Here is a 115343-nt window from a genome sequence, read left to right as displayed (position 1 = left end):
TGAGAGCGAGGCTCTCCAGTACGTGGACCAGCTCTACTCCGCCGCCATGCGGATGACGCGCAATCCGCAGGATGCTGAGGACCTTGTGCAGGAGGCCTATACCAAGGCCTACTCCGCATTCCACCAGTACAAGCCCGGCACCAATCTCAAGGCCTGGCTCTACCGGATCCTGACCAACACCTATATCAACATCTACCGCAAGAAGCAGCGTCAGCCGCTTCAGGCCAACACGGACACCGTGGAGGACTGGCAGATGGCCCAGGCCGCGGAGCACACCTCCTCGGGTCTGCGCTCGGCCGAGGCGGAGGCGCTGGACCATCTGCCGGATTCCGACGTCAAGGACGCGCTGCAGCAGATCCCCGAGGAGTTCCGCCTGGCGGTCTACTTCTCCGACGTCGAGGCTTCGCCTATAAAGAGGTCGCCGAGATCATGAACATCCCGATCGGTACGGTGATGTCGCGGCTGCATCGCGGCCGGAAGCTGCTGCGCGAACTACTCAGTGACTATGCCCGCGAACGTGGCTTCAAGAAGCAGGAGGCCAAATGATGAACGACGAAGATCGTAACCAGGCCACCGAGGTCAGCCCCGGCAGATGGCTGGATGAGAACTGCAAAGACGGTGACTGCAGCGAGAAGCAGATCCGCATGGAGCGCATCTATGAGTACGCCGACGGTGCGCTGAGCCGAGAGGACATCGGTGAGGTCGAGGCCCACCTGCATGCCTGCCCGGAATGCGCCAACGACTACGACCTGGAGTGCATCATCCGCACCGTGGTCCGCCGTTCCTGCGCCGAGCGCGCACCAGAGACCCTGAAGGTCACGATCCTGGAGCGGATCAGCCAGATCCGCCTCCAGGCCGGGCACCAGCAGGACGACGAACGGCCCTGACTCTGAAACGGCCCTGACTCTGAACGGCCCTGACTCTGAAACGGCCCTGACTCAGAACCAGCGGCAGACCTGGGCCCGGCATCCGGCCCTGAGCACGACAGAACCCCTGCAGAGAAGCTCTGCAGGGGTTCTGTGTGTTCTGCGCCGCCGCTGTTATCGCGTCAGCCGCAGCAAGAGCCTCGGACCACTGAGATCAGGAGTTGGGGCGCTTGCCGTGGTTGGCGTTCTTCTTGCGACGAGCGCTGCGCTTGCGTCCACGCTTGCTCATGATGAACTCCTTTCGTCGGCTGGAGGTAATTCTAGGCCACGGGCTCCTGGAGCCCTAACCACGGATACCACCCGCGGTGCAGCACCAGCCAGGCGATCAGGCCGTATCCGGCCTGGCCGGGCAGACCGCCGTTGCCGGCGAGGTCGCTGCGCCACTGTTCGTGGCCGACCAGGGGAGTGTAGGCGTCCACGTAGACATGTGACCGACGTGAGGCCACATCCCGGTAGGCGGCGTTGAGCTCGGAGATCCTCTGGTTGCGCTCGGCATCCAGGGTCGGGACCGGCCCAAGCACCAGGCATCGGATGCCTTCCTGGGAGGCCCGGTCCAAGATGTTGGCCAGATTCAGCCGGGACCGAGCCGAGGAGGTCGCGCTGTAGAGATCCGTGTCGTTGAGCGCAATCACCAGATGGCGCTCCGGGGTGCCGCCGTCGAGCGTGGCACCGGAGAACCGGGCGACGGTCTCGTCCTGCCACCGTTCGGAGAGCGCTTCGGTGCCCTCACCGGGCATGGCCAGGGCGTAGTGCTCCAGGGTGAGTCCGTCGATCGGGGTCTTCGAGATGACCCGACCGAACCACCCCAGCGCGCGGGGGTCGCCGACGCCGCTGAGCAGCTCGTCGCCCAGGGCGACGATGCGCACATGGCGCCGGTGACCGGAGGCTGCGGCTCTGAGATCCTGAGTGGAATGTTCCATCCGGTTCACAGGTCCAGGTGCGGGAAGGCCTTGCTGAGCAGGCCCTCCAGCTCCTTGGCGTGACGCTTCGCCTGCCCCACCGAGGTGGCGGCAGACTCAGCGCGCGAGACCAGCTTGAGGTCCTGCTTCAACAGCGGACGCAGGTTCATGCCGAGGAACGGCCATGGACCCTGGTTGACCGGCTCGTCCTGGGCGTAGACGACCTCCTCGGCCGAGGAGTAGCGGTCCAACTCGGCCTGCAGCTCTTCCACGGGCATGGGGTAGAGCTGTTCGAGCCGGACGATCGCGGTGGCCTCGTCCTTGTGCTTGTTCCGGGTGGCGACCAGATCGTAGTAGAGCCGGCCCGAGACGATCAGGACGCGCTTGACCTTCGAGGCGTCCACGTCCCGGTCCGGGATCACCTCCTGGAAGGTGCCCGTGGTGAAGTCCTCCACCGAGTTCGCCGCGGCCTTGAGCCGGAGCAGCTGCTTAGGGGAGAAGACGATCAGGGGGCGACGTGGACGCGCCACAGCCTGCCGCCGGAGCAGGTGGAAGTAGTTCGCCCCCGATGAGGGCAGCACCACCGTCATGTTGTCCTCCGCGCAGAGCTGCAGGAAGCGCTCGGGCCGACCTGATGAATGGTCCGGTCCCTGGCCCTCATAGCCGTGCGGCAGCAGCATGACCACCGAGGAGTTCTGACCCCACTTCTGCTGGGCCGTGGCGATGAACTCATCGATGATGATCTGGGCGCCGTTGACGAAGTCGCCGAACTGAGCCTCCCAGAGCACCAGCGCATTCGGGTTCTCCACGGAGTAGCCGTATTCGAAGCCCAGCGCGCCGTATTCGGAGAGCAGCGAGTCATAGATGAAGAACCGGGCCTGATCCTCGGTGAGGTTCTTCAGCGGATACCACTCGTCGCCGTTGACCCGGTCGTGGAAGACCGCGTGGCGCTGCACGAAGGTGCCGCGGCGCGAGTCCTGACCGGCCAGGCGCACCTCGGTGCCCTCCATGAGCAGCGAGCCGAAGGCCGCGACCTCTGCGAAGCCCCAGTCGATGCCGCCTTCGCGGGCCATCTTGGCCCGCTTCTCCAGCAGCGACTTCAGCTTCGGGTGCGGGGTGAAGCTCTCCGGGATGTTGGTGTGGACCTCACCGATGTGAGCGAGGGCGTCCTCGCTGATCTTGGTGTCGTCACCTGCACGGTCGGGGGTGCTGGTCTCGTCCTCCGAGGCGGTCGGTGCCATGCCCCGGGTGCCGGAGGCATCGGGGTCGGCCGTGGAGATCGGCTGGGTCTGGGCGGCGTGGGTCTCGGTGAAGACCCGCTCCAGCCGCTGGCGGAAGTCGCGCAGCGCCTGGTCGGCCTCTTCCTGGGTGATGTCGCCACGTCCGACCAGCGCCTCGGTGTAGAGCCGGCGCGTGGTGCGCTTGGCCTCCACCAGGTTGTACATCTTGGGCTGGGTCATCGAGGGATCGTCACCCTCGTTGTGCCCGCGTCGGCGGTAGCAGACCAGGTCGATCACGACGTCCTTGTTGAACCGCTGGCGGTACCGGAAGGACAGCTGGGCCACGCGGGCCACGGACTCCGGGTCATCGGCGTTGACGTGGAAGATCGGCGCCTGGATGGCCTTGGCCATGTCCGTGGAGTAGGTCATGGATCGGGCGGCCGAGGGTGCGGTGGTGAAGCCGACCTGGTTGTTCACCACCACGTGCACGGTGCCTCCGGTGCGGTAGCCGCGCAGCTGGGACATGTTCAGCGTCTCCGCGACCACGCCCTGACCTGCGAACGCCGCGTCGCCGTGGACCAGCAGCGGCATCACGGAGAAGGAGTCCAGCGCATCTGCGCCCTGGTTGATCCGGTCCTGCTTGGCGCGCACCACACCTTCGAGGACCGGGTTGACGGCCTCCAGGTGTGAGGGGTTCGCTGCCAGGTAGACGCTGGTGGAGTTGCCGCGGTCCGAGGTGAAGGAGCCGCGGGTGCCCAGGTGGTATTTCACATCGCCGGAGCCGGTGCCGGCCTCGCGGCCCTCGAACTCGCGGAAGACCTGGGCGTGGGTCTTGCCGGCGATGTTGGTGAGCACATTGATGCGTCCGCGGTGGGCCATGCCGATTGCGACCTCGTCGAGGCCCTCATCGGCGGCCTCGGAGAGGATCGTGTCCAGCAGCGGGATCAGCGATTCGCCGCCTTCGAGCGAGAAGCGCTTCTGGCCGACGAACTTGGTCTGCAGGAAGGTCTCGAACGCCTCGGCGGCGTTGAGCCGGCCCAGGATTCGGAACTGCTCGTCCCGGGTGGGCTTCTCGTAGGGGTGCTCGATCTCGTCCTGGAACCACTGGCGCTCCTCCGGGGACTGGATGTGCATGTACTCCACACCGGTGCTGCGGCAGTAGGTGTCGCGCAGCACGCCCAGGATGTTGCGCAGCGGAAGCATCGAATTGCCGCCGAAGCCGCCGGTGGGCCATTCCCGGTCCAGGTCCCAGAGGGTCAGGCCGTGGGTCTCGATGTCGAGGTCCGGGTGGCTGCGCATCTGGTACTCCAGCGGGTCCACCGAGGCCATCAGGTGACCGCGCACCCGGTAGGAGTGGATCAGCTGCTGGATCCTGGCGACCTTGTTGATCTGGTCCTCAGGGTTGACCTGGATGTCGGCGGACCAGTGGATCGGCTCATAGGGGATCCGGAGCGCTTCGAAGATCTCCTCGTAGAACCCGTGCTTGCCCAGCAGGTACTCGTGGATGGTCTTGAGGAACTCCCCGGACCCGGCGCCCTGGATGACGCGGTGGTCATAGGTGGAGGTCAGCGTGATGACCTTGGAGACCGCGAGGTTGTTCAGCGTCTTCTCCGAGGCGCCCTGGAACTCGGCGGGGTACTCCAGCGCACCCACGCCCACGATCACGGCCTGGCCTTTGGAGAGCCGAGGCACCGAGTGCACGGTACCGATCCCGCCGGGGTTGGTCAGTGAGACGGTGGTCCCGGCGTAGTCCCCGGGGGTGAGCTTATTGTCCCGAGCGCGCTTGACCACGTCGTCGTAGGCGGCCCAGAACTCGGTGAAGCTCATCTCCTCCGCGGCCTTCATGTTCGGCACCACCAGCGCGCGGGTGCCGTCGGGACGGGGCATGTCGATGGCCAGGCCGAAGTTCACATGGGCCGGGTGCACGGCCACCGGCTTGTTGTCCTGCACGTCGTAGGTGACATTCATCGACGGGTGCTGGCGCAGTGCCTTCAGCAGCGCGTAGCCGATCACGTGAGTGAAGGAGACCTTGCCGCCGCGGGTCCGCTTGAGGTGATTGTTGATCACGGTGCGGTTGTCGATGAGCAGCTTGGCCGGGATCGCGCGCACCGTGGTGGCGGTGGGCACGGTCAGCGAGGCATCCATGTTCGCCGCGATCGCCTTGGAGATGCCCTTCAGCGGCATCACCTGGTCCTGCTTCTCCTCCCTGGCCGACTCGGCCTTCGCCGCGGAGGGCTCGGAGGGAATCGGAGTGCTGGAGGATCCCTGCGACTTCTTCGTCGTCGGAGTCCGCGGCGCCACTGGCTTGCTGCCGGAGGCGCCCTTCTCGCTGGCAGGCTTCTGTGAGGCCTCCGGCTCGGCGGGCTTCGCGGTGGCCGGGGTGGTCTGCGCGGTGGAATCACGCTGATTCGAGGCGTCAGGCTTCGAATCCGCTGCCGGCTTCGCGGCCGACTTGCCGGTGGACTTCTCGGCGGACTTCTCGGAGGAGGCGCCGGTGGACTTCGCCGCACCGTTGCTGGCGGACCCGTCGGCCGCGCCGGAGTCTGAACCGGCCTTCGGCTCGGCGGGGGTGGCCGCCGTCGGCGCTGGGGCGGAGGAGGTGCCGGACGCACGGGAATCACCGTCGCCCTCGAGCTCGCGGAAGATCTCAGCCCACTTCCGATCCACCGAATCCGGATCGTCCTTGAACTTGTCGTATATGTCGGCGACCAGCCATTCGTTTCCCGGGAATTCCTCGGCAAGACGGCTGGACGTTAGCTCTGGCACTGTGGATACGCCTCTTCCATTGTGTTGTGTAGTTATCCGGCACAGCTCCGTGCACGTGGATCTTCACCTCGTCCAAGCATAGTGACTTTGTGCACCGTGTCGCCACCGGCCACGGTATCGTGTCAGGGGCCGCTGGCTCAGCGCCCCGCCGCGGCGCGGCAGCTCCGCCGGACCGACCGTGAGCATCCTCACCAGCACTACGAAGGGCGCGGATCCCCGTGAGATTCCTGAACGAACCGATCACCGATCTGACCTACTCCGACGTCTTCCTGGTCCCTTCGCGCTCCCACACCCAGTCCCGGATGAGCGTGGACCTCTCCGCCGAGGATCCCACCGGCTCCACCATCCCGGTGGTGGCCGCGAACATGACCGCCGTCACCGGGCGCCGCATGGTGGAGACCATGGCGCGCCGCGGCGGACTCGGCGTGCTGCCCCAAGACGTCCCACTCGAGGTCATCCGACAGGTCGCCGACTGGGTCAAGTCCTGTCACCCGGTGCTGGAGACCGCCCTGAAGGTCCAGCCCAACGACACGATGCTCGACGTGCTGCACCTCTTGGACAAGCGCAACCACGACGCGGTCTGCGTGGTCGACGACGATCTGCGCCTGGCCGGAGTGGTCACCGCCCAGGACGGACTCGGGGTGGACCGGTTCGCCTCCGTGGCCTCGGTGATGCGGATGCCCCCGCTGCGCGTGGCCGCCGAGGAGGTGCTCACCGACGCCGGTCTGGAGCAGGCCTTCACCGCGATGGACGCGGCCGGGGCCGGCTACGCCCCGGTGACCACCTCCGACGGCACGCTGGTCGGGGTGCTGACCCCGCGGGGAGCGCTGCGCTCCACGCTCTACCGGCCCAACCTCGACGCGGACTCCCGGCTGAAGGTCGCCGCAGCGGTGGGCATCAACGGCGACGTCGCAGGCAAGGCCGAGGCGCTGCTCGGCGCCGGGGTCGACGTGTTGGTGGTCGACACCGCCCACGGGCACCAGCAGAAGATGTTCGAGGCGCTGGGCACGGTGCGCGCTGCTGTGGATGCCTCCGGCCTGCGCGTCCCGATAGTGGCAGGCAACGTGGTCACCGCAGACGGGGTGCGTGAGCTCATCGAAGGCGGCGCCGACATCGCGAAGGTCGGCGTCGGGCCTGGAGCGATGTGCACCACCCGGATGATGACCGCGGTGGGACGCCCGCAGTTCTCCGCGGTGCTCGAATGCGCCGCGGCCGCCCGCGAGCTGGGCAAGCATGTCTGGGCCGACGGAGGAGTGCGCTACCCGCGCGACATCGCCCTGGCACTGGCTGCCGGGGCCTCCCAGGTGATGGTCGGATCCTGGTTCGCCGGGACCTACGAGTCCCCCGGGGACATGCTCACCGGAGTCGACGGACGCCGCTACAAGGAGAGCTTCGGGATGGCCTCCTCGCGCGCCGTGCAGAACCGCTCCGCCGCCGAGAGCGCCTTCGCGCGCGCCCGGAAGTCGATCTTCGAGGAGGGCATCTCCACCTCCCAGATGTACCTGGACCCGGCGAAGCCCGGCGTCGAGGACCTGTTGGACTCGATCACCGCCGGGGTGCGCTCCGCGATGACCTACGCGGGAGCCGACTCGCTGCATGAGTTCCGCCAGCGCGCCGTCGCCGGGGTGCAGTCGGCGGCCGGATACGAGGAGGGCAAGCCGCTTTCCGGTTCCTGGTGACCCAGACTGTAAGCTCTGACATCTCATGGAGCATCGACAACCTGGCCGCGGCCCGCACCCGACCCACGCCCGTCACCTGATCCGCCTGCGGCCCCTGCCCTCGCTGCCGCCCCTCGGCCGGAGGTGGCTGCGCTAAGTGGACCTGTTGCTTCTGGGCCTCGGATTCCTGCTGATCCTGGGCACCGGGTTCTTCGTCGCCGTCGAATTCTCGCTGGTCGCCCTGGACCAGCCCACCGTGGCGCATGCGATCGATCGCGGTGACAAGTCCGCCCCGGCGGTGATGCGCTGCCTGAAGTCGCTTTCCACGCAGCTGTCTTCCTGTCAGCTGGGGATCACCCTGACCACGCTGCTCACCGGCTACGTGGCCGAACCGGCGCTGGGTGCGCTGCTGGCAGGCCCGCTCGACGCGCTCGGTGTGCCCGAGCAGGCGCTCTCCGCGGTCTCGCTGACCCTGGCCCTGATCATCGCGACCATGGTGACCATGATCATCGGCGAGCTGGTCCCGAAGAACCTCGCGATCGCCGAGGCCTACCGCGTGGCCCGGGTGCTGGCCCGCCCGCAGCTGGCGTTCACCGCGGTCTTCCGGCCGCTGATCACCGTGCTCAACGGCTTCTCCAACAAGGTCCTGCATCGCTTCGGACTGGAGGTCAAGGAGGAGCTCTCCGGGGCTCGCACGCCTGAGGAGCTGTCCTCGATGGTGCGCCGCTCGGCCATGCTGGGCACCCTCGAGGAGGGCACCGCCACCTTCCTGGACCGCACCCTGCGCTTCTCCGACCAGACCGCCGCCGACGTGATGACCCCGCGCCCCCGCATGGCCAGCGTCGACGCCGACGCCTCCCTGGAGACGCTGATCGATCTGGCCCGGCAGACCGGGTTCTCCCGCTTCCCGGTCCTGGGCGAGAGCGTCGACGACGTCCGCGGAGTGACCCACGTGAAGAAGGCCGTGGCGGTGCCCCGGGAGAAGCGCCAGGGCCTGGTCGCGGCCACCGTGATGTCCGAGATCACCCGGGTCCCGGAGACCATCCACCTCGATGCGCTGCTCCCGGTGCTGCGCGAGGCCTCGCTGCAGGTGGCCATCGTGGAGGACGAATACGGCGGCACCTCCGGGGTGGTGACCCTGGAGGACCTGATCGAGGAGATCGTCGGCGAGGTCGCCGACGAACATGACCGGATCGCCCCCGGGGTGCTGCAGAGCGCCTCCGGCGACTGGTTCTTCCCCGGGCTGCTGCGCCCCGATGAGATCAACGCCCAGATCCTGGAGCTCTCGATCCCCGAACATCCGGCCTATGAGACCGTCGCCGGGTTCATGCTGCTGACCCTGGGTCGGGTGGCCGGGCCGGGAGACGCCGTGGAGGTCGACGGCGGCAGGCTGGTCGTGGTCGGGGTCGACGGCCGCCGGATCGACCGGCTCTGCTTCAGCCCGGACCCGCAGGCCCGCGACGCCGCGCTGCAGCAGGCGGCCGCCCGGGCCGAGAAGCTGGCCGAGGACCGTGCGGACCATGTCCGCCACGCCCGCGAAAGGGGTGAACGACGATGAACCCCGACCTGATGGGCATCCTCTGGCTGGTGGTCCTGCTCGGCGCCAATGCCTTCTTCGTCGGCGGCGAGTTCGCGGTGATGAGCGCCCGGCGCAGCCAGATCGAGCCCAAGGCCGAGGCTGGGTCCGCCCGGGCCAAGACCGCGCTCTACGCGATGGAACACGTCTCACAGATGCTCGCCATAGCGCAGCTGGGCATCACGGTGTGCTCGCTGCTGATCCTCATGGTCTCCGAGCCGGCGATCCACCACCTGCTCACCGACCCGCTGACCTCTTTGGGGCTGAGCTACACCGCCGCGAGCGTGATCGCCTTCGTCATCGCCCTGGCGCTGGTCTCCTTCCTGCACGTGACCATCGGCGAGATGGTGCCCAAGAACGCCGCGGTCTCTGTGGCGGACCGGGCGGTGCTGCTGCTGGCCCCGCCGCTGGTCTTCCTCTATCGGATCCTGATGCCGCTGATCTGGGTGTTGAACCTCACCGCGAACCTGGTCCTGCGCGCCTTCGGGATCACCCCGCGCGACGAGGTGGTCTCCACCTTCACCTTGGAGGAGATGGAATCGATCGTGGCCGAGTCCAAGCGCGGCGGCACGGTGCGCGACGATGCCGGGATCATCGCCGGCGCCATGCAGTTCAGCGACTACACCGCGGCCGAGGTGATGATCCCGGTGGATGAGGTGATCACGGTGCCAGCGGACGTCACGCCGCGAAAGGTGGAGAAGGCGGTGGGGCGCACCGGGTTCTCTCGCTTCGTCACCGCCGACGACCAGGACGTCTACACCGGCTACGTGCACCTCAAGGACGTGATGAGCCTGCCCGCGGCCGCCTCTGCGGAGCCGATCCCGGTGACCGTGGTGCGTTCCCTGGGCAATATGGGACTGACCGACGAGATCGAGGACTGCCTGGCCCAGATGCAGCGCACCGGGTCGCACCTGGCGCGCGTGATCGACGCCGAGGGCACCACCCGGGGCATCCTGTTCCTCGAAGACGTGCTGGAGGTGCTGGTGGGAGAGATCCATGACGCCACCCAGTCCTGGGACTCCCGCAGGCGGCATACCGTGACCGCCGAGGAGAGCTGAGCCTTCCGGACGGACGGCGCACCACCGGCCTAGTTGAGATTTGTTCTCAACAAAGTCTGGACGTACGCTGTTCTCATCTGCTGGTTCTGCAGCGTCTCCCATGAAGAAGGTACGACCCATGCCTGCCTCCCGTCTGCTTCCCTCCGCCGCCGTCTTGGGCGTCGCGACCCTGCTGCTCAGCGCCTGCGCCGGCTCTGCGGGATCGACCGAGGACGAGGACGCTCGGCAGATCCGAGTGGGACGCTGAGCGTGATCACCTCCACCGACGTCTACGCCGACCTTGTCCAGGAGATCCTCGGCGAGACCGCGGAGGTCACCGCGCTGGTGGACAACCCGGCAGCCGACCCGCACTCCTACGAGGCCACCCCGCAGGATCGACTCACCGTGGACGGCGCCGATGTCGTCGTCGCCAACGGTGGCGGATACGATCCCTTCCTCACCCGACTCGCCGCCACCTCCGGGAAGGAAGATGCGGTGTACCAGCTCATCGAGGGCGATAACGCCCACGTGGAGGCTGAGGATCCCCAGGAGGATTCCTCCGAGGAAGCCCCGGCGGAAGACGCCGAGGACGAACACGCCGAGGACGAACACGCCGAGGACGAACACGCCGAGGACGAACACGCCGAGGATGAGCACGCTGAGGACGAGCACGCCGAGGATGAGCACGCTGAGGAAGACGTCCACGAGGGCCATGACCACGCTGGTGAGGAAGAGTCCGGCGGATTCGTCAACGAGCACATCTGGTACGACCTCGCCGCGATGAGCGACTTCGCCCAGGACTTCAGCGCGCACATGGCAGAGGTCTCCCCGGAGAATGCCGAGCTCTATGCGGACAACGCCGCAGCCCTGGCCGAAGAGATCGACGCCCTGGACGAACGCAACCGCGCCATCGAGGCCGAGGGGATGAGCTTCCTCGCCACCGAGGCCGTCTCGCAGTTCCTGCTCACCGACGCCGGCTTCGAGGACGCCACCGATCAGCAGTTCCTCGCCGCTGTGGAACACGGCGACGACGTCTCGGCCCGGCTCTACCAGCAGGCGCTCAACGCCGCGGCGGACCAGGAGATCGACCTGCTCTCCTACAACCCGCAGACCGAGACCAACCAGTCCGCGCAGATCCGAGAGGCCGCCGAAGGCGCCGACGTCGCCGTCCTGGACTTCAACGAGACCATCCCGGACGAGCACGGCTCCTACCTGGAGTGGATGGAGGCCAACATCGACGCGGTTGAGACCGTGGTCGAGGAGTCGCGTGGCTGAGGCGCCCATGGCTGAGCTTTCCAACCCCGAGAGCCCCAAGACCGGGCCTTCCAGGACCGAGCCCTTCGCAACCGGGCCGCTGGTGCGGCTTCGCGACGCGAGTGTGGGATTCAGCGGTCGCACCCTCTGGGAAGGACTCGACCTCGACCTCGCGCCGGGGGAGTTCCTGGCCGTGCTGGGGCCCAACGGCGCCGGCAAATCCACGTTCCTGAAGGTGCTGCTGGGACTGAACCGACTCACCTCGGGAACGGCCGAGATCGCCGGTGCCCCGGTGCGCCGCGGCAGCAGCCGGGTCGGCTACATCCCGCAGCAGCAGACCATGCCCGAGGAGACCCCGCTGCGCGCCCGAGACATGGTCGCACTGGGTCTGGACGGGCACCGATTCGGCATCCGGCTGCATCCCCGCCGGCTGCGCCGCAGGGTCGATGAGCTTCTCGAGGCAGTGGGCGCCACCGCCTATGCGGACATGCCGGTGGGTCTGCTCTCCGGTGGCGAGCAGCAGCGCCTGCGGGCCGCTCAGGCGCTGGCCTCGAACCCCGCCGTGCTGCTCTGCGACGAGCCGCTGCACTCGCTGGACCTGAACCATCAGCAGGCGGTCACCGAGCTCATCCGCCGCCAGGCCGTGGAGCGCGGTTCCGCGGTGGTCTTCGTGACCCACGAGATCAACCCGGTGATCGAGCACGTGGACCGGGTGCTCTACTTCGCCCGCGGCCAGTACCGGATCGGGACCACCGCCGAGGTGATGCGCTCCGAGGTGCTCTCCGAGCTCTACGGCTCCTCCGTGGACGTCATCGAACACAAGGGCCGGCTGCTGGTCATGTCCACCCTCGACGAGAGCTGCCACTATCACCCCGAGGAGCTGGCGCTGCCATGATGGAGACGCTGACCAGCTCGTTCACCACCGAGGGCTACTGGGAGCTGTTCTCGCTGGTCCGGAACTCGGTGATCACCGCCGGTGTGCTGGGCCTGATGGGTGGCCTGATCGGGGTGTTCATCATGCTGCGCCGAACCGCCCTGGTGGTCCACGGCATCGCCGAGATCTCCTTCGCCGGAGCGGCGCTGGCACTGCTGATCGGGGTAGACGTGGTCGCCGGCTCCGCCATGGGCGCCGTGGCGGCCTCGCTGCTGATCGGGGTGCTCAGCCTCAAGGACCGCGACACCTCCGCGGTGACCGGAGTGCTGATGCCCTTCGGGCTCGGCCTTGGCATCCTCTTCCTCTCGCTCTACCAGGGGCGCAGCGCGAACAAGTTCGGGCTGCTCACCGGACAGATCGTCGGGGTGGACGATATCCAGACCCAGACCCTGGTGGCCGGCGCCGTCGTGATCAGCATCGCGCTGCTGCTGATCTGGCGCCCGCTGATGTTCGCCTCGGTGGACCCGCAGCTGGCCCGGGCCCGCGGGGTCCGGGTCAACCTGCTCTCCATGGTCTTCATGGTGCTGCTGGGCGTCGCGGTCGCGATGTCGGTCCAGGTCGTCGGCGCGCTGCTGGTACTCGCGCTGCTGGTGGTGCCGGCGGCGGCGGCGCTGAAGGTCACGGTGCGGCCCTATCTCGCCGTGCTGCTCTCGATGCTCTTCGCGCTGATCTCCTCGGTGGGCGGGATCATGCTCGCGATCACCGGCACCGTGCCGATCAGCCCCTACATCACCACGATCTCGTTTCTGATCTACGTGGTCTGTGTGCTCATCGGCCGCGGCGGACGCACCCGCCGCCGCGAAGCCGCTGCCGCGCTGACCGCCTGAGGCGGGTCTCCACCGGGCTCGCAGAATCCGCGACGCCTCGAGGTTGACCGGCACGCGAGAAGTTCAGCTGCGCTCAAGGGCTCAGCTGCACCCGAGAGAATCAGCTGCGCGCGATGGCGGCACAGCTGGCGCAGAGTCCGAAGATCTCCAGGGTGTGCCGGACCTCGGTGAAGGCATGCTCCTGCGCGAGTGCGGTCGCCCAGTCCTCGATGGCGGGGGCCTCGAACTCCACGGTCAGGCCGCAGGAGCGGCACACCAGGTGGTGGTGGTGCTCCTCGCGCTCACAGAGCCGGAAGATCGCCTCACCGTCATCGGGGCGCAGCACATCGACGAGTCCTTCTTCTTGATGCGTCTGCAGCACCCGGTACACCGTGGCCAGGGAGACCTTCTCGCCGCGCCCGTCGAGGATCCTATGCAGATCCTGGGCGCTGACGAAGTCATCCAGGGAGTGCAGCGCGGCCCAGACGGCGCGCTTCTGACGCGTGGATCGGCCGCGTGCCGGAGGGGTGGATGTGTTCTCGTTCATGCTCGCTCCAGACTAGCAGTCAGGCTTAGAGTGGATGCATGAGCACAGTCTTCAGCAAGATCATCGCCGGTGAGATCCCAGGTCGCTTCGTGTGGCAGGACGAGACCTGCGTCGGGTTCCTCTCCATCGCGCCGCTGGCCTACGGCCACACCCTGGTGGTGCCGCGGCAGGAGGTGGACAAGTGGACCGAGGCGGAGGGTCAGCTCATGGCGCATCTGTTCCAGGTCGCCCACCGCATCGGCAAGGCCCAGGTCCAGGCCTTCGGCTCCGAGCGGGCCGGACTGAGCATCGCCGGCTTCGAGGTCCCCCACCTGCACCTGCATGTCTGGCCCTCGAACTCCATGGCCGACCACAGCTTCGCCCAGGCTGAGGACGACCCGGACCAGTCTCGGATGGAGGAGTCTGCCGAGAAGCTGCGCGTGGCGCTGCGCCTGATGGGCGATGCCGAGCACGTGCCCGCCGAGCAGGACTGAGCCCCAGGACTCTGCGAGCTCAGCGACTCGAGGTCTTGATCGCCCGGCGGATCCGCTTGACCGAGACGGTCTGCGCGGTGCCCAGCTGCTGGGCGAAGAGGTTCACCCGGAACTCCTCGATCATCCATTTCACCGCAGCAAGCTCGGCGGGCACCGGCAGCTGCGCGGGCACCGCCTCCAGTGCGGCGTCGTACTCATCCTCGAGCTCCTGGACCGTGGCCATGTCCTGGGCGTCCCGGGTCAGGTTCTGTCCGGATTCCAGTCGATCGAGTCGGGTCCTGACTGCCTGCAGGTAGCGCGGCATGTGCTGCAGCTGCGCCTGCCCGGTGGCTGTGACGAAGCCGGGGTAGACCAGCTGCTGCAGCTGGGCGGTCAGATCGCTGCGCGCGGCCTTCAGCGCCGCGGAGCTGACCCGCTCCAGGCGTGAGCCGAGCTCCGTGGAGAGGCTCAGCACCTGGGCCAGCACGTCGGTGAGCCGCAGCACGGTCTCGATCAGCTCGGCCCGGCAGCTCCGGGCGATCACCTCGAACTCCGCCTCGCCGAAGGGCAGCTGCGCGGGCACCAGATGGGCCAGCGCCGCCGTGGTCGCATCGCTGACCAACGACTCCACGGTGCCGTGCGGGGACTGGCTGAATGCCAGCCGCTCCCGGTTGCTCAGATGATCCAGCACATAGCGCTGCGGGGAGGGCAGCACCTCGCGCAGCAGTGCGACGACGCCGGCGCGGTGCACCCGGGACTGCTCGGCGGCCGAGTCCTGGATCGTGTAGGAGACGCCGCTGCTGGCCGGTGCCAGCGCCGGATAACCGGTGATCTGGCGCCCGGAGACCACGGTGGTGATCTCCCGAGGAAGATCCCCGAAGGTCCAGGAGGTCTGCTGCTGCTTGCCTGCGGCGGCCGAGGAGGCGGAGGCCTGCTGCTGCTTGCCGCGGCTCGTCTGGGACCTCGCGTCGGCCCCTGCGGCGGACTGGGCCGCTGGGGGCTGGGAGCGCGCGGCACTCCCGGGGCGTCCCGGCTGCGGCGTCTGCCGTGGCGCATCGGTGTCGCCCTCGGCGGCGAGGCTGCGCCCGATCGCCTGACGGTTCTCCCCGGAGAACCGGACCTGCAGCTCGCGCAGATCGAAGCCGCTGTCCAGGACCCGACCGCGCTCACTGATCACCGCGAAGGTGAACCGCAGGTGCTCCGGCAGCGCGCTGGTGTCGAAGACCTCCGGGTCCAGGACATGTCCCTTCAGCTGCCGCAGCACCGCGGCCAGCGAGCCGGTCAGCGAGTCCACGCCCGGGGTGAAGTCCTGCTCCAGCGCGGTGCGGGCCTTCCCCGCGACGTCGGGGGCCGGGACGAAGTTCTTCCGGACCGGTTTGGGCATATTGCGGATCAGGGCGGTGATCAGCTCGGTGCGCAGCCCGGGGATCAGCCAGTCGAAGCGCTCGGGCTGCAGCTGGTTCAGAAACACCACCGGGACCCGGACCGTGACGCCGTCGGCCGCCGCGGTGGGAGACGTGCCGGACTCGGCGGTGTAGCGGGTGGGGTTGAACTCATACTGCAGCTCAAGGGCCAGCCCGTCATGGTCGAAGTGCTCCGGGTAGGCATCGATGTCGAGCTCTTCTGCGGCCTGGGCCATCAGCTCGACGTCGGTGAGGTCCAGCAGCTCCGGGGTGGCCAGGCGCTGGTTCTTCCACCAGGAGTCGAAGTGCCGCTGCGAGACGATGTTCTCCGGGATCCGGGCCGCGAAGAAGTTGAAGAGCTCCTCGTCGGAGGCGCGCAGGTCCTTGCGGCGGGTGCGGTTCTCGAGCTCGTCGAGCTCCGCGAAGCGCGCCCGGTTGCGCCGGTCGAAGTGGTGTCGGGTGGACCAGTCGCCGTCGACCAGCGCGCGCTGGATGAACAGCTCGCGGCTGTACTCCGGATCGACCTTGGAATAGAGCACCTGCCGGTCCGCGATCACCGGCACCCCGAAGAGGGTGACCTTCTCGGTGGCCACCACCGCGCCCTGGCGAGAGGACCAGCGCGGCTCCGAATGGCTGGTCTTCACCAGGTGCGGGGCGAGCTCCTCCACCCACGCCGGATCGATCTTCGCCACCGAGCGGGCCCAGAGCCGGGAGGTCTCCACGAGTTCGCTGGCCATCACCCAGTCGTGGTTCTTCTTGAACAGGTGCGAGCCGGGGAACACGGCGAAGCGGGTCCCGCGGGCGCCTGATAGTCCCGGGTGCGGGGGTTGTAGAGGCCCACATGGCTGAGCAGGCCGGAGAGCAGCGACTGGTGGATCGCATCGTGCTTGGCCGCAGGATCCACCGTGGGCAGCTTCTTGCCGCGGCGTCCGGAGGAGCCGCGGCGCCCCCCGGAGCCCTTGCCGCTGAACTGGATCTGGTCGGCGATCTCGGTGAGCTGGCCGACCAGCTCCTGCCACTCCCGCACGCGCAGGTAGTTCAGGTGCTCACGGTGGCAGAGCTTGCGGAACTGGTTGCCGGAGAGCTCGGTCTGCTTCTCCTGCAGGTAGCGCCAGAGATTCAGCAGCGCCGAGAAGTCCGAATTCTCATCCTTGAACCGGGAGTGCAGCTCATCGGCCTGAGCCCGCTTCTCCGCCGGACGTTCTCGGGGATCCTGGATGGAGAGGGCGGCGGTGAGCACCGTGACCTCGGGCAGGCAGTCGCGCCGAGCCGCCTCGACCATCATCCGGGCCATCCGCGGGTCCACCGGCAGCTGGGCGAGCATCCGGCCCACCGGGGTCACCGCGCTGGTGCCCGATCGCTTTCCGGTCTGCTGAGGTTTCCGGCCACCGGCTCGGGGCCCGGATTCTGGGTTCAGGCTCAGCGCACCGAGCTCGGTGAGCAGCCGGACGGCGTCGTTGACCGCCTTGGAGTCGGGCTTCTGCACGAAGGGGAAGTCCAGCAGATCCTCGGGGGAGCGGGTGATGCCCATGGAGGACATCTGCAGCAGCACCGAGGCCAGCGAGGTGCGCAGGATCTCGGGGTCGGTGAACGCCGGTCGGGAGTCGAAGTCCTCCTGGGAGTACAGCCGGATCGCGATCCCGTCGCTGGTACGTCCGGAGCGGCCAGAGCGCTGATTCGCGCTGGCCTGGGAGATCGCCTCGATGGGCAGCCGCTGCACCTTCGTGCGCGTGGAGTAGCGCGAGATCCGGGCGGTGCCGGTGTCGATCACGTACTTGATGCCGGGCACGGTCAGCGAGGTCTCGGCCACATTGGTGGCCAGCACGATCCGACGCCGGCCGCCGGGGGAGAAGACCCGCTTCTGCTCGGCCATGGAGAGCCGACCGAAGAGCGGCAGGATCTCTGAGCCGCGCAGCCGTCGGTCCGCTGCGACGGTCTCGGTGAGCGCCTCGGCGGCATCGCGGATCTCGCGCTCCCCGGGGAAGAAGATCAACACGTCGCCGTCGGGTTCCGCGGCGAGCTCCAGCACGGCGTCACTGACCGCGTCCAGCAGGTCCCGCTCCTCCTCGGCGGCCGCCGGAGCCTTGGAACCGACCCTCGTGCCGGTCGGGGCACCGGAGCTCGGGCTCCGCTGAGCGCCGCCCTGAGGGCTGCGCGAGCCGCCATCCTCGGTCTCCCCGAAATGCTCGGACTCATCGAAGTCCTCGAGCTCGGCCTCGGGGTTCACCGGGCGGTAACGGATCTCCACCGGATAGGTGCGTCCGGAGACCTCGATGATCGGCACCTCGGAGGTCTCCCGGGTCCAGTTCTCCGGGTCCGGGCTGAAGTGCCGGGCGAAGCGCTCCGGGTCGATCGTGGCGGAGGTGACGATGACCTTCAGGTCAGGCCGGGAGGGCAGGAGCCGACGCAGGTAGCCCAGGATCACGTCGATGTTGAGGCTTCGCTCGTGAGCCTCATCAATGATGATGGCCGAGTAGCGCTCCAGGTTCGGGTCGCGCTGGATCTCGGCGAGCAGGATGCCGTCGGTCATCAGCTTGACCGCGGTGGACCCGGAGACCTCGGCGTTGAACCGCACCTGATAGCCGATGTCGCGGCCCACCGAGGTGCCCAGCTCCTCGGCCAGGCGCTCGGCCACGGTGCGAGCCGCCAGACGCCGCGGCTGCGTATGCCCGATCATGCCCTGGTGGTGCAGCCCGAGCTCCAGCACCATCTTGGGCAGCTGGGTGGTCTTGCCGGAACCGGTCTCTCCCGCCACGACGATCACCTGATGGTCCGTGAGCGCCCTCAGGATCTGTTCGCGCTCACCGCTGACCGGCAGTGCGGGGGGATAGGCGAGGTCTTCGGCGGACCAGGTCTCACGGCGGGCTGTTCTGGGCTCAGACATAACCCTCCAATACTAGGGTTGATGCGCCGCGCTGGGCGCACCGCTGGAAGGGCACCTCCCGGTGAGACGCTCAGGGCGACTGAACGGCTTCGACGATTAGGCATACCGTCCGGGATATGGGTACTATTATTCTCGCTGCCGGGGAGCGATCGCCGGTTGCGAGACAGGCCCGAAAGGGCCTGAACAGCAGGTATGCGCGAGTGGCGGAATAGGTAGACGCGCTGGCTTCAGGTGCCAGTGCCTTCACGGGCGTGGGGGTTCAAGTCCCCCCTCGCGCACAGTAATTTGAGAAGCACAGCAGGCCCCGCTTCGGATGATCACGATCATCTGAAGCGGGGCCTTTCTGCGTCTCCGTACGGTGGTCCAGGGGGAGCGGTCCGCGTCCACGATCTGTCCACACCCGGGCCGGGGCCCCGGCGTCGAAGAGCTCCACCAGCAAGACCGTGATCGCGGTGGTCGCCGCGGCGGCCCTGTCGGGCGCGGCCGGCTTCGTGGTGGCGAACTCCACGGGCGGCGATGCGGACCAGGGCTCCGTCACCGACTCCGGCAGCACCGCGACCGAGGCCGACGAGTCCGGCGAGGGGGAGGCTGCCACCACGGTCGCCGCCGCAGACATCCCCGGAGAGACCCGCGGATTCGACGACGTCCACACCGAGCAGCCGCTGGCCACCACCGAGTGGCTGGCCGAGCGCCTCGAGGAGGGAGACCTCCACGAGCAGGGCATCGTCCTGCTCGACGTCTCGGAAAACCTGCCGAGCTCGGAGCTCACCCCCTACGCCGAGGCGCACATCCCGCAGGCCCAGTACCTGGAGTGGTCCGAGGAGTTCACCGCATCCAACACCCGTGAGTTCATCTCCGCGGAAGAGTTCACCGAGCTGGGCCAGTCGCTGGGCATCAACGAGGACTCCACGGTGGTCCTCTACGGGGACAACAACAACTGGTTCGCCGCCTACGCCTCCTGGGTGTTCAACCTCTACGGCGTCGAGGACGTGGTGCTGCTCGACGGTGGGCTGCATAAATGGGAGCTCCACGACGAGCGTGAGCTCGTCGAAGAGGTTCCCGCGGTTCCTCCCGGGAACTTCGCGGCCAAGCCGCAGAACCACGACATCCGGGCCTTCCAGCCCGAGGTGCTGGAGATCGCCGAGCGCAACGCCGAGGCCGGCGGTGACGCCGTGGCCGCGGTGAACCTGGTGGACATCCGATCTGCCCAGGAGCACGACGGCGAGGTCGGCGTCGATCCCGACATCTTCCAGGGCGAGGGTGCTGCGGTGTGGGGACACATCCTCGGCTCCGTGAATGTCACCTGGACCCAGATCGTGGACGAGCAGACCGGCGAGTTCCTCCCCGCCGAGGAGATCCGCAGCATCTATGAAGCGGCCGGGGTGGACTTCGAGAACCCGATCATCGCCTACTGCCGGATCGGGGAGCGCGCCTCCCACACCTGGTTCGCGCTGAGCCAGATCCTCGGCGAAGAGGTCAAGGTCTATGACGGCTCCTGGTCGGAATGGGGCAACAGCGTCGGAGTTCCGGTGGCGAACAACTCCGGAGAGCGCGCCGGGCTCTGGGGCCAGTCCGGAGACTGAGCATGCAGGAAGGCAACTTCATGACGATCGACCTCAGAACAGACCGCGAGCTGGGCTGGACCACGGCGGACACCGTCCGTACCACGATCTCCGTGGCCGTCGCGGCGGTGCTGCTGGGCCTGGCCTGGTACCTCGCCGCCACCGACGGGGAGGGGTTGGGCGGTTCCAACGCCGCCCTGATGCTGCTCATCGGAGCCGGACTGGGCATCCTGTTCGAACGCGGCCGGTACTGCTTCTTCTGCGTGTTCCGGGACCTCTTCGAGAAGCGGGACAGTCGGGGGATGTACGCGATCCTGGTCTCCATCGCGGTCGGGATGATCGGCTATGCGATGATCTTCTCCACCCGGATCCCCACACCCACCACCGAGAACGTGCCGAGCGACGCGCATATCGCCCCGGTCTCGCTCGCACTGGTGATCGCCGGGCTGGCCTTCGGGCTGGGCATGGTGATCTCCGGGGGATGTATCGCCGGGCACCTGTACCGCCTCCCGGAGGGGCATCTGCGGTCCATTCCGGCGCTGCTCGGCGTCCTGCTGGGCTTCGGCCTGGGCTTCCTGAGCTGGGACACGATGTACTCCCGGTTCATCCTCGGCGCCCCGGCCACCTGGCTGGCGGCAGGCAACGGATACGCGCTCGCGGTGCTGCTCCAGCTCGGGGTCCTCATCGGCCTGGGAGTCTGGCTGCTGCGCTTCAACCCGCCGGTCCAAGGGCGCGGCGACCGCACGGTGGACGCCACCGAGGTCCGACGCCTCGTGTTCTTCAAGCGCTGGCCGGCGCTGATCACCGGGGTCGGCGTGGGGCTCTTGGCGATTCTGGCCTATTACAAGGACCAGCCGCTGGGGGTCACTCAGCAGATCTCTTCGATGACCCGGACTTCGATGACCGAGGCCGGCTGGATCGGCAGCTTCATGCCCGGGCTCGATGAGCGCCTGGCCGGATGCGTGGCGGTGGTGGTGCACACCATCACCACCAACGGCTGGCTGATCCTCGGGATCGGACTGGCCTCGCTGGCCGTGGCACTGCCGGGGCGCCGCGTGCGGCTCGAGAAGACCACCGCGTTCAACTCGCTCACCGCCCTGGGCGGCGGGGTGCTGCTGGGCTGGGGCGCCATGATCGGACTCGGCTGCACCATCGGGGTCCTGCTCTCCGGGACGCAGGCGCTCGCGCTCTCCGGCTGGGTCTTCGGTGCGGCCGTCGTGGTCTCGGCCGGCCTGGGGTTTCGCTTCGGTCTGCACCGCAGGGCCGCCCCAGGAGTGTTCTGAACCTCCGCGCGGTCTCCGGTGGAGTGGCGGGTCCACCGGGTGGTGGGGGCGTCCCGGTGGGGGAGCCCGCCCTCAGTCGGCCGAGGAGTCCTCGATGCGGCGCCCGCTGTGGTGGCGCAGCGTCTTGCGCGCGGCCTTGGCCTCGGCCTTCTCCGCCTCCAGCTGGCGCTTCACGTCCGAGGCGTAGACGTCGACGTATTCCTGACCCGAGAGGCGCATGATCTGGTACATGATCGCGTCGGCCACCGCGCGCTGGGCGAAGCGATCCTCGCGTTGCCGTAGTAGGACTCGAAGGTCATCGGTTCGCCCACGATCATCCCCACCCGGCCCAGCCGGGGGATGTTCTTCCCGATCGGCTGGACCTTATCGGTGCCGATCAGAGCGATCGGGATCACCGGAGCCTGGGTGTTCAGCGCCAGCCGGGCGATCCCGAGCTTGCCCCGGTAGAGCCGCCCGTCCGGGCTGCGGGTGCCCTCGGGGTAGAGTCCCAGCACCTCGCCGTTGCGCAGCGCCTGCTCCCCGGCGTTGAGCGAATCCTGACTGGCCTTGCCGCCGGAGCGGTCCATCGGGATCTGACCCGAGAGATCGAAGAACTTCCGCATGCCCCACCCATAGGCGCCCTGCTTGCCCCAATAGTCGTCCTTCGCCATGAAATGCACCTGCCGGGGCACCTTCACCGGCATGAACACCGAATCGGAGAAAGACAGATGGTTCGACGCTAGGATCGCCGGACCTTCGCTGGGGATGTTGTGCAGGCCGCGGACCCAGGGACGGAACACCGTGTTGACCACCGGGGCCACGACAAAGTTCTTGGCGACGCTATAGAACGACACGGTGATGGGGGGTCCTTTCAGGCGGCTGAGCTTCGAGACCACTGTAAAGGCAATAGAGTGACGGAATGGACATGTCCGGCTTCGGAGTTTCCGTCTTCCACGGATTCACCTCCACCCCCGCCTCGATGCGCCCGCTCGCCGACGCCCTGCAGCAGGCCGGCTTCACCGTGGACCTTCCGCTGCTGCCCGGTCACGGCACGAGCTGGGAGGACCTGGCCAGCACCCCGCGCTCGCAGATCATGCGCGCCGCGCTGGCCAGCTATGACCGGCTCGCCGCCCGCTGCTCCCGGGTCGCCACCGTGGGCCTCTCCATGGGAGGCTCGCTCGCGCTGCACGTGGCCGCGCACCGTCAGGTCGAGGCGGTCTCGGTGATCAATCCCGGGCTCCGGCTGGCACCGCTGACCGGGCCCAAGGCCTGGGTGCTGGGCAGGATCCGACCCTCGGTGGCCAGCATCGCCGGAGACATCGCCAAGCCCGATGTCGTGGAGGAGGCCTACGCGCAGACCCCGCTGCGCGCCGTCGTCCAGCTGGACCGGCTCTTCGCCCAGGTCCGCCGCGAACTCCCGGAGCTCGCTCGGCGGCAGACCCCGGTGCTGCTCTTCCGCTCGGGCGTGGACAACGTCCTGCCCCCGTCCTCGGCCGCTACGCTGGGCAGGACGCTCTCGGCGGAGCAGCTCGAGGTCGTGGAGCTCACCCGCAGCCAGCATGTGGCCACGCTCGATCACGAGGCGGAGACCATCCACGAGCAGCTGATTGATTTTCTTCACCGGCGGCACCAGGTCGCCGGGCCCCCAGAGAGGATGGCGCCATGAGCTCCTATCGCGACGACGAACCCAGCAGAGTCTTCGGTCGAGGCGGCCGCTCCCGGCCGATGCCAGGCCAGGGCGGTCCCGGCCAGGGTGGCCCGGCTCAGGGCCACCGGGCTCCAGGACCGGGAGTGCCAGGCGGGGGTCCTCGCGACTACCGGGCGGATGACGCCGCCTGGGATGAGATCGACGACTTCGAGCCGCCGAACCCGAAGAACCCGCTCGCCGGGGCCAAGCCCGCCGTGGTACTCGGGGCGGTGCTGAGCATCGGTGCGATCCTGGCGCTGATCGTCGTGCCGTTCCTGCCGCTGAATGCTCCGAGCTGGACCGTGCCCGCCCTGATCGGCGTGGTGCTGGCCGGGCTGGTGATCCTCTTCCTGCAGATGCCGCGCAACCGTTCCGGATCCGGCGACGGCGCACAGGTCTGAGCAGGTTCTCTGCAGGGACACGAATCATTCAGCTACCGTTCAGTAACGGGCTGTGACATCATGATGTGAGATAGCACACACGATGGAGGAGCCCCCGTGAAGGAAATCGCAACACCGCCCGCAGTCGAGGTCCCCGCCGAGCTGAACATCACTGACCTGCTGGAACGTCAGTTCACCGCGGACCCGCAGAACATACTCTTCGGCCGACAGCTCAGCCCCGGCCAGTGGACCGACGTCAGCACCGCCGAGTTCCGGGACCAGGTGATCGCGCTGGCCAAGGGCATCATCGCCTCCGGCGTCGAGGTGGGTGACCGGGTCGCGATCATGGCCCCCACGCGGTACGAGTGGACCCTGCTCGACTTCGCGATCTTCTACGCCGGAGCCGTGACCGTGCCGGTCTACGAGACCTCCTCGCCCTCCCAGGTCGCCTGGATCATCGAGGACGCCGGCGTGAAGCTGCTCGTCGCCGAGACTCCGGCGCACCAGAAGATCGTCGAGCGCGCCGTCGCCCAAGAGAGCCTGACCGGGCTGGTCGGCGTCCACACCATCGAAGGCTCCGGGCTGGATGAGCTCCGCGCCAAGGGCGCCGAGGTGACCCAGGAGCAGGTCGAGTCACGGCGCAACGCCGCCGTCGGGGCCGACCTGGCCACGATCATCTACACCTCCGGGACCACCGGGCGGCCCAAGGGGTGCGAGCTGACCCACTCCAACTTCACCGAGCTCTCGCTCCAGGCGCTGGGCGGCTCGCTGGGTTCCGTGGTCCACAAGGACGCCTCCACGGTGATGTTCATCCCGCTGGCCCACGTCTTCGCCCGCTTCATCTCGGTGCTCGCCGTCGCCGCCGGCTCCCGGGTGGGGCATACCTCCGACATCAAGGAGCTGGTGGACGACCTCGGCACCTTCCGCCCGACCTTCCTGCTGGCCGTGCCGCGGGTATTCGAGAAGATCTACAACGCTGCGATGCTCAAGGCCGAGGGCGACGGCAAGGGAGCCATCTTCGAGAAGGCGGCCAACACCGCCATCGCATGGTCCCGCGCCAAGCAGGAGGGCAAGGTCCCCTTCACCTTGGGGCTCAAGCACACCGTCTTCGACAAGCTGGTCTACTCCAAGCTGCGCGCCAGGATGGGGGGACAGGTCGCCCACGCGGTCTCCGGCGGCTCCCCGCTGGGAGAGCGGCTGGGCCACTTCTTCTACGGCGTGGGCGTGCAGATCCTGGAGGGTTACGGCCTCACCGAGACCACGGCGCCGCTGACCGTGAACACCCCGGAGCTGAGCAAGATCGGCACCGTCGGCGCGCCGCTTCCCGGATGTGCGGTGAAGATCGCCGAGGACGGCGAGATCCTCGGCCGCGGCATCTGCGTCTTCCGCGGCTACCACAACCGGCCCGAGCTGAACCAGGAGATCTTCACCGAGACCGGCTGGTTCCGCACCGGCGACGTCGGCACCCTGGACTCCGACGGCTGCCTCACCATCACCGGTCGCAAGAAGGAGATCCTGGTCACCGCGGCCGGGAAGAACGTCTCGCCGGCCCAGCTGGAGGACCTGATGCGCTCAGACGCGATCGTCTCCCAGGCCGTGGTGGTCGGCGACAACCGGCCCTTCGTCGCGGCGCTGATCACCCTCGATGAGGAGACCCTGCCGCAGTGGCTCGAGCGCAAGGGACTTGACCCCAAGACCCCGATCGCCGAGCTCGCTCAGCACGAGACGATCATCACCCACGTGCAGGCAGTGGTGGACCGGGCCAACGAGTCGGTCTCTCGTGCCGAATCGATCCGGGAGTTCCGGCTGCTGAACACTGATTTCACCATCGAGTCCGGCCACCTCACCCCGTCGATGAAGATCAAGCGCCCGGTGGTGATGAAGGACTTCGCCCAGGAGGTCGAGGCGCTCTACACCGAGGCGGCCGCCAAGAAGGGCTGAGCCGCAGCTCGGGAGTGGATCTCGCCACGGCGCAGATCCGCAGACCTCGCACGAGGAAGAACGACCGGGGAGCCCGGGGGCGCACAGCGCCCCCGGGCTCCGTCCGTCCGCATAATGGACTGCCGCTTCGGCATTAGGCGCGCCCGGGCGCGGCGGACTACCCTGAGAGGGTGACCACGACGCCAGAGCCCAGATCCGACGCCCCGCTGACCGCCCCCGGAGAGATCCTCCATGTAGGGGCCGCAGACTATCCGGGCCTGGACGAGTGGCGTTCGCTGCCGCTGAGCCAGCAGCCGGACTGGCGGGGCCACGAAGACTTCGACTCCGCCTACGCGGAGCTCTCCGCGCACCCGCCGCTGGTCTTCGCCGGAGAGGTCGACAAGCTCAAGCGACGCCTGGCCAAGGTCGCCAACGGTGAGGCCTTCCTGCTCCAGGGCGGGGACTGCGCCGAGACCTTCGACGGCGTCACCGCCGATCGGATCAGCGCCAAGATCAAGACCATCCTCCAGATGGCGGTGGTGCTCACCTACGGCGCCTCGCTGCCGGTGGTGAAGATGGGACGCATGGCCGGGCAGTACGCCAAGCCGCGGTCCTCCGACGTGGAGACCCGCGACGGCGTCACGCTTCCGACCTTCCGCGGCGAGATCGTCAACGGTTTCGAGTTCACCGAGGAGTCCCGGGTTCCTGACCCGAAGCGGATGGTCGCGGCCTACCACAAGTCCGCCGCCACCCTGAACCTGGTCCGGGCCTTCACCGAGGGCGGCTTCGCCGACCTGCGCGCGGTCCAGCAGTGGAACAAGGGGTTCATGCAGAACCCCGCGCACGCTCGCTACGAGCAGCTCGCCGGAGAGATCGACCGCGCGGTCCGCTTCATGGAGGCCTGCGGCGCTGACTTCGAAGGGCTCAAGCGCACCGAGTTCTACGCCGCCCACGAGGCGCTGCTGCTGGACTACGAGCGCGCGCTGACCCGCATCGACTCCCGCACCGGCAAGCCCTACGTGACCAGTGGCCACTTCGTGTGGATCGGCGAGCGGACCCGTGAGCTCGAGGGCGCACACATGGACTACCTCTCACGGGTGCAGAACCCGGTGGGGGTCAAGCTGGGCCCCAGCACCACCCCGGAGACCGTGCTGCAGATCATCGAGAAGCTGGATCCCGAGCGGGAGCCAGGACGGCTGACCTTCATCGTGCGGATGGGCGCCTCCAACGTCCGGGAGAAGCTCCCGGCGCTGGTCACGGCGGTGCGCGATTCCGGCGCCAAGGTGGTCTGGGTGACCGACCCGATGCACGGCAACACGATCACCGCCGACAACGGCTACAAGACCCGGCGCTTCGACGATATCCTCGACGAGGTCCGCGGCTTCTTCGAGGTCCACCGTTCCTTGGGCACCTACCCCGGTGGGCTGCACGTGGAGATGACCGGCGACGACGTCGCTGAGTGTCTCGGCGGCTCCGACGTGGTCGACGAATCGGCCTTCGATCAGCGCTACGAGTCCCTGGTGGACCCGCGGCTGAACCATAAGCAGTCCCTGGAGCTGGCGTTCCTGGTCGCAGAATCCCTCACCCAGGTGAGATGACGCTGCGCGCCCGGTCCGGTGGCCTGAGGCTGGAACCGCTCAGCCGCACAGCATCCTGACCGGCGGCGGTGCTGGTCCTCAGCCCCCGAGGCTGGGGATCAGCGCACTGCTGACCCCGATCCACCCGGCCAGCAGCACCAGCAGCGCGCCACCGATCATGATCGCGGCGATCATCAGCCAGATCCGGGTGGCGCTGGCGCCGGCGAGCTCCACCGTGGGTCGCTGACGCTCGCGCTTCTCCGTGCGAACCCGCTCCACCGGTCGGCGGGAACCGACGGCGGGCTGGATCCCGGTCACCGGCTCCGCGACGCTGAGCCGGGGCGGTCGCAGCTGCAGACCGCTGGTGGGCACCTCGGTGACCAGCTGGCGATCCTCCTCGGCCAGGCTCGAGGGACGCCCGTGCGCGGCATGACGATGCTCGGCCTGAAGATGTGTGGTCCGCGCATTGCCCAGCGCCGCGTCGATGTCCTCGTCCCAGGGTTCGTGGTCCACGTCCTGGCCCTCGTGCTGCTCCGCTCCGGAACCGTGGGCCGATTCCGGCGCAGCCTCGGTCTCCAGGAAGGTCTCGCTGGAGTCACCGGGAAGCAGGGTGGTGGACCGCTGGCCCGGCGTCCCGGACTCGCGGGGCGACTCCCGCCCGGAGGCGCCCATGGCAGGGATCACCCGGGTCGCGGTGAGCGCGCCGTCGAAGTCGAGCTCGGCGTCGCCGAGCAGGCCGCGGGTCTCACGCAGCATCTTCAGCAGCTCGTCGGCGTTCTTGGGCCGCAGCGCCACCTCGGGACGGGTAGCGATGCTGACCAGGTCGTCGAGCTCGCGCGCGAGGCCGCTGACCTGCGCGGAAGGCACCGGCACGGTGGAGTTCACGTGCTGGTAGGCCACCCGTACGGGGGAGTCCCCGGTGAAGGGCTGCACGCCGGTGAGCATCTCGTAGAGCAGGATGCCGATGGCGTAGATGTCAGCGCGCTCGTCGGCGCCCTCCCCGGAGAGCAGCTCCGGAGAGATATAGGCCACGGTGCCCATCAGGGTGGAGGTTCCGGAGTGATGGGTCGCCGCTCGGGCCAGTCCCAGGTCAGCGAGCTTGATCCGCCCGTCATGGGAGACCAGCACGTTCTCCGGCTTGATGTCGCGGTGGACCAGGCCGGCGCGGTGCGCCGCAGCCAGGCCCTGCAGAATCGAATCCATGTAGGTCAGCGCCAGCCGAGGGGTCATCGCCCCATGCTTGAGCAGCGTGCGCAGCGTCGCGCCGGGGACGTACTCCATCACCAGATAGGCGGTCTCCCGGGCCTGGCCCTGATCCAGGACCTGGACCACATTGGGATGCGCGATCAGCGCAGAGTTCCGCGCCTCCTGCTCGAAGCGGTCCACGACCTTGCGATCCTCGGCCATATGCGGGAACAGCACCTTCAGCGCGACCTCGCGGCCGAGCCGCTGATCCTGCGCGCGGTAGACCGTGGACATGCCGCCACGCGCGATGCGCTCATCGATCACATAGCGGTCATCGATCCTGGAACCAATCCACGGGTCAGTCTGTTCAGAGCTCACAGCCCCAGGGTATCGAACCCGCCCAACTCCGGGTCGCTGCGGCGCGTGTCGGTCCGGGTCGAGCGGGGGTGGGACCTAGACCGTTCGCAGCACCAGGTTCCCGCGAAGCTGGTCGAACTCCTCGAGGACCTCCGCAGAGACGCCGAGCTCGACCAGGTCCTGGGTACGGGCGACGCTGTCACCGGTGAGCTCCTCGATGCTGCGCTCCACCTCCTCCACTGCTCCGGACTCCAGCAGGATGGCGCGCGCCCGGTCCACCTGTGCCTCACTGAGCGCCGGGTCTCCCAGCATCTGGTTCAGCTCCTGGGCCCCGGCCCCGCCGGAGCGGAACAGCCCGTAGGCGATGAGCTCGGTGCGCTTGCCCTCGCGCAGGTCATCGCCGACCGGCTTGCCGGTGGTCTCCGGATCCCCGAAGACCCCGAGCAGATCATCGCGCAGCTGGAAGGCCTCGCCGACCGGCAGCGCCGCCGCGGCGAAGGCGCGGCACAGCTGGTCCGAGCCGCCGGCCAGCGCCGCGCCGAGGACCACCGGGTACTCGGTGGAGTACTTGGCCGCCTTATAGCGCAGCACCCCGCGGGCGCGGGCGACCGCCTCGGCCTCGGTCTCAGCCGGAGTGCGCACCTCTTCGAGCACATCGAGGTACTGCCCGGTGATGACCTCGGTGTGCATCCGGTGGAAGCTCCGCGCGGCCAAGGTATTGCTCACCAGCCCGTCCTGGGCTGCGGTGCTCTGGGCGAGGAAGAACGCCTCCGAGGCCCAGGCCAGCGAGAGGTCCCCGGAGAGGATCGCGCCGGTAGTGCCGAAGTGGCCGCAGTCTCCGGCGAAGCCGGACTCCCGATGCAGCTGTTCGAACCCGATGTGCGCGCTGGGCCGTCCGCGCCGGGTGGCAGACCGGTCGATGACGTCGTCGTGGACCAGCGCGGCCGCCTGGAAGAGCTCCAGCGCCACACCCAGCTCGACGACGGCCTCGCCGCGCCCGCCGGCTGCCTGCCAGCCCAGCCGGGCCAGCGCGGGGCGCATCTTCTTGCCGCCCCGGGTCAGCGTCATCAGCGCGGTCACCAGGGGCACCGCGTGCTCGGAGACTGCGTGGACCTCTGCGTGACGGGCCTGGAGGAAGCCGGCGCACCTGGTGTTGACCTCGCTGATGAATTCTTCGCGCTTCATGGCGGATAGCCTATCGGTATGGCACCGTCTCGACCGGCTGATTCACGCGTCCTCGCGCATGTGGACATGGATGCCTATTACGTGGAGGTCGAGCTGCTCAGCAGGCCCGAGCTGCGCGGACGCAAGATCATCGTGGCGCAGGACTCGGGACGCTCCGTGGTGCTCTCGGCCTCCTATGAGGCTCGGGCAGACGGGGTGCGTTCCGCGATGCCGCTGGCCCGGGCGCGGCAGGCCAGCCCCGACGCCGTCGTGATCCCGCCCAGCATGGAGCTCTACCGCGAGTTCTCCCGGCGCATCATGGCCTACTTCGACACGATCACCGACTCGGTGGAGCAGCTCAGCGTGGACGAAGCCTTCCTGGATCTCACCGGGTCTCGCCGACGGCTCGGCGGACCCGAGCAGATCGGAGCGAAGATCCGCCGCGAGATCCGCGAGGAGTTCGCCCTGCCGGCCACGGTGGGGATCGCTGACCGCAAGTTCATCGCCAAGATCGCCTCCACCCGCGCGAAGCCGGACGGACTGCTGCTGGTCCCGCCACAACGCCGGCTGGAGTTCCTGCACGGTCTGCCGGTCACCGCGATGTGGGGTGTCGGGGCAAAGACCGCCGAGTCCCTGAAGGCCTTCGGGATCACCACGGTGCTGCAGCTCGCGCAGACCCCGGAGCCCGCGCTGCGCCGGCGATTCGGGGTCACCGGCACGGCGCTGCACCGACTGGCCTGGGGAGAGGACGCCCGCGAGGTCCAACCGCACCGGATCGAGAAGTCCATCGGCGCCGAGGAGACCTTCGCGGTGGACGTGGAGGATGAGGCGACGCTGCGAGCCGAGCTGCTGCGGCTCAGCCATCGGGTCGCCGCACGCCTGCGCGAGTCGGGAGTCTCCGCGGAGGGCATCAGCCTGAAGCTTCGCTACAGCGACTTCGAGACGCTGACCCGGTCCTCCACGCTCTCCCACCCGACGCATTCGGCGCTGGCCATCTACTCCCGGGTGCTCGGGCTGCTGGAGCGGCTGGGGCAGCGGGCCCAGTCGGTGCGGCTGGTGGGGATCCGGGCCGAGAGACTGGTGGATGAGGGCGGCTCGCTGCAGCTGAGCTTCGACCGCACCGAGACGAACTGGCTCGACGCCGAGACCGCGCTCGACGCCATCGCGAAGAAGTTTCCACAGGTCCAGACGGCTCCGGCCGCGCTGCTGCGACCCCGCCGCGAGGATCCAGGACTGGAGAGTTCCTGAGTGTCAGCCCTGAGATCACCGCAGTCCTGACATCGGGCTAGGTCTGGGGTGCCGAAACCGCTAGACTATACACCCAGGCGTATCCGCATCTTCCATCACGCCACACGACGACCGCGAGGAGCTTCACGATGCCACTGTCGGAGCGTGAACAGCGCATGCTCAAGCAGCTCGAAGAACAGCTGCAGTCGGAGGATCCGAGCTTCGCCAGCTCCATGCAGGACTCCCCGAGCGGAACGCTCAACGTGCGCAACATCGTGCTTGGCGCTCTGGTCGCGGTCCTCGGCATCGTCGTGCTTCTGCTGAGCATCTACAACCAGTGGATACCCGTGGGTGTGATCGGCTTCCTGATCATGGGCGCAGGCGTCTACTACGCCACCACCGGAGGCACCTCCGGGAACTCCCGCGGCAACGGTTCCGGCGGCAATGGCGGCAACGGTGGAGGGGGAGGCGGCGGCGGACCCCGCAGCTCCACTCCGAGCCCGTCCGGGAACTTCATGACCGGACTCGAGCAGCGCTGGGAAGAACGACGCCGGCAGGACTGACCCGCCAGGCACCACTAGAGCTTCGAAAGGCCCCTCTTCGGAGGGGCCTTTTTTCATGCCCGGCCACCGCCCCGGCTCCTACCACCGCAGGATCGCCACCACCCTCCAGCCCAGGCCCCCACTTCCCACCACCTGGGCGCCCCACACTCCTCCACGGGGAGCGCAGCCGGTCATGACGTCCGAAGGCCACCGCCGCTGCAGCCCCGGAATTCCGGGCTTCTCGGTCCCGACCGGAGCATCCTGCCCAGGTCTCGAGCTCCCGCTGGATCCACCCGGCAGCGGCCGGTTTCGTCGAGCCCCTCCACCGCCCTCCACCTGCAGCTCAGCATCATTTCTCCAGCTCAGAAGGTCAGTAACGGCTCCACGCAACAGTTTTCGGTCGCGGCGCGGCAAATTCTGGTTGCAAGTGGGGGGAAGTGGGGTAAAGTGGAGCTCGGTAGAGGGAGAAGGAATGATTCTCCTCAACAAGTGAGGTGGTGAGTGTCCTTTGTTCCTGGGCACATACACGCCTCGCATGGATGAGAAGGCTCGCCTGATCCTTCCCGCGAAGTACCGCGAGGAACTGGCCAACGGCCTGGTCCTCACTCGTGGGCAGGAACGCTGCATCTATGTGTTCAGCACGGAAGAGTTCAAGAACGTGCACCACCAGATGCGGCAGGCTCCTCTGACCTCACGCCAGGCACGCGACTACATCCGCGTATTCCTCTCCGGAGCCTCTGATGAGATTCCGGACAAGCAGGGCAGGATCACGGTCCCCGCCGCGCTTCGGGAGTACGCCGGGCTGGACCGCGATGTCACGGTCATCGGAGCGGGAGACCGCGCCGAGATCTGGGACACCACGGCCTGGAACGAATACCTGGAGGCGAAGGAGTCGGAGTTCTCATCCACCGATGGGGAAGCCATTCCCGGCCTCTTCTGAGCACCGAAGCCGTTCGACACGACACGCCGAACGAAAAAGTACGACAAGTGAAGACGGTTCGAACACTTCAAGGGGATCCTTGGGTGAGTTCTTCCGCCGCCCCGCCGCATTCCTGACTTATCTTCCCCGATGTCAGGCAGCAGGTCGGAGCGGAGGAGGAGCTGGTCCAAGGATCCTTTCCCATGACGGAGGCAGTATGGCGCAACGAGAGACGGCAGACCGGCACGTGCCGGTGATGCGAGATCGCTGCATCAGGCTGCTGTCCCTCGGAGTGGACAACATCCGAGCCGCGGGCCACCGGCCCGTGGTCATCGACGCCACCTTGGGCATGGGCGGCCACGCCGAAGCCATGCTTGCGGCCGACGCCGAGGTCCTCGTGCTGGGCCTTGACCGGGACCCCGAGGCGCATGCCCTGGCGGCTCAGCGTCTGCGCTCCTACGGCGACCGCTTTCGCGGCATCCACACGGTCTATGACCGGGTGGACGAGGTCGCCGCCGAGGAGCTGGCCGAGGATCAGCGAGTGGCCGGCGTCCTGCTGGACCTCGGTGTGTCCTCCCTGCAGCTGGACGAGGCCTCCCGCGGCTTCGCCTACTCCTACGATGCCCCGCTGGACATGCGCATGGACGCCTCGGAGGATTCCCCCGATGAATCGGTGGCGGAGCTGCTCGCCCGGATCGAGGTCGGCGAGCTGAAGCGGATCCTGCGCGAATACGGCGAAGAGCGCTTCGCCGGGCGCATCGCCAGCTCCATCGTCGCCCGCCGCGAGGACCGGCCCTTCACCACGACGGCGGACCTCGCCTCCGTGGTGGACAAAGCGGTCCCGGCAGCATCGAAGCGCACCGGGGGACACCCCGCCAAACGGACCTTCCAGGCCCTGCGCATCGCGGTCAACGCCGAGCTTGAGGTCCTGCAGCGCACGATCCCCAATGCCCTGGACGCCGTGGCGCCGGGCGGCCGGATCGTGGCGATGAGCTACCACTCGCTGGAGGACCGCATCGTCAAGCAGGCCTTCGCCCGACGCACCAAGTCCTCGGCGCCTGCGGGCCTGCCGGTTGAGCTCGAAGAGCATAAGCCGACCTTCAGATCCCTCACCCGGGGGGCCGAGCTGCCCGATGAGTCAGAGATCGCCGAGAACCCCCGTGCCGCGTCAGCGAAGCTGCGTGCAGTCGAGAAGCTGACCGACTCCAGGAGAACCGCCGTATGAGCGCAGAAGCCCAGCCCCTCGCCCCCGCACCTCGGGGACCCCTGGCCCGCAGTCGCTCCATCCCCGGAGGCGCCGAGGACGCCGCCTCGGCACGGACTTCTCCGATGCTGCGCGCCCTGCCCAAGCTCCGGCAGCGGCAGAAGGGTCTCATCGGCGGGATCATCGCCCTGCTGGCGCTGGCCCTGACGATCGTGCTCGCGGTGAACATCCATATGGCCAACTCGCAGTACACCGTCGTGGAGCTGCAGAACCAGCATCTCGCCCTGGTCCAGTCGAACCAGGCGCTGACCGAAGAGGTCCAGCACCTGCAGTCCCCGCAGGCGCTCTCCAACACCGCGGTCGGACTGGGCATGGTCATGCCCGCCGAGGCGGCCGCGCTCGAGCTCAGCGACGGGGAGGTCATCGGCACGGCCGAGGCGGCCGACAGCGGCGACCGCCCCTCCAGCTTCGTGGCCGCCCCCGCAGTGCCCGGAGCCGACGCCGCCGCGCCCCTGAACGTCTCCGAGTCGGTGACCGGCGCGCCCTCAGGCATTCTCGGCGCAGGCGCGTTGAACACGCTCATCGAGACCCCCAGTGGGCAGAATGGGCAGGAGACATCCGCAGGGACGCAAGACCAGTTCAGCCCCACTGAGCTCAACGGCGGGACCATACCGGCGCCCTCATTCGACTGATCGACCTGTTGGGAGAACGCTGACGCCATGGCAGCCGCTCAGAAGAAACGCGCAGAACGGGTCCTCTCGTTCCGGATGCGCATCGGACTCACCCTGATCCTGGTGATGCTGCTCCTGCTCGGAGGACGTCTGTTCCACGTGCAGGGCCTCGATCCGGCAGGAAACGCCGAGGCGGCCGTCTCCGAACGGCTGCGCAGCGTTCCGCTGCCCGCTCACCGTGGGGACATCCTCGACTCCGAAGGCCGGGTGCTCGCCACCTCGGTGAACCGCTATGACCTGGTCGTGGACCAGGCGGTGGTGGAGGACTTCGAGCGCAGCGACGAGGCCACCGGGCTGCGCGAGGAGGTCACGGTGCGCACCGGCATCGCCGAGCTCGGCGAGGTGCTGGATCGCAGCACCGAAGAGCTCACCGAGCGCATCGTGGGCGAGAGCCGCTACTCGGTGGTGGCTCGGTCCCTGACGCCCGAGCAGAGCGAGCAGGCCCTGGAGATCGGTCTCCCCGGCCTCTACGCCGAGCCGGTGTCCGAGCGCAGCTACCCCTCGGGAGCGGTGGCGGGCTCGATCATCGGCTTCATGGGCGCCGACGGGCCGCTGGAAGGGATCGAAGCCGCCCAGGATGAGGCGCTCAGCGGGATCGACGGGGAACGGATCTACGAGGTCGGCGGCGACGGCGTGCGGATCCCGGTGGCCACCTATGAGGAGCTGCCGGCCGAGGACGGACAGGACGTGCGCCTGACCGTCGATCAGGACCTGCAGTGGTTCGCCCAAGAATCGATCGCGAAGAAGGCCAACCAGTACAACGCCGCCTGGGGCAACGCCACTGTCCTGGACCTCACCACCGGGGAGATCCTGGCCATGGCCGATTCCGAGACGGTCGACCCGGCCGAGCCGGGGGAGACCGACGAGCTCTTCCGCCGGCCGCTCGCGCTGACCCAGGACTTCGAGCCCGGCTCCACCGGCAAGGCCATCACCTTCGCGATGGCGCTGGAGGAGGGCACGCTGAACCCCACCGACGGCTTCACCGTGGACAACCGCTACGAGGTCGACGGGCAGACCATCAGCGACGCCACTCGCCACCCCACCTTAGACATGACGGCCGCGGGCATCTTCGCCCGCTCCTACAACACCGGCACGGTGATGATCGGCGGCGAGATCCCGGAGGAGACCCGCTATGACTACATGCGCCGGGTCGGCCTCGGCGAACCCCTCGACATCGGGCTCGGCACTGAGGCGAACTCGGTCCTGCGTCCGCCCGAGGAGTGGGATGCCCGCCAGCACCTGACCACCCAGTTCGGCCAGGGCTACACCACCTCGGTGCTGCATAATCTGCAGGCCTTCCAGACCATGACCAACGGCGGAGTCGACGTCCCGCTGCGCCTGATCGACGCCTATGTCGATGCCGACGGCACCGAGCACCCGGTCCAGACCGAACCGGGCGAGCGGGTGTTCTCCGAGGAGACCTCCGAGGAGATGCTCCGGATGTTCGAAGGCGTGGTGGACTACGGCACCGGCACCGAGGCCGCCGTCTCGGGGTACCGCGTGGGCGGCAAGTCCGGCATCGCGGAGGCTGCCGGCGCAGGCGGAGGATTCGACGGTCACACCCAGTCCTTCATCGGCATGGCTCCCTTGGACGACCCGCAGTACCTGGTCTCCGTGACCGTGCACCGCCCGGAGGGCTACTGGCGAGACTGGGAGGTCACCGACACGTTCCGTGAGATCATGTCCTACGTGCTTAGCAGTTATGACCAGGCGCCCAGCGGGGCGAAGAGCGATGCCTATGACGGCTTCGAAGGCGAGAACCAGGATCAGCCCTGGTGAGCGCGGCAGCAACAGGACTCAGCGTTGCGGCCCAGGACCGAGTGTTCCGGCCGCACACGGTGCTCGGAACCAGTGTGGAGCAGCTTGTCGCCGAGCTCGCCAGCACCGGCTATGACCCGCTCGTGACTCCCGTGGGTCGGGCCGCGAGCGAGGTCCGGCTCACCGGTGCCGCCATGGACCCCAAGGCCGTGGGGCCCGGTGACCTCTTCGTCGCCGTCTCCGGCTCGCGCGCCCACGGGGCGGACTACGTGATGACCGCGCTCGAGTGCGGCGCGGCAGCGATCCTCACCGACGTCGCCGGGGCCGAGAAGGTCCGTGAGCGCGTGGGATATCGCATCCCGGTCATCGAGGTGCGCCGCGTGCGCGAAGCCGCGGGCCCCTCGGCGGCGCTGATCTACGGCAACACCGCTACCTCGGGACCGGCGCTGTTCGGGGTCACCGGCACCAACGGCAAGACCACCACCACCTACTTCCTGCGCTCGTTGCTGGATACTCTGCTGGCGCCGCACCAGCGCGCCACCGGCCTGATCGGGACCATCGAGATCGCCTCCGGCGAGGCGAGGATCCCCTCGAAGATGACCACCCCGGAGGCCGTGCAGCTGCACAGCCTGATGGCGCTCTTCCGCGAAGCCGACGTGGCCGCCGCGGCGATGGAGGTGTCCTCCCACGCGATCTCCTACGAGCGCGTCTCGGGACTCTTCTACGCCGTGGCCGGTTTCACCAACCTGACCCAGGACCACCTGGATCTGCATGGCTCGATGGAGGAGTACTTCGCCGCGAAGGCGGCGCTGTTCGCCCGCCGCCGCACGCGCAGCAGCGTGGTCATCGTGGATGACCCCTGGGGCTGGCGGATGGCCCAGACCGCCACCGGCCACGTCGTGACGCTGGCCACCGATGAGACCCCCGACCCGGCCGCGGACTGGAGCGTCACCGAGGTCACCCCGCACCTGCTCGGCAGCGCCTTCACGCTGCACAACCGGCACACCGGGGAGAGCATCCGCTCCCGCACCGGTCTGCCGGGCCGGTTCAACGTGGCCAACGCGGCCCTGGCCGCCGTGATGGTGCTCACCGCTGACGAGAGCACCGCGCTCGGCGTCAGCCGGGAGGAGATCATCGCAGCGCTGGAACAGGCCGATCCCTTCACGATCAGCGTCCCTGGCCGGATGCAGGTGATCGGCACCGCCCCCGCCGCCATCGTGGACTTCGCGCACAACCCCGACGCCATGATCCGCACCCTTCAGGCCGCCGCGAGCACCTCAGAGGGCAAGACCATCCTGGTGATCGGCGCCGCGGGGGAGCGCGACAGCGCCAAACGCCCCTTGATGGGCGCGATCGCCGTGCGCATGGCGGATCACGTGATCATCAGCGACGACGACCCCCACGGCGAGGACCCCGCCCAGATCCGCGCCGGGCTCCTGGAGGGCGCCCGCGAGGCCCTGGCCACAGAGGACCTGGACACCACGCTGGAGGAGATCTCGCCACGCCTCGACGCGATCGTCCGCGCCGTCGAGGTCGCAGAGCCCGAGGACACGATCATCCTGGCGGGCCGCGGACACGAGGTCCACCAGGACTTCGCCGGGACGAAACACCCGATCGATGACCGGGTGGAACTGGCCCGGGCGCTGCGCCGACGGGGATTCCCCACCGCAGAGGACGCTCCGCAGACGGACCCCGATCCGGACGCCAGGCAGACCCACAGAACTTCCACCGCAGAAGGAGGCGACCAGGCATGATCGAGCTTTCAGCCGCAGAGATCGCCGAGATCACCGCAGGGACCCTGTACGGGGTCCCGGACCCCTCGACCCGGCGCGTGCGACACGCAGACACCGACTCCCGCAGCATGGCCGCGGACTCGATGTTCATCGCCAAGCGGGGGAGACCACCGACGGTCACCACTTCATCGATGCGGCCCTCGCCGCCGGGGCCACGCTCGTGCTGGCCCAGCGCGCGACCCAGGCCCCGGATGGTGCGGCGCACCCCAGCGTGGTCGTGCCCGACGTGGTCAGCGCCATGGGCCAGATCGCCGCGGCGATCCTGGACCGGGTGCGCGCCCACTCGGAGACCACCGTCATCGGCATCACCGGATCCGCCGGCAAGACCACCACCAAGGACCTGCTGAAGTCGATCCTCGAGCCCGAGGGCCCCACCGTCGCGCCGCAGGGCTCCTATAACGGTGAGGTCGGCGTGCCGCTGACCATCTTCACCGCCGAGCTTCAGACCCGGTACCTCGTCGTGGAGATGGGCGCCGACGCGCCCGGCAACATCCGGGATCTCGCGCAGATGGTCCGCCCTGACATCGGGGCGGTGCTGATGGTCGGTTCCGCCCATGCCGGCAAGTTCGGCGGCGCGGACAAGATCGCCGCCGTCAAGGCTGAGCTGGTCGAGGAGATCGGCGCCGACGGCGCGTGGTGCTCAACCGCGACGACTCCCAGGTCGCCTCCATGGCACAGTCCGCCACGGCTCCGATCACCTGGTTCAGCGAAGCCACCGGTCAGTCCCCGGAGAACGAGACCGCCCCGGGAGTCGGCCTCGACCAGGCCGTCCCGGATCAGGTGCGCGCGGTGAACCTGAGCCTCGACGAGGCCGGTCACCCGCGGTTCCAGCTGCGATTCACCGAGTCTGGCGAGGAGTTCCCGGTGGTCTCTGGACTCACCGGGGCCCACCATGTCTCCAACCTGCTTGCCGCGGCGGCCTGCGCGCTGCGCGCCGGCGTCGCTCCGGCGGCCATCGCGCAGCGGCTGGATGGGCTCGGCCCGGCGAGCCGATGGCGAATGGAACGCACCGAGCGCGCCGACGGCGTCACCGTGATCAACGACGCCTACAACGCCAATCCCGAGTCCATGCGCGAGGCGCTGCGCACCCTGGCGATGCTCACCCGGCCCGGCCAGGGCAGCCCGTCACGCCGCTCGGTGGCTGTGCTCGGCGCGATGCTCGAGCTCGGCGACGTCTCCATCCCCAAGCACACCCAGCTGGGCGAGACCGTGGTGCGGCTGAACATCGACAAGACGCTGGTCGTCGCGATCTGGCCTACCCGCTCTACCGCGGGGCCATCGCCGAGGGCAGCTGGGGGTCTGAGGTGCACTGGGTCGCCACGGTCGAGGAGGCCGAGGCCTACCTGGATCAGGAGCTCGCTCCCGGGGACATCGTGCTGTTCAAATCCTCCAACAGCGCAGGGCTTAGACTCCTGGGTGACAAGATCGCCGCAAAGGAAGGGGCCCAGTGATTGCTGTAGTCATCGGTGCCGTCTTCGGCCTGGGACTCACCCTCGTCGGGACGCCGTTGTTCATCCGCTTCCTGGTGAAGCGCGGATACGGCCAGTTCATCCGAGACGACGGCCCCACCACCCACCATGTGAAGCGCGGCACCCCCACGATGGGCGGCGCGGTGATCATGATCGCCGTGGTCGCCGCCTATCTGCTGACCCATGGGCTGATGCTGATCACCGGCGACGGCGGCGGCCCCACGGCCTCCGGACTGCTCCTGCTGCTGCTGATGATCGGTATGGGACTGGTCGGCTTCGCCGACGACTTCGCGAAGATCAGCAAGAAGCAGTCGCTGGGCCTGACTCCCTGGCGCAAGATCGCCGGGCTGGTCACCGTCGGAGTGCTCTTCGCCGTGCTGGCGCTGAACTTCCCCGATGCCGACGGACTGACGCCTGCCTCCACGAACATCTCCTTCGTCCGCGAGACCGTGCTGGATCTGGCCTTCGCCGGACCGGTCATCGGCATGATCCTCTTCGTCATCTGGGCGAACCTGATCGTCACGGCGACCACCAACGGAGTGAACCTCACCGACGGCCTGGACGGGCTCGCCACCGCGGCCACCGCGATGGTCACTGCCGCCTACACGATCATCTCCATCTGGCAGGTCAACCAGGCCTGCGGCAGCGGCAGCGCCGTGGAGAGCGTCTGCTACCAGGTGCGTGACCCGATGGACATGGCCATGATCGCCGCGATCATCACCGGCGCGCTGATCGGCTTCCTCTGGTGGAACACCTCACCGGCGAAGATCTTCATGGGCGACACCGGATCCCTCGCGCTGGGCGGCGCTCTGGCCGGTTTCGCGATCCTGACCCACACCCAGCTGCTCTTCGTGATCCTCGGCGGCCTCTTCGTGCTGATCACCCTCTCCGTGATCATCCAGGTCGGCTACTTCAAGCTCTCCGGCGGCAAGCGGGTGTTCCTGATGGCCCCGCTGCAGCACCACTTCGAGCTCAAGGGCTGGGCGGAGGTCACCGTGGTGGTGAGATTCTGGATCATCGGCGCCCTCGCCGTAGGCATCGGTCTGGCGCTCTTCTACGGGGAATGGGTGATCACCCAGTGACCGCCCAGGATGCTGGACGGCCCCAAGACCCTGCCCGGCCCCAGGCCTCTCGGCAGCCGCAGACCCGTCCCGAGCTTCGCGGCTGGGACGGTCCCTGGACGGGACTGCGTGCGCTGGTCACCGGGCTGGGCGTCTCCGGATTCGCCGCCGCCGACACCTTGGCGGAGCTGGGCGCGCGCGTCGTCGTCGTCGACGGCACCGACACAGCCAAGACCCGGCGCGACGCCGAGACGTTGCGGCTGGTCGGTGTGCAGCAGGTCCTGCTCGGTCCCGAGCACCTCTCCGGGCTGCCGCTGGTCGACGGCGAGCTGCCCGAGATCCTAGTCACCTCCCCGGGGTGGCGGCCCGACTCCGCGCTGATCCGTGCTGCCCGCGCCGCCCAGATCCCGGTCCTCTCCGAGGTGGAGCTGGCCTGGCGGCTGGGCGCCCGCCCGGGCGCCCGGGCGCCGAAGTGGCTCGTGGTCACCGGCACCAACGGCAAGACCACCACTGTGACCCTGCTGGAATCCATGCTGATCGCCGATGGACAGCGTGCCATCGCCTGCGGCAACATCGGCGTGCCGGTGCTCGACGCGATCCGTGACCCGCAGGGCTATGACTCCCTGGCTGTGGAGCTCTCCAGCTTCCAGCTCGAATACACCGAGCTGCTCTCTCCGGTGGCTTCGGCAGTGCTCAACATCGCCGAGGACCACGTGGACTGGCACGGCAGCTTCGAGGCCTACCGTGCGGCCAAGGCGAAGATCTATGAGAACACCGAACTGGCCTGCGTCTACAACGCCGACCAGCAGACCACCGAGGACATGGTCGCCGAGGCCGACGTCCAGGAGGGCTGCCGCGCGATCGGCTTCACCACCGGCTCGCCCGGGCTCTCGATGCTCGGGGTGGTCGAGAACCTGCTGGTGGACCGCGCGTTCCTCGAAGACCGGGCGCACCAGGCGCTGGAGCTCGCGGGGCTCGAGGACTTCGGGCCGCTCGCCCCGCAGCACCTGATCGCCAATACGCTGGCCGCCGCCGCCCTGGCCCGCGCCGCCGGGGCCGCGCCGGAGGCGATCCGTGCCGCGGTGCAGGGCTATGAGGCCGGGGACCACCGGATCCAGCCGGTGGCCAAGGCCGACGACGTGCTCTGGATCAACGACTCCAAGGCCACCAACCCGCATGCCGCGGCCGCCTCGCTGCGCAGCTTCACCGATGTCATCTGGATCGCCGGGGGACTGCCCAAGGGGGTGCTCTACGACGAGCTCATCGCCGAGGTGGCGCCCCGGCTGCGTCGGGTGATCCTCATCGGCACAGACTCCTCCCAGCTGAGGTCCAGCCTCGAGCGACACGCGCCGGGAGTCCCGGTGATCGGTGGACGCCTGCGGGAGGATGAGAGCCGCAGCGCGGTGGACGCGTCGCTGGCGGACGAGGACGGGGCGCGCGCCATGCGGGCCGCCGTGGCCGAAGCCGCCAAGGCGCTCGCCCCGCACCACACGGTGCTGATGGCTCCCGCCGCCGCCTCGATGGATCAGTTCGCCTCCTACGCAGCCCGCGGGGAAGCATTCATCGAAGCAGTCACCGAGCTGATGACCGATTGATCGCAGAGGTGGAGCCCGGCAGGGAACCCACCAGGAGGAGGACTTGATGGACAAGCGGAGACCTCGAGTCCCAGCCTCCCCCGAACAGCGCAGGTCTCAGCTGCGTGCCGTGGAGGATCCGACCGACCCCGCACAGGAGCGGCCCGCCCAGCGGCGCGCCTCCCAGGATCGTGCCTCCCAGGATCGTCCGGCCCGGGAGCCGGAGGCCCGCGAGGCACAGCCCCGGGAGTCTGAGCCCCGGGAGGCCGAGGACTCCGACGGCGCCGCAGGTCGGCGCTGGAAGGCGGAGCGGACCAGCTCCCGGCAGAACCGGGTCCAGCGCTTCTGGAGCTTCCTGGAGATCGGGAACCCCTACACCACCTTCTGGCTGGTGCTCGGCTCCACGCTCGCGCTCTCGGTCATCGGGCTGACCTTCGTGCTGTCCTCGACCTCGGTGGACCCCACCGGGGGAGCCTTCACCACAGTCTCCCGGCAGGCCACCTGGGCCGCCATCGGGCTCGCCGGCATGTTCGTCATGATGATCCTGCCCACCCGATGGCTGCGCGCCGTCGGCTGGTTCCTGATGCTGCTTTCAGCGGTCCTGCTCGCCCTGGTGGCGTTCACCCCGCTGGGCTATACCGGCGGCGGTTCCACGAACTGGCTCCGGATCGGACCGGTCCAGGGACAGCCCTCTGAGGTCGCCAAGCTGGGCCTGGTGATGTGGGGCGCGGCCGTGCTGGCCAAGAAGGGCAGGCTGCTCTCTCAGTTCGTGCACTGGGTCACCCCGTTCGTGGCCCCCGGCGCGCTCTCCGTGCTCGTCCTGGTGCTGGCCGGCGGTGATCTGGGCACCAGCCTGATCATCATCCTGATCGTCGGCACGCTGCTCTTCGCCGCCGGGGTCGCCATGCGCTACTTCGTGATCGCCGCCAGCCTCGCCGCGGTGATGGTCGCACTGCTGATGCTGGTGACCCCCTACCGCATGATGCGCGTCTGGGCCTGGCTCGGGGTCAACTGCGACCACCCCACCGACCCCTGCCACCAGATGCAGCAGGGCTACTACGCCCTGGCCTCGGGCGGCTTCTGGGGCGTCGGCCTGGGGCAGTCGCGGCAGAAATGGGACTACATCCCCGAGGTCCACAACGACTTCATCTTCACCATCATCGGCGAGGAGCTGGGCCTGCTGGGCACCTTCACCGTGCTGGGCCTCTTCGCGGTGCTCGCCGTGGGCATGTTCCGCGTGGCCTACAACACCGAGGATCAGTTCACCCGGCTGGTCTGCCTCGGGGTCATCGCCTGGATCAACGGTCAGGCCTTCATCAACATCGGGATGGTCACCGGGCTGCTCCCGGTGGTGGGCGTGCCGCTGCCGTTCATCTCCTACGGCGGCTCGGCGCTGACCGTGACCCTGATCGCCGTCGGGGTGGTGCTGAACTTCGCCCGGCGCCAGCGCCAGCAGGGTCCCTCCCGCCGCGGGCGAACCGCGCCCTCGAAGGCCGCCGCGACCGCCCACCGCAAACCGATATCCGTCTGATGGCTGCCGAAGGAAAACCCATGAATGAGCTCTCCATTGTTCTCGCAGGCGGCGGCACCGCCGGCCACGTCAGCCCGATGCTGGCCGTCGCCCGCGCCCTCGACCGGCTCGCCCCCGAGGTCCGCCAGACCGTGATCGGCACCGCCGCAGGACTCGAGACCCGGCTGGTGCCCGAGGCCGGCTACCGGTTGGAGACCATCGAGAAGGTCCCCATGCCGCGCCGACCCTCCCGCAACATGCTGCGCTTTCCCTCCCGGTTCGGGCAGGCCGTGCGCGATGCCGCCGGGATCCTGCGCGCCGAGCAGGCCGACGTCGTGATGGGGGTCGGCGGATACGTGTGCACCCCGGTGTTCGTCGCGGCCCGGCGGCTGGGCATCCCCGTGGTCATCCATGAGGCAAACGCGCGGCCCGGCCTGGCGAACAAGCTGGGACACCGATTCGCCGCCTTCACCGGCGTCGCCTTCGAGAACACCCCGTTGAAGGGCTCGGAATGGGTGGGCATGCCGATGTCCCGCGAGATCTCTCAGCTCGACCGAGCGAAGCAGCGAGGACCGGCCCTCGAGACCTTGGGCCTGGACCCGGAGAAGGTCACCCTGGTCGTCACCGGCGGGTCCTCCGGGGCGCTCTCGCTGAACCTCTCGATCAAGGCGGCGCTGACCGAGCTGCTCGGCACCGGAGCCCAGGTGCTGCACCTGACCGGCCGGGACAAGGCGCTCACCGGTGAGCACGGCGGACTGCTGGAACACCCCGGCTACCACCAGCGGGAATACCTCGACGGCATGGAGCTCGCCTATGCCGCAGCGGACCTGATCATCGCCCGCGCCGGAGCGGCCACGGTCAGCGAGATCGCCGCCGTGGGACTGCCCGCCATCTTCGTCCCGCTGCCGGTGGGCAACGGCGAGCAGGAGCTCAACGCCCGGGAGCTGGTCGCCGCCGGTGGCGCGCTGCTGGTCAAGGATGAGCACTTCAACCGGTCCTGGATCCGGCGCAACATCGTGCCGCTGCTCGAGGACCCGGGGCTGCTGGCCACCATGGAGCAGCAGTCCGCCGCCCGCGGGATCACCGACGCCGACGACCGGATGGCCCGCGCCACCCTCGCCGCCGCCGGTCACCCGATCAGCACCTCCGAGACCGAGAAGTGAGCGTTCCCGCCATGAACCACGCCACCACCGGGACCCCTGATGTCACCGATGCTCCTGCCAGCGCTGCGCCGGCTTCCGACGCCGGGCTCGGGCATGTCCACTTCCTCGGGCTCGCCGGCGTCGGCGTCTCCGCCGTGGCGCGACTGATGGCCGCCGACGGCGTGCCGATCTCCGGGACCGACGCCAAGGAGCTTCCGGTGCTCGAAGAGTTCCGCCGCGGCGGAGCCGCCGTGCACGTGGGCTACCGGGCACAGAACCTGGCCGCCGCCGAGGCGCAGCTCGGTCACCCGATCACCGCGGTGATCGCCTCCTCCATCGCCGCCGAGGGAAACCCCGAGTATGACGAGGCCGTGCGCCGCGGACTGCCGGTGCTGCACCGCTCACAGGGCCTGGCCGCGCTGATGCGCACCCGCCGGGCGGTCGCGGTGGCGGGCACCCACGGCAAGACCACCACCTCGTCCATGGCGACGGTGCTGCTGGAACAGGCCGGGCTCTCGCCGACCTTCGCCGTGGGCGCCAATGTCGCCGGACTCGGCGTCAACGCCGCCACCGGCACCGGGGAGTGGTTCATCGCCGAAGCCGATGAGTCCGACGGCTCGCTGCTGAACTACGCTCCCGAGGTCGGGGTGGTCACCAACGTCGAAGCCGACCATCTGGATCATTACGGCACCGCCGAAGCGGTGGAACAGGTCTTCGTGGACTTCACCGAACGCATCACCGACGGCGGGGCGCTGATCATCTGCACCGACGACGCCGGAGCCCGTGCGCTGCTGGCGAAGGTCGCCGAGCCGCTGGCCTCCCGCGGGGTCAGCATCACCAGCTACGGCACCGGGGAGGACGCGGACCTGCAGCTGAGCAGCATCACCCGCGAGGGCGGGACGGTGCGTGAAGGCGCTGAGGAGGCCCGGCTGCGGCTCGCCGTGCCCGGGGTGCACAACCAGCTCAACGCGCTGGCCGCCATCGCTGTGGGCCGTCAGGCCGGTCTCTCGCTGGCCACCAGCGTCGAGGCGATCTCGCACTTCCAGGGCACCTCCCGCCGCTTCGAGCTGCGCGGCGAGGTCTCTGGGGTGCGCGTCTATGACGACTACGCCCACCACCCCACTGAGGTTGCGGCGGTGCTCCAGGCTGCCCGTGCCTCGCTGGGCGGCGATCAGGGTCGGGTCCACGTGATCTTCCAGCCGCATCTGTTCAGCCGCACCGCGGCCTTCGCCGCGGACTTCGGCACCGCACTGACCGCCGCCGACACGGTGGCGGTCCTGGAGATCTACCCGGCCCGAGAGGAGCCCATCGAGGGCGTCACCGCCGCCCTGCTGGGACACCCGGTGCGCGGCACCGCCGAGGCCGTGGCAGAGGTGGCCTCTGCCGCCCGTCCTGGGGACCTGATCATGACCCTCGGGGCCGGTGACGTCACCGCCCTGGGTGCAGACATCCTCGACGCGCTCACGGCCCGCCGATGAGGCTGCGGCATCCCCGCCGCGCCAGCGACCGCGCAACAAACGGCGACACAGGCGACGCCACAGACGGCGCCACGCTTTCGGAAGCGGAGTCCGACGGGTCTGCGGAGGAGTCGCTGCTGGACTTTCCGGAGCCGGCCGCGGTCACGGGCAGACGTCGCCGTCGTCGTCGGATCCTCACCGCGCTGATCGCGCTGGCGGTCCTGCTCGGCGTGGTGGCCACGCTCTATTTCTCCCCGCTGCTGGTGGTGCGCGCCATCGCGCTGCAGGACAACGATCTGCTCACCGATCAGCGCGCCCAGGAGCTGCTGGCTCCGCTGCACGGCACACCCCTGGCCCAGATCAGCCAGCGTGACGTGGAGGGGCTGCTCGAGGAGGAACGCGCGGTGGATGAGGTGATCGTCGCCGCCCGGCTGCCCGAGGGTCTGGACATCCTGGTGATCGAGCATCCCCCGGTGGCCGAGGTCCACGTGGAGGAGGAGATCCTCTTCTACAGCCAGGAGGGCGAGCTGATCAGGACCTTCGACGAGGACCAGCGCGAGGATGCGCAGGGCTACGCCACTCCGGTGATCTCTGCGGAGGCCGCACTGGAGAATGAATCGGTCTTCAAGACCATCGTCTCGGTCCTGGGCCAGCTGCCCGAGGCGCCCGCGAGTCCTTGGACTCAGCCACGGCGGAGTCCAGAGACTCGGTGCAGCTCGAGCTGCAGGACGGGCGCACCGTGGTCTGGGGCAATGATGAGCGCGGAGACGAGAAGGCCGCGGTCCTGGAGGCGATCCTGGGCTCCCCGGCGGAGGAGTTCGACGGCGTCGAGGTGCTCGACATCTCGACTCCGAGCGCGCCGGTGACGCGGTAAGCCTCTGTGGCGCGTAGGCTTATGACCGAAAAGAACATCAGATAGGGGACGCCTCTTGAGGATCCTCTCAGGTTCAAGTAAAGCTTGAACCTTGCTGTTGGTTCGCAGGCAACAGAAGAATGTCTCAGGTATGGAGGCTCCCGTCCGCTGAAGAGCCGCTGCGACGTCACGGGCTGCCGCCCATGATCGAACCGATGTACCCGCGAATGACATCGGCACGATCAGGTGGCCCGAGACGGGTGAAGACAGTGAGGAGTCGCGCTGCGGCTTCGGAAGCGACGGGGGTCTCCGTGCATTTGAGACCAGAGACGAGCAAGGGACACACAACGTGGCATCACCGAACAACTACCTGGCCGTGATCAAGGTCGTCGGCATCGGTGGCGGCGGCGTCAACGCCGTCAACCGCATGATCGACGTCGGTCTCCGTGGCGTGGAATTCATCGCCATCAACACCGACGCCCAGGCGCTGCTGATGAGCGACGCCGACGTCAAGCTCGACGTCGGCCGTGAGCTGACCCGTGGACTGGGCGCCGGCGCCAACCCCGAGGTCGGCCGCCAGGCCGCCGAGGACCACTCCGAGGAGATCGAAGAGGTCATCCGCGGCGCGGACATGGTGTTCGTGACCGCAGGCGAAGGCGGCGGCACCGGAACCGGCGGCGCCCCCGTGGTCGCCCGGATCGCTCGATCGCTCGGCGCGCTGACCATCGGCGTGGTCACCCGCCCGTTCACCTTCGAAGGCCGCCGGCGCGCCGGCTCGGCCGAAGAGGGCATCGAACAGCTCCGCGACGAGGTCGACACGCTCATCGTGATCCCCAACGACCGGCTGCTCTCGATCTCGGACAAGAACGTCTCGGTCCTGGACGCCTTCCGCTCCGCGGACCAGGTGCTGCTCTCCGGCGTGCAGGGCATCACCGACCTGATCACCACACCGGGCCTGATCAACCTCGACTTCGCCGACGTGAAGTCGGTCATGCAGGGTGCCGGTTCGGCCCTGATGGGCATCGGTTCGGCCAACGGCGAGGACCGGGCGGTCAAGGCCGCCGAGCTGGCCATCGCCTCGCCGCTGCTGGAAGCCTCCATCGACGGCGCGCACGGCGTGCTCCTGTCCATCCAGGGTGGCTCGGATCTCGGACTCTTCGAGATCAACGAGGCCGCTCGGCTGGTCCAGGAGGTCGCCCACCCGGAGGCCAACATCATCTTCGGCGCCGTCATCGACGACGCCCTCGGTGATGAGGCACGGGTCACCGTGATCGCCGCCGGCTTCGACCAGGTCGACGCCACCTCCCGGCCCGCGCAGCCGCTGCAGAACCAGGCGCCCGCGCGCAGCGTCGGATCCGCATCCCCGGCCGCACGCACCGCTCCGCCGGTGCCAGGGACCGTGCCCGGCACGATTCCGATGGGCGCAGGCGCGGCACGCAACGCCGGATCCCAGGACACGGCGCCGCAGCAGCGGTTCGCTCCGTCGCGGCGCCGTCACGAGAATGAGGAGCAGCAGGACATCCCGGACATCGTCGAGTCGGACTACACCGGAGGCCGCAACGACGACCTCGATGTGCCTGACTTCCTGAAGTGACCTCGGCCCCCACCAGCATGGGGGCCGGCACGGCCGGGTCCCCGTCACCGTTCTGGTGGCGGGGCCGGGCCGGGGACTGCGTAGAGCTGGGCTTCACCTCAGTGGACGCCGGCAATCTGGCGGGCCATGCGGGCCCCCAGTCTCAGGTGCTCCAGGATCGTGGACGTCTCGAGGCCGCCATGGGCGTGCCGGAGGGATCCCTGCGCTTCCTGAACCAGGTTCACTCGGCCGAGGTGCTCGACGCCGAGAATGCCGCCCAGCACGATCCTGGGCAGTCCGCCGAGCAGGCCGGACTCGACTCGAGGGCGGAGCCCACCGGGGACGCCTGGGTCTGCGCCGATGGGTCGGTGCCGCTGGCCATCATGGTCGCCGACTGCCTGCCGGTGCTCTTCTACGGGCAGCGCGCCGCCGGGGACCCCCAGCATCGGGTCCCGGTGACGGCGGCCGCCCACGCCGGGCGCCCAGGGCTGCTGGCGGGGATCCTGGAGAACACCGTGGCCGCGATGCAGGACCGCGGAGCCGCACGGATCACCGCCTGGATCGGTCCCGGCGCCTGTGGGTCCTGCTACGAGATTCCGGACCAGATGGTCGCCGAGATCTCGCCGGGCCGGCCCGCCATCGCCTCGACCACGAGCTGGGGCACCAGCGCGCTGAACCTGCGCGCCGAGGCCCAGGCCGTGCTCGCCCAGCGGGGAGTCACCGTCGAGGAGCTCGCTGGCTGCACCATCGAGGACGACTCATTGTTCTCCCACCGCCGAGACCCTGATCGAGGACGCTTCGCCGGGGTGATCTGGATGCCTCAGAGTGCCTCCGCAGCGGCGCCCCCGGCCGAGCTCCCGACCGAGCCTGCGGCTCGATAGGCTGTCCCTGTGCAGACCAGCCCAGAATCAGCCAGTCCAGAACCAGCCGGCCCAGAATCAGCCGGCCCAGAGCCAGCCGCCCGGGACTCGCGCAGCCAGGAGCTCGCCGCGAACCTCGCCGCGGTCCACGCCCGGATCGACCGGGCCATGGCCGCCGTCGGACGCCAGGACCGACCTGAGCTGATCGTGGTCACCAAATTCTTTCCCGCCGCCGACGTGCTCAGGCTGTATCGGCTCGGCGTGCGTGACGTGGGGGAGAACCGGGACCAGGAGCTGCCGCCAAGGCTGCGGAGGTCGAGCAGCTGCTTCGTGGCGAGGCCGGCACATCCACCGCCGGGAGCTCCACCGCCGGGAACTCTGTCGCAGGGGACACTGTGGCGGCCACAGGCCAGGCCTCGGCTCCTGCCCAGGACGGGCTGCACTGGCACTTCATCGGCCAGCTGCAGTCCAATAAGGCCCGCTCCGTCATCGACTACGCCGATCACCTGCACTCCGTGGACCGGGCGTCCCTGCTCAAGGCGCTGGCCAAGGCCGCGCCGGCCGGGGACGGGCTGCCGCTGACCTGTCTGATCCAGGTGGATCTGCGTGACCCGGTGCCCACCGACGGCAGGGGAGGGGCCGACCCCGCGCAGATCCCCGAGCTGGCGAAGCGCATCGCGGAGGCCCCCGGGCTCCAGCTCGGCGGCCTCATGGCTGTGGCTCCGCTCCAGGAGCCCCCCGCCCCGGCCTTCCGCCGACTCGCGGAACTCTCCGCGCAGCTGCGTCTCGCCCACCCCCAGGCCCGGATGATCTCCGCCGGAATGAGCGGTGACCTGGAGGAAGCCGTGGCCCACGGTGCGACACACCTGCGAGTCGGTCGAGATGTCCTGGGTGAGCGTCCGCTTGAGCGATAGTCTCGAGACAGCGCAGTGACAATTCAAACTTCCCCAGGAGAACCCTCATGGCCGGTGCCTTCAAGAAGACCATGATCTACCTCGGCCTCGCCGACGGAGACGACTACAGCGAGGACAGCTTCTCCAAGGAGCCCTCCGCCACGACCCGCAACACCCAGGGCTCGATCTCCGAGCCCAGCTCGGTGAGCCGCAGCTCCTCGATGACCGGTTCGGTCCGCGAGACTCCGGCGCCCACCAGCGCCACCTCCTCCGCTCGCAGCAGCGAGGTCGTCTCCCTCGGGATCGATCACGCCGAGGACTCCTCACACACAGGCCAGTACAACAGCTCCAACTTGGCAGTGGCCCCGGACTATCGTGCTCCGGTCACCCCGATCAAGCGAGCTCCCTCATCCCGGGATGAAAGTTCACCGATGCGAAAAATCACCACCGTGCACCCGCGCTCCTACAACGACGCTAAGGTCATCGGCGAGTCCTTCCGAGACAACATCCCGGTGATCATGAACGTTACCGACATGGGCGAGGCTGAGGCCAAGCGACTGGTGGACTTCTCCGCCGGGCTGGTCTTCGGCATGGGTGGTTCCATCGAGCGGGTCACCAACAAGGTGTTCCTGCTGACCCCGAAGAACATCGAGGTGCTGGCTGAAGAGCGCGCCGCGGCGGAGACCCCGTCCTCGGCCCAGTTCTTCAACCAGAGCTGAACCAAGTACGCTTTGCAGCTGTGGATCTCTTAACCGCACCCCTGTACCTGCTGCTGACCGTCTACCAGTTCGCCCTGGTGGTCCGCATCGTCTTCGACCTGACCCAGCAGTACGCCCGGAGCTGGCGTCCCAAGGGCCTGCCGCTCATGATCGCCGTCGGGGTCTACACCATCACCGACCCGCCGATCCGGTGGATCCAACGCAAGGTCCCGCCGCTGAACCTGGGCGGCGTGTCCCTGGACATGGGCTTCCTGCTGGTGTTCCTGGTCGTGGTGATCGCCAAGATGGTCCTGCGCGGATTCGCCTGACCCATGGTGCCCGAGGGCCCAGCACTGCGCCGCTGGGGGGACCCTCGTCTGCCCTCTGGCTGCGTAAAACCAGCACTTGAAGGTTGAAGTCGAGGGCAGCGAATCGCCACGGGTATCCTGGACGTTGATCCGAAGACCAGCTTCTGAGCTTTCCCAGCCACTCGATGAGGTGACACCGCATGGCCCTGACCCCCGATGATCTCCTGAACAAGGAATTCCCCGAGACCAAGTTCCGTCCCGGTTACGACAAGGACGAGGTCGATGACTTCCTTGACGAGGTGGTCGTCGAATGGCGGCGCCTGGCCCAGGAGAACGAGGACCTGACCGCCAAGGTCGCGGCCCTCGAGGAGCAGCTTGAGGAGAACCCCGCGAACCTGGAGCCCGATGAGCTCAAGGATGCGGGCCTCTCCGGCTACGCCGGGACCACCTCGACGATGACCGGCTCGCTGGCCCCGACCTCGGAGGACCACGAGTTCGGCTCCGACGCCTCGGTCACCGCTCATCCCGAGTACGCGTTGGGCACCCGTCCTGCCCAGGAGCGTCCCGCCGCCGAAGGCGCTGCTGCAAGCGACCAGGCCACCTCGGCCACCGGTGTGCTCGCGATGGCGCAGAAGCTGCATGACCAGTACGTCTCCGAGGGTGAGCAGACTCGCGCGGCCTACATCGCCGAGGGCGAGGCCAAGCGCACCGAGTACATCGCCGAGGGCGAGCAGACCCGGGACGCCTACATCTCTGAGGGTGAAGGCACCCGCAACGCCTACGTCCTGGAGGGGGAGACCCGCCGCGACGAGCTGGTCAGCACCGCAGAGGCCACCCACGCCCAGCTCCTGGCCGAGGCCGAGCGTCGCCGCAACGAGATCGTCACCGAGGCCGAGACCCGGTCCGAGAACATGATCGAAGAGGCGGAGCTGACCTCCACCCGCACGCTGAACGCGCTGGAGCACAAGAAGGCCGACCTGGAGTCCAAGGTCGGCGAGCTGACCAGCTTCGAGCGGGACTACCGGGCCCGGCTCCGGGACTACATCGAAGGTCAGCTCGGCGAGCTCAACAGCCGCGGCTCGATCGAGAAGGAAGCCACCGTCAGCTGATCCCGCTGGCCGACGCCGAGGCGTCGGGATGACACCTGGCCTGTAGAATCCAACGGTGTCGAAACAGCTCCCAGCAGACCCTCAGCGGTCCATGCGAACCCCGTCCCGCCGAACTGCGCTCATCGTGGCAGCGGCCCTGGCGGTGTTCGCCTGGGCCGCTGATCAGTTGACGAAGATCTGGGTCGAATCCACCATGACCCTGGGGGAGCAGACCGAGGTGCTTCCGCCGGTGCTCTACTGGCGATACCACCTGAACCCCGGCGCCGCGTTCTCGATGGGCACGGACTACACCTGGGTCTTCACCCTGATCATGATCGGGGTGCTCGGCTATGTGGCGTTCAAGAGCCGTGAGCTCGGGGGCTCCTGGCTCTGGACCCTGGGACTGGGCGGCCTCGCCGGCGGTGTCGCCGGGAACCTCACCGACAGGATCTTCCGTGCCCCGTCGCTGACCGAGGAGGGCTTCAACAGCTTCGGACAGGGCCACGTGGTGGACTTCATCGCCGTGCCGAACTTCGCGATCTTCAACATCGCGGACTCCTTCATCGTGTGCTCGATCATCGCCATCTGCACCATGATGATCTTCGGACTCAACCTCGACGGCACCCGGGAGCACGACGCCGAGCAGCCTGACGCCGAGCAGCCCGGCAACGAGAAGCCCGACGCCGAGCAGCCCGCCCCGAAGCGATCTGCCACCTCCACCACCGACGCTGCGGAGACCGAAGTATGAGCCCTCATCACATCGCGGTGCCCAGCGAGCTCGACGGCGGGCGGGCCGACGCCGTGCTGGCCACCCTCTTCGAGGTCTCCCGCGTGGAGAGCGTCCAGTGGCTCAAGGACGGGCTGGTCACCTGGGCGCAGGACCGCACCCAGGGCCGCTCCGCCGGACGGAAGGTGAAGAAGTCTGACCGGCTTGCCGCCGGGACCGAGCTCGCCGTCGTCGTGCCCGAGAAGCTGGACCCCCTTGAGGTGAGGATCGAAGCCGTGGAAGACCTGACCCTGCTGCACCAGGACACCGAGATCGTGGTGGTGGACAAGCCGGTGGGCGTCGCCGCGCATCCCTCTCCCGGCTGGACCGGACCCACCGTGATCGGGGGACTGCTTGCGGCCGGGGTGGAGATCTCCACCTCCGGGGCCCAGGAGCGCCGCGGGATCGTGCACCGCCTCGACGTGGGCACCTCCGGAGTGATGGTGGTGGCCAAGACAGAACATGCCTACTCGGTGCTCAAGGACGCGTTCCGTGAGCGCACCACGCATAAGAGCTATCACGCCCTGATCCAGGGGTTGCCCGATCCGGTGGACGGCACCATCGACGCCCCGATCGGCCGGCACCCCGGACATGACTGGCGCTTCGCGGTGCTCGACGGCGGCCGGGACTCGCGCACCCATTACCGGCTGAAGCAGGCCTATGGGCGGGCCAGTCTGATGGACGTCACGCTGGAGACCGGACGAACCCACCAGATCCGAGTCCACTTCTCCGCACTGGGTCACCCCTGCGCCGGAGATCTCACCTATGGCGCCGACCCGCAGCTGGCCGCCGACCTCGGCCTGACCCGACAGTGGCTGCACGCGGTGGAGCTGGGCTTCCACCATCCCGGCAGCGGCGACTGGGTGAGCTACCGCACCGACTACCCCGCGGATCTGGCCCAGGCCCTCGAGATCCTGGAGAACGGCTGAGCATGGCAACCACCGGTGATTTCGTCCACCTGCACAACCACACCGAGTACTCGATGCTCGACGGCGCCGCGAAGATCGGCGAGCTCTTCGAGCAGACCCAGAAGCTGGGCATGCCCGCCGTGGCCACCACCGACCACGGGTTCCTCTTCGGCGCCTACGAGTTTTGGAAGACCGCCCAGAACTACGACGTGAAGCCGATCATCGGGCTCGAGGCCTACCTCTCGCCCGGCACGCACCGCTCCGACCGCACCCGGGTGAAGTGGGGCGACGGGGTCATTGGCGAGAAGGACGTCTCCGGCGGCGGTGCCTACACGCATATGACCATGTGGGCGGAGAACACCACCGGGATGCACAACCTGTTCCGGATGGGCTCGCTGGCCTCCCTGGAGGGCTACTTCTACAAGCCGCGCATGGACCGGGAGCTGCTGCAGACCTACGGCAAGGGCATCATCGCCACCACCGGCTGCCCTTCCGGTGAGATCCAGACCCGGCTGCACCTGGGCCAGTACGAGGAGGCCAAGAAGGCGGCAGGGGAGTACCAGGACCTCTTCGGGAAGGAGAACTTCTACTGCGAGCTGATGGACCACGGCCTCGACATCGAGCGCAAGGTGAAGCAGGACCTGATCAAGCTCGCCCGCGAGCTGAACATGCCGATGGTCGCCACCAACGACCTGCACTACACCCACCAGCACGACCACAAGGCCCACGGGGCGCTGCTGTGCGTGCAGTCCAACTCCACCCTCGATGACCCCAACCGATTCAAGTTCGGCTCCGAGGAGTTCTACCTCAAGTCCGCCGCGGAGATGCGCGACCTGTTCCGCGACTTCCCCGACGCCTGCGACAACACCCTGGCCATCGCCGAACGCTGCCAGGTCGAGTTCAACGAATCCGCCTCCTATATGCCCCGGTTCCCGGTGCCCGAGGGCGAGTCCGAGGAGTCCTGGTTCATCCAGGAGGTCGAGAAGGGGCTGCACTACCGGTTCCCCAACGGCATCCCGGACGAGGTCCGCAAGCAGGCCGAGTACGAGATCGGCGTCATCACCCAGATGGGCTTCCCGGGGTACTTCCTGGTCGTGGCGGACTTCATCACCTGGGCCAAGGAACAGGGGATCCGAGTGGGCCCGGGCCGCGGCTCCGGCCCCGGCTCGATGGTCGCGTTCGCGATGCGCATCACCGACCTCAACCCGCTCCAGCACGGGCTGATCTTCGAGCGCTTCCTGAACCCCGACCGCGTCTCCATGCCCGACTTCGACGTCGACTTCGATGATCGGCGACGCTCCGAGGTCATCCAGTACGTGGTCAACAAGTACGGCGACGAGCGAGTGGCCATGATCGTCACCTACGGCACGATCAAGTCCAAGCAGGCGCTGAAGGACTCCGCCCGCGTCATGGGCGAGCCGTTCGCCACCGGTGACCAGCTGAGCAAGAAGATGCCCCCCGACGCCATGGGCAAGCCGATGCCGCTGGGTGACATCTATGACCCCAAATCGGCCCGGTACTCCGAGGCCGCCGAGATGCGCGAATATGTCGACGCGGACCCGCGGATGACCGAGATCTTCAACCTGGCCTCCGGCCTGGAGGGGCTCAAGCGGCAGTGGGGCGTGCACGCGGCGGGCGTGATCATGTCCAGCGACCCGCTGATCGACATCATCCCGATCATGAAGCGCGAGCAGGATGGCGCGATCATCACGCAGTTCGACTACCCGATCTGCGAGAACCTCGGCCTGATCAAGATGGACTTCCTGGGTCTGCGCAACCTCACGATCATCTCCGACTGCCTGGAGAACATCGCGCTGAACAAGGGCATCGAGATCGACCTGGAGAACCTCGAGCTCACCGACCGGGCGGCCTATGACCTGCTGGCCCGTGGAGACACCCTGGGCGTCTTCCAGCTCGACGGCGGCGGCATGCGCTCGCTGCTGCGGCTGATGCGCCCGGACAACTTCGAAGACATCTCCGCCGCCCTGGCGCTCTACCGGCCCGGTCCGATGGGCGCGAACTCGCACACCAACTATGCGCTGCGCAAGAACGGGCATCAGGAGGTCAGCCCGATCCACCCGGAGCTCGAGGAGCCGCTGCTCGAGATCCTGGGCACCACCCACGGGCTGATCGTCTACCAGGAGCAGGTCATGGCCATCGCGCAGAAGGTCGCCGGCTACTCCCTGGGCCAGGCCGACATCCTCCGCCGCGCCATGGGCAAGAAGAAGAAGTCCGAACTGGACAAGCAGTACGTGAACTTCTCCGGTGGCATGGAGGCTCACGGCTACTCCGCCGCGGCGATCAAGGCGCTGTGGGATGTCCTGCTGCCGTTCTCCGACTACGCCTTCAACAAGGCGCATACCGCCGCCTACGGGCTGATCGCGTATTGGACCGCCTACCTCAAGGCGAACTATCAGGCCGAATACCTGGCCGCCCTGCTCACCTCGGTGGGAGAGAACCGGGACAAGCTCGCGCTCTACCTCTCCGAGTGCCGCCGCATGGGGGTCACGGTGACCTCCCCGAGCATCAACGAGTCCGCGCTGACCTTCACCCCGGTCGGAGACGAGACCATCCGCTTCGGCATGGGCGCGGTGCGCAACGTGGGCTCCAACGTGGTCGCCGGCATGGTCTCGGCTCGAGAGGAGAAGGGCCGCTATGAGACCTTCGCGGACTTCCTCAAGAAGGTCCCGATGCAGGTCTGCAATAAGCGCACCATCGAATCGCTGATCAAGGCCGGCGGGTTCGACGAGCTCGGGCACACCCGGCGGGCGCTGGTGACGATCCATGAGCAGGCCATCGACCAGGCGATCTCGGAGAAGAAGGGCTCTCAGGCCTACGAGACCGACCTCTTCGGCAGCGCGGACATGGAGCTCGGGGACTCGCTCTCGGTCAGCGTCCCGGACCTGCCGGAGTGGGAGAAGATGGACAAGCTCTCCTTCGAGCGCGAGATGCTCGGCCTCTACGTCTCCGACCACCCGCTCCAAGGTCTGGAGCGGGTCCTGGCCCACCACGCGGATCGCTCGATCTCCTCGGTGATGGGCGAGGACGGCCCGGCCGACGGCGCCGGGATCACCATCGCCGGGATGATCACCTCGCTGCAGCGCCGAGTCGCGAAGTCCTCCGGGAACCCCTACGCGCGGGCCGAGATCGAAGACATGGCCGGCACCATCGAGGTGATGTTCTTCGGCAAGACCTATCAGGCGGTCTCGATGATCCTGGCCGAGGACCTGGTGGTCTCGGTGAAGGGCCAGATCGATCGGCGCGAGGACGGCAGCGTCACGCTCAAGGCCATGGACGTGACCGTCCCGGAGATCAACGAGGACGGCAACGCCGGACCCGTGGTGGTCTCGGTCTCCGCCCAGCGGGCCTCGGAACACCTGGTGCTGGAGCTGGGACGGGCCCTGCGGGCGCATCGGGGGAACTCCGACGTGCATGTGCGGCTGCTCTCCGGGGACAAGATCGAGCTCCTGCGGCTGGGCCACGAGTACCAGGTCAGCCCCTCGCCGGCGCTCTTCGGGGATCTCAAGGTGTTGCTCGGTCCCGGCTGCCTGGAGCTCTGAGCCGCGAGTCGCACCTGCTCCACACCCCACACCGAAGGCCCGGGAGTCACAACATCTTGTGGTTCGAGATTTGAAGCACACTATATGTGGTGGGTAGACTTGGAGTATGTACTGCCCCTATTGCCGCCATGACTCCTCGCGGGTCGTCGACTCCCGCATGCTCGACGACGGCTCCGGGATTCGCCGACGTCGGCAGTGTCCACAGTGCTCCAAGCGGTTCACCACGATGGAGACCACGAGTCTGAACGTGATCAAACGCTCCGGCGCCGCTGAGCCCTTCGACCGGTCCAAGGTGATCAACGGGGTCCGCAAGGCCTGTCAGGGAAGGCCGGTCTCCAACGACGACCTCGCCGTTCTGGCCCAGGAGGTGGAGGAGAACATCCGCGCAGCCGGCAATGCCGAGGTCGACGCCAACGACGTCGGGCTTGCCATCCTCGGGCCGCTGCGTCGCCTGGATGTGGTCGCCTATATGCGCTTCGCCTCGGTGTATCGCGGGTTCGACTCGCTGCAGGACTTCGAGAACGCGATCGCGGAGCTGCGCCGGGAGGAGCTCCACGGACCTTCAAGTTCAGGTGCAACCGTGGTGCAGCCCAGATTCGGATTCCGCTAGACTCATGGCTGTACCGGTGGTGCTCTCTTCTGGGGAAGGTTGAGAGCGCCACCGGTCTTTTCGTCTGTAGGGCTGGTTCTGCCCGCGCCGGTCCTGCGTCGTGCCGGGGCCGTTCCGCGCTGGTTCTGCCCGCGCCGGCTCAGCCCCGGCCGTGCGGTGCAAGACGCACGGCCGAGACGGACGGGCTCCCCTCAGGGGGGAGCTCAGGCAACGACCCCCGGACGCACTGATGGTCCGGAGAGAACCCCCTGAACTTTCTCTCCGGACCACCTGCGCCTCCGAGGAGGCACTCCCATTACACGCTCCCTGCGAGACCGTACCGCGCAGATGTCCCAAAACCACGTAGTCTGACCTGAGAAACCCAGTAGAACATACGGGCCGGGAGAGTTCCGAGAATCTGGTCCATCAGCTAAGGAGCTCACGGTGCACCCCAGTGATCCTTTCGTGGGAAGACGCGAGGAGATCGAGCTGATCCGCCGGGCGGCTGATCGCGCGCAGATGGGCAAGGCGCAGTTCGTGGTCATCGAGGGCTTCACCGGTTCCGGGAAGACCCGCCTGGTGCACCAGGCGATGGAGCCCTACTCGGAGTGGAACGAACGCACGATCCTGTTGGATGAATCGTTCAGCCGCCGCGCGAGGTCCGGGATCCGGCACCTCCTGGGCACGGGGTTCACCGGGCCCACCGAGCTGGAGGACCTCCTGTCCAGCGGCTTCGACGCCGCGCAGAACTTGCAGCGGCCCTACCTGATGAGCGTGAAGAATCTTCACCTGGTCGACGAGGTCTCCGCCGAGGCGCTCTGGCACGGGCTGAGCATCTTACAGAACGGCCCGGTGCTGGTGGTGCTGAGCACCCAGGGTTCGGTGCGACCCGAGGTGCAGAGGCTGATCCGGCTCGCGCAGGCCAGCCCGCGCGGGACCTACATCGGCCTGCAGCCGCTGCCGCTGCGAGAGGTCGGTGAGCTGCTCGAGGCCTACGCCGAGCTGCCGATCGCCACCTCCGTGGCGGCCCAGGTGCTGCGTGAGACCGACGGCTACCCAGGCCTGGTGGAACAGGTGGGGCGCTGGCTCCGGCGGGTCCCCGCCGGCACCCGCAGCATCGATCAGGCGCTGGCCGCCACCGTGCGGTCCTCGGACTACAGCGGGATGCACCGAGACGTGATGACCCAGATGAGCGGGCTCAACGAGCACGACCGCCGCGCCGTCGCGCTGCTGGCCGCAGCCGATACCGCGCTGAGCCGTCCCCAGCTCGAATCAGCGCTTGGGGCCGCCGTGGACCCCGCCGCACTGCTGGGCACTGCGCTGCTCAGCTGGGAGGAGCTCACGGGCCGCTACGCGGTGCCGCGCCGTTCGCTGAGCCGAGCCGTACTCAGCGGCACCACGGAGGTCGAGCAGGCCCAGCTGCTGCTGGCGCTGGCGGGAGTGCTGGAGGGGGAGGAGTCGGTGCGCCATCTGGCCGAGGCTCTGCGACGGGACCCGTCGCTGGGGGGCCGGGAGGAGGTGATCGCGGCGCTGCACGGCTACGCACGTCAGGCCGCCAGGCGTCAGGACTTCCATGAGGCCTTCGACCACGTCATGGCCGCCGTCTCGATGGCCCTCGAGGACGTGGAGTCTCTGGGCCTGCTCGCCGGACTGGCCGTGCGGACCAACCGGGTCTCCGCCCTGCTTGCGCTGGAACCCGCGATGCGCGCAATGCCCGAGTCGACCGGCCGCTCCGGGATCCTGGCGCTGATCATGTTGGAACATTCGGATGTCGACGCCGCGCTTCAGGAGCTGGAGTCGGTCACCGCGTCTCCGGACCGGGGACTGCCCGTCTACGCCGAGGCCGTCATCGAGGTCAATGCCCGGCTCTATGCGGTCTCGCGCCGCCGCCGGGTCGCTGCGCTGGCGACACGGGTCTCCGCGACGCTCGGCGAGATCCTGAGCCGAGCGGATGGCCTGGAACTGGTCGGGGACGTCTGGGACCTCGGTCAGCTGCAGGGCCTGGAGGCGCTGAACCAGCTCTGGATGGAGCTCTCGGCGGAGGACCCCGGAGATGCCGTCGCCATGATCGACCACGTCTCGGCGGCGTTGGGGCAGCTGCGCGGCCGAGCCGGCGTCGAGCGGTTCGAAGGGGCGATGCACGCGGTGCGCGGCGGTCTGCACCGGCAGGTCGGACAGATGGACCGCGCGTATCGGGACCTCAGCGTCGCCGCCGCGCAGGACGGCACCAGCAGCTACGTGATGTATGCCCGATCCCAGCTGGCGCTGCTGCTGTTCAGCTCGGCGTACTGGGAGGAGGCGCAGCAGATGGCCGACCGCGCCGCCGGGGAGGGCCTGGCGCGCGGCGAGAATGCCGTCTCCCATGTGGCCTGCGCCGTCTCGGCCGTGGTCCCCGCCGCGCGCGGGGAGATTCAGAAGGTCCGTCAGCGGCTGAACGTGCTGCACGAGAGCCACTTCGCGAAGGGGCCGCTGGCCACCGGCACCATCGACTGGGTGGAGGCCTCCCTGGCGGCCTCGCAGGGCGACTTCCGCGGAGTGGCACGGAACCTGTTGAGCATGCGCAACGACGGCACCGCATGGTGGGCGATGGAGCCCCAGGCGGTGAGCATGCTCGCCCGGGCACTGCACGCGAGCGGGTGGTCCGCGATGCTGCCCGCCCTGCTGCGCAGCGCCGAGGGTGAGTCCGGCGTCGCGGACTTTCAGCACCATCTGACCACCCCGTTCCTGCGGGCCTTTGTACGCTGGGGTGCCGGCGCCCCGGTGGAGGCGATGAACAGCTTCTTGGAGGTTCTGCGCGGCTATGACGCTGCGGAGGCCATCCGACCCACGCAGCCTCCGGGGGAGGGCGGCGGTTTTAGGATCTTCCGGGCCATGCTCAGCATCGACATCGCGACCCTGGTCACGGCCTACCCGCAGGAGCTGACCCGGCATCGGGCCACGGCCCTTGAACTGGCCGTGTGGGCGGCCTCGGTGCTGCAGTCCTGCGGCGCGGAGGCGCAGCTGGAACGGGCCAATCAGCTGATGGAGGCACTGCGCCCGCGGCTCCTCGACAAGCCGCCGCGCAGCTTCGGCGCTCCCGCAGCCGGTGGCCCAGGAACAGCCGCGGTCGCCTTCGGGCCCGCCGGGTCTGAGGAGCCACCGGCGAAAGATCCTGCCGGCGCCAGGTCCGACATCGCAGGGTCAGCGGCGCCCGCGACGTGGCCTGCCACGGCCGCCTCGGGCGGGGGAGCGACCGGCGCAACACCCCCGGTCAGGCCACGGCGCGCCGAGGCTCGGCGAGTCGCCCGGGCCCCCACAGATCCGGTGGCGCCCTCGGAGTCGGCGCTGAGCCTGCGCGCCGAACAGGCGCTGCGCGGTCTCTCCCGACGCGAGCGGCAGGTCTCGCTGTTGGTCTCTGAAGGCATGACGAACCGTGAGATCGCGGGGCAGCTGGTGCTCTCGGTGCGCACGGTCGAATACCACGTCGCCAATGCGATGACGAAGCTGGAGATCCACTCACGGCGCGATCTCCGAGGAATCATCGGCCGCTGAGCTCGTGGGCCGTGACCGGCCGGGTCAGCTGGCGAGTCGGCGCAGCTGCGCGATCGCGGCGGCGGCATCCTCGGCGGAGTAGACCGCTGAACCGGCGACGAAGGTGTCCGCACCCGCCTCCGCGGCCCGCTGGATCGTCTCGGTGCTGATGCCGCCGTCGACCTGCAGCGCCACGGTCCCACCCAGGTCATCCACGGCCTGGCGGGCGCGCCGGATCTTCGGCAGGATCAGGTCCAGGAAGCTCTGGCCGCCGAAACCGGGCTCCACAGTCATCAGCAGCAGCATGTCGAGCTCCCCGAGCATGTCCAGATACGGTTCGATCCCGGTGGCCGCTTCAGTGCCATCGCCGAACGGGTGCCTTGGGAGCGCAGCTCGCGAGCGAGCCGGATCGGTGCCTGCGCCGCCTCGGCGTGGAAGGTCACCGACTCGCAGCCGAGCTCGGCGTACTGCGGCGCCCAGGTGTCGGGGTCCTCGATCATCAGGTGGATGTCCATGGGCAGCCCGGTAGCGGCGCGCAGCGATTTCACCACCGGCAGACCGATGGTCAGGTTCGGCACGAAATGGTTGTCCATGACATCCACGTGGACCGCATCAGCGGAGTCGATCCGGGACAGTTCGCTGGCAAGGTTCGCGAAGTCGGCGTTGAGGATGCTGGGGTGGATGCGCGGGCTGATCACAGGCCGATCCTACCCGCGGGGTGTTCCGCGACGGCGTCGGACTCGGCCGAGGCTGACTCATGCTTCGCGCCCACCGGGCGCTGGAGCAGGGCGAAGAACATCGCATCGGTGCCGTGGACATGCGGCCAGAGCTGTACGCAGCGCGCGGCGGTCTCGCTGCCGGCACTTCCCGTCGCCTCGCGCAGCAGCTCCACGCCCGCGTCCCGGGCGGCGGCGCGCATCGGTTCGTGCGCGTCACGCAGTTCCAGCTCTGGGTGGCGGCGCAGCAGGTCATCGACCTGGATCACGGTCTCGGCCATGTGTGGGGAGCAGGTGACATAGGCCAGCAGCCCTCCTGGGGCCAGCGCCCCGACGGCGGCGTCGAGAAGCTCCTGCTGGAGTGCGGTGAGACCGGAGAGGTCTCCGGGGGTGCGCCGCCAACGGGCCTCGGGCCGGCGCCGCAGCGCGCCGAGGCCGGTGCATGGGGCGTCGACCAGGATCCGCTGGAAGTCGGTGCCGGCCGGCTCCTCGGCGATGGTGCGGCCATCGCCGGTGCGCACGGTCCAGGCCTGGTGCTCCACCGCGTCCAACGCCTGGGTCACCAGCTTGGCACGGTGCGCGGCAGGCTCGTTGGCGAGCACCGTGGCACCGCGCTGGGCGGCCAGCGCGGCCAGCAGCGCGGCTTTGCCGCCCGGGCCCGCACACAGGTCGAGCCAGCGCTCTGCGGCCTCACCCTGATCGGGGAGCTCCGCGGCGGCCAGGGCCCGGGTGACCCACTGGGAGCCGATGTCCTGGACCCGCAGCTGACCCTCGCGGATGCCGGGCAGTCGGGCGATGTCGCCGCCGCGGAAGATCGCCGCCCCGGCCAGCGCGCTGGAGGCCACGGCGCCGGCCTCCTGGGCGCTGCGCAGCCGGGCACCCTCGACCGGGCTGGTCCCGGGAAGCTCCACCAGATGGACCTCGGGGGCGGCATTGTCTGCGCGCAGCAGCGCCTCCAGCTCGTCGCCGCGGCCATGCAGGCGCAGCGACTGGCGCAGCGCGCGCACCACCCAGGCCGGGTGGGCATGGGTCAGCGCGAGCGCGTCGTCCGCGCTGAGCTTCCGATCGTGGGCGAGCTGCTCGGTCCACTCCGCCAGGGTCTTGGCGCTGACCTTGCGCAGCACGGCATTGACCAGTCCGCTGGGCCCGGCCCCGATCTCGGCGCGCACCAGGGCCACGGTCTCGTCCACCGCGGCGTGGGTCTCCACCCGCATGTTCAGCAGCTGGTGAGCTCCCAGGCGCAGCGCGTCGAGGACCGGGGCGTCGAGCTCGCTCAGCGGACGGTCCACGCAGGCGGAGAGGATGGCGTCATAGGTGCCGGTGCCGCGCAGGGTGCCATACGTGAGCTCGGTGGCGAAGCCGGCGTCGCGCTTGTCCAGCCGTTTCCGGCTGATCTCGGCAGGCAGGGTCAGGTTGGCGTAGGCGTCGTCGCGGCTGACCGCGCGCAGCACGGTGAACGCGGTGAGCCGTGCCGGGTCGGCGCGACGTTTGCGCTGCGCCGGAGCTGCGGCGCTGAAGCCGCGTGTCGGCGCATTTCTGCCCGACTTCCCCTGACCCGTCTGGCCCGGGCCCGCGGCGCCCTTTCCGCCCCGGTTGCGTTCCCGGCCCTTCTCGTTGCGGCGGCTGGGCGGCTGGCTGGCGTCTCGGGCGCTGGGGCTCATCGGGTGCGCTCTTCCATGGGGGTCGGGGGAGTGCTCGGGGTGCTGGGGGCCTGCCCGGTCGCGGCGGCGGGCGCGGTGGCGGGCGCGGTGGCCTCGGTCGGTTCGGGATGGGTCCCGTCGGGAAGGGTCCCGTCGGGAAGGACCTGCTCAGGTCGTTCCTGTTCCGGGCCGCCCAGGAGCACCGTCTCCTGCAGGCCGCGGTACCAGTCGGCGGCGTTGAGCATCTGTTTGCCGGACGGCTGCACGCTGGTGAGCACCACATCGGCACCGTCGCCGGCGCGGAACCCGATCAGCGTCCCGGCACCGGGATGCTCGGGGTCGAGCTGGCACACCTGCCCGACCTCGACGCGCGTCTCGAGGACGGCTGGATCGGTGGCCTGGAGCTGGTCCGGGGCTGCACCGGACGACGGCTCGGGACGGTAGAGCCGGGCGACGCCGAGCTTGATCCGCTGGTCCCCGCTCAGCGTCCAGGCGCCGGGCTCCGGGATGGTCGCGTTGATCCGGTGGACCAGTTCCGCGGCCGGACGGCGGGGATCGATGAAGGCGTCCTCGGAGGTGAGCTTGGGCGCGTAGCTGGGGTCCCCGACCTGCTCCTGCGGGGTGGAGCGACCGGCGAGCAGGTCCGGCAGCAGCACCATGAGCAGGGATGCACCCAGCGCTGTGAGCTCCTCCAGGACCGTGCCGGCTGAGCTGGCCTCGGCGATCTGGTGGCTGCAGGTGCCGTGGATCGGTCCGGTGTCCATCCCGCGCTCGAGCTGGAACACCGTGGCGGCGGTCTCGGTCTGTCCGGCGAGCATCGTGTGTGGCACCGGTGCGGCGCCGCGGTGCAGCGGCAGCCGCGAGTAGTGCAGGTTCACCCAGCCGCGGGCGGGGGCTTCAAGTGCGGGTGTCGGCAGAAGTGCGCCATAGGCGACGACGACGCCGAGTGTGGCTTCCAGAGCGGTGAGCTCGGCGGTGACCTCGGCGTCGACCCGGTCGGCCTTGATCACCGGGATGCCGGCCTCCTCGGCGACCTGCGCCACCGGGGAGGGGGTCAGCTTGCGCCGTCGTCCCACCGGCGCGTCGGGTCGGGTGAGCACTGCGGCCACTTCGGCTCCGGAGCGCAGCAGCGTCCGCAGTGCGGTGGCGGCGATCTCCGGGGTGCCGGCGAAGATGATCCGTCCCGGGCCCGGACTGGTGCCGCGGGTCTCGGCGCGCGCCGCGGCCAGCGTGTCTTCGGTGAACTGCTGCATGGTCTGGGTCGGCCTTTCAGGAGGCGAAGAAGCTGCTGTGGCTGGTCTTGCGGGAGCCAAGGGTCTGATCGATGGCCTGGCCGTAGTCTCGGGAGCGCAGCGCGCGTGCCGCCGCGACCTTGTCCTCGCCGGTGAGGCGGTCCACGAAGAGCCGGCCGTCGAGATGGTCCACCTCATGCTGGAAGCACGCCGCCAACAGACCGGTGGCCTGGAGCTGGAGCGGCGCACCATCGGCTCCGATGCCCGTGAGCAGCACCTCTTGGGAGCGCATCACCGGGGCGTAGATCTCCGCCACCGAGAGGCATCCCTCGCGGAGCAGGTTCTCACCCTCTGCCGCACCGCGTTCAGGCTCGCGCGCGGTGAGGGCGCGCTCGCCGCGCAGGGTCAGCTCGGGGTTGATCACGGCACCCCGATCTCCCGCCACATCAAAGGTGAAGATTCTGCGGCTCACCCCGATCTGCGGAGCCGCCAGCCCGATGCCGGAGACCGCGTCCATGGTCTCGAACATGTCGGCGATCAGCTCCTGGGTGCGGCGGTCCAGGTCCGGCACGGGTGCCGCCGGGGTGCGCAGCACGGGATCGCCGATCATGCGGATGCTCAGGACAGTCATGGGAGACATTCTGTCATTGTTCAGCGTCCGCCCCGGCGGGGGCGGGCAGCGGCGGCGGGGCGATCGGACGCAGCGCGATCCCCGCGGACTCGGTGGCCCGGCTGTGCTCCCAGACCTGGCGCAGCGCCCAGAACTTGTGCCAGTGAGCTTTCAACACCGCCGGACTGGCCTGATTCGGCACCACCTCCGCCTCGGAGACCGCCACCGCCAGCAGGACCGGGTCGGTGCCGTAGGGCCAGGGCTTCCACTCCCCGGACCGGGCGTCGAGGAGCATCTCCTCGGCCTGCATTCCGGCCACCAGCTGCATCACCACCGAGTCGCTCAGCGGCTTGGACCGCCCGTCACGGGTCAGTCCCTTGGTCTTGAAGTCGATGATGCAGGTGCGCCCGCCGATGTCCGCGACGAGATCCAGCGTCCCGGCGTAGCCCAGGGTGTGGTTCCAGACGGTCACCTCCGCCGCGAGCGGGGTGACGCCGTAGAGCTGCCACCATTCGTCGAAGCGATCAGCGAAGCCGGACTCACGGTGCTCGGCCAGCGCCGCGCGGGCCTCACCGACGCCGTGGCGCAGCCCCAGGGACTCCAGCGCGACCTGCTCGGCGTAGTGGTGGACTCGATCCCCTCGAGCGGCAGCGGCATCCCGGAAGCGCTCGGCGGCCGAGGAGGCCTGCCGCGCCAGCCGCTTGAGCTCGGCGGGGGAGCCCACGGCGTTGGCCAGCCGGGCGTCCCCGGCGAGCTCCGCGCTGGCCATATGCCCGGCCCAGCCGGTCAGGTCCTTGTGCTCCTGGCCGATCACCGTGGTGATGGAGGGCACCTCGGGGGTGCCGCCGATGGAACGTGAATACATGCGGCCATGATCTGTGGCGTGCGCGAGGCTGGGCTGTGTCATCGGCTCCAGTCTGCCACTGCGCACGGACACGGCTCGAGGCGGGGCCCGGCGGCGGAGCGATGGCGGACCGCTGGTGGGCCGATGGTGGGCCGATGGCGGACCCCCGGGAACGGGCCCGGCCGGTTGGCTGAGGACGGGGTTCGACAGCCCGATTGGACGAGCGGGCGAGACCTGCGCTATCGTTTCAAGTCGTTGAAACGCCGCAGAAAACCGCGGTCGGGACGGCACTGCGGATGTAGCTCAGCTGGCTAGAGCATCACCTTGCCATGGTGAGGGTCGCGAGTTCGAATCTCGTCATCCGCTCGTAGGACCAAGTACGTGTGTATGAGAGGATTCATGACGAACTCCTCTCATGATGTGAGGGCCTGATCAGGCCTTACCACTGAATGTCGAGCGAAGGTCATTACAGGCCGGAGATCGACTGCGGTGGGGTGGCCGAGTGGCGAGGCAGCGGCCTGCAAAGCCGTTAACGCGGGTTCGATTCCCGTCCCCACCTCGCAGGTGCATCCGGTTCGCCGGAAGCAGAGATTCAGTGTCACCTGTGACAGAGTGGCTCTGAGACAGCAGAACGACGAGTACAGCAGAACAAGCAAATAGCACGACACGCCACGGTGGTGGAGACACCACCTCATCGGCGCGATTAGCGCAGCGGTAGCGCGCTTCCCTGACACGGAAGAGGTCACTGGTTCGATCCCAGTATCGCGCACTGAGTCCAGCAGAAACGGTCGTCCTTCCCGGAGGGCCAAGGCTTCTGGACTCATGCGGATGTAGCTCAGCTGGCTAGAGCACCACCTTGCCATGGTGGGGGTCGCGAGTTCGAATCTCGTCATCCGCTCAGAACGGTCGCCCGGCAGGCGGCAGATGAAGCGGGCTCGAGACCACCAGGTCTCGGGCCCGCTTTCTCGTTGTGCCCGCTGAGGTTGTCCTCGGGCCGGCCGCAGATGTCGCGGCACCCGCGGCGTTTCCCGCCGCACCCGCCGCAGCGATCTCCCAGCCGCGATCTTCCAACAGCGATCGTCAAACCGTCGAGAGCCCCGGTCTGCGGTGCCACCTCAGATGAACCGACATTTCACCCTCAGCGGCATCCATCCCGTGCGCAGCACGCATGTGGCACACTTAGTGCTACACATTTCGTGCTCCGGGATCGGTGAAAGTCCGAACCGGCGGTCATAGTCCGCGACCCGAATCATGCGCAGCCCGCTGTGCATGACTTGGTTGAACCGGTGGAATTCCGGCACCGACAGTCACAGTCTGGATGGGAGAAGCACGAGAGTCCGTGTGGCTGTCCCCGCGACCCCGCGAGCCTGCCATTCGTTCTCGACCGACGCCACCGCGGCGTCGGCCTCCCCGGAGTGCGTCGACACGCTGGGAAGGACGATGCGGTGCCAGACGAAGCTGTGATGCAGCAGGCCCTCAGGGCCGCACTGCTCGGCGTTCGCGGAGCCAACCCGCTGGTCGGCGCCATTCTGGTCTCCGCCGAGGGCGAGGTGCTCAGCACCGGCCACCACCGCGGCGCCGGCACCTTCCACGCCGAGCGCGACGCCCTGGACTCCTTCGCCCGGGGACATCCCGCACCGGCTGACCTCAGCGGCGCCACCCTGTACTCCACACTGGAACCCTGCCGGCATCAGGGCCGCCAGCCCGCCTGCACGCGGCTGATCCTCGACGCCGGGGTGGGTCGTGTGGTCCATGGCGCCTCCGACCCCTCGAGCAACGGCGGGGGAGCAAAGATCATGCGCCGTGCCGGCATCGACGTGGTCTCAGGGGTGCTGGCACAGCAGTGCGAGACGCTGAACCATCGCTGGGTCGCGGCGGCCAGACAGGCCCGCCCCTTCGTCACCGCACACCTCGCGCAGAGCCTGGACGGCCGGATCGCCGCAGCAGACGGCACCAGCCAGTGGATCACCTCCAAGGCCGCACGAGACCACACCCATATGGTGCGCAGCCGCGCCGACGCGATCCTGGTCGGCACCAACACCGTCGAGGTCGATGATCCCCGGCTCACCGCACGCACCCCCGCCGGTGAGCTCACCCTGCGTCAGCCGCTGCGTGTGGTGATGGGGATGACTCCGGTGCGCCCAGGCACGAAGCTGACCCAGGGCCGCCCCGAGGGCGACGGCTGGCTCCAGCTGCCCACCCGGGATCCGCTCGAGGCCCTGCAGGAGCTCGCCCAGACCACCCACGGCGGCTATCCGATCAAGCATGTCCTGGTCGAGGGCGGCCAGAGCGTGCTCTCGGCCTTCTTCGCCGCCGACCTCGTCGATGAGGTCTTCGCCTACCATGCGCCGCTGCTGCTGGGCACGGGACGCGACAGCATCGGTGACATAGGTGTGAGAACGCTGAGCGAGGCGCCCCGCTTCGCTCTTGACCCCGCGGAGAGCGGGCCGGTGCAGATCATGGACTCCGATGTCTGTGTGCACCTGCAGCCGAAAGGAGACACATGTTCACCGGAATCGTGACGGGTTTGGGAGAGGTCCTGCAGCGACGGTTCGATCCGGCCAAGGGCGTGGAGCGGCTGAGCTTCGCCGCGCCGGGACACACCGAGGGGCTCGCTCTGGGTGGCTCCATCGCGGTCAACGGGGTCTGTGTCTCTGCCGTCGCCATCGAAGGTGAACAGGTCAGCGTGGAGCTGATCCAGGAGACCCTCTCGCGCACCACGCTGGGAGCGCTGAAGCTGGGGGATCCGCTGAACCTTGAACGTTGCCTGCCTCCGGGGCCCGGTTGGACGGGCACGTGGTGCAGGGCCACGTCGACGGGCTCGCGCAGCTGATCCACGCTGACCCCTCCGACGGTCGGCACCGCTTCCTGATCAGCCCGGAGCTGGCGCCCTACATCGCGGAGAAGGGCTCGATCGCAATCAACGGCGTCTCGCTGACCATCACCGCAGTCTCAGCCCCGGGCTTCGCCGAGCCGTGGTTCGAGGTCGGGCTGATCCCCACCACGCTGGCTGAGACCACCCTGGGCAGCACCGGAATCGGGGCGCAGGTCAACATCGAAGTCGACGTGCTGGCGAAATACGCCCGTCGGATGCTCCAGTTCGACCGGCACCTCGCGGCCGAAACTCCCGCCGAGACTCCCGCCGAGCCGGCCGTGACCGAGCAGCAGCCTGAGTCGGTGCCCGCCATCGCGCAGCCGGAGACTCCGGCCCCGGTGCTGGACCGGATCGATGTCGCGCTCAACGAGCTCGCCGCAGGACGTCCGGTGATCGTCGTCGACGATGCCGATCGGGAGAACGAGGGTGACATCATCTTCCCCGCGGCGATGGCCACCCCCGAGCTGATGGCGCTGACCATCCGCCACACCTCCGGGGTGATCTGCACCCCGATGACAGTCGAACGCGCCGAGCACCTGGGACTGCCCCCGATGGTGGTGCAGAACCAGGACCCCAAGGGCACCGCCTACACGATCAGCTGTGACGCGACCACCGGGGTCAGCACCGGGATCAGCGCCGCGGACCGGGCGCTGACCGCGAAGGTCCTGGCGGACTCGGCGAGCACCGCGGCAGACCTCAGCCGACCCGGGCACATCTTCCCGCTGGTCGCCGACCCGCAGGGCGTCCTCGGGCGCGACGGCCACACCGAGGCCGCGGTGGACCTGTGTCGGCTCGCCGGGCTCTCCGAGGTCGGCGTCATCGCCGAGCTGACCCACGACGACGGCCGGATGATGCGCCTGCCCGCGCTGCGCGAGTTCGCCGACGAGCACCAGTACGCGCTGATCTCCATCGCCGATCTGATCGTCTACCGCGGTGGCACCCCGAAGCCGGGCACCGCGATGGATTCGGTCGCCGCCAGCTGGGAGGCACCCGGGGACGAGGTGTCCAAACTGGTGACACCGGGCCCGGTGGTCACCCTGCCCACCGATCACGGCGTCTTTGCCGCCCAGGTCTGGACCGAGCACCGCACCGGACACGAACACATGCTCATCTCCGCACGCTCGGAGGCCCCCGGTGAGGGCAAGATCTCCACAGGACGGCCGCTGATCCGGATGCACTCAGAATGTGTCACCGGAGACGTGCTGAGCTCACGGCGCTGCGACTGCGGCACGCAGCTGGCCTCGGCTCTGGAGTCCATCCAGCGCGACGGCGGACACCTGCTTTACCTGCGCGGCCACGAAGGCCGCGGCATCGGGCTGGCCAACAAGATGCGCGCCTATAAGCTCCAGGAGCAGGGCGCAGACACGGTGGAGGCCAACGAGATGCTCGGCCTGGCAGCGGAGCTGCGCGACTTCTCCGGCGCCGCAGCGATCCTCTACGCCGCCGGGATCCGCCAGCTGAGCCTGATGACGAACAACCCGCTGAAGGTGCAGAGCCTGCGCAGCGCCGGGCTCGACGTCGAGCTCGTGCCCTCCACCGGAGTGGTCCACGAGACCAACCGCCGGTACCTTCAGACCAAGCGCGACCGGATGAATCACACCCTGGACCACCTGCAGCTCCACGAGCAGTGAGATCTGCCCCACAGTGACCCCCTGACCAGAACGCCCACCGGCACCCCCACCAGCACAGCAGAGGAGACCGCATGAGCGGCACCGGAACACCCCAGATCGAGGCCGCCGAGCTCGAGGCGCTGCGCGCCGCCGCGGCCGAGCAGAACCTGAGCGTCGCCGTCGTCGCCTCCCGCTGGCACCAGGTGGTCATGGACGGGCTGATCGCCGGCTCGCGCCGGTTCTGCGCGGAGATCGGGCTCCAGGACCTCACCGTGGTCCGGGCGCCGGGCTCCTTCGAGCTGCCGGTGATCGCTTCACATGCCGCGAAGCACTTCGACGTCGTCGTCGCCCTGGGCGTGGTGATCCGCGGCGGGACCCCGCATTTCGACTATGTCTGCACCGCCGCCACCGAGGGACTCGGCCAGGTGGCGCTGAGCACCGGCACCCCGGTCGGCTTCGGGCTGCTGACCTGCGACGACGAGGCGCAGGCGCTGGATCGCGCCGGCCTTCAGGGCTCCAAGGAGGACAAGGGCTTCGAGGCCGCCCATGCCGCCGTGGCCGCCGCCGTGGAGATCGCCGCGCTGAACCGGTGAGATACCCTGAAACGGTGAAAACCTTCGACCAGCTCTACGCCGAACTTGCCCAGAAGGCCGAGACCCGTCCGGAGGGCTCCGGCACCGTCGCCGCACTCGATGCAGGCGTCCATCAGATCGGCAAGAAGATCGTTGAAGAGGCCGCCGAGGTCTGGATGGCCGCCGAGTACCAGTCTGATGCGGAGACCGCCGAGGAGATCTCCCAGCTGCTCTACCATCTGCAGGTCATGATGATCGCCAAGGGCATCGCCCCCGAGGACGTCTACAAGTACCTCTAGAACCTCCCGGTCGAGTTCACCCACACCGCCATCACCTGCACACGAAAAGACGAGATCCCTATGCTGCGCATTGCTGTTCCGAACAAGGGCGCCCTCTCCGAGGCCGCCATGGAGATGCTCTCCGAGGCCGGCTACGTCCAGCGCCGCGACCGGCGCGAACTGGTCATGCTCGATGAGGAGAACGGGGTGGAGTTCTTCTACCTGCGGCCCCGCGACATCGCCGTCTACGTCGGTGCCGGCACGCTCGACGTCGGCCTCACCGGACGCGACCTCTTCCAGGACGCCCGAGTCGACCACGGAGCCGAGGAGGTGCTCGGCCTCGGATTCGGCAAGTCCACCTTCCGCCTGGCAGGGCCCGCCGGGCGCTTCAGCAGCGCCGCGGACCTCGCCGGCACCCGGGTCGCCACCAGCTACGACGGTCTGCTCGCCCAGTGGTTCCAGGACCAGGGCGTGCCCGATGTCGAGGTGGTCCACCTCGACGGCGCGGTGGAGACCTCCGTGCGGCTCGGCGTGGCTGACGCCATCGCCGATGTGGTTGAGACCGGCAACACGCTCAAGGCGGCCGGGATGGAGACCTTCGGGGACCCGATCATGGAATCCGAGGCGATTCTGATCTCCGGGCGCGGGCAGCACCCCGAGGGACTGGACCGGCTGATCCGGCGTCTGCAGGGCGTCCTGGTCGCGGCCCAGTACGTGATGATGGACTACGACGTGCACCGGGACCTGCTCCCGGCGGCCTCCGCGATCACCCCGGGGCTGGAATCACCGACCATCTCGCCGCTTGCGGATGAGAACTGGGTGGCGGTGCGCTCCATGGTGCCGGCCAAGAAGACGAACCAGCTGATGGACGAGCTCTACGAGATCGGCGCCCGCGCGATCCTGGTCTCCTCCATCCACGCCTGCCGGATCTGATCGCGGGGCCGCCGATGACACTTGCAGTCCGAGTCATCCCCTGTCTCGACGTCGACGCCGGTCGCGTGGTCAAGGGGGTCAATTTCGAGAACCTCCGCGATGCCGGAGACCCGGTGGAGCTGGCCCACCGCTACAACCGGGCCGGCGCCGACGAGCTGACCTTCCTCGACGTCACCGCCTCCTCCGCCGACCGGGAGACCACCTACGACGTGGTCACACGCACCGCTGAAGAGGTCTTCATCCCGCTCACCGTGGGCGGCGGGATCCGCTCGCCGCAGGACGTGGACCGGCTGCTGCGCACCGGGGCCGACAAGGTCTCGATCAATACCGCCGCCGTCTCCCGCCCCGAGGTGATCAACGAGATCGTCGGCCGCTTCGGCAACCAGGTCCTGGTGCTCTCCCTCGATGCTCGGCGCAGCGACGCCACCTCTTCCGGTTTCGAGGTCACCACCCACGGCGGCCGCACCGGCACCGGGATCGACGCGCTGAGCTGGTGCCGCGAGGCCGCCGAACGCGGAGTGGGGGAGATCCTGCTGAACTCCATCGACGCCGACGGCACCCGGGACGGGTTCGACACCGAGATGATCGCCGCGGTGCGCGCGATGACCCGGGTCCCGCTGATCGCCTCCGGCGGCGCCGGGGTCCCGGCTCACTTCCCACCCGCCATCGCGGCCGGCGCCGACGCGGTCCTGGCCGCCTCGATGTTCCACTTCGGTCCCGATGACATGATCGCCCAGGTCAAAGACGCCATACGATCCGCCGGACACCCGGTGAGATGAGGTTCGCATGAGCAGCAGCGAAGACACCGAGACGCCACTCCTGCCAGAGTCGGTGCGCGAGGCCGTGCGCTTCAACGCCGATGGACTGGTGCCGGTGATCACCCAGGACGCCGAGACCTCCGAGGTGCTGATGCTGGCCTGGATGAACGCCGAGGCGCTGGGGATCACCCTGGCAACGGCCCAGGGGGTGTACTTCTCCCGGTCCCGCCAGGAGCTCTGGCGCAAGGGCGCCACCTCCGGCAACGTGCAGCAGGTGGTCTCGCTGGCGCTGGACTGCGACGGCGACACCGTGCTGATGCGCGTGGAGCAGTCCGGACCCGCCTGCCACACCGGAACCACCAGCTGCTTCACCGGACGGGAGATCACCGATGCATGACCTCGGCACCGTGGTTCCCGGACCCGAGGAGTTCCTCGAGCTGGCCCATGACCACCGGGTGATCCCGGTGACCATGACCCTGCTCGCCGACTCCCACACCCCGCTGAGCATCTACCGGGCGCTGGCCACCGACGCCGCAGGGGCCGCCCGCCCCGGCACCTACCTGATGGAGTCCGCCGCCCCCGGCGCGGCCTGGTCCCGACACTCCTTCATCGGCGTGCGCACCTCCGCCACGCTCAGCGAACGCGACGGCGCCGCGCACTGGATCGGTGAGCCGCCGGTCGGGACCCCGCGAAGGCACCACCGCCGCGGTGGCTGCGGAGACACCCTGGAGTTCCTGGCCAGCCCCGCCACCGCCGGCGGCGATGCCGCCAGCCCCGCCACCGCAGACGCCGCAGGACCATCCGGGCGCCCGGACCGCAGCGTCCCGGGCCGGCCCTTCATCGAGGAGCTGCCGCACCTGACCTCTGGCCTGGTCGGCTACGCCGGCTGGGACGTCATCCGGCACTGGGAGAAGCTGCCCCACCCGCCGATTGATGACCTGCACATCCCCGAGATGGCGATGAACCTGGTCTCGGACCTGGCGGTGCACGACAACCGCGACGGCACCGTCACCCTGGTGGCCAACGCGATCAACTTCGACGGCCAGGACACCGGCGCCGAACGGGCCTACGCCGACGCCGTCGCCCGGCTGCACCAGATGAGCGCCAAGCTCGCCGAGCCCGTGGCGCCGGTGATCTCCACCGCCCAGCCGAACTGGGGCGCCGCGGTCAAGCAGGACCTCACCGACCGGGTGATCCACGCCTGGGATCAGAACGAGTACCTGGCCACCCTGGGCAAGGCCAAGCAGGCCATCATCGACGGCGAGGTCTTCCAGATCGTGGTCTCCCGCCGGTTCGAGGTGGAGACCGAGGTCGATGCCCTCGCCGTCTACCGGATGCTGCGGCTGCTGAACCCGAGCCCGTATATGTACCTGATGCACTTCGAGACGCCCGCCGGAGAGCCCTACCAGCTCGTCGGAGCCTCCCCGGAGGCCCTGGTCACCGTGGAGGACACCACGGTGGTGACCCACCCGATCGCCGGCACCCGACCCCGCGGGGAGACCCCGAAGCAGGACGCGGAGCTCGCGGAGGACCTGCTGGCGGATCAGAAGGAGCGCGCCGAACACATCATGCTGGTGGATCTGGCGCGCAACGACCTGGCCAAGGTCTGCGTTCCCGGCTCGGTCCAGGTCACCCGATTCATGGCGGTGGAGCGCTTCAGCCATGTGATGCACCTGACCAGCCACGTCCAGGGTGAACTGGCCCCGGAGCACAGCGCCTACGACGTGCTCTCGGCGACCTTCCCCGCCGGCACCCTCTCCGGGGCGCCGAAGCCGCGTGCGCTGCAGCTGCTTGACGCCTGGGAACCCACCCGGCGCGGGATCTATGGGGGAGTGGTCGGCTACTTCGACCTCTCCGGGCGCATGGACGCCGCCATTGCGATCCGCTCCGCGCTGCTGAAGGACGGCCGCGCCTACGTCCAGGCCGGCGGAGGCATCGTGGCGGACTCCGACGACGACGCCGAACGTGAGGAAACCGTGAACAAGGCCGCCGCCCCGCTGCGCGCGGTACTGGCAGCCGACCGTCTGGAGCACACATGAGCGAGACCACCCCGGCCCCGGAGAACCCCGGTCCCGAGCAGCGCCGCGGATCAGCCTCCTCGCGTCTGCGCGGGATCCTGACCCGCCGCGGGGTGGTGCTGATGTCCCTGGTGGGCGGCGCGCTGCTGCTGATCTCCTCCACCATGACCTGGGTGCAGGCCTACGGCCTGGGTTCGACCTCCACGGTCCAGGAAGTGGCCATCACCGGCGCTGACCTGGCCGAGACCGTCACGGCCATGGGCCTGGTCGGCCTCGCCGCCGGCATCGCGGTCACGATCGCGAAGCGGCTGGGCCGGATCGTGATCGGTGCGGTGCTCTTCGGCGCGGCCGGCATCGCGCTGCTCGCCATCCGCTCGGTGCTCGCGGACCCGGCCAACGCCGCCTCCGCCGCGCTGGGCGAGATCACCGGCACCACCGCCGATGCCCAGCGCTACGAGCTCAGCATGGCCGTGTGGCTCGGCTTTACCGGGGCGCTGCTGCTGCTCATCGCCTCGATCGCGCTGCTGGTGGTCTCCCACCGCTGGCCCGACCGGAGGTCGCGCAAATATCAGGTCGCCTCCGCCGAGGACGCCGCGGCAGACGGCTCCCAGGCGCCCGCGGGCAATCCCGGTGCCCACGGCACCGGCGCAGGAAACCAGCCCGGCGCGGGGAACCGCCCTGGTTCTGCGAACCGGCCCGGCGGACCAGAGAGCGGTCCCGATGAGTTCGACCTCTGGGACGGGCTCTCCGAGGGCCAGGACCCCACAGACCCGCAGCGCTGAAACCTGCGACGGTGCTGCCGGGGCAGGTTTCGCGCGGCGACGTCACCGACGACGCGGCGCAGCCATACGTGGCAGAATGGGGCGCAGAATCGAATGAGCACTGCCGCACGTTCTAGAGAGGACCAGAATGGCCAACACCACTGCTCTGCGCGACACCGAGCCAGCCCCCGGCGAGAAGATCGATGACGAGTACATCCATCACGATCACATCGGCCACGGCTCCACGCCGGCAGCCTGGGCGCTGAGCCTCACGATCATCCTCGGCTCGATCATCGCCGGACTCGGCATGGTGCTCGAGGTCTGGGTGATGGTCTGGATCTCGATCCTGTTCCTCCCGCTGGCTCTCGTCCTCGGCATGGTGCTCAAGGCCAAGGGCTACGGTGTGGAGATGGACTCCAACGCGGTGCTCAAGAACGGTGAGAGCGCCCGCGACCACCAGGGTCCGGCCAGCACGGACAACTCCCGCAGCGGCAAGGACAAGCGGCGGCCCAAGACCGCCGCCCACTGAATGGTGAGCGTCCTCGACTCGATCATCACCGGGGTCCGCGAAGACCTCCAGGCCCGTCGGGCCCTGATCCCGCATGAGCAGATAGTGGCCGCCGCGGCCGCTGCCGCCCCGGCGCTGGACGCCCACGCCGCGCTGCTGGCCGGGCGCGAGGATCCGCACGGCGTGCGGATCATCGCCGAGGTCAAGCGTTCCTCACCCTCGAAGGGTGCCCTGGCCGAGATCCCCGATCCGGCCAGACTCGCGAGGTCCTACCAGGACGGCGGAGCCGCGGTGATCAGCGTGCTCACCGAGGGCCGCCGGTTCAACGGGAGCCTGGCCGACCTCGACGCGGTGCGCGCCGCCGTGGAGATCCCGGTGCTGCGCAAGGACTTCATGGTCGAGGAGTACCAGTTCTACGAGGCCCGCGCCCATGGCGCTGACCTGGTGCTGCTGATCGTGGCGGCACTCGAGGACGAGAAGCTGCGCGACTTCCTGGCCCTGACCCACGAACTGGGCATGGAAGCCCTGGTCGAGGCGCACACCGAGGAAGAGATCGCCCGCGCCCTCGCACTGGGCGCCAAGATCGTCGGGGTCAACGTGCGCAACCTCAAGACCCTGGAGGTCGACGTCGCGCACTACGCCACGATGGCCCAGCACCTGCCCGCCGATGTGGTGCGGATCGCGGAATCCGGGGTCACCTCAGCACAGGTGGTCGCCGACTACGCCGCCCAGGGAGCCGACGCCGTGCTGGTCGGAGAGGCGCTGGTCAAGGACGGAGAGCCGGAGACCGCGCTGCGCAGCTTCCGCTCCGCCAGCCTGGTCTGAGCCCGTCGCAGCTCGGTCCTGCGATCCGAGCGTCGTTGAACCGAAGCCTTCGCCCACCTCGGGCGTCGCAGAATTCCACAAGCGCCGCGCTGGATGACCAGAGCGGCGCAGAACATCGAGGAGAGATCATGAGCGCTCCTGCTGAGGAGACACAGAAGTACCGCGACCACGAAGGGCCCTATTTCGGGAGCTTCGGCGGACGCTGGATGCCGGAATCGCTCGTCGCCGCCCTCGATGAGGTCGAGCAGACCTTCCGTGAGGCGAAGGAGGACCCGGAGTTCCTCGCCGAGGTCTACCGTCTCGGCCGGGACTACACCGGGCGTCCCTCGCTGCTGACCGAGGTCAAGCGTTTCGCCGCCGAGGCCGGGCCTGCCCGGATCTTCCTCAAGCGCGAGGACCTCAACCACACCGGCTCGCACAAGATCAACAACGTGCTCGGCCAGGCGCTGCTCGCCAAGCGCATGGGCAAGACCCGACTGATCGCCGAGACCGGCGCCGGCCAGCACGGTGTCGCCACCGCCACCGCCGCCGCCCTGATGGGCATGGACTGCGTGGTCTACATGGGCTCCGAGGACACCCGCCGGCAGGCGCTCAACGTCGCCCGGATGCGGCTGCTCGGGGCCGAGGTGGTCCCGGTGGACCACGGCGCGAAGACGCTGAAGGACGCGATCAACGAGGCGCTGCGCGACTGGGTGGCCTCGGTGGAGCACACCCATTACCTGCTGGGCACCGTGGCCGGACCGCACCCGTTCCCGGAGATGGTCCGCTGGTTCCACCAGGTCATCGGCGACGAAACCCGCGAGCAGATCCTCACCATGGAGGGACGCCTGCCCGATGCCGTGGCCGCATGCGTGGGCGGGGGATCCAACGCCATGGGCCTCTTCCACGGCTTCCTGGATGACCCCGAGGTGGCGCTCTACGGCTTCGAGGCAGGTGGCGACGGCGTCGAGACCGGCCGGCACGCCTCGGCGATCACGCTGGGCCGCTCCGGGGTGCTGCACGGCGCGCGCTCCTTCCTGATGCAGGACGAGGACGGCCAGACCGTGGACTCACACTCGATCTCCGCCGGACTGGACTATCCCTCGGTCGGCCCGGAGCACGCCTACCTCGCCGAGACCGGACGGGCCATCTACGAACCGGTGACCGACGCTGAGTGCATGGCCTCCTTCGAGATGCTCTGCCGCACCGAGGGCATCATCCCCGCCATCGAATCGGCCCACGCTCTGGCCGGCGTCGCCCGGCTCTCCCGCAAGTGGGGCGCCGAGGGCGAGGGCAAGATCATCATCATCAACCTCTCGGGCCGCGGCGACAAGGACGTGGAGACCGCCGCAGAATGGTTCCGGATGCTTCCGGGCCAGGAGAACGACCCGGTGGCCGAGACCGAGACCGCCGAGAAGACCGGGGACGAGAGCCCGTCCCCGGCACCCGAGACGGGAGTCCAGTCATGAGCACCGAAGCCACCCCGGCAGAGCCCAGCACGCAGGCGCCGGAGACCGCATCCAGGACGGCCGAGGCCATCGAGGCCGCCCGCGCCCAGGGCCGCGCCGCCTTCATCGGCTACCTCCCGGCCGGCTACCCGGACAAGGAGACCTCCATCGCGGCCGCCATCGAGCTGGCACGCAACGGGGCCGACGTGATCGAGATCGGGGTGCCCTACTCCGATCCGGTGATGGACGGCCCGGTCATCCAACAGGCCACCACCGAGGTGCTGGCCCGCGGGTTCCGGCTCCCCGAGGTCTTCGAGATCGTGGCAGCCGTGGTCGAGGCCACCGACGCCGCGGTGCTGGTGATGACCTATTACAACCTGATCGACCGTATGGGCGCCGAGGAGTTCGCCCGGCGTCTCGCCGAGGCCGGCGGGGCCGGCGCGATCACCCCGGACCTGATCCCCGATGAGGCCGGCGAATGGATCGCCGCCACCGAGAAGCACGGGCTGGACCGGGTGTTCCTCACCGCCCCGACCTCCTCACCGGAACGGGTGGCGCAGATCGTCTCGGCCTCCCGCGGCTTCGTCTACGGCGTCTCGGTGATGGGCGTGACCGGTGCCCGCGACCAGGTCTCCGACGCCGCAGAACGGGTGGTCAACGCCGCCCGCAGCGCGGGCGCCGAACGAGTCTGCGTGGGACTCGGGGTCTCCACCCGGGCCCATGTGGAAGAGATCGGCCGCTACGCCGACGGCGTCATCGTGGGCACAGCACTGGTCGCCGCGCTGCGCGACGGCGGGCCCTCCGCCGTGGCGGCGCTGACCGCCGAGCTCACCGGAGCCGAGACCGGTCGATGACTTCGCGGCCGCCGGTGCGGACCCGGGTCCGGGAGAGCTTCAACTCCCGGACCGTGTTCATCCTGGCGGCCGTCGGGTCCGCAGTGGGCCTGGGGAACATCTGGCGGTTCCCCTACGTCACCTACGAGAACGGTGGCGGGGCGTTCCTGATCCCCTATCTGATCGCGCTGCTCACCGCCGGGCTGCCGATCCTGCTCTTCGACTATGCCCTGGGGCACCGGTTCCGCGGGTCCCCGCCCCTGGCCTTCAGACGGCTGCACCGGCACGCCGAGCCGATCGGCTGGATCCAGGTGGGAATCTGCTTCCTGATCTCCATCTACTACGCCGCCATCATCGCCTGGGCCGCGATGTACACCTGGTATTCCTTCACCCAGGCCTGGGGTGAGGACGCCGAGAGCTTCTTCTTCACCGAGTATCTGCAGTACGACGGGGCAGGCACCGAGGGCACGGGGCTCTCGATGGACTTCGTGGCGCAGGTCGGTTGGCCGCTGATCGCTGTCTGGGTGGTGCTGCTCCTGGCTCTGGGACTCGGCGTCCGGCGGGGGATCGCGCGGGTCTCGATCTACGGGATCCCGGTGCTGTTCGTGATGTTCCTGATCCTGGTGGGCTACTCGCTCAGCCTCGACGGAGCGCTGACCGGGCTCAACGCCCTGTTCACCCCCGACTGGAACGCCCTGACCGACGCAGGCGTCTGGATCCAGGCCTACGGGCAGATCTTCTTCAGCCTCTCGGTGGGCTTCGGGATCATGGTCACCTACGCCTCGTATCTGAAGCGCAGGTCCAACGCCACCGGCTCAGGGCTGGTGGTCGGGTTCGCGAACTCATCCTTCGAGCTTCTCGCCGCCATCGGCGTGTTCTCCGCGCTGGGCTTCATCGCCGTCGCGGCGAACACCGCCGTGGACGAGGTGGCCTCCTCAGGGCTCGGCCTGGCCTTCGTGGCCTTCCCCACCATCATCAGCGAGGCGCCGGCCTCCGCGCTGCTCGGCGTGCTCTTCTTCGGCTCGCTGACGCTGGCCGGCATCACCTCGCAGATCTCGGTGCTCGAGGTGGCGATCTCCTCGGTGAAGGACAAGACGGGATGGTCCCGACCGGTCACCGTCGGTGTCGTCGGTGGGTCCAGCGCACTGATCTCCGTGGTCCTGCTCGGCGGGGTCTCCGGGCTCACGGTGCTCGATGTGATCGATGCGTTCTCCAACAATGTCGGCATCGTCGCCGCCGCGTTCATTGCGGTCCTCTCCGTCACCTGGGGCTTCCGGCGCCTCGACGTGCTCGCGGCCGGGATGAACGCCTACGGTTCGATCCAGCTGGGACGGATCTGGAAGTCGCTGATCGGGGTGGTCATCCCGGTCGTCCTGGGGGTGCTGTTGGTGATCGACATCCGCGCGAAGGTCACTGATGGCTACGGCGGGTTCGACACCTGGGTCGTGATGACCTTCGGCTGGGGAGCTCTCGCCTTCGTGGCGGTGGCCGCCGTGGTGATGACCGCGCTGCCCTGGCGAGACGCATCTGCCCTGCACGCTGAGGCGCTCGAGGAAGAGGCCGAGCCAGAGAAATCCGAGCACCGGACGGGAGCCCGAGACTGATGGACACCGATGCCCTGATCATGATGATCGTGGCCCTGGCCACGGTCTGGGGCGGCCTCGCGGCCGCCGTCGCCCACCTGAGGCGACACCCGGACGGCTCCTGACCTCGTGGCCGAGGACGGCCCGACCGCTGGTCGCACGGAGGCAGGCTCAGGCCATAGACTGCACCGGATCCCGAATTCAGCCCGCCCCCAGCTCAGCAGGGGAGGGTGACTCACACCGCGAGAGGACCCCGTGTTCAACACTTCAACTCCGGTCGGCGCCCTGCAGGCCGCCGCTGAGGCCACCGCCTCGGCCACGGCGCAGATCAGCGCAGCCTTCCCCTCCCCGCCCACGGACGGGATCGATCTCGTCGGCCCGCTGCGGATCGGGTTCTACGGTCTGGCGATCGGTCTGGGCATCCTGGTGGCGTACTTCGTCTCCAGCCGGCTCTGGAAGTCCCGCGGCGGCAGCCCCGAGAACGTCTTCGACGCGCTGATCTGGGCCGTGCTGCTCGGCATCGTGGGCGGTCGGCTCTATCACGTGATCACCTCCCCGGACGCCTACTTCGGGGAGGACGGCGACCTCTCGCTGATCCCGCAGGTCTGGCTGGGCGGCCTGGGCATCGTCGGCGCCGTCGCGCTGGGCGCCGTCGGCGTCTGGTTCGCCTGCCGGCGCTACGGCATGAAGTTCGGCGCCTTCGCCGACGTGATCGTGCCCGGCGTGATCCTGGCCCAGGCCATCGGACGCTGGGGCAACTACTTCAACCAGGAGCTCTACGGCGCTCCCACCAACCTTCCCTGGGGCCTGGCGATCGACACCACCCAGCGCCACCAGGCGCCGCCGCTGGGTGCCAGCGAGTCCACGCTGTACCACCCGACCTTCCTCTACGAGAGCATCTGGAACCTCATCGGGTTCTTCCTGCTGATCGCGCTCTACCGCCGCTTCGCCGTGAAGCAGGGCCTGATCGCCTGGACCTACGTGGCGTACTACTCGCTGGGCCGGTTCTGGATCGAATCGCTGCGCATCGATGAGATCAACAAGTCCACCCAGTGGATCAATATCTTCGGCCTCGAATGGCGCCTGAACATGTGGATGTCGGTGTTCCTGTTCGTCCTCGCGCTGGGCATGCTGATCTGGCTCTGGACCCGACGCCCGCGCACCGACGCGGCGCTGGCCGAGGAGCTGGAGATCTACCGCCCCGGGCAGGGCCCGCGCGGATCCGAGGACCACGCCGCAATGGCGGCCCGGTCCGAGTCCGGAGACACCGTGCTGGTCCCGGCCGGGGCGCAGCCGACCCCCTCCCAGGACGCCGCGCAGACCGGTGAGCCGACCTCGCCCACCGCCGGAAACCACGCCGGAGACCACGCTGCAGACGAGGCCGGAGACCACGCCGGAGATGCCCCCGGCACCGCCGGTGACAGCGCAGCATCGGAGACCGGCGGCAGCGCTGGATCCGCCGGTCAGAACATCGAACCGGGCGAGGAGTCCGCCGGTCCGGACGAGACGAACAGTCCCAAATCCTGAGATCAGACTTGCCACCGGCAGGTCAGGGTTGCAAGATTGACCTCATCCCCTGGCGTCAGCCAGGACCACGACGGCGGCGCGCCGACCAAATCGCGCCGTGGCAGTCAAGCGCAGGGACACACCCCCGCAGAGCGCACCGGTGGCAGCGTCATGCAGGACTGAAGACCGACGGATCTGAGGACTTCCTCGCAGACCGGGACGCACACAGTCTCGAAGAGCTGGGAGAATAAGCTCAGACTCCATGCATCAGAGATCCGCGCATAAAGGATCCGTGCACCATAGAAGGGGCCGATGATGTCCCCTCCCCATGAAACGTCCGCATGCGGAGGAAGGAAGAGCTTCATGTCTACTCTCGGATCACCGGGAACCGGCGCAGCTGCCACGGCAGACTCGCCCCAGGCCATGAGTCCCTATCAGCGCTTTGCCGCTTTCCCTGAGAAGGCTGGACTCTACGACCCCGCCAATGAGCACGAGAACTGCGGCATGGCCGCCGTGGCCACGCTGCGCGGAGAGCCGGGCCACGACATCGTGGACCACGCCCTGGTGGCGCTGCGCAACCTCGAGCACCGCGGCGCCGTGGGCGGCGACGTGGGCACCGGCGACGGCGCCGGACTGCTCACCCAGATCCCGGACGAGTTCTTCCGCGCGGTCACCGAGTTCGAGCTCCCGCCGATGGGGGAGTACCTCGCCGGCACCGCATTCCTGCCGCAGTCACCGGCCGAGCGCGAGTCGATGTGCGCCAGCTTCGGCGAGCTCGCCGAGGAACAGGGCCTGATCGTGCTGGGCTGGCGCGATGTCCCGGTGGACGCCTCGATGATCGGCAGCCTCGCCAAGGAGTCCATGCCGTACTTCCGGCAGGTCTTCCTCGGCTTCGCCGCCGAGGACTCCATCGCCTACCAGGAGTCCGCCTCGGGCACGCTGGACCAGCGCGGATGGCGCCTGCGCAAGCGCGGACAGAACCGGCTCGGGGTCTACTTCCCCTCGCTGTCCTCGAAGACCATCACCTATAAGGGGATGCTCACCACCGCGCAGCTCGAGCCGTTCTTCCCGGACCTCTCGGATGAGCGGTACAAGACCACCCTGGGCATCGTGCACTCGCGCTTCTCCACCAACACCTTTCCCTCCTGGCCGCTGGCCCAGCCGCTGCGCAACATCGCGCACAACGGCGAGATCAACACGGTCAAGGGCAACCGCAACTGGATGCGCGCCCGGCAGTCGGTCATGGCCTCGGAGCTGCTCGGCGAGGACCCGGAGTCGCTGTTCCCGATCTGCACCCCCGGCGCCTCGGACTCCACCAGCTTCGACGAGGCCGCCGAGCTGCTGATGCTCTCCGGACGCCCGCTGGCCCAGTCCATGCGCATGATGATCCCTGAGGCCTGGGAGAACCACGAGACCATGGACCCCGATCTGCGGGCGTTCTACCAGTACCACGCCCAGCTCATGGAGGCCTGGGACGGCCCCGCCGCGATCGCGTTCACCGACGGCCAGCAGGTCGGGGCGATGCTGGACCGCAACGGACTGCGCCCGGCCCGCTACTGGGTCACCGACGACGGCCTGGTCGTGATGTCCTCCGAGGTCGGCGTCCTGGACCTGGAGCCCTCCTCGATCGTGCGCAAGGGCCGCGTCGCCCCGGGCATGATGCTGCTGCTGGACACCGTCGAGGGCCGAATCATCGAAGACGCCGAGATCAAGGCCGATCTGGCCTCCTCGCGCCCTGGGCCGACTGGGTCCGGGAGAACCTGGTCAAGCTCGCCGACCTCCCGGAGCGCCTCCACGTGCGCCACCCCTCGGAGTCGGTGCGGCTGCGCCAGCAGACCTTCGGCTACACCCACGAAGAGCTGCGCGTGCTGATCGGCCCGATGGCCACCGCCGGTGCCGAGCCGCTGGGCGCCATGGGCACCGACACCCCGATCGCGGTGCTCGCCGACCGCCCCCGGCTGCTCTTCGACTACTTCGTGCAGACCTTCGCCCAGGTGACCAACCCGCCGCTGGACGCGATCCGCGAGGAGCTGGTCACCTCCCTGGGACTGCACATCGGCCCCAGCGGCAACCTGCTCAGCAACGAACAGGTCCGCTCCCGCCAGGTCGCCCTGGACTTCCCGGTGATCAACAACGACGAGCTCGCCAAGATCGCGAACATCCGCAACGACGACGGCGCGAAGATCACCCTGAAGGTCCGCGCGCTCTACCGCGCCGGATCCCGGGAGGAAGAGCTGCGCCAGCGGATCCGCGAGATCTGCGAGAAGGTCTCCGCCGCGGTCAACCGTGGGGTCAGCTACATCGTGATCTCCGACCGTGACTCCAACGCCCAGTGGGCGCCGATCCCCTCGCTGCTGGTGCTCTCCGCGATCCACCACCACCTGCTGAAGTCCGCCAACCGCACCAAGGTCTCCCTGGTGGTCGAAGCCGGAGACGTCCGCGAGGTCCACCATGTGCCTGCCTGATCGGCTACGGCGCGGCCGCAGTGAACCCCTACCTGGCCATGGAGACCGCCGAGGACATGGTCCGCCGCGGCGACCTGACCGCGGTCGACGAGGAACAGGCGGTGCACAACCTGCTCACCGCGCTGGGCAAGGGCGTGCTGAAGATCATGTCCAAGATGGGCATCTCCACCGTTGCCTCCTACTGCGGTGCACAGACCTTCGAGGCCGTGGGCCTGGCCCAGAACGTGGTGGACCAGTACTTCTCCGGGACCCACTCGCCCATGGGCGGGGTCGGGCTCGATGCGCTCTCCACCGAGACCCTGGAACGCCACTCCCGGGCCTACCCGGCCGACGGCAACGACCTCGGGCGCGGCAACGAGCTCGAGATCGGCGGGGAATACCAGTGGCGCCGCGAAGGCCCGCCGCACCTGTTCAACCCGCAGACCGTCTTCAAGCTCCAGCACTCCACCAAGACCCGCCGGTATGACATCTTCAAGCAGTACTCCAAGGCGGTCGATGACCAGTCCGAGGCGTTGCTGACCCTGCGCGGGCTCTTCAAGCTCAGCTCCGAGCGGACCGCGGTGCCGATCGAGGAGGTCGAATCCGTCGCCGAGATCGTCAAGCGGTTCAACACCGGGGCGATGAGCTACGGCTCGATCTCCCAGGAGGCCCACGAGACCCTCGCGATCGCGATGAACCGGCTCGGCGGACGCTCCAACACCGGTGAGGGCGGGGAGCACCCGGCCCGGCTCGAAGACCCCGAGCGGCGCTCGGCGGTCAAGCAGATCGCCTCCGGACGCTTCGGGGTGACCAGCCAGTACCTGACCCACGCCGATGACCTGCAGATCAAGATGGCCCAGGGCGCCAAGCCCGGCGAGGGCGGCCAGCTCATGGGCAAGAAGGTCTACCCCTGGGTGGCCGAGACCCGGCACGCCACCCCCGGAGTCTCCCTGGTCTCCCCGCCGCCGCACCACGACATCTACTCCATCGAGGACCTGGCCCAGCTGATCTTCGACCTCAAGCGCGCCAACACCGGCGCCCGGGTCCACGTGAAGCTGGTCTCGCTGCATGGGGTCGGCACCGTGGCGGCCGGCGTGACCAAGGCCAAGGCCGACGTCGTGCTGATCTCCGGACACGACGGCGGCACCGGCGCCTCGCCGCTGAACTCGCTCAAGCACGCGGGCACTCCCTGGGAGCTCGGGCTGGCCGAGGCGCAGCAGACGCTGATGCTCAACGGGCTGCGCGAACGCGTCACCGTGCAGGTCGACGGGCAGCTCAAGACCGGGCGCGACGTGATCATCGCCGCGCTGCTCGGCGCCGAGGAATACGGCTTCGCCACCGCCCCGCTGGTGGTCTCGGGCTGCATCATGATGCGGGTCTGCCACCTGGACACCTGCCCGGTCGGCGTCGCCACCCAGAACCCGGTGCTGCGCGAGCGCTACACCGGCCAGGCCGACCACGTGGTCAACTTCTTCGAGTTCGTCGCCCAGGAGGTGCGTGAATACCTGGCCGAGCTGGGCTTCCGCACCCTGGACGAGGCGATCGGGCATGTCGACGCGATCGACATGGACGACGCCAAGCGGCACTGGAAGACCACCGGGCTGGATCTGGGTGCCGTGCTGGACAGCTACGACCCCAACGACCCGGTCACCGCCTCGATGCTGCGCCGCACCCGCGGACAGGACCACGAGCTGGAGAAGCACTTCGACATGGGCCTGATCGAGCTCGCCGGCCAGGCCATCGCCCACGGCGAGAAGGTGATGATCGAGAAGAAGGTGATCAACACCGACCGCTCGGTGGGCACCATGCTCGGCCACGAGGTGACCAAGGCGCAGGGCCTGAAGATGCTGGAGAACAACACCATCGTGGTGCAGCTCACCGGTGAGGCCGGGCAGTCCCTCGGGGCCTTCCTGCCGCACGGGATCACGCTGCACCTCTCCGGGGACGCCAACGACTATGTGGGCAAGGGACTCTCCGGCGGGCGGATCATCGCCCACCCGGACCCTGCCGCGCCGCTGGTCGCAGAGCGCAACGTCATCGCCGGCAACGTGATCGGCTACGGCGCGACCGCCGGAGAGATGTTCCTGCGCGGCCAGGTCGGAGAACGCTTCCTGGTGCGCAACTCCGGGGCCACCGCCGTGGTCGAAGGCATCGGTGACCACGGCTGCGAGTACATGACCGGAGGCCAGGCGCTGATCCTGGGACCCACCGGGCGCAACTTCGGGGCAGGCATGTCCGGAGGCACCGCGTTCCTGGTGGACTTCGACGAGGAGAAGATCAACTCGCAGGCCCGGCTCAACGGGGACCTGCTGCTGCTGGAACCCGACGAGGAGGACCGCGCGATCATCGGGGACCTGCTGCGCCGGCACCACGAGGAGACCGGCAGCGCAGTGGCCGAAGCCCTGCTTGAAGATCTCGAGACGACCTATTCGCGCATCACCAAGGTGCTCCCGCGCAACTACGACGCCGTGCTCCGCGCCCGCTCCAGCGCCCTCGACGAGGGTCTGGATCCCGATGGCGACGCAGCATGGCAGAAGATTCTGGAGGCGACCCGTGGCTGATCCGCGTGGATTCATGAAGCACCGAGAGCGCCAGGACCGGCCCTCTCGCCCCATCCCGGTCCGGATCATGGACTTCAACGAGGTCTATGAGCGCAATGAGCGCGGCATCGTGGCGACCCAGGCCAGCCGTTGCATGGACTGCGGGATCGCGTTCTGCCACACCGGCTGCCCGCTGGGGAACCTGATCCCGGAGTGGAACGACCTGATCTGGCGCGACCAGTGGGAGGAGGCCTCCTCCCGGCTGCACATGACGAACAACTTCCCCGAGTTCACCGGGCGGATCTGCCCGGCCCCCTGCGAGACCTCCTGCGTGCTGGGCATCAACCAGCCCGCGGTCACGATCAAGCAGTCCGAGGTCTCGATCGCCGATGAGGCCATCGCCCGCGGCTACGTGGAACCGGTGCTGCCCCAGCGCCTCACCGGCAAGACCGTGGCCGTGGTGGGCTCCGGACCGGCCGGCATGGCCGCCGCCCAGCAGCTCACCCGCGCCGGGCACACCGTGGCCGTCTACGAGCGTGACGACCGGCTCGGCGGGCTGCTGCGCTACGGCATCCCGGACTTCAAGATGGAGAAGCACCACGTGGAGTTCCGCATCGATCAGATGCGTGCCGAGGGCACCCGGTTCTACACCTCCACCGAGATCGGCGCCGACATCACCTGGGACGCCCTGGAGGCCAGCTACGACGCGGTCATCCTCGCCACCGGTGCCATGGTCCCGCGCGATCTGGGCATCAACGGGCGCGAGCTCGACGGGGTCCACTTCGCCATGGAGTACCTGGTGCAGTCCAATAAGGCCACCTCAGGGGATCAGGTCGAGGGCCAGATCCGCGCGGACGGCAAGCACGTCGTCGTCCTGGGCGGCGGGGACACCGGTGCCGACTGCATCGGCACCGCCCACCGCCACGGCGCCGCCTCGGTGACCACCCTGGCCATCGGCAAGGAGCTGCCCTCGGAGCGCTCCGACCACGAGCCCTGGCCGATGGACCCGCGGGTCTTCGAGCTGACCAGCGCCGACGAGGAGGGCGGGGAGCGCAGCTACCTGGCCTCCACCGTGGAGTTCCTCAGCGACGACGCCGGCCGGGTGCGCGCCCTGAAGGTCGCCGAGACCCAGTACAACCCCGACGGGTCCCGCTCCCCGAAGCCCGGCTCCGAGCGCGAGATCCCGGCGGACCTGGTGCTGCTGGCGCTGGGCTTCACCGGGGCGGAGTCCGACACGCTCACCGAGCAGCTCTCGATGGACTTCGACCGGCGCGGAAACATCCACCGGGCCGAGGACTACCAGACCTCGGTGGAGGGCGTCTTCGCCGTCGGCGATGCCGGCCGCGGGGCCTCCCTGGTGGTCTGGGCCATCGCCGAGGGCCGCGCGGCGGCCGCGAAGGTGGACGAATATCTCGAAGGCGCGACCAGGCTCCCGGCCCCGGTCAAACCCTCGGATCGTGCGATTTCACTCACAGGCTGACTGTTATAGGCTCGATACGAACAATCCTGGTCCAGTGTCGTGCCAGTCCATCAACTCGCTTAACGGCACTAGAGATAGGACAAGGTGAGACATGAGACACGCCAAGATCGTTGCCACATTCGGCCCCGCCACCGCCGGCTATGAGATGACCCGCAAGCTCGTGGAGGCCGGCGTCGACGTCGCCCGGGTCAACATGAGCCACGGCGACTACAGCGTCCACGAAGAGACCTACAACACCGTCCGCGAGGTCTCCAAGGACCTGCGCCAGGCCGTGGGCATCTTCGCCGACCTGCAGGGACCCAAGATCCGGCTCGGTCGTTTCATCGAGGGGGAGCACCCGCTCGCCGTCGGGGACCGCTTCACCATCACCATCGATGACATCGAAGGCACCAAGGACCGCTGCTCCACCACGTTCAAGGGCCTGCCCGGAGACGTCAACGTCGGGGACACGCTGCTGATCGATGACGGCAAGATCGCGCTGCGCGCCGTGGAGGTCACCGCCACCGACGTGGTCACCGAGGTCACCGTGCCCGGCAAGGTCTCCAACAACAAGGGCATCAACCTGCCCGGCGTGGCCGTCTCCGTGCCGGCGATGTCGGAGAAGGACGAGGAGGACCTGCGCTGGGCCCTGCGCACCGGCTTCGACATGGTCGCGCTCTCCTTCGTCCGCGACGCCGCAGACATCGAAGCCGTGCACCGGATCATGGATGAGGAGGGACGCCGCGTCCCGGTCATCGCCAAGGTCGAGAAGCCCCAGGCGGTGGAGGCGCTGCAGGACATCGTCGACGCCTTCGACGCCGTCATGGTCGCCCGCGGCGACCTCGGCGTGGAGCTGCCCCTGGAAGAGGTCCCGCTGGTGCAGAAGCGCGCCGTGGAGCTCGCCCGCCGGTGGGCCAAGCCGGTCATCGTCGCCACCCAGGTGCTGGAATCCATGATCGACAGCCCCCGGCCCACCCGCGCGGAGGCCTCCGACTGCGCCAACGCGGTGCTCGACGGCGCCGATGCGGTCATGCTCTCCGGTGAGACCTCCGTGGGCCAGTTCCCGGTGGAGACCGTGGAGACCATGTCCCGGATCATCGAGACCACGGAGACCAAGGGTCTGAGCCGGATCCCCGAGCTCGGCACCAAGCCCAAGACCCGAGGCGGCGCGATCACCCGCGCGGCCAAGGAGATCGCGGATCAGCTCGACATCGAGCACCTGACCACCTTCACCCGTTCCGGAGACTCCGCCCGCCGGCTCTCCCGGCTGCGGCCCAAGCAGAACATCTTCGCGTTCACCCACGTCGAGCACACGCACAACATCCTGACCCTGTCCTGGGGCGTGCAGCCGCGCTGGGTGGAGTTCGCCACGCACACCGACACCATGACCGCCCAGGTGGACAAGCTGCTGCTGGAGGAGGACGCCGCGGAGCTCGGCCAGCTCGTGGTCATCGCCGCCGGGTCTCCTCCAGGACAGGCCGGGACCACCAACATGGTCAAGGTCCACCGGATCGGTGACCTGCACGACGCCAGCGACATCGAGACCCTGCGCCGCGGCGACATCGCCCCGGCGAACAAGGAGCCGGTCGGCCCCTGGCCCGCGGCCAGCGCCTCCAGCGCGTCCTAGTCGGAGCGTCCGGGCAGCGCGGCACGGCAGAGATTCAATGCTCGGGCCCAAGCCCGGGTAAGCTGGTGCCGTCCTCGTCATGGAGTCTGAGAAGACCCCTCGCCGAGGACGGCATGAGCGCCGGGGAGGCCCTGACCTCCTCGGTTCAGCCCGAATGGCGGAATCGGTAGACGCGCCGCACTCAAAATGCGGTACCACTGGTGTGTGGGTTCGAGTCCCACTTCGGGCACCTAGACGATGACCAGCCCAGCATGGGGAGCGTCCCCTCCGGGAGAGACTCCCGGCACGGCGGTCAGGGACCAGAAGGAGAACGGTGAGCGAACAGACTCCGGGCGCCGGCGAGAGCGCATCCGCGGCAGCAGAATCCCGCGCCGTCCCTGAGACGGCCGCTGCGCCGGCTGCCGAGGCGGAACGCGGCGCCGCGCCGCGCCGGGTGCTGGTCGCCGAGGACGAGACGCTCATCCGGCTCGACATCGTCGAAATCCTCACCGGCGCCGGCTACGACGTCGTCGGCGAGGCCGATAACGGCGAACGCGCCGTGGAGCTGGCCCGAGAGACCGAGCCTGACCTGGTGGTGATGGACGTGAAGATGCCCATCATGGACGGGATCACCGCGGCGCAGCTCATCGCGGAGGAGCGGATCGCCCCGGTGGTCATGCTGACCGCCTTCTCCCAGCGCGACCTGGTCGAATCGGCCCGCGAGGCCGGGGCCATGGCCTATGTGGTCAAGCCCTTCACCGAGAATGATCTGATCCCGGCGATCGAGGTCGCCATGGCGCGCTTCGACGAGATCCGCGCTCTGGAGGACGAGGTCACCTCGCTGGCGGACAAGTTCGAGACCCGCAAGCTGGTGGAGCGGGCCAAGTCCCTGCTCACCACCAAGATGGGACTCACCGAGCCGGAGGCCTTCCGCTGGATCCAGAAGACCTCGATGGACCGTCGGCTCTCGATGCGCGAGGTCGCCGAGACCGTGGTCGACCAGATGACGGACTCCCCGCCCTACCTCAAGTAACCGCTTCCCCACCTCCCGTTGAGGGGCTGATTCTCCGAGTATCTGAGGCTGTTTTCGGCCTCAACTGTTCGGAGAATCAGCCCCTCAACGCGTGGGTCACGAGGTGAGGAAACGCGTGGGTCACACGGTGAGGATCAGGGCGTCGCCCTGGCCTCCGCCACCACACAGGCCTGCGGCTCCGGTGCCGCCGCCACGGCGGGACAGCTCCAGAGCGAGGTGGAGCACCAGGCGCGCCCCGGACATCCCGACCGGGTGCCCCAGCGCGATGGCGCCGCCGTTGACGTTGAGCTTCTCCTGGGCGAGGCCCAGCTGTTTGGCCGAGGCGACGCCCACAGCCGCGAAGGCCTCATTGATCTCCACCAGATCCAGCGACTCCGGGCTGATGCCCTGCTTGCGGCAGGCCTCGGCGATGGCGTTCGCCGGCTGCAGCTGCAGCGAGGAGTCCGGGCCCGCCACCATGCCGTAGGCGCCGATCTCCGCCAGGGGAGTGAGCCCGAGTTCCCGGGCCTTCTCCGGGGTGGTCACGATGACCGCACAGGCACCATCTGAGATCTGCGAGGCTGAGGCAGCCGTGATCGTGCCCTGCTTGTGGAAGGCGGGGCGCAGCGTGCTCAGCGATTCGGCCGTGGTGCCGGCCCGGATGCCCTCGTCGCGGCTGACCGTGGTGGGCTCCCCCTTGCGCTGGGGCACCTGAACGGGGGTGACCTCGTCGTCGAAGACTCCGTTCTCCCAGGCCTGAGCGGCGCGTTCATGGGAGAGCGCGGCAAGCTGATCCTGCTCCTGCCGGGAGACCTCCACCTCTGCGGTGTTGCAGGACTCGGTCAGGGCGCCCATGTTCTGCGCGGTCGCCTGGTCGAAGAGCGCGTCATAGGCCATCGAGTCCACCAGGGAGGTATCCCCGAAGCTGAAGCCCTTACGGGATCCCGGCAACAGGTGGGGCGCATTGGACATCGATTCCATGCCGCCGGCGACCACCAGCTCACACTCGCCCGCGCGGATCAGCTGATCGGCATAGGCGATGGCGCTGAGTCCGGAGAGACAGACCTTGTTGACCGTGATCGCTGGCACATGGCCCGGGATCTCGGCGCCCAAGGCGGCGGTGCGGGCCGGGTTCTGTCCGGCTCCGGCCTGAATCACCTGTCCCATGATCACGTAGTCGACCTGATCCGGGCGGACCCCGGTCTTTTCAAGCGCGCTGCTGATCGCGGCCGAGCCGAGCTGGGCTGCGGTGAGTGAGGAGAGCCCGCCCATCAGCTTGCCGATGGGGGTGCGGCTGCCTCCGAGGATCACGGAACCGGGTGTCATAGGTGCTCCTTCATGTTCAAGACGAGTCAAGGGTGTTCTGGACCACACATATCATGTGCGGCGCCTCAGTGGATGTGCGGTGCCTCAGTGCAGTTCGACGCCGGTGGCTTCGCGCACCTGCTCCGCGCTCACCCCCGGTGCGGTCTCCACCAGCCGCATGCGCGGTTCGGCCTCGGTGCCCACGACGTCGATGACGGCCAGGTCGGTGATGATCCGGTTCACCACGGACTTCCCGGTCAGCGGCAGGGTGCAGGCCGGCAGGATCTTCGGCGAGCCGTCCTTGGCCACATGGTCCATCAGGCAGATGACCCGCTCCGCGCCGTGGACCAGGTCCATGGCGCCGCCCATGCCCTTGACCATCTTGCCGGGCACCATCCAGTTGGCGAGGTCGCCGTTCTCGGCGACCTGCATGCCGCCCAGGACGGCGACGTCGATCTTGCCGCCGCGGATCATCCCGAAGCTGGTGGAGGAGTCGAAGAACGACGCCCCGGGAAGCAGGGTGACGGTCTCCTTGCCGGCGTTGATCAGGTCCGGGTCCACGGCGTCTTCGGTGGGGTAGGGGCCCACTCCGAGGATGCCGTTCTCGGACTGGAGCACCACGGTGCGCTCGGCCGGGATGTGGTTCGGGATCAGGGTGGGCATGCCGATGCCCAGGTTCACATAGGCGCCGTCGGGGAGCTCCTCGGCGGCGCGGGCGGCCATCTGCTCGCGGGTCCAGCCCGCGTGGGTCTCGGTGGTCATGACGCGATCACTCCTTCTCGTCGCTGCGCACGGTGCGCTTCTCGATGGGCTTGTCGATCTCAGGCCCGACCTCCACGATCCGGTGCACGAAGACCCCGGGCAGGTGCACGGCGTCGGGATCGATCTCTCCGGGCTCGACGAGCTCCTCCACCTGGGCGATGCAGACCCGACCCGCCATCGCGGCGTCGGGGCTGAACTGCCGGGCGGCCTTGTTGAACACCAGGTTGCCGTGCCGGTCACCGCGCTGGGCGTGGATGAGGGAGTAGTCGGTGACGATCGATTCTTCCAGGACGAACTCGAGGGCTCGACCGTCATGGACGGTGAAGGGCCGGACCTCCTTGGGCGCGGACTGCTTCGCCACGCCGCCGGAGCCGTCGTAGGTCATCGGGATGCCGCCCTCGGCGACCTGGGTGCCCACTCCGGAGCGGGTGTAGAACGCCGGGATCCCGGCGCCGCCGGCACGCATCTTCTCTGCAAGAGTGCCCTGCGGGACGAGCTCCAGCTCGAGCTCGCCCTCCAGGTACTGCCGGGCGAACTCCTTGTTCTCTCCGACATAGGAAGAGGTCATCTTCGCGATCCGGCGCGCCGCCAGCAGCACGCCCAGGCCCCAGCCGTCCACGCCGCAGTTGTTGGACGCCACGGAGAGTCCGGAGGCGCCCTGCTCAAGCAGCGCCTCGATGAGCTGGATCGGATTGCCGGAGAGGCCGAAGCCTCCCACGGCGAGCGAGGCGCCGTCGGGGATGTCGGCCACGGCCTCGGCGGCGGTGGTCACGGTCTTGTCGATGGTCATGGGCCCTCCTCAGGGTTTCACGGACTCAGGGACTGCTGTGGACTCGGGCTCAGGAACTGCTGGGAACTCTCGGCGCGATCAGCTGATCAGCTCGCGCTCCAGCCGCCGTCCATGGCGTAGGACGTGCCGGTCACCATACCGGCCGGGTCGGAGGCCAGCCAGAGGGCGAGGGAGGCGACCTCCTCGGGCTCCACCAGCCGCTTCACAGCGGATTCGGTGAGCATGATCTGCTCGACCACCTGGTCCTCGGCGATGCCGTGGATGCGGGCCTGGTCTGCGATCTGCTTCTCCACCAGAGGGGTGCGCACATAGGCGGGGTTGAGGCAGTTGGAGGTCACCCCGTGCTCGGCGCCCTCCAGGGCGGTGACCTTGGAGAGGCCTTCCAGGGCATGCTTGGCGCTCACGTAGGCGGACTTGAACGGGCTGGCCCGCAGTCCATGGACCGAGGAGATGTTGAGGATCCGGCCGAAGCCGCGGGCGTACATGCCAGGAAGTGCCGCGCGGATCAGCAGGAACGGGGACTCCACCATCAGCCGGTGCATGAGCCGCCATGCCTCGGGGTCGAACTCGTGCAGCGGAGCGACCCGCTGGATGCCGGCGTTGTTGACCAGGATGTCGGCCTCGTGGATCCCGGTCTCGGCGCTGAGCTCCTGAAGCGCCGTGGTCTCGGAGAGATCCACCGTCCATGAGCTGCCGCCGATCTCTGCTGCCAGGGCTTCGGCGGCTGCGCCGTCGCGGTCACACACCGTCACCTGCGCACCGGCGGCGGCGAAGGCCCGCACGCAGGCCGCCCCGATGCCGGAGGCACCGCCGGTGACGACGGCGCGGCGGCCGGTCAGTGCGCCGGCCGGGATGGGCGAGCTGCGAGGGGAGTGCGGGTCCATGATGCTCCTTCTTCAAGGGGTGAGGATTCAAACGGGGTGTCCCGGGTGGGCTGGGTGAGCTGAGTGAGCTGGGTGTGCCGGTTGTGCCGGGGGACTGCAGAGAGGCTGCAGGGAGACTTCGGAGGGGGCCAGCTCACCCCGTGGATCAGAACCCGCCCACGGCCGAGACCAGAGCGATCAGCGCCACGACGACCAGCACCGGGATGACCAGTGTGACCATGGCGATGTCCTTATAGGACTGACGGTGGGTGAGGCCACAGACGATCAGCAGCGTGACCACGGCGCCCGAGTGGGGCAGCGTGTCCAGGCCGCCGGCGGCCATGGCGGTCAGCCGGTGCATCATCTCCAGGCTGATGCCCTCGGCCTCGGCCATGGCGCGCAGGTCCGCGCCCAGGGCGTTGAGCGCGATGGTCATGCCGCCGGAGGAGGAGCCGGTGAGCCCGGCGGTGATCGAGGTGGTGACCACGGAGGTCACCAGTGCGTTGGCGCCCATGCCGAAGACCGAGTCGCGGACCACGGCGAAGGCGGCCACCGAGGCGACGACGGCGCCGTAGCCGACCTCGGAGGCGGTGGAGAAGATCGGCAGCATGGAACGCTTGACGCCGTCGTTGAATCCGACCTTCAGCGTGCTCCACTGACCGAAGTTCATCGCGATGATCAGCGCGATGGCGCTCACGATGCCCACCAGCACGGCCCACAGGCCGGCGCGGGTGTCGTAGCTGATGGCTCCGAAGGTGTCCTCCTGCAGATAGGACCAGTCCAGGGCCGGGAAGATCAACAGGGTGCAGGCGAAGTTCACCGCGAAGACGGTCAGCAGCGGCAGGAAGGGGACCAGGCGGTTGGGCGGGGCGATCGTGGTGGTGACCGAGGAGCCGTCGTCGGAGGATCCTCCGATGACCTTCTTGGACTCCGCGGACTCGAAGGACTCACCCTTGGAGATCAAGCTGCGCCGGCGGTGCTCCAGCCACAGCAGGCCCAAGCCGAAGATCAGGGTCCCGCCGAGGACGCCCACCCCCGGTCCGGCCCATGCGCCGGTGCCGAAGAACTGCCCGGGAATGATGTTCTGGACCTGCGGGGAACCGGGCAGGGCGGTCATGGTGAAGGTGAAGATTCCCAGGGCGATGGTGCCGGGGATCAGCCGGCGCGGGATGTCAGCGACACGGAACAGCTCGCGGGCCAGCGGATACATCACGAACGCGACCACGAAGAGGCTGATCCCGCCGTAGGTCATCAGTGCGGAGGTGATCACCGTGGCGGCGATCGCTCTGCGGCTGCCGATCCAGCCGGTCACGGTGCGCGCGATCGACTCGGCGTATCCGGTCACGGTCATCAGCACCCCGAAGATCGCCCCGGTCAGGAAGATCGGGAACCAGCTGCCCACGAAGCCGGCCATCGCCGGCATGAACACCTCGGTGTAGGAGGCCAGGATCGGGGCCCCGGAGAACAGCACACAGACGACAGCGGAGATGGGAGCCGCGAGGATCACCGGCACGCCGCGATAGGCGAGGGTGATGAGCAGCAGCAGGGACACGATGATGCCAACGATGCCCAGGATCATGGAGGTCTCCTCAAGGAGGGTGGTGAGCGTGTGACGACCGTCTCGGCGTCAACGTTCAGCATGCGTGCCCCGATGTGACCTGCGCTACATTCTTTCGTTCAACAGTGCAGCGGTTATTTAGTAGCTGGCTACGAACGCGTCCAGCGGGGGAGGGCGCCCCGACGGGCGGCGAGCACCCAGGACAGCTCGATGAGGGTGTCGAGGTCTCCGAGGTCCGCACCGGTGATCTCCTGGAACCTCTGCAGCCGGTAGCGCAGCGTGTTGACGTGCACCGGGATGCTGTGGGCGGCCCGCGGGATGTTCATCCTGTGATGCAGGTAGGCCTCCACGGCCTCGAGCACATGCTCGCCGAACACTCCGGCCTCGACCAGCGGCTGCAGGTGGCGTTCCTGCAGCAGCGCGGTGACCTCCGGGCTGGCATGGACTCCCGCCCGCCAGGAGAGACGCTCCAGATCCACCACACCGGTCTGTCCCACGGCCGCGGCTGCGCGCAGCGCAGTGGAGGCGGACTCGAAGGATCGAGGCAGCTCCTCCAGGCTCACCGCCGGGCCGAGCCCGACGGTCAGCCGCTCCGGCTCCGCACTCAGCGGCGGCTCACCGATGAGGATGCCCACCAGCATGCCGGCGCGCACCGCGGTGAGCACCCGCAGTCCAGCCTGTTCGGCCCATTCCTGGAGCCGCCGCTGGCGTTCGAGGTCTGCCTCAGGCTGTGATTCTGCGGCCAGCGCGCACAGCGGGGCGGCGGTGGGGACGTCGTAGAGGGCGGCGCCGCGGGCCAGCTCGGTCGGCTCCAGCTGGGTGGCCACGGCCTCGCCGATCCAGGCCGCTCGCCGGGTGGAGTCGGCCAGGGCTCGCGAGACGTCCCGGTCTTGGTAGAGCAGCACCGCCCGGGCGGAGAACACGTCCCCCAGCTCCCACAGCAGGGTGGAGGAGGCCAGGACCTGATCTGCCGGGATGCCGTGGTCCGGGGCGTGGTCCAGCATCCGGTGCAGGATCACCGACATGCAGGCTCGGAAGCCGGCGAGCACGCTGCCCACGGGCACGCCCTGGGCGTGCCGCTCCGAGGCCAGGGCGTCGGCTTCGGCGACGTCGTCGTGGCAGGGTTCGAAGCCGGCGCGGATGGTGCGGATGCTCAGTGCGATGTTGCGCCGCACGGAGGCTTCCAGGGCGGCGGTGGGAACGTCCATGTAGCCGGGCACCGTGGCGCGGATGGTGTGGATGGTCTGCTCGAGGATGCCGCCGTCCGCCTCGAGGGCGGCCAGCAGCTGGTCCCAGGCGGCCTCGGCGGGACGCTGCTCCGCTGTCATGTGGCTCACCATACCGGCTGCCCCGCGTGACTCCCGCGTCACTCTCGCACCACTTTCACGTCGCTCTCGTGTCCCTCTGGCCTCAGCGCCCAGCGCGACCCGGCCTGGCCTGCATCGTCTGCCGGTGATTTGCATCGCGTGGTGATGTGAGTCACATTGGGGTGCGGCGGGGGCCTTGTGGCTCCCGTGTTCTGCGTAATCGACCTGAAGGAGCTCAGCTGATGGCTGTCCGGTATTCCTCTGCCACTGAAGCGATGCATGAACGCTTGTTCGAGGGCATCACCCTCGTTCTCGGAGCGTCCGGCCGCACCCGCATTCCCGCGGGGCGTGACGCATGACCGCTACACGGCAGGACGCCGCAGGCAACAGCGCCGTTCTCGGCAGGGTGATGCGACCGCTGAACTCCCTGGTGGAGAAGCTGATCCCCTCGGCCCTGGTCTTCGCGATCGCACTGACCTTCATCGTGGGTGCTCTGGCGCTGATCTTCACCGACGCCGGCCCGATCCAGGTCGTCGAGGAATGGGGCATCGGCCTTGCCGGGCTGCTGGAGTTCATCACCCAGATGGCCCTCATCCTCTTCCTGGGCTACATCCTGGCCAACACGAGACCAGCCCGAAAGCTGCTGCGCCGCCTGGCCACAGTCCCCAGAACAGCGATCCAGGCCTACCTGTTCGTGTTCCTGATCGCCGCCCTGGCAAGCCTGATCACCTGGGGCCTGGGACTGGTGGTCGGTGGCCTGCTGGCGCGCGAAGTTGCTCACGTCTTCCGCGAACGCCAGATCCCGGTGCACTTCCCCATGCTGGTGGCCTCAGGGTTCTCCGGATTCGTGGTCTGGCATATGGGCTACTCCGCCTCGGGGCCGCTGACCGCAGCCACCCCCGACTCCTTCGTGGCAGAACAGCTGGGCGCTCCGCTTCCCGTGGGGGAGACCATCTTCTCCACCTGGAACATCATTGCCTGCATCGTCACCATCGCGGTGGTCGCCTTGGCCCTCTACCTGGTGGCGCCTCGGGACAGCTCCACGGTGGTCCCGCTGAAAGTGGACGCCCGCGAGGTCGACGTAGAAATCGACGACGCCGTCGAGACCCCGGCGGATCGTGTGGACGCCTCCCGCATTCCCACCCTGCTCATCGGGCTGATGCTGGTGGCCTATCTGATCATCCACTTCAGCGGCGGCGGCTCCCTGACGTTGGACGTGGTCAACTGGAGCTTCCTCGGGCTGATCATGCTGTTGGTCCGCAGCCCCTTCGAGCTGATCGCGCTGACCAAGCAGGCCGCCTCGAATGTGGGCGAGATCCTGCTGCAGTTCCCGCTGTATGCGGGCATCCTGGGCATCATGGCCGGCACCGGGCTGATGACCGTCATCTCAGAGGCTTTCGTGGCGATCTCCACTGCGCAGACGTTCGCGCTGTTCGCGTTCCTCTCCGCCGGACTGGTGAACTTCTTCGTGCCCTCCGGCGGCGGGCAGATCGCGGTGCAGGCCCCGATCCTGCTCGAGGCGGCAGAGACGCTCAGCGTGGACCCCGCCATCGCCATCATGGCTGTGGCCTATGGAGACCAGTGGACGAACATGATTCAGCCGTTCTGGGCGCTCCCGCTGCTGGCCATCGCTGGGCTGAAGATGCGCGACATCCTCAGCTACACCACGATCGTGCTCATCGCCTCCGGCATCGTCTTCGGCGCAACCCTGCTCATCGTCTCGATGTGATCGGCCTGAAGCGAGCAGCCGCGGGGCTGTCGCTGGGCGCCTCAGAGCTCGAAGTAGAACTCGTGGTGCGTCGCGCAGCCGGGATTGAACTCCGCCCCGCAGTGCGCGCAGGCCTCCGCCACGAGGTACTCCGCGATGCTGAACCGGGTGCGGCAGACCCCGCAGAGCAGCGCGTGCTCCTCCCGGCGCGCCCGCGGCCAGCGGCTGATCTCATGCGTTTCGGCCTCCTGGTGGCAGCGCAGGCAGGGATACCAGCGGTCGCAGCAGAAGAACCGGATCGCGACGACGTCGCGCGGCCCGGCGTAGTGCCGGCAGCGCGTCTGATCATCCACCGCGGCCCCGCGGATCGCAGGCTCATCCATGTCCCCGAGGCTAACCCACCCCAAACCGTTGAGGGGCGGATTCTCCGAGCATTTCATGCGGATTTTGGCCCAAACTAGTCGGAGAATCAGCCCCTCAACGCTGGGTGGTCAGCCCCTCAACGCTGGGTGGCGGAATTCTGCATCGTGAGACAGGCGGCGGTGCGCGTGCGCCGGGACACGTCGGCAGGCATAGAATCCAGAGCATGGCTGAGCACACCGCAGAGACCCCCGAGAACACTCCTGACATCGTCGAGGGCGCGGCGCCCTTCACCCCGCCCAAGGCGGTCACCGGACCCTCGATTCCGGAGAAGCCCCGCAGCTGGGAGGTCACCGACGGCTACACCCGCGCCCCGGCGCGCGGGATGCTGCGCGCGGTAGGCATGGGCGACGACGACTTCGGCAAGGCCCAGATCGGGATCGCCAGCTCCTGGAACGAGATCACCCCCTGCAACCTCTCACTGGACCGCCTGGCCAAGGCCTCCAAGGAGGGTGTCCACGCCGGCGGCGGATACCCGCTGGAGTTCGGCACCATCTCGGTCTCCGACGGCATCTCCATGGGCCATGAAGGCATGCACTACTCGCTGGTCTCCCGCGAGGTCATCGCCGACTCGGTGGAGACCGTCATCCAGGCCGAGCGGCTCGACGGCTCGGTGCTGCTCGCCGGCTGCGACAAGTCCCTGCCCGGCATGCTCATGGCCGCGGCCCGGCTGAACCTCTCCAGCGTGTTCCTCTACGCCGGCTCGATCATGCCCGGCGTGGCCCGCTTCGCCGACGGCACCGAGAAGGAGGTCACCCTGATCGACGCCTTCGAAGGTGTCGGCGCCTGTGCCCGCGGCACCATCAGCGAGGCCGACCTCGACGTCATCGAACGCGCCATCTGCCCCGGCGAAGGCGCCTGCGGCGGCATGTACACCGCCAACACCATGGCCTGCATCGGTGAGGCGCTGGGCATGTCGCTCCCCGGCTCCGCCGCGCCGCCCTCGGCCGACCGCCGCCGCGACCACTACGCGCATAAGTCCGGCGAGGCCGTGGTGGAGCTGCTGCGCCAGGGCATCACCACCGCGGACATCCTCACCAAGAAGGCCTTTGAGAACGCGATCGCGGTGACCATGGCCTTCGGCGGCTCCACCAACGCGGTGCTGCACCTGCTCGCCATCGCCCGCGAGGCCGGGGTGGAGCTCGAGCTCGAGGACTTCAACCGGATCGGCGACAAGGTCCCGCACCTCGGGGACCTCAAGCCCTTCGGCCAGTACGTGATGGCCGACGTCGACCGGGTCGGGGGAGTGCCGGTGGTCATGCGCGCCCTGCTCGACGCCGGCCTGATCCACGGCGACGCGCTCACCGTGACCGGCAAGACCGTCGCGGAGAACCTGGCGACGATCAACCCGCCGGACATCGACGGCAAGATCATCCGCGCCCTGAACAACCCGATGCACCCCAACGGCGGCATCGCGGTGCTGCATGGCTCGCTGGCCCCCGAGGGCGCGGTGGTGAAGTCCGCGGGCTTCGACGCCGAGGTCTTCGAGGGCACCGCCCGGGTCTTCGAGCGCGAGCAGCAGGCGCTCAAGGCCCTGGAGGAGGGCCGGATCCAGGCGGGCGACGTCGTCGTCATCCGCTATGAAGGCCCCAAGGGCGGACCGGGCATGCGCGAGATGCTCGCCATCACCGGAGCCATCAAGGGCGCCGGGCTGGGCAAGGACGTGTTGCTGATCACCGACGGTCGCTTCTCCGGAGGCACCACCGGGCTGTGCATCGGGCATATCGCCCCCGAGGCCGTGGACGGCGGGCCGATCGCCTTCGTCGCCGACGGGGACCTCATCCGGGTCGACATCGCCGGGCGCAGCATCGAGCTCGTGGTGGACGCCGCCGAACTCGCCACCCGCCAGCAGGACTGGACCCCGCTGCCGCCGTTCATCACCACCGGGGTGCTCGGGAAATACGCCAAGCTGGTCCGCTCCGCCGCCGAGGGCGCCTACTGCGGCTGAGCCGGTGAGCATCAGCGCCGGTCACCGGCGGCGCCGCCCACCAGCAGCGTCGGCAGACCGGATTTCCACCATGTGAGACGGGCATCCGGGATGTTGACACGGATCACAGGCCAGGGAAGCATGGATGCCATGCGTCAACTACTAGCGGTCGTACCCGTATCCGCCGCCGGGGGACATGTGAAGTGATTCACAGGCCCCAGGTCGGCCGCTCGTCCGCCTCACAGGAGGCGGCCGAATGGTTGAACTGGAGCTGACGCATCCGCTCACCCCGGCAGAAGGCCCCACAGGCTTCTCAGCCGGGGTTTTCTCTTGACCGGAGTGGATCCACCACGGATCAGAGACTTCTTGGATCAGCAATTCGGGAACCAGAGACTGAGGAAAAGATGAGCAATCTGACAGCCACGACCCCAGCGATGCTGGCGTCGAAAGCATCCAGCAGCGCCGCTGGGATCTCCCCGGACCCCCGCATCTACGGCCCGGGCCGCACCGTGGAACCGGTAGCGGTCACCGGCGCGGAATCGATCATCCGCAGCCTTGAGTCGCTGGGTGTCACCGACGTCTTCGGCATCCCCGGCGGCACCATCCTGCCGACCTATGACCCGCTGATGGACTCCGAGCAGATCAACCACATCCTGGTGCGCCATGAGCAGGGCGGCGGCCACGCCGCCCAGGGCTACGCGATGGTCACCGGCGAGGTGGGCGTCTGCTTCGCCACCTCCGGGCCCGGGGCGACGAACCTGGTCACCCCGATGGCCGACGCCCATATGGACTCCGTGCCGATGGTCGCGATCACCGGTCAGGTCAACGCCGCGGTGATCGGCACCGACGCGTTCCAGGAGGCCGACATCGTCGGGATCGCCACCCCGATCACCAAGCACTCCTACCTGGTCACCGACGCCGACCAGATCCCCCGGGTGATGGCCGAGGCCTTCCACCTGGCCTCCACCGGCCGGCCCGGCCCGGTGCTGGTGGACATCACCAAGTCCGCCCAGGTCGCGCAGACCACCTTCGCCTGGCCGCCGAAGATCGAGCTCAACGGCTACCGCCCGGTGACCCGCGGGCATTCCAAGCAGATCCGCGAGGCCGCGAAGCTGATCCAGGGCGCCTCGCGTCCGGTGTTCTACATCGGCGGCGGCATGATCAAGGCCGAGGCTTCCGAGGAGTTCTACAGGCTGGCCGAGACCGTCGGGGCTCCGGTGGTCAACACGCTGATGGCACGCGGCGCGTTCCCGGACTCACACGAGCAGAATCTGGGCATGCCCGGGATGCACGGCACGGTCTCCGCCGTCGCCGCGCTGCAGCGCTCGGATCTGCTGATCACCCTCGGCGCGCGCTTCGATGACCGGGTCACCGGGCAGCTCGAGAGCTTCGCCCCGGACGCCAAGGTCATCCACGCCGACATCGACCCGGCGGAGATCTCGAAGAACCGGACGGCCGATGTGCCGATCGTCGGCTCGCTCAAGGAGATCGTGCCCGAGCTGACCGTCGCCTTCGACACGCTGGTGGCCAAGCACGGCCGCACCGACATCAGCGGCTGGTGGAAGCAGCTCAACCGCTTCCGCGAGACCTACCCGCTGGGCTACACCACCCCGGAGGACGGCAAGATCGCTCCGCAGCAGGTGATCGAGAAGATCAACCAGGCCGCCGGACCCGAAGCGGTCTACGTCGCCGGCGTGGGCCAGCACCAGATGTGGTCCTCGCAGTTCGTGAAGTACGAGCGTCCCCGGCAGTGGCTGAACTCCGGCGGACTCGGCACCATGGGCTACGCGGTGCCTGCCGCCATGGGCGCCCAGGTGGGCAACCCGGACCGGGTGGTCTGGGCGATCGACGGCGACGGCTGCTTCCAGATGACCAACCAGGAGCTCGCCACCTGCGCGATCAACAAGATCCCGATCAAGGTCGCGGTGATCAACAACTCCTCCCTGGGCATGGTGCGCCAATGGCAGACCCTGTTCTACGAGTCCCGGTACTCCAACACCCATCTCAACACCTCGGTCTCGGACTCCGGCGGGGAGATCGTGCGGATCCCCGACTTCCTCAAGCTCGCCGAGGCCTACGGCTGCGCGGGGCTGCGCTGCGAGCGTCCCGAGGACATCGACGCCGTGATCGCCGAGGCGATGGCGATCAACGACCGCCCGGTGGTGGTGGACTTCGTGGTCTCCCGTGATTCGATGGTCTGGCCGATGGTCCCTGCAGGGGTCTCCAACAGCGACATCCAGTTCGCGCAAAACCTGACCCCGCAGTGGGACGAGGAGGACTAAGAGCATGGGCACACATGACATCATCGCGCCGGAGCAGCGCCGCACGCTCTCGGTCCTGGTCGAGGACGTCCCCGGCGTGCTGACCAAGGTCTCCGGGCTCTTCGCCCGCCGCGCATTCAACATCCACTCTCTGGCGGTGGGTCCCTCCGAGCTGCCCGGCCTGAGCCGGATCACCGTGGTGGTCGACGCCGACTCGAAGCTGCTGGAGCAGATCACCAAACAGCTGAACAAGCTGATCAATGTCATCAAGATCATCGAGCTGGCACCGGAGAACTCGGTCCAGCGCGAACACCTGCTGATCAAGGTGAAGGCTGACTCGCCCACCCGTCTGCAGGTCACCCAGGCCGTCGAGCTCTTCCGCGCCAAGATCGTGGACGTCTCCGTGGACTCACTCACTGTTGAGGCCACCGGCGCACCTGACAAGCTTAATGCTCTGCTCGAGGTCCTGGAGCCCTTCGGAGTGCGCGAGATCGTGCGCTCCGGCGGACTCGCGATCTCCCGCGGCTCGAAGTCCATGACCGACCGAGCGCTGCGCTGACCACCTGAGAACCCCTGACCTGTCAATCAATCCCCACCATGAGGAGCCCTCACTGTGACTGATCTCTATTACGACGACGACGCCGACCTGTCCGTGCTCAGCGGCAAGAAGGTCGCTGTCATCGGCTACGGATCCCAGGGCCATGCCCACGCGCTGTCCCTGCGCGACTCAGGCGTCGACGTCGTCGTCGGTCTGAAGGCAGACTCCAGCTCCAAGGCCAAGGCCGAGGAGCAGGGCCTGACCGTGAAGACCGTGGCCGAGGCCTCCGCCGAGGCCGACGTCATCATGATCCTGGTCCCGGACCAGCACCAGGCCGCGGTCTACTCCGCCGAGATCGCCCCGCACCTGGTGCCGGGCAACGTGCTGCTGTTCTCCCACGGCTTCAACATCCGCTTCGGCTACATCGAAGCGCCCACCGAGGTCGGCGTCGCGATGGTCGCCCCGAAGGGACCGGGCCACGTGGTCCGTCGCGAGTACGAGGCCGGCCGCGGCGTGCCCGCCCTGATCGCCGTGGAGCAGGACCCCTCCGGCGAGGCCAAGTCGATCGCGCTGGCCTACGCCAAGGGCATCGGCGGCACCCGCGCCGGCGTCATCGAGACCACCTTCACCGAAGAGACCGAGACCGACCTCTTCGGTGAGCAGGCTGTTCTCTGCGGCGGCGCCTCCCAGCTGGTGCAGTACGGCTTCGAGACCCTCACCGAGGCCGGCTACAAGCCCGAGATCGCCTACTTCGAGGTGCTCCACGAGCTGAAGCTGATCGTGGACCTGATGGTCGAGGGCGGCCTGACCAAGCAGCGCTGGTCGATCTCCGACACCGCCGAGTTCGGCGACTACGTCTCCGGCCCCCGGGTGATCTCCCCGGAGGTCAAGGAGAACATGAAGGCCGTGCTCGCCGACATCCAGTCCGGAGCCTTCGCCAAGCGCTTCATGGATGACCAGCGCGACGGCGGCAGTGAGTTCAACGAGCTGCGCAAGAAGAACGAGTCGCACCCGATCGAGTCCACCGGTCGCGAGCTGCGCAAGCTCTTCTCCTGGATCCCGCAGGACGATGACTACACCGAGGGCACCACCGCTCGATGAGTGATCACGGTGAGCGGGGCGGGCCGTGACACGGCCCGCCCCGCTCACCGTCTTCGCGTGACCACCCGAACCACGAAGCGCCAGCAGAAGAAGGACATTGTGAGCACTCACCGCCCCGTCGTCGTACTTGCCGAAGAACTCTCACCCGCCACCGTCGAGGCACTGGGACCGGACTTTGAGATCCGCCAGTCCGACGGAACCGATCGCGAGCGGCTCTTCGCCGACCTCGCCGACGCCGAGGCCATCATGGTGCGCTCGGCCACCCAGGTCGACGCCGAGGTGCTCTCCCACGCCAAGAAGCTCAAGGTCGTGGCCCGGGCCGGGGTGGGACTGGACAACGTCGACATCAAGGCCGCCACCGCGGCCGGCGTGATGGTCGTCAACGCCCCGACCTCGAACATCACCTCCGCTGCGGAGCTCACCTGCGCCCACATCCTGGGCCTGGCCCGGCACATCTCCCCGGCCCATCAGGCGCTGCGCGACGGCGCCTGGAAGCGCTCGAGGTACTCCGGCGTGGAGCTCGCCGAGAAGACCCTCGGCGTGATCGGTCTGGGCCGGATCGGCGGTCTCGTGGCCGAGCGGATGAAGGCCTTCGACATGGAGATCATCGCCTACGACCCCTACGTCACCTCCGCCCGGGCCCACCAGCTCGGCGCTCAGCTGGTCACCTTGGAGGAGCTCTACGCGAAGTCCGACGTGATCACTATCCACATGCCCAAGACCCCCGAGACCTTAGGCATGCTCAACACCGCGGCCTTCGCGAAGATGAAGGACACCGCCTTCGTGGTCAACGTCGCCCGCGGCGGGTTGATCGACGAGGCCGACCTGGAGCAGGCCCTGGCCGAGGGCACCATCGGCGGCGCCGCAGTCGACGTCTTCGCCACCGAGCCCTCCACCGACCTGCCCTTCTTCACCCGGGAGAACGTGGTGGTCACCCCGCACCTGGGCGCCTCCACCGCCGAGGCCCAGGAGAAGGCCGGAGTCTCCGTGGCGAAGTCGGTGCGCCTGGCCCTGGCCGGCGAGCTGGTCCCGGACGCGGTCAATGTCGCCGGCGGCGCCATCGACGAGCTGGTCCGCCCCGGCATCCCGCTGGTCGAGAAGCTCGGCCGGATCCTCAACGCCCTGGCCACCGACGCCTTCACCGATATCGAGACCGAGGCCGCCGGTGAGATCGCCGAGCTCGACGTCTCCGCGCTGCAGCTCGCAGCGCTCAAGGGCCTGTTCACCGACGTGGTCTCGGAGCAGGTGTCCTACGTCAACGCCCCGGTGCTCGCCGAGCAGCGCGGAGTCTCCACCCGGCTGACCACCACCACCGAGGTGGAGGACTACCGCAACGCGCTCACCGTGCGCGGCGCCACCAGCTCCGGGACCAACCTGGAGGTCCGCGGCACGCTCACCGGGCCCAAGCAGATCCAGAAGATCGTCGGGATCAACGGCTACGACCTGGAGATCGCGCTCACCGAGCATCTGGTGGTGCTCGAATACGCCGACCGCCCCGGCGTGGTCGGCGCCCTCGGCCGGATCCTGGGGGAGCACCAGGTCAACATCGCCGGCATGCAGGTCTCGCAGAACACCAAGGAGGGCCGCGCGCTGGCCGTGCTCGCCATCGACGCCGCGCTGCCCGCCGGGGTGCTCGACGCGATCAACTCCGAGGTCCAGGCCAACCTGGCCGCCGAGGTGGACCTCGAGGACTGAGCTGCGCGGTTCTCACCCGGTGCAGGTCTGCGGCCCAGACCTGCACCGGGCACCCGCCCAGACCTGCACCGGGCACCCGCCCAGACCTGCACCGGGCATCCACGTGGGGTAAATTCCTAGGGTGACTTCTTCCAAGCCCCCGTTCTACATCACCACGGCGATCCATTACCCCAATGGAGAACCGCATATCGGCCACGCCTACGAGGTCATCGCCTCCGATGTGATGGCGCGCTTCAAGCGCCTCGATGGACACGAGACCTACTTCCTCACCGGCACCGATGAGCACGGGCAGAAGATGCAGCAGACCGCGCAGAGCCTCGGGCTCTCCACCCGGGAGCTCGCCGATCGCAATGCGGCCGTGTTCCAGGCCATGGACGACGAGGTCGCCGGGATCTCCTATGACCGGTTCATCCGCACCACGGACGAGGATCACTACGCGGCCTCCACCGCCATCTGGCGGCGCATGGTCGAGGCCGGGGACATCTACCTGGACAAGTACGCCGGGTGGTACTCGGTGCGTGACGAGCGGTTCTACTCCGAGGACGAGACCGAGCTCGACGCGGCAGGGGAGCGCCTCGCCGCCGAGACCCAGACCCCGGTGACCTGGACCGAAGAAGAGTCCTACTTCTTCCGGCTCTCGAAGTACCAGCAGCCGCTGCTCGACTTCTTCCGCGACAACCCGAGCTTCGGTGCGCCGCGAAGCCGGTTCAACGAGGTCATCCGATTCGTCGAGGGCGGGCTGGAGGATCTCGCGATCTCCCGGACCACCTTCGACTGGGGCGTCCCGGTGCCCAAGGATCTCACCGCGGATCAGACCAGCCTGGACCACGTGATGTACGTCTGGGTGGACGCGCTGACCAACTACCTCACCGGCGTCGGGTTCCCCGACACCGAGTCCGAGAGCTTCGCGAAGTTCTGGCCCGCCGACGTTCATGTCATCGGCAAGGACATCTCCCGGTTCCACTGCATCTTCTGGCCGGCGTTCCTGATGAGCGCGCAGCTCGAGCTGCCCAAGCGGGTGATGATCCACGGCTTCCTGAACAACGCCGGGGAGAAGATGTCCAAGTCCGTGGGCAACGTGGTGGCCCCCGCCGACTGGGTCGCCGAATACGGGCTCGACGCCGTCCGGTTCTTCCTGCTGCGAGAGTTCCCCTTCGGCGCCGACGGCTCCTACACCCATGAGGCCGTGGTCGGCCGGAAGAACTCCGACCTGGCGAACAACCTGGGCAACCTCGCGCAGCGCTCGCTCTCGATGATCGCGAAGAACTGCGAGGAGAAGGTCCCGCAGCCCGGCGAGCGCACCGCCGCCGACCGCCGGATCCTGGCCCAGGCCGATGAGCTGCTGGAGATCAGCCGGGAGGCCTATGACCAGCAGGACTTCCACCGCGCACTGGAGCGGACCTGGTTCGTCCTGGGCGAGGCCAACGCGTACTTCGCCGAGCAGGAGCCCTGGAAGCTCAAGAAGACCGACCTCTCGAGGATGAACACGGTGCTCTTCGTGACCGCGGAGGTCCTGCGCAAGGTCGCGCTGCTCGCCCAGCCGGTGATGCCGGAGTCGGCCACGCAGCTGCTGGACGCGCTGAACGTCGAGGCAGGAGGCGACGCCGGGAGGACCAACGACTCCGGGACCGGCCCGCGCAGCTTCGAGGCCTTCCACGCCGAGCTCGTCCCAGGCACCGTGCTGGCCAAGCCCACCCCGATCTTCCCCCGCCATGAGGAGAAGACCGACTGAGCCGGGGCTGATCCCCGGCCTGGCTGGCCTGGACTGCCATGCCGGGGCGGTCTCAGATGCTGAGAGGCCGTGGCGCAGTTCCCATCCCTGCGATGCCCAGCACATAGAGTGACGCTATGGCTGAGAACACATTTGACATCGCAGTAATCGGCGGCGACGGCATCGGACCAGAGGTGGTCGCCGAGGCCCGGAAGGTGCTCGACGCCGCCCTGGCCTCCGAGAGCGCCGAGTTCACCTACACGGAGTATTCCCTGGGTGCTGAGCACTGGCTCACCACCGGGGAGACCCTCACCGAAGAGACCCTGCAGGCGCTGCGCGGGCACGACGCGATCCTCTTCGGCGCCGTCGGCGCGGATCCGCTGGACACCCGGGTGCCCTCGGGGATCATCGAGCGCGAACTGCTGCTGGGCCTGCGGTTCAACCTCGACCACTGCGTGAACCTGCGCCCCACCCGCTCCTACCCCGGGGTGGTCTCCCCGCTGCGCGGGGTGGACGAGGCGAACCCGATCGACTTCCTCGTGGTCCGGGAGGGCACCGAGGGTCCCTACGCCGGCAACGGCGGACTGCTGCGCCGCGGCACCGACGCGGAGATCGCGACCGAGGTCTCGGTCAACACCGCCTATGGCGTGCGCCGCGTGGTCGAGGACGCCTTCCACCGCGCCCAGGCCCGGGACAAGCACCTGACCCTGGTGCACAAGAACAACGTGCTCACCTATTCCGGTGACCTCTGGACCCGGACCACGGCGGCCGTGGCCGAGTCCTTCCCCGAGGTCCGCTGGGACTACCTGCACGTCGACGCCGCCACCATCCACATGGTCAGCAACCCGCAGCGCTTCGACGTGATCGTCACCGACAACCTCTTCGGCGATATCCTCACCGACCTGGCCCCGGCCATCACCGGCGGCATCGGCCTCGCGGCCTCGGCCTCGATCAACACCGCCGGCACCGCCCCGTCGATGTTCGAACCCGTTCACGGCTCCGCTCCGGACATCGCCGGCAAGGCGATCGCCGATCCCACCGCGGCCGTGCTCTCCGCGGTGTTGATGCTCGATCACCTGGGTCTCGGCGATGCCGCGGCCCGCGTGGAGACCGCAGTCCATGCCCAGCTGAACCAGTGGGCGCAGGACGGCGCCTCCGGGCTGAGCACCAGCCAGCGCGGCGACGCCTTCGTGGCGCGGCTCAACCGCTGACACCTGCCGGGCGCCGGGGGCCGGTCTCGTAGAGTAGGGCACGAGACTCGTATCCGCCGGGCGCATCTGCCCGTGCACATCCGAAAGGTCACCATGACGTTCCATCACACCCCCCATCCGACGCCCACCACAGCCGATCGGCTGAAGGAGATCCTGGCGAACCCGGGATTCGGGACCCACTTCACCGATCACACCTCGGTGATCGACTGGACCTCAGAGAACGGTTGGGACAACGCCCGGGTGGAGCCCTACGGGCCGATCTCCCTGGACCCCGCCGCCGCGGTGCTGCACTACGCCCAGGAGATCTTCGAAGGCATGAAGGCCTACCGCCACTCCGACGGCGGGATCTACAGCTTCCGCCCGCTGGAGAACGCCAGGCGGCTCAATCGCTCGGCCGTGCGCATGGCGCTGCCCGAGCTCCCCGAGGAGCTCTTCATCGAATCCCTCGAGGCGCTGGTCGCGACCGATCAGGACTGGGTCCCCAACGGCGACGGCGAGGCGCTCTACCTGCGGCCCTTCATGTTCGCCTCCGAGGCCTTCCTCGGGGTCCGGCCGGCCAAGGCCGTGTCCTACCGGGTGATCGCCTCCCCGGCCGGGAACTACTTCGGCGGCGAGCTCAAGCCGGTGCGCATCTGGGTTTCCCGGGACTACATCCGCGCCGCACCCGGCGGGACCGGCGCGGCGAAGACCGGCGGCAACTACGCCGGCTCCCTGGCCGCCCAGCAGCAGGCCACCGCCAAGGGCTGCGACCAGGTGCTCTTCCTGGACCCGCTGCGCGAGAACGCCATCGAGGAGCTCGGCGGCATGAACGTCTTCCTGGTGACCGCCGACAACCGGCTCATCACCCCGGCGCTGACCGGCACGATCCTGGAGGGCATCACCCGCGCCTCGGTGATCCAGCTGGCCAAGGACCGCGGGATGGAGGTCGAAGAGCGCCAGGTCACCCTGGAGGAGTGGGACGCCGGGATCACCGACGGCAGCATCACCGAAGCCTTCGCCTGCGGCACCGCCGCCGTGATCACCCCGATCGGGGAGCTGCTCGACGGCGAGCGCAGCATCGCCTCCGCCGGGACCGGGGAGACCACCCTGGCGCTGCGCGAGGAGCTGCTGGGCATCCAGACCGGCGCGGTCGAGGATCGTCACGGCTGGATGCACCGCCTGGCCTGAGCGGCCGCGCAGCATCCGCAGCGCTGAACCGCAGGACAACTGAACAGCTGAAGAACGTGCAATGCGCGTGGGCGATAGAGTTGGCCCATGCGCATTGCACGTTTTGTCACCGACGCCGAACCCTCCTACGGTCTTGTCACCGGGGGAGAGGGCGAAGAAACCATCATCCAGCTCAACGGAGACCCCTTCTATCAGGGGATCCAGCAGACCGAGACCACCCATCGCCTGGAAGACGTCCGGCTGGTCGCCCCGATCATCCCGCGCTCGAAGGTGATCGGCGTGGGCCGCAACTACGCCGACCACGTCAAGGAGATGGGCAGCGAGACCCCGGTCTCCCCGCTGCTGTTCCTGATCCCCAACACCGCCGTGGTGGGACCCAACGAGCCGGTCACGCTGCCCTCCTTCTCCGAGGAGATCAGCTACGAGACCGAGCTCGCCGTCGTCATCGGGCGCATCTGTAAGGACGTGCCGGTGGATCGGGTCGAGGAGGTCATCTTCGGCTACACCGTGGCCAACGACCTCACCGCCCGCGACGCCCAGCGCACCGACGGCCAGTGGGCCCGGGCCAAGGGCTTCGACGGCTCCACCCCGCTGGGCCCCTGGATCGAGACCGACCTCGAGCCCGAAGGCTCCGGATCTCCGGGCGGCTCAACGGCGAGACCGTTCAGGACGGCTCGACCTCCGAGATGATCTTCGGTGTGGCCGAGCTCATCGCCTACATCTCCCAGGCCTTCACCCTGCTCCCGGGCGACGTGATCCTCACCGGCACCCCGGCCGGCGTCGGACTGCTGCGCGCCGGAGACCGCTTCGAGGCGGACATCGAAGGCATCGGCACACTCGTCAACCACTTCAGGAACTGATTCCCCCTATGACTGCCACAGCTGCACCGTCCACCGAGATCCCCGCCGTGGACCCTTCCACCCCGGTCCGGGTCCGGTTCTGCCCCTCACCCACCGGCACCCCGCACGTCGGGCTGATCCGCACCGCCTTGTTCAACTGGGCCTACGCCCGGCACACCGGCGGCAAGATGGTCTTCCGGATCGAAGACACCGACACCGCCCGGGACTCCGAGGAGTCCTACCAGCAGCTGCTGGAGGCGTTGCGCTGGCTCGGGATCGACTGGGACGAAGGCGCCGAGACCGGCGGCCCGCACGCGCCCTACCGACAGTCCCAGCGCGGCGAGTTCTACGCCGAGGTGCTGGCGAAGCTGCTGGACGCCGGATTCATCTACGAGGCCTTCTCCACCCCCGAGGAGGTCGAGGCCCGCCATGTCTCCGCCGGCCGGGACCCGAAGCTGGGCTACGACGGCTTCGACCGGACGTTGAGCCAGGAACAGATCGCCGCCTACCGGGCCGAGGGTCGCGAACCGGTGCTGCGCTTCCGGATGCCCGATGCGGACATCAGCTTCACCGACGTCGTGCGCGGGGAGATCACCTTCGGCGCCGGCTCCACCCCGGACTTCGTGGTGGCCCGCGCCAACGGCCAGCCGCTCTACACCCTGGTCAACCCGGTGGACGACGCCGCCATGGAGATCACCCACGTGCTGCGCGGCGAGGACCTGCTCTCCTCCACCCCGCGCCAGGTGGCGCTCTACCGGGCGCTGCACGCGATCGGCGTGGCCAAGCACATGCCGGTCTTCGGCCACCTGCCCTATGTGATGGGGGAGGGCAATAAGAAGCTCTCGAAGCGGGACCCGGAGTCGAACCTGTTCCACCACCGGGACCGCGGCTTCATCCCCGAGGGACTGCTGAACTACCTGGCTCTGCTGGGCTGGTCGCTCTCGGCCGAGGAGGACATCTTCACCGTGGAGCAGCTCATCGAGCACTTCGACGTCACCAACGTGCTGGCGAACCCGGCGCGCTTCGACGTGAAGAAGGCCGAGGCGATCAACGGCACCCATATCCGCCGCCTGGAGGCCACCGACTTCCGCGACCGGCTGGTGCCCTACCTGCAGGCCAGGGGCCTGCTGGGTGAGCAGCTGACGCCGGCACAGGCCGCTGTACTCGACGGCGCGGCCCCGCTGGTCCAGGAGCGCATCGCGCTGCTCGACGAGGGCGCTGACATGATGGCGTTCCTGTTCACCGAGGACGCCGAGCTGGCCATCGAGGACAAGGCCTTCAGCGGACTCGGTGATCAGGTCTTCGAGACCCTCGACGCCTCCATCGCGGCGCTGAGCGAGATCGAGGAGCCCCGGTGGAACACCGAGGTGATCGAGTCTGCGCTGCGCGAGGCGCTGCTGGAGGGGCTCGCGCTCAAGCCCCGGAAGGCCTTCGGCTCGGTGCGCTCGGCGATCTCCGGACGCCGGGTCTCCCCGCCCCTGTTCGAGTCCATGGAGCTGCTGGGACGCGAGTCCTCGCTGAGCCGGCTGCGCCGGTTCCGCGAACTCTTCGCCGCTCGCGGCTGATCCCCGCCACGCCCCGGTGGCGCCCGGCTCATTTTGTGCTTGGGCGCCACCAGTGTGTATAGTTATCTCCCGTTGCTCGGCGTGAAAATCTTGCCGGTGCGACCGCGTTGACAAGCAAATATTGGGCTATGGTGTAATTGGCAACACAGCGGTTTCTGGTACCGTCGTTCTAGGTTCGAGTCCTAGTAGCCCAGCGAAGACCCGCATGTGGTCTTTAACACAGCATGACCGGCCCTCGGCGACGGGGGCCAAAGCTATGAAATCCGGCCCCATCGTATAGCGGCCTAGTACGCTGCCCTCTCACGGCGGTAACGCGGGTTCGAATCCCGCTGGGGTCACGGTCGTAGGACCCCCGAGCTCCTCGGAGCCCGGGGGACCTATATTCCACAGCGCAGGACCCTCCCGTTCTTCGGGAGGCATAACTCGATAAGGCCCCATCGTATAGCGGCCTAGTACGCTGCCCTCTCACGGCGGTAACGCGGGTTCGAATCCCGCTGGGGTCACCACAGGTGACAAAAGAAGCGCCCGGTCCTCCAAGGACCGGGCGCTTCTTCTTTCCCCCCCCCCCGTTGAGGG

At 68.5% G+C, this 115343-nt stretch carries 88 protein-coding genes, 9 tRNA genes, 6 pseudogenes and 1 riboswitch (1 of these 104 running past the window's edge); of the genes and pseudogenes, 82 read left to right on the top strand and 21 right to left on the bottom strand.

Annotated elements, in window-relative coordinates; translation table 11 throughout:
• Together BG28_RS06415 and rsrA are read left to right on the top strand one after the other, a co-directional pair.
• Window positions 1-546 (top strand): annotated as a pseudogene (locus BG28_RS06415) (sigma-70 family RNA polymerase sigma factor) (it extends 89 nt beyond the left edge of the window).
• Window positions 543-887 carry a mycothiol system anti-sigma-R factor gene (rsrA, locus tag BG28_RS06410; protein ID WP_369797203.1) on the top strand — a complete coding sequence of 115 codons (345 nt, stop codon included), beginning with the start codon at window positions 543-545 and terminating at the stop codon, window positions 885-887. Before BG28_RS06415 ends, rsrA begins: the two are co-directional and overlap by 4 nt.
• A gap of 193 nt (window positions 888-1080) precedes the next feature.
• Here rsrA and BG28_RS16760 read toward each other — a convergent pair whose 3' ends face one another.
• Genes BG28_RS16760 through BG28_RS06400 form a run of 3 tightly spaced genes read right to left on the bottom strand, consistent with a single transcriptional unit; the run spans window position 1081 to window position 5811 of the window.
• Entirely contained in the window at window positions 1081-1155 is a 75-nt protein-coding gene (locus BG28_RS16760; RefSeq protein ID WP_369699669.1) for a 50S ribosomal protein bL37, read from the bottom strand.
• 31 nt (window positions 1156-1186) lie between these two features.
• Entirely contained in the window at window positions 1187-1846 is a 660-nt protein-coding gene (locus tag BG28_RS06405) for a GDSL-type esterase/lipase family protein (RefSeq protein ID WP_051501103.1), read from the bottom strand.
• A 5-nt stretch (window positions 1847-1851) separates the two neighbouring features.
• Complete coding sequence (locus tag BG28_RS06400) at window positions 1852-5811, bottom strand: multifunctional oxoglutarate decarboxylase/oxoglutarate dehydrogenase thiamine pyrophosphate-binding subunit/dihydrolipoyllysine-residue succinyltransferase subunit (RefSeq protein ID WP_036474972.1); 3960 nt, start codon at window positions 5809-5811, stop codon at window positions 1852-1854.
• A 218-nt stretch (window positions 5812-6029) separates the two neighbouring features.
• Between BG28_RS06400 and BG28_RS06395 the strand changes: the two genes are divergently transcribed.
• From BG28_RS06395 to BG28_RS06370, 7 genes are all read left to right on the top strand, one after another.
• Entirely contained in the window at window positions 6030-7490 is a 1461-nt protein-coding gene (locus BG28_RS06395) for a GuaB1 family IMP dehydrogenase-related protein (protein WP_036474970.1), read from the top strand.
• A gap of 136 nt (window positions 7491-7626) precedes the next feature.
• Window positions 7627-9027 (top strand): hemolysin family protein, encoded by a 1401-nt coding sequence (locus tag BG28_RS06390; RefSeq protein ID WP_051501086.1) that lies wholly within the window; start codon window positions 7627-7629, stop codon window positions 9025-9027.
• The gene (locus BG28_RS06385; protein ID WP_036474967.1) at window positions 9024-10103 is read left to right on the top strand and encodes a hemolysin family protein; all 1080 of its coding nucleotides are present in this window, start codon (window positions 9024-9026) and stop codon (window positions 10101-10103) included. The genes BG28_RS06390 and BG28_RS06385 overlap by 4 nt, the downstream gene beginning before the upstream one ends.
• Before the next feature lie 118 nt (window positions 10104-10221).
• Entirely contained in the window at window positions 10222-10350 is a 129-nt protein-coding gene (locus BG28_RS16500; protein ID WP_255342477.1) for a hypothetical protein, read from the top strand.
• Between the two features lie 2 nt (window positions 10351-10352).
• Window positions 10353-11357, top strand: a complete 1005-nt coding sequence (locus tag BG28_RS06380; RefSeq protein ID WP_036474965.1) for a metal ABC transporter solute-binding protein, Zn/Mn family — start codon at window positions 10353-10355, stop codon at window positions 11355-11357.
• A gap of 7 nt (window positions 11358-11364) precedes the next feature.
• On the top strand, window positions 11365-12231 hold the full coding sequence (locus BG28_RS06375) for a metal ABC transporter ATP-binding protein (protein WP_084479524.1): 867 nt from the start codon (window positions 11365-11367) through the stop codon (window positions 12229-12231).
• Window positions 12231-13097 carry a metal ABC transporter permease gene (locus BG28_RS06370; RefSeq protein WP_036475118.1) on the top strand — a complete coding sequence of 289 codons (867 nt, stop codon included), beginning with the start codon at window positions 12231-12233 and terminating at the stop codon, window positions 13095-13097. Before BG28_RS06375 ends, BG28_RS06370 begins: the two co-directional genes overlap by 1 nt.
• A 100-nt stretch (window positions 13098-13197) precedes the next feature.
• Here the strand turns inward: BG28_RS06370 and BG28_RS06365 are convergent, their stop codons facing one another.
• Window positions 13198-13623, bottom strand: coding sequence for a Fur family transcriptional regulator (locus tag BG28_RS06365; protein WP_036474962.1), 426 nt, complete (start codon window positions 13621-13623; stop codon window positions 13198-13200).
• A gap of 38 nt (window positions 13624-13661) precedes the next feature.
• Here BG28_RS06365 and BG28_RS06360 point away from each other — a divergent pair, with 38 nt between their 5' ends.
• Window positions 13662-14096: an HIT family protein gene (locus tag BG28_RS06360; protein WP_036474960.1), complete on the top strand. Its 435-nt coding sequence runs from the start codon at window positions 13662-13664 to the stop codon at window positions 14094-14096.
• Between the two features lie 19 nt (window positions 14097-14115).
• Here BG28_RS06360 and BG28_RS15825 read toward each other — a convergent pair whose 3' ends face one another.
• A complete protein-coding gene (locus BG28_RS15825; protein ID WP_235181002.1) occupies window positions 14116-16260 on the bottom strand; it encodes a DUF3418 domain-containing protein in 2145 nt (714 codons plus the stop codon).
• Entirely contained in the window at window positions 16215-18362 is a 2148-nt protein-coding gene (locus tag BG28_RS15820; RefSeq protein ID WP_200869307.1) for a helicase-related protein, read from the bottom strand. Before BG28_RS15820 ends, BG28_RS15825 begins: the two co-directional genes overlap by 46 nt.
• A gap of 194 nt (window positions 18363-18556) precedes the next feature.
• On the opposite strand from BG28_RS15820, the gene BG28_RS06350 reads away from it, so the two are divergent.
• The 3 genes from BG28_RS06350 to BG28_RS06340 all read left to right on the top strand — a co-directional run bounded on the left by BG28_RS06350 (window position 18557) and on the right by BG28_RS06340 (window position 21207).
• Window positions 18557-18640 (top strand) — tRNA-Leu (locus BG28_RS06350).
• A 165-nt stretch (window positions 18641-18805) separates the two neighbouring features.
• Window positions 18806-19945 (top strand): sulfurtransferase, encoded by a 1140-nt coding sequence (locus BG28_RS06345; RefSeq protein WP_051501085.1) that lies wholly within the window; start codon window positions 18806-18808, stop codon window positions 19943-19945.
• A gap of 20 nt (window positions 19946-19965) precedes the next feature.
• The gene (locus BG28_RS06340) at window positions 19966-21207 is read left to right on the top strand and encodes a YeeE/YedE family protein (protein WP_161634806.1); all 1242 of its coding nucleotides are present in this window, start codon (window positions 19966-19968) and stop codon (window positions 21205-21207) included.
• A gap of 170 nt (window positions 21208-21377) precedes the next feature.
• On the opposite strand, the gene BG28_RS06335 is transcribed toward BG28_RS06340, so the two are convergent.
• Complete coding sequence (locus tag BG28_RS06335; RefSeq protein WP_369797202.1) at window positions 21378-22040, bottom strand: lysophospholipid acyltransferase family protein; 663 nt, start codon at window positions 22038-22040, stop codon at window positions 21378-21380.
• A 65-nt stretch (window positions 22041-22105) separates the two neighbouring features.
• On the opposite strand from BG28_RS06335, the gene BG28_RS06330 reads away from it, so the two are divergent.
• The 4 genes from BG28_RS06330 (at window position 22106) to BG28_RS06315 (ending at window position 26771) form a co-directional block, all read left to right on the top strand.
• The gene (locus tag BG28_RS06330) at window positions 22106-22852 is read left to right on the top strand and encodes a carboxylesterase (protein WP_084479512.1); all 747 of its coding nucleotides are present in this window, start codon (window positions 22106-22108) and stop codon (window positions 22850-22852) included.
• Window positions 22849-23274 carry a hypothetical protein gene (locus BG28_RS15815; RefSeq protein WP_051501082.1) on the top strand — a complete coding sequence of 142 codons (426 nt, stop codon included), beginning with the start codon at window positions 22849-22851 and terminating at the stop codon, window positions 23272-23274. Before BG28_RS06330 ends, BG28_RS15815 begins: the two co-directional genes overlap by 4 nt.
• 96 nt (window positions 23275-23370) lie before the next feature.
• Window positions 23371-25194 (top strand): long-chain fatty acid--CoA ligase, encoded by a 1824-nt coding sequence (locus BG28_RS06320; protein WP_036474957.1) that lies wholly within the window; start codon window positions 23371-23373, stop codon window positions 25192-25194.
• A gap of 206 nt (window positions 25195-25400) precedes the next feature.
• The gene (locus tag BG28_RS06315; RefSeq protein WP_036475110.1) at window positions 25401-26771 is read left to right on the top strand and encodes a class II 3-deoxy-7-phosphoheptulonate synthase; all 1371 of its coding nucleotides are present in this window, start codon (window positions 25401-25403) and stop codon (window positions 26769-26771) included.
• Window positions 26772-26849: 78 nt separating this feature from the next.
• On the opposite strand, the gene BG28_RS14320 is transcribed toward BG28_RS06315, so the two are convergent.
• Together BG28_RS14320 and BG28_RS06305 are read right to left on the bottom strand one after the other, a co-directional pair.
• Window positions 26850-28313 (bottom strand): protein kinase, encoded by a 1464-nt coding sequence (locus tag BG28_RS14320; protein ID WP_235181001.1) that lies wholly within the window; start codon window positions 28311-28313, stop codon window positions 26850-26852.
• 75 nt (window positions 28314-28388) lie between these two features.
• Complete coding sequence (locus BG28_RS06305; RefSeq protein WP_051501080.1) at window positions 28389-29477, bottom strand: polyprenyl synthetase family protein; 1089 nt, start codon at window positions 29475-29477, stop codon at window positions 28389-28391.
• An 18-nt stretch (window positions 29478-29495) separates the two neighbouring features.
• Between BG28_RS06305 and dinB the strand changes: the two genes are divergently transcribed.
• From dinB to BG28_RS06180, 25 genes and pseudogenes are all read left to right on the top strand, one after another.
• On the top strand, window positions 29496-30704 hold the full coding sequence (dinB, locus tag BG28_RS06300) for a DNA polymerase IV (RefSeq protein WP_036474954.1): 1209 nt from the start codon (window positions 29496-29498) through the stop codon (window positions 30702-30704).
• 128 nt (window positions 30705-30832) lie between these two features.
• A complete protein-coding gene (locus BG28_RS06295; protein ID WP_036474951.1) occupies window positions 30833-31246 on the top strand; it encodes a DUF3040 domain-containing protein in 414 nt (137 codons plus the stop codon).
• A gap of 487 nt (window positions 31247-31733) precedes the next feature.
• Window positions 31734-32165 (top strand): division/cell wall cluster transcriptional repressor MraZ, encoded by a 432-nt coding sequence (mraZ, locus tag BG28_RS06290; RefSeq protein ID WP_036474948.1) that lies wholly within the window; start codon window positions 31734-31736, stop codon window positions 32163-32165.
• A gap of 196 nt (window positions 32166-32361) precedes the next feature.
• On the top strand, window positions 32362-33369 hold the full coding sequence (gene rsmH / locus BG28_RS06285; protein WP_036474946.1) for a 16S rRNA (cytosine(1402)-N(4))-methyltransferase RsmH: 1008 nt from the start codon (window positions 32362-32364) through the stop codon (window positions 33367-33369).
• Window positions 33366-34040: a hypothetical protein gene (locus BG28_RS06280; RefSeq protein WP_036474944.1), complete on the top strand. Its 675-nt coding sequence runs from the start codon at window positions 33366-33368 to the stop codon at window positions 34038-34040. The genes rsmH and BG28_RS06280 overlap by 4 nt, the downstream gene beginning before the upstream one ends.
• A 27-nt stretch (window positions 34041-34067) precedes the next feature.
• Window positions 34068-35858 (top strand): penicillin-binding protein 2, encoded by a 1791-nt coding sequence (locus BG28_RS06275; RefSeq protein WP_036474942.1) that lies wholly within the window; start codon window positions 34068-34070, stop codon window positions 35856-35858.
• The gene (locus tag BG28_RS06270) at window positions 35855-37591 is read left to right on the top strand and encodes a Mur ligase family protein (RefSeq protein ID WP_084479511.1); all 1737 of its coding nucleotides are present in this window, start codon (window positions 35855-35857) and stop codon (window positions 37589-37591) included. The genes BG28_RS06275 and BG28_RS06270 overlap by 4 nt, the downstream gene beginning before the upstream one ends.
• Window positions 37588-39081: pseudogene (murF, locus tag BG28_RS06265) on the top strand (UDP-N-acetylmuramoyl-tripeptide--D-alanyl-D-alanine ligase). Before BG28_RS06270 ends, murF begins: the two are co-directional and overlap by 4 nt.
• On the top strand, window positions 39078-40181 hold the full coding sequence (gene mraY / locus BG28_RS06260; protein WP_036474940.1) for a phospho-N-acetylmuramoyl-pentapeptide-transferase: 1104 nt from the start codon (window positions 39078-39080) through the stop codon (window positions 40179-40181). Before murF ends, mraY begins: the two are co-directional and overlap by 4 nt.
• The gene (gene murD, locus BG28_RS06255; RefSeq protein ID WP_084479510.1) at window positions 40163-41755 is read left to right on the top strand and encodes a UDP-N-acetylmuramoyl-L-alanine--D-glutamate ligase; all 1593 of its coding nucleotides are present in this window, start codon (window positions 40163-40165) and stop codon (window positions 41753-41755) included. Before mraY ends, murD begins: the two co-directional genes overlap by 19 nt.
• Window positions 41756-41801: 46 nt before the next feature.
• Window positions 41802-43265 carry a putative lipid II flippase FtsW gene (ftsW, locus tag BG28_RS06250; protein WP_084479509.1) on the top strand — a complete coding sequence of 488 codons (1464 nt, stop codon included), beginning with the start codon at window positions 41802-41804 and terminating at the stop codon, window positions 43263-43265.
• Window positions 43266-43285: 20 nt separating this feature from the next.
• The gene (gene murG / locus BG28_RS06245; protein WP_235181000.1) at window positions 43286-44407 is read left to right on the top strand and encodes an undecaprenyldiphospho-muramoylpentapeptide beta-N-acetylglucosaminyltransferase; all 1122 of its coding nucleotides are present in this window, start codon (window positions 43286-43288) and stop codon (window positions 44405-44407) included.
• Window positions 44408-44418: 11 nt separating this feature from the next.
• Complete coding sequence (murC, locus tag BG28_RS06240) at window positions 44419-45864, top strand: UDP-N-acetylmuramate--L-alanine ligase (protein ID WP_036474936.1); 1446 nt, start codon at window positions 44419-44421, stop codon at window positions 45862-45864.
• Window positions 45861-46709, top strand: coding sequence for a cell division protein FtsQ/DivIB (locus BG28_RS16175; protein ID WP_036474933.1), 849 nt, complete (start codon window positions 45861-45863; stop codon window positions 46707-46709). Before murC ends, BG28_RS16175 begins: the two co-directional genes overlap by 4 nt.
• Before the next feature lie 336 nt (window positions 46710-47045).
• Window positions 47046-48290, top strand: coding sequence for a cell division protein FtsZ (gene ftsZ, locus BG28_RS06230; RefSeq protein ID WP_036474931.1), 1245 nt, complete (start codon window positions 47046-47048; stop codon window positions 48288-48290).
• Entirely contained in the window at window positions 48287-49150 is an 864-nt protein-coding gene (locus BG28_RS06225) for a polyphenol oxidase family protein (RefSeq protein ID WP_051501079.1), read from the top strand. Before ftsZ ends, BG28_RS06225 begins: the two co-directional genes overlap by 4 nt.
• A gap of 135 nt (window positions 49151-49285) precedes the next feature.
• Window positions 49286-50043: pseudogene (locus BG28_RS06220) on the top strand (YggS family pyridoxal phosphate enzyme).
• Between the two features lie 47 nt (window positions 50044-50090).
• Window positions 50091-50741, top strand: a complete 651-nt coding sequence (locus BG28_RS06215; RefSeq protein ID WP_036474930.1) for a cell division protein SepF — start codon at window positions 50091-50093, stop codon at window positions 50739-50741.
• Window positions 50742-50761: 20 nt separating this feature from the next.
• On the top strand, window positions 50762-51049 hold the full coding sequence (locus BG28_RS06210) for a YggT family protein (RefSeq protein WP_036474928.1): 288 nt from the start codon (window positions 50762-50764) through the stop codon (window positions 51047-51049).
• Between the two features lie 179 nt (window positions 51050-51228).
• Window positions 51229-52137, top strand: coding sequence for a DivIVA domain-containing protein (locus BG28_RS14315; RefSeq protein WP_051501078.1), 909 nt, complete (start codon window positions 51229-51231; stop codon window positions 52135-52137).
• A gap of 55 nt (window positions 52138-52192) precedes the next feature.
• Window positions 52193-52864 (top strand): signal peptidase II, encoded by a 672-nt coding sequence (locus BG28_RS06200; RefSeq protein ID WP_235180999.1) that lies wholly within the window; start codon window positions 52193-52195, stop codon window positions 52862-52864.
• Window positions 52861-53811 carry an RluA family pseudouridine synthase gene (locus BG28_RS06195; protein ID WP_036474926.1) on the top strand — a complete coding sequence of 317 codons (951 nt, stop codon included), beginning with the start codon at window positions 52861-52863 and terminating at the stop codon, window positions 53809-53811. Before BG28_RS06200 ends, BG28_RS06195 begins: the two co-directional genes overlap by 4 nt.
• A 2-nt stretch (window positions 53812-53813) precedes the next feature.
• Entirely contained in the window at window positions 53814-57350 is a 3537-nt protein-coding gene (gene dnaE, locus BG28_RS06190) for a DNA polymerase III subunit alpha (protein ID WP_036474924.1), read from the top strand.
• A 106-nt stretch (window positions 57351-57456) separates the two neighbouring features.
• Window positions 57457-57960, top strand: coding sequence for a transcriptional regulator NrdR (gene nrdR / locus BG28_RS06185; protein ID WP_036474922.1), 504 nt, complete (start codon window positions 57457-57459; stop codon window positions 57958-57960).
• A 444-nt stretch (window positions 57961-58404) separates the two neighbouring features.
• A complete protein-coding gene (locus BG28_RS06180; protein ID WP_036474920.1) occupies window positions 58405-61470 on the top strand; it encodes a helix-turn-helix transcriptional regulator in 3066 nt (1021 codons plus the stop codon).
• 24 nt (window positions 61471-61494) lie between these two features.
• On the opposite strand, the pseudogene rpe reads toward BG28_RS06180, so the two are convergent.
• From rpe to BG28_RS06155, 5 genes and pseudogenes are all read right to left on the bottom strand, one after another.
• Window positions 61495-62147 (bottom strand): annotated as a pseudogene (rpe, locus tag BG28_RS06175) (ribulose-phosphate 3-epimerase).
• Entirely contained in the window at window positions 62144-63826 is a 1683-nt protein-coding gene (locus BG28_RS06170) for an RsmB/NOP family class I SAM-dependent RNA methyltransferase (RefSeq protein ID WP_084479507.1), read from the bottom strand. The pseudogene rpe and the gene BG28_RS06170 overlap by 4 nt, the downstream one beginning before the upstream one ends.
• Complete coding sequence (locus BG28_RS06165; protein WP_051501077.1) at window positions 63823-65058, bottom strand: methionyl-tRNA formyltransferase; 1236 nt, start codon at window positions 65056-65058, stop codon at window positions 63823-63825. The genes BG28_RS06170 and BG28_RS06165 overlap by 4 nt, the downstream gene beginning before the upstream one ends.
• A gap of 16 nt (window positions 65059-65074) precedes the next feature.
• Window positions 65075-65668, bottom strand: coding sequence for a peptide deformylase (gene def / locus BG28_RS06160; protein WP_036474919.1), 594 nt, complete (start codon window positions 65666-65668; stop codon window positions 65075-65077).
• Window positions 65669-65681: 13 nt separating this feature from the next.
• A complete protein-coding gene (locus BG28_RS06155; RefSeq protein ID WP_036474917.1) occupies window positions 65682-66554 on the bottom strand; it encodes a hypothetical protein in 873 nt (290 codons plus the stop codon).
• 229 nt (window positions 66555-66783) lie between these two features.
• Here BG28_RS06155 and BG28_RS06150 point away from each other — a divergent pair.
• From BG28_RS06150 to BG28_RS06030, 26 genes and pseudogenes are all read left to right on the top strand, one after another.
• A tRNA-Gly gene (locus BG28_RS06150) sits at window positions 66784-66857 on the top strand.
• A gap of 122 nt (window positions 66858-66979) precedes the next feature.
• Window positions 66980-67050, top strand: a tRNA-Cys gene (locus BG28_RS06145).
• A 138-nt stretch (window positions 67051-67188) separates the two neighbouring features.
• A tRNA-Val gene (locus BG28_RS06140) sits at window positions 67189-67260 on the top strand.
• 55 nt (window positions 67261-67315) lie between these two features.
• A tRNA-Gly gene (locus tag BG28_RS06135) sits at window positions 67316-67389 on the top strand.
• Between the two features lie 294 nt (window positions 67390-67683).
• Window positions 67684-67826: riboswitch (FMN riboswitch) on the top strand.
• A gap of 110 nt (window positions 67827-67936) precedes the next feature.
• Window positions 67937-69013, top strand: coding sequence for a bifunctional diaminohydroxyphosphoribosylaminopyrimidine deaminase/5-amino-6-(5-phosphoribosylamino)uracil reductase RibD (gene ribD, locus BG28_RS06130; protein ID WP_235180998.1), 1077 nt, complete (start codon window positions 67937-67939; stop codon window positions 69011-69013).
• The gene (locus BG28_RS16755; RefSeq protein ID WP_200869306.1) at window positions 68995-69324 is read left to right on the top strand and encodes a hypothetical protein; all 330 of its coding nucleotides are present in this window, start codon (window positions 68995-68997) and stop codon (window positions 69322-69324) included. The genes ribD and BG28_RS16755 overlap by 19 nt, the downstream gene beginning before the upstream one ends.
• Window positions 69288-70997 carry a 3,4-dihydroxy-2-butanone-4-phosphate synthase gene (gene ribB, locus BG28_RS06120; RefSeq protein WP_369797200.1) on the top strand — a complete coding sequence of 570 codons (1710 nt, stop codon included), beginning with the start codon at window positions 69288-69290 and terminating at the stop codon, window positions 70995-70997. The genes BG28_RS16755 and ribB overlap by 37 nt, the downstream gene beginning before the upstream one ends.
• A gap of 71 nt (window positions 70998-71068) precedes the next feature.
• The gene (ribH, locus tag BG28_RS06115; protein WP_036474915.1) at window positions 71069-71569 is read left to right on the top strand and encodes a 6,7-dimethyl-8-ribityllumazine synthase; all 501 of its coding nucleotides are present in this window, start codon (window positions 71069-71071) and stop codon (window positions 71567-71569) included.
• 14 nt (window positions 71570-71583) lie between these two features.
• Window positions 71584-71847 carry a phosphoribosyl-ATP diphosphatase gene (locus tag BG28_RS06110; protein ID WP_036474913.1) on the top strand — a complete coding sequence of 88 codons (264 nt, stop codon included), beginning with the start codon at window positions 71584-71586 and terminating at the stop codon, window positions 71845-71847.
• Window positions 71848-71907: 60 nt separating this feature from the next.
• Window positions 71908-72759, top strand: a complete 852-nt coding sequence (gene hisG / locus BG28_RS06105) for an ATP phosphoribosyltransferase (protein ID WP_036474911.1) — start codon at window positions 71908-71910, stop codon at window positions 72757-72759.
• Window positions 72760-72773: 14 nt separating this feature from the next.
• The gene (gene hisF / locus BG28_RS06100) at window positions 72774-73538 is read left to right on the top strand and encodes an imidazole glycerol phosphate synthase subunit HisF (RefSeq protein ID WP_036474909.1); all 765 of its coding nucleotides are present in this window, start codon (window positions 72774-72776) and stop codon (window positions 73536-73538) included.
• Between the two features lie 7 nt (window positions 73539-73545).
• The gene (hisI, locus tag BG28_RS06095; RefSeq protein WP_051501076.1) at window positions 73546-73914 is read left to right on the top strand and encodes a phosphoribosyl-AMP cyclohydrolase; all 369 of its coding nucleotides are present in this window, start codon (window positions 73546-73548) and stop codon (window positions 73912-73914) included.
• Complete coding sequence (locus BG28_RS06090; RefSeq protein WP_036474908.1) at window positions 73907-75556, top strand: chorismate-binding protein; 1650 nt, start codon at window positions 73907-73909, stop codon at window positions 75554-75556. The genes hisI and BG28_RS06090 overlap by 8 nt, the downstream gene beginning before the upstream one ends.
• Window positions 75553-76317 (top strand): Trp biosynthesis-associated membrane protein, encoded by a 765-nt coding sequence (locus BG28_RS14310; protein ID WP_051501075.1) that lies wholly within the window; start codon window positions 75553-75555, stop codon window positions 76315-76317. The genes BG28_RS06090 and BG28_RS14310 overlap by 4 nt, the downstream gene beginning before the upstream one ends.
• 127 nt (window positions 76318-76444) lie before the next feature.
• Window positions 76445-76825, top strand: coding sequence for an HGxxPAAW family protein (locus BG28_RS14305; RefSeq protein ID WP_051501074.1), 381 nt, complete (start codon window positions 76445-76447; stop codon window positions 76823-76825).
• The gene (trpC, locus tag BG28_RS06075) at window positions 76826-77629 is read left to right on the top strand and encodes an indole-3-glycerol phosphate synthase TrpC (RefSeq protein WP_036474906.1); all 804 of its coding nucleotides are present in this window, start codon (window positions 76826-76828) and stop codon (window positions 77627-77629) included. It begins immediately after the preceding gene.
• Window positions 77630-77757: 128 nt separating this feature from the next.
• Window positions 77758-79077, top strand: coding sequence for a tryptophan synthase subunit beta (gene trpB, locus BG28_RS06070; RefSeq protein ID WP_036474904.1), 1320 nt, complete (start codon window positions 77758-77760; stop codon window positions 79075-79077).
• The gene (gene trpA / locus BG28_RS06065) at window positions 79074-79910 is read left to right on the top strand and encodes a tryptophan synthase subunit alpha (protein WP_036474903.1); all 837 of its coding nucleotides are present in this window, start codon (window positions 79074-79076) and stop codon (window positions 79908-79910) included. The genes trpB and trpA overlap by 4 nt, the downstream gene beginning before the upstream one ends.
• The gene (locus tag BG28_RS06060) at window positions 79907-81493 is read left to right on the top strand and encodes a sodium-dependent transporter (RefSeq protein WP_036474901.1); all 1587 of its coding nucleotides are present in this window, start codon (window positions 79907-79909) and stop codon (window positions 81491-81493) included. The genes trpA and BG28_RS06060 overlap by 4 nt, the downstream gene beginning before the upstream one ends.
• Complete coding sequence (locus tag BG28_RS14900; protein ID WP_084479505.1) at window positions 81493-81597, top strand: methionine/alanine import family NSS transporter small subunit; 105 nt, start codon at window positions 81493-81495, stop codon at window positions 81595-81597. Before BG28_RS06060 ends, BG28_RS14900 begins: the two co-directional genes overlap by 1 nt.
• Window positions 81598-81727: 130 nt before the next feature.
• Complete coding sequence (gene lgt, locus BG28_RS06055; RefSeq protein ID WP_051501073.1) at window positions 81728-82999, top strand: prolipoprotein diacylglyceryl transferase; 1272 nt, start codon at window positions 81728-81730, stop codon at window positions 82997-82999.
• Window positions 83000-83341: 342 nt separating this feature from the next.
• A pseudogene (gltB, locus tag BG28_RS06050) lies at window positions 83342-87983 on the top strand (glutamate synthase large subunit).
• A complete protein-coding gene (locus BG28_RS06045) occupies window positions 87976-89442 on the top strand; it encodes a glutamate synthase subunit beta (RefSeq protein WP_036474899.1) in 1467 nt (488 codons plus the stop codon). Before gltB ends, BG28_RS06045 begins: the two are co-directional and overlap by 8 nt.
• 91 nt (window positions 89443-89533) lie before the next feature.
• A complete protein-coding gene (gene pyk / locus BG28_RS06040) occupies window positions 89534-91048 on the top strand; it encodes a pyruvate kinase (RefSeq protein ID WP_036474898.1) in 1515 nt (504 codons plus the stop codon).
• 148 nt (window positions 91049-91196) lie between these two features.
• Window positions 91197-91277, top strand: a tRNA-Leu gene (locus BG28_RS06035).
• Between the two features lie 204 nt (window positions 91278-91481).
• Window positions 91482-92060: an ANTAR domain-containing response regulator gene (locus tag BG28_RS06030; RefSeq protein WP_051501100.1), complete on the top strand. Its 579-nt coding sequence runs from the start codon at window positions 91482-91484 to the stop codon at window positions 92058-92060.
• 120 nt (window positions 92061-92180) lie between these two features.
• On the opposite strand, the gene BG28_RS06025 is transcribed toward BG28_RS06030, so the two are convergent.
• The 6 genes from BG28_RS06025 to BG28_RS06000 form a co-directional block, all read right to left on the bottom strand.
• Window positions 92181-93365, bottom strand: coding sequence for an acetyl-CoA C-acetyltransferase (locus BG28_RS06025; protein WP_036474896.1), 1185 nt, complete (start codon window positions 93363-93365; stop codon window positions 92181-92183).
• Window positions 93366-93449: 84 nt separating this feature from the next.
• On the bottom strand, window positions 93450-94106 hold the full coding sequence (locus tag BG28_RS06020) for a CoA transferase subunit B (protein WP_036474894.1): 657 nt from the start codon (window positions 94104-94106) through the stop codon (window positions 93450-93452).
• A 7-nt stretch (window positions 94107-94113) separates the two neighbouring features.
• Complete coding sequence (locus tag BG28_RS06015; protein WP_036474892.1) at window positions 94114-94896, bottom strand: CoA transferase subunit A; 783 nt, start codon at window positions 94894-94896, stop codon at window positions 94114-94116.
• Between the two features lie 86 nt (window positions 94897-94982).
• Complete coding sequence (locus BG28_RS06010) at window positions 94983-95780, bottom strand: 3-hydroxybutyrate dehydrogenase (RefSeq protein WP_051501072.1); 798 nt, start codon at window positions 95778-95780, stop codon at window positions 94983-94985.
• Between the two features lie 145 nt (window positions 95781-95925).
• Window positions 95926-97338, bottom strand: coding sequence for a GntP family permease (locus tag BG28_RS06005; RefSeq protein WP_036474890.1), 1413 nt, complete (start codon window positions 97336-97338; stop codon window positions 95926-95928).
• 128 nt (window positions 97339-97466) lie between these two features.
• Window positions 97467-98645, bottom strand: a complete 1179-nt coding sequence (locus BG28_RS06000) for a CdaR family transcriptional regulator (protein ID WP_051501071.1) — start codon at window positions 98643-98645, stop codon at window positions 97467-97469.
• Window positions 98646-98979: 334 nt separating this feature from the next.
• Here BG28_RS06000 and BG28_RS05995 point away from each other — a divergent pair, with 334 nt between their 5' ends.
• Window positions 98980-100353, top strand: a complete 1374-nt coding sequence (locus BG28_RS05995; RefSeq protein ID WP_036474888.1) for a short-chain fatty acid transporter — start codon at window positions 98980-98982, stop codon at window positions 100351-100353.
• A 41-nt stretch (window positions 100354-100394) separates the two neighbouring features.
• Here the strand turns inward: BG28_RS05995 and BG28_RS05990 are convergent, their stop codons facing one another.
• Window positions 100395-100715, bottom strand: coding sequence for a CHY zinc finger protein (locus BG28_RS05990; RefSeq protein ID WP_036474886.1), 321 nt, complete (start codon window positions 100713-100715; stop codon window positions 100395-100397).
• A gap of 203 nt (window positions 100716-100918) precedes the next feature.
• On the opposite strand from BG28_RS05990, the gene ilvD reads away from it, so the two are divergent.
• The 13 genes and pseudogenes from ilvD to BG28_RS05925 all read left to right on the top strand — a co-directional run bounded on the left by ilvD (window position 100919) and on the right by BG28_RS05925 (window position 115273).
• Window positions 100919-102700, top strand: coding sequence for a dihydroxy-acid dehydratase (gene ilvD, locus BG28_RS05985; protein ID WP_084479503.1), 1782 nt, complete (start codon window positions 100919-100921; stop codon window positions 102698-102700).
• Window positions 102701-103083: 383 nt separating this feature from the next.
• Window positions 103084-104961 carry an acetolactate synthase large subunit gene (locus BG28_RS05980; RefSeq protein WP_036474884.1) on the top strand — a complete coding sequence of 626 codons (1878 nt, stop codon included), beginning with the start codon at window positions 103084-103086 and terminating at the stop codon, window positions 104959-104961.
• 4 nt (window positions 104962-104965) lie between these two features.
• Window positions 104966-105499, top strand: coding sequence for an acetolactate synthase small subunit (ilvN, locus tag BG28_RS05975; protein ID WP_036474882.1), 534 nt, complete (start codon window positions 104966-104968; stop codon window positions 105497-105499).
• 54 nt (window positions 105500-105553) lie between these two features.
• Window positions 105554-106579: a ketol-acid reductoisomerase gene (gene ilvC, locus BG28_RS05970; RefSeq protein ID WP_036474881.1), complete on the top strand. Its 1026-nt coding sequence runs from the start codon at window positions 105554-105556 to the stop codon at window positions 106577-106579.
• Window positions 106580-106678: 99 nt separating this feature from the next.
• Window positions 106679-108274, top strand: coding sequence for a phosphoglycerate dehydrogenase (serA, locus tag BG28_RS05965; protein WP_036475061.1), 1596 nt, complete (start codon window positions 106679-106681; stop codon window positions 108272-108274).
• Window positions 108275-108395: 121 nt separating this feature from the next.
• Complete coding sequence (gene metG / locus BG28_RS05960) at window positions 108396-110006, top strand: methionine--tRNA ligase (RefSeq protein WP_036474879.1); 1611 nt, start codon at window positions 108396-108398, stop codon at window positions 110004-110006.
• Between the two features lie 116 nt (window positions 110007-110122).
• Window positions 110123-111196 carry a 3-isopropylmalate dehydrogenase gene (locus BG28_RS05955; RefSeq protein ID WP_036474876.1) on the top strand — a complete coding sequence of 358 codons (1074 nt, stop codon included), beginning with the start codon at window positions 110123-110125 and terminating at the stop codon, window positions 111194-111196.
• 93 nt (window positions 111197-111289) lie between these two features.
• Window positions 111290-112363 carry a branched-chain amino acid aminotransferase gene (locus BG28_RS05950; RefSeq protein ID WP_036475058.1) on the top strand — a complete coding sequence of 358 codons (1074 nt, stop codon included), beginning with the start codon at window positions 111290-111292 and terminating at the stop codon, window positions 112361-112363.
• Between the two features lie 87 nt (window positions 112364-112450).
• A pseudogene (locus tag BG28_RS05945) lies at window positions 112451-113223 on the top strand (fumarylacetoacetate hydrolase family protein).
• A gap of 8 nt (window positions 113224-113231) precedes the next feature.
• Window positions 113232-114767, top strand: a complete 1536-nt coding sequence (gene gltX / locus BG28_RS05940; protein WP_036474874.1) for a glutamate--tRNA ligase — start codon at window positions 113232-113234, stop codon at window positions 114765-114767.
• 122 nt (window positions 114768-114889) lie between these two features.
• Window positions 114890-114961: transfer RNA gene (locus tag BG28_RS05935), tRNA-Gln, on the top strand.
• 71 nt (window positions 114962-115032) lie between these two features.
• Window positions 115033-115105 (top strand) — tRNA-Glu (locus BG28_RS05930).
• A 92-nt stretch (window positions 115106-115197) separates the two neighbouring features.
• Window positions 115198-115273, top strand: a tRNA-Glu gene (locus BG28_RS05925).
• Window positions 115274-115343 lie beyond the last annotated feature (70 nt).

This window comes from Nesterenkonia sp. AN1, assembly GCF_000582475.1.
Classification (GTDB): Bacteria; Actinomycetota; Actinomycetes; order Actinomycetales; family Micrococcaceae; genus Nesterenkonia; species Nesterenkonia aurantiaca.
The sequence above is the reverse complement of the archived record's forward strand: the minus strand, read 5'-3'. Positions and strand labels throughout refer to the sequence as shown.

Coding starts and splice junctions, on each gene's coding strand:
- rsrA (WP_369797203.1), top strand. CDS start 543: ATGATGAACGACGAAGATCGTAACCAGGCCACCGAGGTCAGCCCCGGC.
- BG28_RS06405 (WP_051501103.1), bottom strand. CDS start 1,846: ATGGAACATTCCACTCAGGATCTCAGAGCCGCAGCCTCCGGTCACCGG.
- BG28_RS06385 (WP_036474967.1), top strand. CDS start 9,024: ATGAACCCCGACCTGATGGGCATCCTCTGGCTGGTGGTCCTGCTCGGC.
- BG28_RS16500 (WP_255342477.1), top strand. CDS start 10,222: ATGCCTGCCTCCCGTCTGCTTCCCTCCGCCGCCGTCTTGGGCGTCGCG.
- BG28_RS06375 (WP_084479524.1), top strand. CDS start 11,365: ATGGCTGAGCTTTCCAACCCCGAGAGCCCCAAGACCGGGCCTTCCAGG.
- BG28_RS06370 (WP_036475118.1), top strand. CDS start 12,231: ATGGAGACGCTGACCAGCTCGTTCACCACCGAGGGCTACTGGGAGCTG.
- BG28_RS06365 (WP_036474962.1), bottom strand. CDS start 13,623: ATGAACGAGAACACATCCACCCCTCCGGCACGCGGCCGATCCACGCGT.
- BG28_RS06360 (WP_036474960.1), top strand. CDS start 13,662: ATGAGCACAGTCTTCAGCAAGATCATCGCCGGTGAGATCCCAGGTCGC.
- BG28_RS15820 (WP_200869307.1), bottom strand. CDS start 18,362: ATGTCTGAGCCCAGAACAGCCCGCCGTGAGACCTGGTCCGCCGAAGAC.
- BG28_RS06340 (WP_161634806.1), top strand. CDS start 19,966: ATGACGATCGACCTCAGAACAGACCGCGAGCTGGGCTGGACCACGGCG.
- BG28_RS06330 (WP_084479512.1), top strand. CDS start 22,106: ATGGACATGTCCGGCTTCGGAGTTTCCGTCTTCCACGGATTCACCTCC.
- BG28_RS15815 (WP_051501082.1), top strand. CDS start 22,849: ATGAGCTCCTATCGCGACGACGAACCCAGCAGAGTCTTCGGTCGAGGC.
- BG28_RS06305 (WP_051501080.1), bottom strand. CDS start 29,477: ATGAAGCGCGAAGAATTCATCAGCGAGGTCAACACCAGGTGCGCCGGC.
- dinB (WP_036474954.1), top strand. CDS start 29,496: ATGGCACCGTCTCGACCGGCTGATTCACGCGTCCTCGCGCATGTGGAC.
- BG28_RS06295 (WP_036474951.1), top strand. CDS start 30,833: ATGCCACTGTCGGAGCGTGAACAGCGCATGCTCAAGCAGCTCGAAGAA.
- rsmH (WP_036474946.1), top strand. CDS start 32,362: ATGGCGCAACGAGAGACGGCAGACCGGCACGTGCCGGTGATGCGAGAT.
- BG28_RS06280 (WP_036474944.1), top strand. CDS start 33,366: ATGAGCGCAGAAGCCCAGCCCCTCGCCCCCGCACCTCGGGGACCCCTG.
- BG28_RS06275 (WP_036474942.1), top strand. CDS start 34,068: ATGGCAGCCGCTCAGAAGAAACGCGCAGAACGGGTCCTCTCGTTCCGG.
- murD (WP_084479510.1), top strand. CDS start 40,163: ATGGGTGATCACCCAGTGACCGCCCAGGATGCTGGACGGCCCCAAGAC.
- ftsW (WP_084479509.1), top strand. CDS start 41,802: ATGGACAAGCGGAGACCTCGAGTCCCAGCCTCCCCCGAACAGCGCAGG.
- murG (WP_235181000.1), top strand. CDS start 43,286: ATGAATGAGCTCTCCATTGTTCTCGCAGGCGGCGGCACCGCCGGCCAC.
- murC (WP_036474936.1), top strand. CDS start 44,419: ATGAACCACGCCACCACCGGGACCCCTGATGTCACCGATGCTCCTGCC.
- BG28_RS16175 (WP_036474933.1), top strand. CDS start 45,861: ATGAGGCTGCGGCATCCCCGCCGCGCCAGCGACCGCGCAACAAACGGC.
- BG28_RS06215 (WP_036474930.1), top strand. CDS start 50,091: ATGGCCGGTGCCTTCAAGAAGACCATGATCTACCTCGGCCTCGCCGAC.
- BG28_RS14315 (WP_051501078.1), top strand. CDS start 51,229: ATGGCCCTGACCCCCGATGATCTCCTGAACAAGGAATTCCCCGAGACC.
- BG28_RS06195 (WP_036474926.1), top strand. CDS start 52,861: ATGAGCCCTCATCACATCGCGGTGCCCAGCGAGCTCGACGGCGGGCGG.
- dnaE (WP_036474924.1), top strand. CDS start 53,814: ATGGCAACCACCGGTGATTTCGTCCACCTGCACAACCACACCGAGTAC.
- nrdR (WP_036474922.1), top strand. CDS start 57,457: ATGTACTGCCCCTATTGCCGCCATGACTCCTCGCGGGTCGTCGACTCC.
- BG28_RS06170 (WP_084479507.1), bottom strand. CDS start 63,826: ATGAGCCCCAGCGCCCGAGACGCCAGCCAGCCGCCCAGCCGCCGCAAC.
- BG28_RS06165 (WP_051501077.1), bottom strand. CDS start 65,058: ATGCAGCAGTTCACCGAAGACACGCTGGCCGCGGCGCGCGCCGAGACC.
- def (WP_036474919.1), bottom strand. CDS start 65,668: ATGACTGTCCTGAGCATCCGCATGATCGGCGATCCCGTGCTGCGCACC.
- BG28_RS06155 (WP_036474917.1), bottom strand. CDS start 66,554: ATGACACAGCCCAGCCTCGCGCACGCCACAGATCATGGCCGCATGTAT.
- BG28_RS16755 (WP_200869306.1), top strand. CDS start 68,995: ATGTTCACCGGAATCGTGACGGGTTTGGGAGAGGTCCTGCAGCGACGG.
- ribH (WP_036474915.1), top strand. CDS start 71,069: ATGAGCGGCACCGGAACACCCCAGATCGAGGCCGCCGAGCTCGAGGCG.
- hisG (WP_036474911.1), top strand. CDS start 71,908: ATGCTGCGCATTGCTGTTCCGAACAAGGGCGCCCTCTCCGAGGCCGCC.
- hisF (WP_036474909.1), top strand. CDS start 72,774: ATGACACTTGCAGTCCGAGTCATCCCCTGTCTCGACGTCGACGCCGGT.
- hisI (WP_051501076.1), top strand. CDS start 73,546: ATGAGCAGCAGCGAAGACACCGAGACGCCACTCCTGCCAGAGTCGGTG.
- BG28_RS06090 (WP_036474908.1), top strand. CDS start 73,907: ATGCATGACCTCGGCACCGTGGTTCCCGGACCCGAGGAGTTCCTCGAG.
- BG28_RS14310 (WP_051501075.1), top strand. CDS start 75,553: ATGAGCGAGACCACCCCGGCCCCGGAGAACCCCGGTCCCGAGCAGCGC.
- BG28_RS14305 (WP_051501074.1), top strand. CDS start 76,445: ATGGCCAACACCACTGCTCTGCGCGACACCGAGCCAGCCCCCGGCGAG.
- trpC (WP_036474906.1), top strand. CDS start 76,826: ATGGTGAGCGTCCTCGACTCGATCATCACCGGGGTCCGCGAAGACCTC.
- trpB (WP_036474904.1), top strand. CDS start 77,758: ATGAGCGCTCCTGCTGAGGAGACACAGAAGTACCGCGACCACGAAGGG.
- trpA (WP_036474903.1), top strand. CDS start 79,074: ATGAGCACCGAAGCCACCCCGGCAGAGCCCAGCACGCAGGCGCCGGAG.
- BG28_RS06060 (WP_036474901.1), top strand. CDS start 79,907: ATGACTTCGCGGCCGCCGGTGCGGACCCGGGTCCGGGAGAGCTTCAAC.
- BG28_RS14900 (WP_084479505.1), top strand. CDS start 81,493: ATGGACACCGATGCCCTGATCATGATGATCGTGGCCCTGGCCACGGTC.
- pyk (WP_036474898.1), top strand. CDS start 89,534: ATGAGACACGCCAAGATCGTTGCCACATTCGGCCCCGCCACCGCCGGC.
- BG28_RS06025 (WP_036474896.1), bottom strand. CDS start 93,365: ATGACACCCGGTTCCGTGATCCTCGGAGGCAGCCGCACCCCCATCGGC.
- BG28_RS06020 (WP_036474894.1), bottom strand. CDS start 94,106: ATGACCACCGAGACCCACGCGGGCTGGACCCGCGAGCAGATGGCCGCC.
- BG28_RS06015 (WP_036474892.1), bottom strand. CDS start 94,896: ATGACCATCGACAAGACCGTGACCACCGCCGCCGAGGCCGTGGCCGAC.
- BG28_RS06010 (WP_051501072.1), bottom strand. CDS start 95,780: ATGGACCCGCACTCCCCTCGCAGCTCGCCCATCCCGGCCGGCGCACTG.
- BG28_RS06005 (WP_036474890.1), bottom strand. CDS start 97,338: ATGATCCTGGGCATCGTTGGCATCATCGTGTCCCTGCTGCTGCTCATC.
- BG28_RS06000 (WP_051501071.1), bottom strand. CDS start 98,645: ATGACAGCGGAGCAGCGTCCCGCCGAGGCCGCCTGGGACCAGCTGCTG.
- BG28_RS05995 (WP_036474888.1), top strand. CDS start 98,980: ATGACCGCTACACGGCAGGACGCCGCAGGCAACAGCGCCGTTCTCGGC.
- BG28_RS05990 (WP_036474886.1), bottom strand. CDS start 100,715: ATGGATGAGCCTGCGATCCGCGGGGCCGCGGTGGATGATCAGACGCGC.
- ilvD (WP_084479503.1), top strand. CDS start 100,919: ATGGCTGAGCACACCGCAGAGACCCCCGAGAACACTCCTGACATCGTC.
- BG28_RS05980 (WP_036474884.1), top strand. CDS start 103,084: ATGAGCAATCTGACAGCCACGACCCCAGCGATGCTGGCGTCGAAAGCA.
- ilvN (WP_036474882.1), top strand. CDS start 104,966: ATGGGCACACATGACATCATCGCGCCGGAGCAGCGCCGCACGCTCTCG.
- BG28_RS05955 (WP_036474876.1), top strand. CDS start 110,123: ATGGCTGAGAACACATTTGACATCGCAGTAATCGGCGGCGACGGCATC.
- BG28_RS05950 (WP_036475058.1), top strand. CDS start 111,290: ATGACGTTCCATCACACCCCCCATCCGACGCCCACCACAGCCGATCGG.
- gltX (WP_036474874.1), top strand. CDS start 113,232: ATGACTGCCACAGCTGCACCGTCCACCGAGATCCCCGCCGTGGACCCT.